The following is a 111,328-nucleotide window of genomic DNA, read 5'->3' as shown; positions in this document are numbered from 1 at the left end:
GCTGGCCTCCTTCCTGGACCGGGGCGGGGCGAGCGGGTCGGTGAAGGCGGTGAACGCGCTGCGGGCGTCGGTGGACGCGGGGCGGTTCGCGCAGTACCAGGCGGCGGTGTTCGCCAGTCGGCCGGAGGGGAAGTTCACGGACGAGCTGCTGCTGAAGATCGCTGACGAGGTGCCGGGGCTGCGGGGTGCGGCCTTCGACGAGGCCGTCGCGGGGATGGCGTACGAGGGGTGGGCCGGCGAGGCGGAGAAGGCCTTCGAGGCGACCGGCGCGCAGGGGACGCCGGTGGTGCTGGTGGACGGGCGGGCGCTGGGGGCGAGGGACGGCTCGATGTTCGACGCGCAGGCCTTCGCGCGGACGCTGCAGGGCGCGGGGATCGGTTAGCCGTCGCTGCGGGCCCGCCGGTGCGGCTTGCCGGGTTACCTTCGGATCATGGTGGACATCGGGGAGATTCCGGACGGGCTGGTCGAGGCGCAGCTCAGGTTCAACGGCGATGCGGGGCGGGAGTTCATCGCGGCGCTGCCGGGGCGGGCGGCGCGGTTCCTGGAGCGCTGGGAGCTGCGGTGCGCCGGGCCGGCCATGCACGGGGTGACGGCGTTGGTGCTGCCGGTGGAGCGGGCCGACGGGAGTGCGGCCGTACTGAAGCTGGTGTCGCTGGACGAGGAGAGCGCGGGGGAGCCGGTCGCACTGCGCGCGTGGGGCGGGCGGGGGTGCGTACGGCTGCTGGAGCACGACCCGGAGACGGGCACGCTGCTGCTGGAACGGCTGGACGAGCGGCAGCACCTGTCGGCACTCGCGCGGCGCGACGCGCGGCGGGCGGTGGGGGTGGCCGGGGAGCTGCTGGCGCAGCTGACGGCGGTGGCCGCGCCGGCCGGGCTGCGCGGACTGGGCGAGATCGCGGCGCAGATGCTGGAGGACGTGCCGCGGGCGGCGGGGCTGCTGGTGGAGGAGCGGGAACGGCGGGTGCTGCGGGACTGCGCGGCGGCGGTGGCGGAGGTCGCGGGCGAGCCGGGGGACCGGCTGCTGCACTGGGACCTGCACTACGACAACGTGCTGGCGGGCGGCCGGGAGCCCTGGCTGGCGATCGATCCGAAGCCGCTGGCGGGGGATCCGGGCTTCGATCTGCTGCCGGCGATCGTCAACAACTTCCGGCCGCAGGAGGTGCGGTGGCGGTTCGACCTGCTGGCGGAGGCGGTGGGACCGGACCGGGAACGGGCGCGGGCGTGGACGCTCGGGCGGGTGCTGCAGAACTCCCTGTGGGACGTGGAGGACGGGGAAGAGCGCCTGGACGAGGAGCAGTTGACCGTCGCGGAGGTGCTGCTCGGGCGCTGACGCGCAGGCGATCCGCCCCCTTAGTACTGCAACCGCATGTGGCGTGACGGTCGGTGAGGTTGCTCGTTGTTGTGACTGTGTGATGAATCGCTGACGGTTGAGCAGATCGAGTCGTGGTCCGAGGGTGTAGCGGGGTTGCATGCCCGGTTCGGGCATCGTTTTGGCAGGTCGGAGCCACGTGATCGGGCTCTGGACTACATGACGGGCCTGCTTGCGCCGCTAGAGAAGAAGAACGGGTGGACGCTGGCCGAGCAGGTCGGCCAGCTCCGCCCGGACGGTGTGCAACGCCTGCTCAACCACTCCGAATGGGACGAGAACGCGGTCCGCGACGATGTCCGGGACTTCGTCGTGGAGACCATCGGCGCCAAGGATGGCGTGCTCATCGGGGACGACACCGGGTTCCTGAAGAAGGGCACCAGGTCAGCAGGGGTCCAGCGGCAGTATTCCGGCACCGCTGGCCGCACCGAGAACTGCCAGATCGGCACCTTCCTCGCCTACGCATCCGCCAAAGGGCGGGCGCTGATCGACCGGGAACTCTACGTCCCGAAGTCCTGGACGGACGACCGCGACCGCTGCCGGGCAGCCGGGATCGACGACACCGTGCCGTTCGCCACGAAGATCGAGCACCTCAAGTGGATGCTGCAACGCGCCATCGACGCGGCTGTTCCCTTCGCCTGGGTGACCGCGGACGAGGCATACGGGCAGGTCAAGCACTTCCGCGCCTGGCTGGAAGAACGCCAGGCCGCGTATGTGCTGGCCACCAAGGTCAACGACACCGTGATCACCGCCGACGGCCGGGACGCCCGCGTCGACGAGCTGATCGCGGCCCTGCCGAAGCAGGCATGGAAGCGGATCTCCGCCGGAGCAGGCGCCCACGGCCAGCGGATCTACCACTGGGCCCGCGTCGCGATCCGGCCCGCCTGGGAGGGCGGATTCGGGCACTGGGTGCTCGCCCGCCGCAACCTGTCCGACCCCACCGACATCGCCTACTACGTCTGCTATGGCCCCGTCACTTCCCGGCTGAAAGACCTGGTCAGGACCGCCGGAGCCAGGTGGGCGGTGGAGGAATGCTTCCAGACCGCGAAGGGTGAATGCGGGCTCGATCACTACCAGGTGCGGCTCTACCGGGCCTGGTACCGGCACATCACCCTGGCCATGGCCGTCCTGGCCTACCTCACGGCCATCCGTGCCGCAGAAGCCGCAAAAGGGGCAGCGGAGATGACGAGCAAGACCTCATACCCCTCAGCGTCCCGGAGATCCGCCGGATGATCGGGCACGTCGTCGTCACGCCCCGCTGCCACAGCAACGAGCACCGTCTGCACTGGTCACGCTTCCGGCGCCGCAGCCAGGCCCGAGCCCGCCGCTGCCATTACCAACGCCGAGGCCACGACCCACACATGCGGTTGCAGTATTAGGCTGCGCGCATGATCCGTAGCGCTGAAGTCACCGACGTCCCCGTCATCCACGCGATGATCCGCGAACTCGCCGAGTACGAGAAGGTGCCGCACGAAGCGCGGGCCACCGAGGAGCAGTTGCGGGAGGCGCTGTTCGGGGAGCGTCCGGCCGTGTTCGCGCACATCGCGGAGACGGAGGACGGGGAGGCCGTCGGTTTCTCGCTGTGGTTCCTCTCCTTCTCGACGTGGCGCGGGGTGCACGGGATCTATCTGGAGGACCTGTACGTGCGGCCCGGCGTGCGCGGGGGCGGTCACGGGAAGGCGCTGCTGGCGGAGCTGGCGCGGACGTGCGTGGAGCGGGGCTACGAGCGGCTGGAGTGGTCGGTGCTGAAGTGGAACGCGCCGACCATCGCCTTCTACGAGGCCTTGGGCGCGCGGCCGCAGGAGGAGTGGTCGGTGTACCGGCTGACGGACGGGGCGCTGGCGTCGCTGGGCTCCGCCTGGGGCGGTCAGGCCGGTCAGGGTTCGAGGACTACCTTGCCGGTGCGTTCGTACCTGACCTGAGCAGGGTTGAAGTCGAGGGGTTGTCGGTGGGGTGGGCCACGATGGGGGCATGGCGAGCAAGGGGCAGCAGCGGACGGTGAAGGCGGCGCGACGGCCGGAGGTACGGCTGCCGGAGCTGGTGGCGTGGGAAGGGGGCGGGCTGGAGCCGGACGGGGACTACGACGGGATCGAGTTCGCGGACCTGGACCTGGCGGGGCAGGAGGGGATCGGGGCCCGGTTCATGGACTGCGCGGTGCGGCGCTGCGTACTGGACGAGGCGGGGCTGTCGAAGGCGCGGATCCTGGACTCGGTGCTGGAGGGGGTCCGGGGCGTGGGCACGGACCTGTCCGGGGCCTCGCTGCGGGACGTGGAGCTGGTGGACGCCCGGCTGGGCGGGGTGCAGCTGCACGGGGCCGTGCTGGAGCGCGTGGTGGTCCGCGGCGGGAAGATCGACTACCTGAACCTGCGCAAGGCGCGGCTCAAGGACGTGGTCTTCGAGGGGTGCGTGCTGGTGGAGCCGGACTTCGGGGGCGCGGTGCTGGAGCGGGTGGAGTTCCGGGACTGCGCGCTGCGCGGGGTGGACTTCAGCGGGGTGCGGATGCAGGACGTGGACCTGCGGGAGGCCGCGGAGCTGGGGATCGCCCGGGGAGTGGACGCGCTGGCCGGGGCCGTGATCAGCCCGGCGCAGCTGTTCGATCTGGCTCCGGCGCTGGCGGCGCAGCTGGGGCTGCGGGTGGAGGCGTAGCCGCTGCTTCGATGCGGCGGAGGACGTGCTGCCGGTGCGGCTCCGCCAAGCGGACGGGGCCGGGGAGGGCGAGCAGGTGCAGGTCGTCGAGCAGCTCCTCGCAGGCGCCGTGGGCGCGCAGCCGTGCGGGGGCGTGGCGTACGAACCAGGCGGTGAGCTCCTCGTGCACGGCCTCGTCCTCCTCCCGGGTGTTGCTCCAGGAGAACCACGGCAGGAGGCCCACCAGCAGCTGCGTCGTCCAGGCGTCGAGGGTCTCGGCCAGGTGGCGGTCGGCGACGGGGCCTTCGGTCGCCTCCCACACCGCCAGCCACGGGCCCAGCGTGCCGGAGGCCTCCCCGCACAGCGGCAGGAGGTCGTCCGCGGGGACGGCCGGGTCCGGGGTGCGGAGGGTGTGGGCCCACCAGGCGTGCAGGAATTCCCGTACGGCCGCGCTCTGCTCGGCGGGCCACCGCTGCCAGTCGCCGCGCTCGAACGAGATGCCGACGTGGTCGATGGCGTACGCGTGGGCGCCGAGGCCGGCGGTCAGCTCGCGGGCGAACTGCGGCAGGACGCGGCGGAGCACGGCGCCGTGGTCGCGCCAGTCGGGTGCGCTCCAGGTGCGGTGCAGCAGGTCGGGGTCGAGTTCCGTGTCGGGGACCTTCAACAGGGCGAGCTCCTCCGCGCTGCCCCAGTGGCAGTCGCACTGGACCTCGTCGGCCCGGGCCGTCATTCCGCGGAAGGTGACGGCCAGCCGGTCCAGGGCCCGGTCGAGCCGTGCGCGGGCGGCGGCCGCCTCGGGGTCGGCCCCCTCGGGGACGGCTGCGCGGGTGTCCGTGGCGTCGGCGTCCGTTGCGCCGGGATCGGTCGCGCTCACGCCGGGACGCGGGGGAACTTGGCCTGGAGGGTCCAGATGACGGGGTTGTCGGCGAGGCCGTCGTGCATGTCGATGAGGTCCGCGACGAGGTCGTGCAGGAAGTCGCGGGCCTCGCGGCGCAGCAGGCGGTGGCTGAAGGTCAGCGGGGCTTCCTCGGCCGGCATCCAGTCGGCCTCGACGTCGACCCAGCCGAAGCGGCGCTCGAAGAGCATCCGGTCCGTGGACTCGGTGAAGTCGAGCTCGGCGTGCTGGCGGTTGGCGGAGCGGTTGCCGCGGGGGTCCTGGTCGAGCTGCTCGACGATGTCGCACAGCGCCCAGGCGAAGTCCAGTACGGGCACCCATCCCCAGGCCGTGGACACTTCCCGGTCCGCGTTGGTGTCGGCGAGGTAGACGTCCCCGCAGAACAGGTCGTGGCGAAGGGAGTGGACGTCCGCCGAGCGGTAGTCGGTCTGCGGGGGGTCCGGGAAGCGCCGGGAGAGGGAGTAGCCGATGTCGAGCACGTACCCGATGGTGTCACGGGTCCCGGGGCGTCCCCACCCCGGACGGACGCAGGCCCCCGGACCTTCGCCCCGGTCCCGCCGGACGGAGTCTCCCCCGGCCACCGCTGGGAGGGGCCCCAGCGCAGCGGCCCGAAGCCTGTGAGGCGCCCCGGCGCCGAGCAGTGCGAGGGACGCGTCAAGAAGGGAGAAGGCGTTGTTCCTTCGCCACCGAGACCGCGCCCGCGCGGGTGTCGACGCCGAGTTTGTCGTAGATGCGGCCCAGGTGGGTCTTGACCGTGGCTTCGCTGATGAACAGGGCGCGGGCGATGTCGCGGTTGCCGAGGCCGCGGGCGAGCTGGCCGAGGATGTCCAGCTCGCGGTCGGTCAGTGTGGGGCGGGTGCCGCGCATGTGGGCCATCACGCGGCTGGCGACGGGCGCGGACAGGGTGGTGCGGCCCTGGGCGGCCGAGTGGATGGCGGCGAAGAGCTCCTCCGGGCGTTCCGCCTTGAGGAGGTAGCCGGTGGCGCCCGCGCCGATGGCCCGGGTGATGTCCGCGTCGGTGTCGTACGTGGTGAGGACCAGGACGTGCGGCGGGTTGGGGGCGGTGGTGATGCGGCGGGTGGCCTCGACGCCGTCGATGCCCTCGCCGAGCTGGAGGTCCATGAGGACCACGTCGGGGCGGAGTCTGGCGGCCAGGGCCACCGCCTCCTCGCCGCTGCCCGCCTCGCCGAGGACCTCGATGTCCGGCTCGCTGCCGAGGAGGGCGAGCAGGCCGGCGCGGACCACCACGTGGTCGTCGCAGAGCAGGATCGTCGTCATGGGGCCGGCTCCAGGGGGATGGCCGCGGAGAGGACGGTGCCCTCGCCCGGCGTGGATTCGATCGTGAGGGTGCCGCCGAGCTGGCGGACGCGGGCCCGCATCGCGGGGAGGCCGTGCCCGCGTTCGGCGGCGCCGGTGCGGGGCTCGGTGAACCCGTGGCCGTCGTCGGCGACGTCCAGGACCACCTGGTCCCCGAGGAAGCTGAGGGTGAGTGCGGCCGTGCGGGCGCCGGAGTGCTCGCGGACGTTGGCCAGCGCGCCCTGGGCTATGCGCAGCAGGGCGGACTGGACGCGGTCCGGGAGCGGGGCGGGGGTGCCTTCGAGGTGGAAGCGGACCTCGATGTCCGGGCCGGCGTCCAGGGTGCGCAGGGCTTCGGCGAGGCCGGCGCCGTCGGCGAGCTCGGACGGGGCCAGGTCGTGGACGAGCCGGCGGGCCTCGGCGAGGCCGTGTGCGGCGATGCCGGTGGCGGTACGGACGTGCGCGCGGGCGGTGGCCGGGTCGGTGTCCCAGGTGCGGTCCGCGGCCTGCAGCAGCATCTGCTGGCTGGACAGGTTCTGGGCGAGGGTGTCGTGGATCTCCATGGACAGCCGCTGCCGTTCGGCGAGGGTGCCCTCGCGGCGTTCGGTGGCGGCCAGTTCCCGGCGGGTGCGGATCAGGTCGCCGATCAGCTCCCGCTGGGCCTGGGCCTGGCGTTCCATGTGGACGAAGACGGCGGTGGCGAGGGCGGCGACCGCGGGCGGGGCCAGGAGCAGGTTGGGGTCGAAGGCCTTGGACAGCTTCAGCTGGGCGATCACCACGAAGCCGGTGAGGAGGGCGACCAGGACGACGGCGGCGCGGGGCGGGAGGGTGCGCAGGGCCGTGAAGAAGAGCGGTACGGCGCACCAGGCGAAGCTCGGCGCGAGGACGACCAGGACCACCCAGGTGGTGACGACCAGGCCGAGCCAGAGGAGCCGGCGGGCGGTGGGGGCGGCGCCGAGGGCGGGGCCGAGCACGTAGAGCAGGGCGAGGGTGATGCTGAGGGCGATGATCCACGGGGTGCGGGGTTCGCCGGGGTGGCGCAGGAGGAAGCGGAGCAGGGAGGCGCCGAGGAGGAGGAAGAAGGCGGTGTGGGCGACCGTGGCCAGCGTCCGGGTGTCGGGTTTGCGGGTGGGGTGGCTCACCGGGGCTCCTGGTTCGCGGGTGTGTCCATTGTCGCCGGTGGCGGTGCGTCGGGCGGGTGCGGAGCCGCCGCCGCCGCTCCGCCCCGGACCCTCCCCCAGACTCCGTCGGGACCCCCACGCCTCGAACGCCGGCGGGGCCGGATGGTGAGCCTCGGCTGGCGCAGGGGCCTGAACAGGAAATACCGCGCCGGAGGCGGGCCGCATCGACCGATCGGATGACCCTGGGGTCAACCGGTGCGGTGGGCGGGGCGAGCCGGTACGGGGACGGGGCGGCGGGGGGTTCGGGGACAGGCTTGGAGCAGTGAAGGAGCCGGCCCGACCGGCCCGGACCGACCCGATGCCGTCACCGTGTCACCGTTCTCAGGAGCAGAGATGAACACCCGCACCCGCGTCCTCACCGGTACCGCCCTCGCCGTCGCCCTGGGCGCCGGAGCCTTCGGTGCCGTGAGCGCCAGCGCGACCCCCGCCGCCGCTCCGGCCGCCGCCTCCGCCGCGGTCGCCGCGAAGAAGGACGGCCCGAGCGACAAGAACTTCACCACCACGACGCACCTCACCGTCGACGCCGCCACCCGCGCCGCGCAGGCCGCGCTGCAGGCCGCGCAGGCCGAGAACCAGAAGGTGACGGTCGCGGTGGTGGACCGCAACGGCAACACCATCGTCACCCTGCGCGGCGACGGCGCCGGCCCGCAGTCCTACGAGTCGGCGCAGCGCAAGGCCTTCACCGCCGTGTCCTGGAACGCCCCGACCTCGGTGCTCGTGGGCCGCCTCGCCCAGACCCCGAACCTGAAGGACATCCCCGGCACCCTCTTCCTCGGCGGCGGCACCCCGGTGCAGGCGAACGGCGCGCCCGTCGCGGGCATCGGCGTGGCCGGCGCCCCGAGCGGCGACCTGGACGAGAAGTTCGCCAAGGCCGGCGTCGACGCGCTCGGTAAGTAACGTAAGTAACCCGCACGGGTGGCCCGCCTAGGATCACGTGCGTGGAACACCGCGCGCTCTCCCGTCTCGCCGTCCCTGCCGTCGCCTCCCTCCTCGCCCTCACCACGGCGTGTACGGGGGGCACGGTGCAGGGACGGCCGGGCGCGTCGGGGCTGCGCGACCCGTACTTCCCCAAGGCCGGCAACGGCGGCTACCAGGTCGACCACTACGCGCTGGACCTGGACTACGACCCCGCCGACGGCGAGCTGCACGGTACGGCCGTCATCACCGCCCGCGCCGAGCAGGGACTCAGCTCCTTCAACCTCGACCTCAGCGGCCTGAACGTCGAGGGCGTGACCGTGCAGGGCGTCGGGGCCCGGTACAACCGGACCGGCAACGAGCTGACCGTGCGCCCGGCCGAGGACCTGAAGAAGGGCGAGGTCTTCCGTACGGAGGTCGAGTACGGCGGGAAGCCGAAGGCCCTCACGGATCCGGACGGGGCCAAGGAGGGCTGGATCACCACCGAGGACGGCGGGGACGGGCGGGGCAGCGCGGCGGCACGGGCCGGCGCGGTCGGCGTCGGCGAGCCGGTCGGATCGATGACCTGGTTCCCGGGCAACCACCACCCCAGCGACAAGGCCACGTACGACATCACGCTCACCGTCCCGCGCGGCTACGAGGCCGTGTCCAACGGGGAGCTGCGCTCCCGGACCGAAGGCCCGGACGGGCGGACCGCGTTCGCGTGGCACAACCCGGAGCCGATGGCGAGCTATCTGGCCACCGCCGTCGTCGGCCCGTACAAGGTGACGACGGGGCGGACGCCGTCGGGGACCGGCCTCTACAAGGCCGTGGCGCCCGGAGAGGCGGCCGCGAGCGCGGGCGCGCTCGCCCGGCTGCCGGAGATGGTGGAGTGGGGCACCGGCCGGTTCGGCCCGTACCCCTTCAGCACGGCGGGCGCGGTCGTGCTGCCGGCCGGGACCCTCGGCTACGCGCTGGAGACCCAGACGAAGCCCGTCTTCTCCGGTGCGCCCGAGAACGAGGAACTCGTCCTGCACGAGCTCGCCCACCAGTGGTTCGGCAACTCGGTGTCGCCGAAGACCTGGAAGGACATGTGGCTCAACGAGGGCTTCGCGACCTACGCCGAGTGGCTGTGGGCCGAGGACCACGGCGGGCCCACCGCGCAAGCGCACTTCGAGGCGTTCCTGGCCGGCGACACGGCCGTCGACGAGGAGGCCGCCTCCGACTGGGACGCCTTCCCGCCGGCCTCCCCGCCCGGGCCCGACCACATCTCCGACGAGCCGGTCTACTACCGCGGTGCGATGGTCCTGCACCGGATCCGCCAGGAAGTGGGCGACGAGAAGTTCTTCGCCCTGGTGCGCGGCTGGGCTGCGGACCACCGGCACGGGAACGCGAGCACGGCCGACTTCACCGCCTACGCGCAGGAGAAGACGGGGCACGGCCTGAAGAAGGTCTGGGACGTCTGGCTGTACGGCGAGGGCCGCCCCAAGTAGTACCGGTACCCGTGTACGGGCTGGTCGTGCGTGGGTGGTGGATGTGACCTGCCCGGTCACTCAGGGATGACCTGGGGCGGGAACGGCAGATTTCACATTGTTGCGGTTGATGCAACGCCTTCGTGGCTGATGATGCGCCGGGGTCGGCGCGGCTCGGAGGAACCGCCGGGCGGTCCGATTTCTGGCGTGTTCTGCCGGCCCCGTCGCCGCCGAGGGAGGTCCCGGACGAGAATCGGAGCCCAGGATTGTTGACGAAGGGGAGACGGCTGTGAGGCACACACTGAACTTGTGGCGTCAAGAGCTGGGAGAGGTGCCCGAGTCGGTCTGGCGACAGACCGAGCTCGATGTACTGATCCTTGCGGACAACGGACTTACGGCCCTACCACCGGACATCGGGCAGCTCCACCGGCTGAACACCCTGGACTTGGGCCACAACGCGCTGACGTCGGTGCCCGAAGAACTCGGCAAGCTCACCGAGCTCAGCGACTGCCTCTACCTGCACGACAACCAGCTGTCTCGGATTCCCGACTCTCTGGGAACTTAACCCGGTTGCGTTACCTCAACGTCGGTGAGAACTCCCTCACCACCCTGCCAGAGACCATCGGTGGGATGAGCGGCCTGATCGAGTTCAGGGCGCAGCACAACCGGCTCACCGCCCTGCCCGATGCCATCGGCCAGCTCCGCTGCCTGCGTGAGCTGTGGCTCCGAGGGAACGCGATCGAGCACTTGCCGTCCTCAGCAGCCGAGCTGCATGAACTGCGCCACCTGGACCTACGCGAGAACTCGCTGACCGAGGTGCCGGAGTCACTGGCCGGCCTCCCGCGGCTGCGTCAGATCGACCTGCGGAGCAACCGCCTCGGCCAGCTGCCCGACTGGCTCGCCGTGATGCCATCGCTGGAGAAGCTGGATCTACGCTGGAACGAGGTCGATCCCTCCCTGCCGCTCCTCAGCGAGCTGGAGCGGCGGGGGTGCGTCGTCTTGACGTGACGGCGACGACTCCCTCGCGCCACGGTGACGCTATTTCTCGTGAACAAGCACGCGCGAGTTGATCACTCAACGCCGCTGAAACTGGTCGACGAACGCTGTCGCTGGAGATGAACGAAGTCAGGTGGGTGTGGCGGGCTGACCACGGAGGTATCTCGCAGCCGACGGCCAATGCCGGCTCCTGGCCCTCGTTCTCACCGCCGGACAGGCCGGTGACGCAACCGCCTTCGCGGACGTCATGGCACGCGCACGCGTCCCACGTCGACGCGGACGGCCCCGGAACCGGCCAGACATGGTCTTGGCCGACGAGACCTACTCGTCGCACGCCATCCGCGCGCACCTGCGTAAGCGCGGTATCCGCATGGTGATCCCTGTCCCCGCGGATCAGCGGGGCCACCGGTTGCGTCGAGGCAGCCGTGGCGGCAAGCCACCCACCGTCGACCGTGCTGCATACAAACAGCGCACCACGGTCGAGCGGTGAGCCAACGCGTGCCGGCCAGGACGAGTGCCTCGATGGCGGGGCGCGCGCGGGAGCCTTGTCAGCGGACGACGTCGAAGACGTTCTTCTGCAGGCCGTTGGCGTAGGCCTCGTGCTCGACCAGCTTCAGCTTCTGGGTGTCCTTGTCGGTGGCGCTGAAGAGCCGCTTGCCCGCGCCGAGCAGCAGCGGGAAGACGAGCAGGTGGTAGCGGTCGATCAGGCCGGCGTCCGAAAGGGCCCGGTTCAGGGAGGCACTGCCGTGGATGATGATCGGGCCGCCCTCCGTCTCCTTCAGCGCGGCGACTTCGTCGAGCGTGCGCAGGATGGTGGTCTCGCCCCAGTTCGAGACCAGGTCGTCCTCGGTGAGGGTGGTGGAGACGACGTACTTCGGCATGACCTTGTAGTCGGCGAAGTCCTCCATGTCGGGCCACACCGGGCTGAACGCCTCGTAGCTGGTCCGGCCCATCAGGATCGCAGCAGCTTCCTTCTGCTCCCGGCCCTTGATCTCGAACGCCTCGGGGAGGAACTCGACGTCCTTGAAGGTCCACCCAGAGTTCCGGTATCCGGGCTCGCCGCCCGGGCCCTCCACGACGCCGTCGAGCGATATGAAAGCGGTGCTGATCAGGGTACGCATCTCAAGTTCCTCGGTGTCTCGTGTCTGGTTCTCAGCGGGTTCGGCCGGTGCACGCTTCGACCACACCCGTGGCTGCGGTGCAGCAATCATGATCTATGACTGTGGATCACGGAGAAACTCATCGGTCGTCGCCCGCCCTTTCCGGCGGCCTCGGCCATCCGGCTCACCTTGGTGAGCCGGATACGTGCCCGATCGTAAGAACCTTCAGCACCGCAACAGCGATGCGCGGTGCAAAGCCGCAACGGGTGGCGCGGCAACGTGTTGTAGTCGGACTCGGTGAAGCAAACGAGACGGCTTGAGCGGCTGCGGCCCAGCCCATGGCAGCCACAGCACGTGGAGGGGCCTGGTCACTGGTCGAGAGCTCTCATGCGGTTCGCGTACTCGCGACGGGCCTTTCGCTGCGCCAGGAGCGCTGAGCCGTCGCGCGGTTGACGGCGGTCAGGAGCGCTGGCACCTCAACATGCGGCCCTGACGGATCTGGGAGTCCGGCCCCAAGCTGAGGAGTAGCGCACAGTCGAAGTACTGCCTCTCCACCAGGATCTACGGGGCTTCGAGCGGCTTGCGCAGCACCGTGCAGCCGCGGCCGAGCCCGCGGTCCTTGGCCCGGCGCAGTTCGGCGTACCCCTGGGACTGCCAGAAGGCGAGGGCCTTGTGGTTGTCGTCCAGTACGGCGATCTGCACGCCCGTGCGTCCGGCGGCGCGGAAGCGGTCCTCGACGAGGGTGGCCACGGCGCGGCCGTATCCCTCGCGGTGCGCGGTGGCGTCGATGAGCAGCAGGCCGATCCACGGGTCGGTGCCGGCGGAGGCCGGGTCCGGGTGGTGGGCCAGGGTGGCGGCCAGGCCGACGAGGCGGCCGGCGGAACGGGCGAGGAGGACCTCGGCGCCGTCATGGGCGAGCTCGTCAGCGAGGGCGGCCGCGACCTGTTCGACGGTGATGCGGTCCGGGTCGGGGAAGTCGCCGCTGAGTTCGAAGAACGCGTGGTTCGTCGAGTAGAGGGCGGCGATTTCGGTGAGCACCGGGCCGGGGAGGGCGCCGTCGACGGGGACGAGCGGTTGGAGGATCACCTACCGAACGGTAGCGAAGCCCCCCTCCCCGGACGGCCGGGAGGGGGGCTTCGCCACCGCTGGTGTCCGCTCGGCGATCAGCGCCCGACCTGCAGGGCTGACCGCCGGGGCGGGCGGGCGGCTGCCGGACTCAGACGTTGACGCCGAAGTCCTGCGCGATGCCGGTGAGGCCGGAGGCGTAGCCCTGGCCGACCGCGCGGAACTTCCACTCGGCACCGTTGCGGTAGAGCTCGCCGAAGACCATGGCGGTCTCGGTCGCCGCGTCCTCGGAGAGGTCGTAGCGGGCGATCTCGGCGCCGCCGGCCTGGTTCACGACGCGGATGTACGCGTTGCGGACCTGGCCGAAGTTCTGGCTGCGGGCCTCGGCGTCGTAGATGGAGACCGGGAAGACGATCTTGTCCACGTCGGCCGGCAGGCCGGCGAGGTTGACGTTGATGGCCTCGTCGTCGCCCGCGCCCTCGCCGGTGCGGTTGTCACCGGTGTGGACGATGGTCTGGTCCGGGGTGGACTTGTTGTTGAAGAAGACGAAGTGGCCGTCGGAGACGACCTTGCCGGTCGGGTTGACCGCGATGGCCGAGGCGTCGAGGTCGAAGTCGACACCGGTCGTCGTACGGACGTCCCAGCCGAGGCCGACCGTGACGGCAGCGAGGCCGGGGGCCTCCTTCGTGAGCGAGACGTTGCCGCCCTTGGACAGGCTGACAGCCATGGGAATGTCCCTTTCCTCATCCAACATGCACGTACAGGCGGTCAAACTACCGCTGCCCCCTATAACGCGACGAGAGGCCTGTCGGGTTCCCGCCGTGAAATCTGAGTGACGGGGACGGGGGCGGGCACGGATCATAGGGGGCATGCCTGGTCCTTATGTCATCCGCGGTTCGGTCGTGCTCCCCGAGGGCGAGCTCGCCTGGCGCTTCTCGCGGTCCTCCGGGCCCGGCGGACAGCACGTCAACACCTCCGACTCGCGGGTGGAACTGATGTTCGATCTGGCGGCGACGAAGGCGCTGCCGGACGTGTGGAGGGAACGGGCGCTGGAACGGCTGGCGTCCCGCCTGGTGGGCGGGGTGGTGACCGTACGGGCCTCCGAGCACCGCTCGCAGTTCCGCAACCGCGAGATGGCGCTGGTCCGGATGGCTTCGCTGCTGGCGGAGGCAACGGCTCCGCCACCGAGGCAGCGGCGGGCGACGAAGATCCCGCGGGGGATCAACGAGCGGCGGCTGCGGGAGAAGAAGGCACGGGCCGAGACCAAGCGGGGGCGGACCGGAAGGGACTGGTAGCCCCCCGTGGCTACCCGCTACTGGCCCAGGTGCCGGTAGCGGCCGCGGAAGTAGGTCAGGGGCTGATGGTCCGGGGACGGGAGGGCCGCCGTCAGGACGCGGCCGATGACCAGGGTGTGGTCGCCCGCCTCGACGCGGTTCTCGGTGCGGCACTCCAGGGTGGCCAGGGCGCCGGTCAGCAGGGGGGCGCCGGAGGCCTCGCCGCGTACGTACGGAAGGTCCGCGAAGAGCAGCCGGTCGCTGATGCGGCCCTTCATCGCGAAGCGGCCCGCGACCTGGAGCTGGTGGTCGGCGAGGACCGAGACCGCCCACAGGGGCTGCTCCTCGAGCAGGTCGTCCATCCGGGAGCCCTCGCGCAGGCTCACCAGGACCAGCGGCGGGTCCAGGGACACGGACATGAAGGCGGTCGCCGTCATGCCGACGTCCTCGCCGCGCGGGCCGTCCGCCGCCAGGGGGGTCTCGTGCGCGGTGATCAGGCACACGCCCGCCGCCAGCGTGGACATCGCGGCCCGGAACTCGTCATTGCTCACTCCCTCAGCATGCGGGTCTGCGTGGGGCGGGCGGGGCACGGGGGTCGTTTTCAGCACGGTGGAACGCTAATCTCGCCCTTCGCTCCGCACATCGGGCCCTGGTCCGAGTCGCGCCCCCGCCCCTTGGCCTAGGCCCCGGGCGTATCGTTTGCTCTCGGGAATGCGGGGGAGCGCTCCCAGTCGCCAAGAGCCTCACCACGCACCGTTATTCATCTCATGTGACTTGAGTCACAGAGGGCAAGATTTGTTGACCCTGTGTACCTGCCGCACAGCTCACTGTGATTCAGTGGACGGGACACCGCAACGAACCGCCGATGACAAACCTGGAGTTGCTGTCGAGGTCTCGGGGAGAGCGAGCAATGGAGACCGAGTCGGAGCCGTACGTCCGTCTTGCGCCCCTGCGGCAGCTGCACCGGGTGGTGGCCGATCTCAATACGGCCAGGAGCCTGGCGGACACTCTGCAGACCGTCGTGGACGGCATCGTCGTGGGCCTCGGCTACGAACTCGCCTGTGTCAACCTCGTACGCCCGGACGGTGATCTGGTCGTCGCCGCCTTCGCCGGAGACCCCGCCGCAGAGGCCCTCATCACCGGCCGCGTCGGCTCCCGCTCCTCCTGGGAACGCCGCCTGACGATGGGTGAGAACTGGGACGGGCTCCGGTTCATCCCGCACACCGAGGGCTGGATCCTCATGGAGGACGACGTCCCCCAGTGGCACACGGACGGCCCCGATCCGCGCTTCGAGGACGAGTGGCATCCCGAGGACCGGCTCTACGCCCCCATGTACGCGTCCGGCGGGGAACTCCTGGGTGTCATTTCGGTGGACAGACCGCGCAACGGGCGCAGGCCCGGCGCCTGGGGCCGCGAAGCGCTCCAGATGTACGCCTTCCAAGCCGCGATTGCGATCAGCAATGCGCGGCTGCGCGCGAACATGCAGCGGGCCCTGGTCCGGCTGGAGCGTGAACAGCAGGCACTGCGCGCCAGCGAGGAGTCCTTCCGGCAGGCCTTCGAGTACGCGCCCAGCGGGATGGCCATCGCCGAGATGGGCGGGGACCAGCACGGCCGGCTGCTGCGGACCAATGACGCACTGTGCCGGCTGCTCGGCCGGCCGGCCTCCGTACTGCGCCGCTACTCCTTCTCCGACCTGGTCCACCCCGAGGACATCGGCACCCTGTTGCGCACCTCCGCCGAGGGCGGCCGCGCCGAGCTGCGCCTGGGCCGGCGCGACGGCACGTATGTATGGGTCTCGCTGCGCAACTCCGTCGTCGCCGACGCCGCCGACGGGCCCCGGTTCCTCCTCACGCACGTCGAGGACATCGAGGAGCGCAAGCGGCACGAGCTCCAGCTCGCCCACCGGGCCAGCCACGACTCGCTGACCGGCCTGCCCAACAGCGCCGAGCTGAGATCCCGGCTCGGCGCGCGGCTGTGCCGCAGGCCACAGTCCGTGCGCGCCACCGCGGTCGAGGCCCTGGACGCGGCCTTCGAGGGGCGCGACGGACACGACGGGCGCCCGGTGCACGACGGCTACGAGGTGCGTGCGGAGGCGGGTGGTGCCGGTGAGCACGGCTTTCAGGCCGACGGACCCGACCGGTACACGGGGTCCGATCCCTTCGAGTTCCCCAGGGCGCCGGCCGCGGCGCCGGACGGCCCCTACGACCACCACGTGCACACGGTGGCGCCCGCGACCGACATCGACGACGGTACGAAGGGGCTCGCGGTGCTCTTCTGCGACCTCGACGGCTTCAAGTCGATCAACGACCGGTTCGGGCACCACACGGGCGACGCGGTCCTGATCGAGGTCGCCCGGCGGCTGACGACGGGCGTCAGGGACGGTGACACCGTCGCTCGGCTGGGTGGTGACGAATTCGTCGTCCTCGCCGACGGCCTGGGTGCGGCGGACGCCGCCGATCTCGCCGTCCGGCTGCGCAACGCGATCATCCCGCCGATCCGGGTCGACGGCCGTGCGGTCCGTGTCGGAGCCAGTTTCGGCATCGGCTGGGCGAGCTGCGGGATGTCGGCGGACGAGGTGCTGCGCTCCGCCGACCAGCGGATGTACATCGAGAAGAGGTCCCGCTCCAAGGCGCACCGCCGGGCCGGCTGAGGCGATCGGACGCCCGTGGGCGCACCTGTTCGGGGTAGGCTCCCGGGGGTCGAAAGGAGTGACCTGCGATGACGACGCCCGCGAACAACGGCCCGCACGGTGGGGCGAACAAGCCCGAGGACGACGATCCGTTCGGCTACCTCTACGAGGATGGCCAGGCGGCCGGAGCCACCCCGCCCACGTCGGGCGGTGGATACGGCTACCCGGGGACGTCGGCCGGCGGTCACTCCGGAGCCCAGCCAGGCGTCCCCCGTACCTCGCACCACCAGGTGCGGACCGTCGGCGAGCGCCGCAACGGCGGCCAGCGCGGCCAGGTCCCCGCGCAGCAGCCGGCCTACCAGGCCCAGTACCAGGCCCCGGAGGCGCTCCAGGCGGGCGGCTACGGCGTTCCGCAGCAGCCGCAGGCCCCGCAGCACCAGGCCCAGGCGATGGCGCACTCCGGCGGCCACGGGGGCGGCCACGGCGGTGGCGGCGGCTCCAGCCGTCGCGGTCTGCTGATCGCCGCCGTCGCGGTGGTCGCCGTGGTCGTGATCGGCATCGTCGCGGCGCTGCAGTTCGGTGACAAGGACAAGGGCAAGAAGGGCCAGGACGAGGCGGACGGCGGCCAGCAGTCGGCGGCCCCGCAGAACTCCTCGTCCGTGCCCCCGAGCGGCTCTCCGGCGCCGTCCCAGGCCCCACTGCCCAAGGGTGAGGCGGCCGGCGCCGGCATGTCCATCACGGGCGGCGCGGCCCTGGAAACCGCGATCCCGGGGGCGAAGAGCTCGGGCGGCCAGTACGTCGGCGGGTTCAACCGACCCGGCGCGGCCGTGACCTGGACCCTGGACGTACCCAAGGCCGGGAAGTACAGGTTCTACGTGCGGTTCGGCATCCCGGGTGAGGACGCCAACGGCACCCTGACCGTCAACGGCAAGCCGAACGAGGCCCCGATCAGCATGCGCAACTTCGCCAAGTCGCCCAAGGGCGACTGGGAGAAGGGCTGGCAGACGACCTGGGGCCAGGTGAACCTCGACAAGGGCACCAACACGATCAAGCTGTCGTGCGAGGCCGGCAACAGCTGCAACGTCAACATCGACCAGCTGTGGCTCGAGAACTTCTGATCCCCTGGGGTTTCGCCTGGGCCGACGCCCTCCACCGACGCCCAACGCCGGGTCCGGCTCCAGCGCACGCGCGGCAGAGCCGGACCCGGCGTTCGCGTCGGACTTCTAGCCGCAGTGGACCCAGCCGCTGCCGCCGTGGTGCTCCTTCTCCAGGTAGCTGGAGTTCTCCGTCAGCCAGATGCCCGTGAGCTGGCCGTAGACCTGGACGCACCGGCCCGGCGCCTTGAGGTAGACCGGGCCCGCGAACCGGGTGTAGGCGCGCTGCCCGTCGGCGACGCTGTTGCCGGCGGAGTCCTTCAGCGAAACGCCCATGCCGTCGGTGACCTTGAACCTGGAGTCGCGGCGCAGGATCGCGCAGTTCGTGCCGGTGGAGCTGTTGTAGTACAGGAAGACGACGCCGGCTCCGGAGGCGCCCATGTTGTCGCCGAGCGGGAAGGCGTCCTGCTGGCGGTACCCGGCGCCGCAAGAGCCGCTGTTGATCGTCTGGGCCTGAGCGGGGACCGCGGCCAGTGTGGAGACGGCCACCACTCCGGTGGTGACGGCGAGCAGGTTGCGGAAGAATCGGTTCACTTGCACAGCCTCGTTGCTTTGAAGATCATTTGAGCTTGTTGATCCTGGATGGCCCCCATCCAGGGCCCCGCATCCGACGGCTCGTCAACGGCGTGAGCTTCACCGCACATTGACGGTCATTCAGCTTCCGCTCGCGACGCTGGCGCAGACGGCGTTCCGCAGCTCCTCGTAGACGCCGGGGTCGAACTCCCCCGCCGTCGGGGCCGCGACCGTGGCCGCGGACAGGGCGACCGCGCGGGCGAGGCGGTCCGGCCAGTCCGCCCCCTCCACCAGGCCCGACAGCAGGCCGGCGACGGCGGAGTCGCCGGCTCCGGTGGGGTTGCCGGACAGGGCGCGCGGCGGGGCCGCCTGCCAGGTGCCCTCGGCGGTGGCGGCCAGCAGGCCGTCCGGGCCCAGCGAGGTGACCACGGCGTGCGCGCCCCGGCGGCGGGCGTCGCGGGTGGCGGGCAGCGGGTCGCGGGATCCGGTGAGCTCGGCCAGCTCGGCGGCGTTCGGCTTGATGATCTCGGGCCGGGCGGCGACCCCGCGGCGCAGGGCCTCGCCGCTGGTGTCCAGGAGGACGGGGACGCCGGCCGCGCGGGCCGCCCGTACGAGGAGCGCGTACGCGCCGACGGGCACGCCCGGCGGGAGGCTGCCGCACAGGGCCACGGCGCGGGCGCCGCGGACCAGCTCCCCGTACTGCGCGAGGAAGCGGGACCACTCTGCGGGTGTGATCAGCGGGCCCGGCTCGTTGAACTGGGTGGTGTCGCCGGAGGACTCGTCGACCACGGCCAGGGTGCGGCGGCTGCCGTCCGCGCAGGGCACCAGGGCGTCCACCACCCGTGGGGACCGCGCGAGCAGTTCGCGTACGACGGAGCCGACCGGGCCGCCCGCGAAGCCCGTCGCCGTCACCTCGTGGCCGAGCGCGGCCAGGACGCGGGCGACGTTGATCCCCTTGCCGCCGGGGCGCTCGGTGGCGGCGGCGACACGGTGCGAGGCGTGCGGGAGCAGCCTCGGCACGCGGTACGTGACGTCGAGTGCGGTGTTGAGCGTCACGGTCAGGATCATGGGCACCCCCGGGTCTGTTGCTGCCGGGATCATGCCAAACCCGAGGCGGTCGGCCCAGCCCTCGGGCCCACCGCCTTCGCACGTACAGCCGCTTGGCCGTCAGACCGCCGCCGCGGAGCGGGGGCTGACGACCCATTCGCCGCGCCGCATGACGCCCTGGACGTCGAAGGCGGCGTCCAGGACGACGAGGTCCGCGTACTTGCCGGGTTCGAGCGAGCCGATCTCGTCGTACAGGCCGAGGAGCTTGGCCGGATTGGCCGAGATCGCCTGGACCACGGACTCCACCGGCAGCTTGTCGAGGGTCACCGAGCGCTTGAAGGCGGTGTCCTGGGTCAGCGTGGAGCCTGCGATGGAACCGCCCTCCACGAGCCGGGCCACACCCTCCTTGACCTCGACCTCCAGCGGGCCGAGGTGGTAGGTCCCGTCGCCGAAGCCGGCGGCGTCCATCGCGTCGGTGATCAGCGCCACGCGGTGCGCTCCCGCGTGGTGGAAGGCCAGTTCCAGGGCGGCCGGGTGCAGGTGGGTGCCGTCGTTGATCAGCTCGACCGTGATCCGCTCGTCCTCCAGCAGCGCGGCGATCGGGCCGGGTTCGCGGTGCGCGAGGGGCGGCATCGCGTTGAAGAGGTGGGTGGCCACGGTCACGCCCGCGTCGATGGCGGCGCGCGTCTGCTCGTAGGTGGCGTCCGTGTGCCCGATCGCGGCGATCACCCCGTGCTCGGCCAGCAGTCGTACGGACTCCAGACCGCCCGGGAGTTCGGTGGCGAGGGTGAACATGCGGGCGGTGCCGTGCGCGGCGTCGATCAGCTTGCGGACCTCGGCCGGGTCGGGGTCGCGGAGCAGGTCCTCCTTGTGCGCGCCCTTGCGGCAGGGGTTGATGAACGGCCCCTCGAAGTGGATGCCGGCGAGCTCGCCCTGCTGGGTGAGCTCGGCGAGCAGCCCGGCGCGCCGGGCCAGTTCGTCCAGGTCGCCGGTGACGGTGGAGGCGACCAGGGTGGTGGTGCCGTGCTCGCGGTGGGTGCGGACGCCCCGGAGGACGTCCTCGGCGGTGCCGGAGGTGAAGGAGGCGCCGCCGCCGCCGTGGTTGTGCATGTCCACGAAGCCGGGGACGATCCAGTGCCCGGACAGGTCCACGGTCCGCGAGCCCTCGTGGGCGCTGCCGGCGATGCGGTCGCCGTCGACGATGACCCGGCCGCCCGCCACGGTTCCGGTGGGCAGCACCACCCTGGCGCCGGAGAGAACAGTGCTGTGTGCGCTTCCGGACATCAGGCAGGTACCTCCGTGGCGAGTAGGTCCCAGGCGAGCAGCCCTGCGCCCAGGCAGCCGGCGGTGTCCCCGAGGGCCGCCGGCACGATGTGGGGGAGCCGCTGGAACGTCACGCGCTCCTCCATGGCCGTCCGTAGTGGTGTGAACAGGGTTTCCCCCGCCTCGGCCAGCCCGCCACCGATGATCAGCGTGCGCGGGTCCAGCAGGGTGATCGCGGTGACCAGCCCGTCGGCGAGGGCGCCGACGGCGGCCAGCCAGACCTCCCGGGCGCGCGCGTCGCCGGATTCGACGGCCTCGGCGCAGTCCGCGGCGTCGGCCCCGGGGTCGCCGGAGGCGGCCGCCCAGGCGCGGCTGACCGCGGCGGCGGAGGCGAGGGTCTCCAGACAGCCGTACTGGCCGCAGCCGCAGGCGGGGCCGCCCGGGCGCACCACGATGTGCCCGATCTCGCCCGCGTAGCCGTGGGCGCCGGCCTCGATGCGGCCGGCGATGCCGATGGCGCCGGCGATGCCGGTGCCGAGGGGGACGAAGAGGAAGCGGTCGGCGCCGCGGCCGGCGCCGATGCGGCCCTCCGCGAGTCCGCCCGTGCGCACGTCGTGGCCGAGGGCCACCGGGATGCCGCCGAGGCGTCTGCTGAGCAGGGCGCGCATCGGCACGTCGCGCCAGCCCAGGTTCGCCGCGTAGACGGCGATCCCGTCGTCGGCGTCGACGATGCCGGGGACGGCGACTCCGGCGGCGGAGGCGGTCCGTCCGAAGCGTTCCCGGCCGGTGTCGAGCAGCTCGGCGGCGAAGTCCTGGATCGTCTCGACGACGGCGTCGGGGCCCCGCTCGCGGCCGGTGGCCCGGCGCGCTTCGTGGAGCAGGGTGCCGTCGTCGGCGACGAGGGCGGCCTTCATCCCGGTGCCGCCCACATCGAGGGCGATGACGTGTTTCACGGGTTTCACAGGGACAGTCTCGCGTGCTCGGCGGGGAAAGGTCTAGTCCATTGAGGGGGATTGTTGAGTGGCCATACAAATCCGGGGCCCCGGTCGGGATCCGGATGTGGACGAGCCGCCAAAGTGGTGTAGACCTTACGTGGATCGTACGTACAACAAGGGGTGGATCGAGAACTGTGAAGGGCCGTTACCTGAGCCTGGCCGCGTCCGGCGCCGTGCTGTGCCTGACTGCCGTGACGCTGACGGGCTGCGGAGCCCTCGGCGGACTCACCGGAGACAACGAGGTGACCCTGCGGGTCGTGGCGGCCGACTACGGGGACAATCCGCAGAACTCCTCGGCCGGGTACTGGAAGGGCCTCGCCGACGGCTTCGAGAAGGACCACCCGGGCGTCAAGGTCGAGGTCTCCGTCTACTCGTGGTCCGAGGTCGACGCCGAGGTCGCCGACATGGTCAAGGCCGGCAAGGCCCCCGACATCGCCCAGATCGGCGCCTACGCCGACTACGCGGCCGCCGGCAAGCTGTACTCCGCGTCGGAGCTGCTCTCCGTGAAGACCGAGGCCGACTTCCTCGGACCGCTCGCGGACGCGGGCAAGGTCAAGCAGGTCCAGTACGGGCTGCCCTTCGTGTCGAGCACCCGGCTGCTCTTCTACAACGAGAAGCTGCTGGCCGACGCGGGCGTGATCGGCAAGGACGCCAAGGGCTGGCAGCCGAAGAGCTGGGCGGACCTGGAGGCGGCGGCCAAGAAGCTCAAGGGCGCGGGCGTGCCCACCCCCTTCGCGCTGCCGCTGGGCCGCGAGGAGGCGCAGGCCGAGACGATGATGTGGATGCTCTCGGGCGGCGGCGGCTACACCGACAACGAAGAGCAGTACTCCATCGACTCCGCCGACAACGTCAAGGCGCTGGAGTTCCTGCGGGACAAGATGGTCGGCCAGGGGCTGACCGGCCCCGTCGAGCCGGGGAAGCTGGACCGGCAGGCCGCCTTCGACGCCTTCACCAAGGGCGAGGTCGGCATGCTCAACGGACACCCGTCGCTGATGAAGCAGGCCGAGGCCAAGGGCGTGAAGTTCGGCATGGTGCCGCTGCCGACCGCCACCGGGTCCGCGGAGCCGGCCATGGGCGTCGCGGACTGGGTCATGGCCTTCAAGAACGGCCACCGCGAGCAGTCCGGGAAGTTCCTGGACTTCATGTACCAGCCGAAGAACGTGGCGGCCTTCACGGACCAGTACGACCTGCTGCCGCCCACCACCAGCGGCTACCAGGCCAAGCAGGCCGCCACGAGCGGCCAGGCGGCCAAGCTGAAGCCCTTCCTGACGGCGCTGCCGGGCTCGCGGCTGTACCCGGTCGGCAAGAAGTCCTGGGCGGGCGTCAGCGAGGACATCAAGCAGAACATCGGCAAGACCGTCGAGCAGGGCGGACAGCCGGCGAAGGTCCTGGAGGACATCGCCACGGCGGCGCGGGCGTCGGACCCGAGGTAGCGCCGGTCGGGTACGGCGGGGCCGCTGTCGGCGGGCCCGATGTCGGCGCGGCCGCTGTCGGCGGGCGGCGTTAATCTGGCGGTATGACGGACGACGGGCAGCTGACGGCCACGGAGGCCGCGGTGCTCGCGTACGAGGGACGCACCTGGCCCGGGCCCGGAGCCAAGGAACGGGCCATACGGGAAGGACTGGGGATGACCCCCGTCCGCTACTACCAGCTGCTCAACGCGCTGATGGACGACCCGCGGGCGCTGGCCCACGCACCGGGCACGGTCAACCGGCTGCGGCGGATCCGCGAGGCCCAGCGGGCCCGGCGACAGCCCCCTCCCGTGCCATAGCCGTCGCAGGGCCGGGCCGTTAGGGTCGTGCGTATGGGGAGCCATCCGCACGACCTGCCGATGCCCGTCACCGCAGCCGGACGCGAGGGACTCGAAGCCCTGCTCCGCGCACCCCGCCGGTCCGTGGTCGCCCTGGACTTCGACGGCACCCTCGCCGAGATCGTCCCGGACCCGGACCAGGCCAGAGCCCACCCGGGAGCCGTCCCGGCCCTCTCCGCGCTCGCCCCCGAGGTCGCCTCGGTCGCCGTGATCACCGGCCGGCCGGCGGGCGTCGCCGTCCGCTACGGGGGCTTCGCCGGGGTCCCCGGACTGGAACACCTCGTCGTCCTCGGCCACTACGGCGCGGAGCGCTGGGACGCGGTCACCGGGATCGTGCACGCCCCGGCCGAGCACCCCGGGGTGGCGGCGGTACGGGCCGAGCTGCCGGGGTTCCTCGACTCGATCGGGGCCTGGCGGGGCACCTGGATCGAGGAGAAGGGCCGGGCGCTGGCCGTGCACACCCGCCGGGCCGCGGACCCCGCGGCGGCCTTCGCGGCCCTGCGCGAGCCCCTGACGGAGCTGGCGGCGCGGCACGGGCTGATGGTGGAGCCGGGCCGGGCGGTCCTGGAGCTCCGCCCCCCGGGCATGGACAAGGGCGTCGCCCTGACGGAGTTCCTGGCGGAGCGGGACGCGGAGGCGGTGCTGTACGCGGGCGACGACCTGGGTGACCTGGCGGCGTACTCGGCCGTCGAAAAACGCCGGGCCGACGGCTTGCCGGGCCTCCTGGTCTGCAGCGGCTCGGCCGAGGTCCCCGAGCTCGCCGCGCGGGCCGACGTGGTCCTGGCCGGACCGGGCGAGGTGGTCGCCTTCCTGGCGGCCTTGGCCAAGGCCGTGCGAGCCTGAAGAGACCGGGACTCCGCCCCGCACGCGGCCTGCACGTTCGCTGCCGGGCGCGGCGCCGGTCCGGGGGCCGGCCCCCGGACCCTCCCCCAGACTCCGTCTTACCGGGGCTCCGCCCCGGACCCCGGACCCCGGACCCCGGACCTCCAGACGCCGGACGGGCTGAAAGATCGCCTCAAACGCCGGCGGGGCTGGATTCGGCCGGCGTCAGCCTGCGACTTCCGCCCGCGAGGGCGGGTTGGCCGCGGAGCGGCTGGGATCGTGCGGCGGGGCGGAAGGGGTCAGGCCAGCAGGTCGGTCAGTTGGGCTGCGAGCCACTGGGCCGGGGGGAGGGCCGTGGCGGCGGCGGCCAGGCGCTCCGTGCGTTCCGCACGCTCGGCGGCCGGCATGGCCAGCGCCGCGTGCAACGCCTCGGCCGTCGCCGACACGTCGTACGGGTTCACCGTCAGCGCGTCCTGGCGGAGCTCCGCGTACGCCCCCGCCCCGGTGGACAGCACCAGCACGCACCCCGCCTCCGACACCACCGGGATCTCCTTCGCCACCAGGTTCATCCCGTCCCGCACCGGGTTCACCAGCGCCACGTCCGCCATCCGGTACACCGCCAGCGACCGCGCGAAGTCGTCCTGCACCGACACCAGCACCGGCTTCCAGTCCGCCATGCCGAATTCCTCGTTGATCTCCGCGGCCAGCTCCCGCACCGACTCCGTGTACGCCCGGTACACCGCCAGGTCCTGCCGCGACGGGTACGCCGAGGCCAGGTGGACGACCCGGCCCCGCCACTCCGGGTGGACCGTCAGCAGCTCCCGGTAGGCCAGCAGCCCCCGCAGGACGTTCTTCGACAGCTCGGTCCGGTCCACCCGGGCGATCGTCTTCAGGCCGCCGACCTCCGCCCGCAGCTGCGCCAGCTTCTCGTCCACCTCCGGCCGGTGCGCGAGCGCCCGCAGTTCGTCCGCGTCCACCCCGAGGGGGTAGTAGGTCACCTCGGTGAACCGCTGCTTCCCGAGGCCGCACCCGTCCGGGACCGTCCGGCGCTGCCACACCCCGCGCTCCGGGGTCCCGGTCGGGAAGAACGCTTCCGCGATGCCGCGCGCGTCCTCCCTGGTCGCGCCGGTGATGAAGTTGGCCGCCCACTCCCACGTGTGGAAGCCCAGCCGGTCCGCCCCGAGCATCCCCCACACCAGCTGGCTCCGGATGTCGTCCGGCAGCATGGCCATGAACTCCCGCGAGGCCCACGGCGTGTGCGTGAAGTGCCCGATCCGCAGGTCCGGCCGCAGCTCCCGCAACTGCCCCGGGACCAGCGCCAGGTGGTAGTCCTGCACCAGGACGCGGGCCCCTTCGGCCGCCTCCTGGGCGAGGGCGCGCGCGAAGGCCTCGTTGTACGCGACGTACGCGTCCCACCGCCGCCGGAACTCCGCGTCGAAGACCGGTTCGCGGGGGATGTCGTACAGGTGGTGGTGCGTGAACCACAGCACGGAGTTGGCGATGCCGTTGTAGGCGGCGTCGTACACCGTGGGATCGATGTCCAGCATCCGGACGCCCGGCTCGGCCACCCCCCGGCGGACCGCCTCCCGGTCCGCCTCCGACAGCGCCGCGCAGATCCACAGCGCCCCCGGCTGCTCCGCGAGGGCCGCGGAGAGCCCGGAGACGAGACCGCCCCCGCCGCGCCGGGCGCTGAGGCCGCCTTCGGCATCGATCGCGTACGAGAGGGGGCCGCGGTTGGCGGCGACGAGCACCTGAGAAGCCATGCGGCGAACCTAGCCCAGCCCGCACTCGCTCAAACTTTCCAGCCCGACGTCACGCCACGCGGCGCAGCGCGTACTCCTTGACGCCGAGCATCGGCGGCCGCTCCTCGGTGTCCACCGGGTAGGTCCGCGGCACGAAGCCCTCCGGCCCCCGCTCGAACTGCGTCAGCTCCGGCCGTACGTGGTGCCCGCGCGACAGCCGCAGCAGGGCGGTGCGGTAGATCGCCGCGGCCATCCGGCCGAGCGCCTGCCCGTCCTGGTGGCGGTGGACGCGTACGCCCACGTCCACCTGGGCCAGCGCGTCCAGCCCGACCGTGTGCAGGGCGTCGACCAGCAGGCCCAGCTCGACGCCGTACCCGACGGGGAACGGCAGCCGCTCCAGCAGGGAGCGGCGCACGGCGTACTCGCCGCCCAGCGGCTGGACGAAGCCGGCCAGCTGCGGCCAGTGCAGGTTGAGCAGGGGGCGGGCGACGAGTTCCGTGACCCGGCCGCCCTGGCCGGGGGCGTCGCCGAGCGGGCGGTCGTACATGGCCTTGACGAACTGCACGTCCGGTTCGGTCAGCAGCGGTCCCACGATCCCCGAGACGAACGTGGAGGAGAAGTCCCGCAGGTCGGCGTCGACGAAGCAGACGATGTCCCCGCTGGTGGCCTGCAGCGAGCGCCACAGCACCTCGCCCTTGCCGGGCAGCGCCGGGATCCTCGGCAGGATCTCGTCGCGGTGCACCACCCGGGCTCCCGCCTTCGCCGCGACCTCCGCCGTACGGTCGGTCGAGCCCGAGTCGATCACGATCAGCTCATCCACCAGGGGGAACGGCAGTCCCTCGATCAGCTCGCGCCGGATGACCTCGACGATCGCGCCGACCGTCGCCTCCTCGTCCAGCGCGGGCAGCACCACGCTGACCGTGGTCCCGGCCGCCCGTTTCCGGTCGAGCAGCTGGTCGAGCGGTCGGTCGGCGGCTGACCAGGAGCGGTCTGCCAGCCAGCGCTCCACCTCTTCCAGCACCCTCAGCACTCCCTGCTTGTCGGCGTTATCGGCCGTTATGTGATCCATCTCGCGGTTCGGACGGCTGTCTCAACCGCGCGGCCCTTCGGTTACAGTCTTGAACAACGCGAAGGACCACCGCATGCCGGGGGTCCCGCGTACAAACGCACCGGCGCGCCGCAGAGCGCGTGTGCCGGTGCCATACCGCTCATCCAGAGGGGCAGAGGGACACGGCCCGTTGAAGCCCCGGCAACCCTCCAGTCGGTTCTCGCGATCGCTCGTCAGCGACGTCAGCGAGGTCCCCGGCTAGGGAAGGTGCCAATTCCGTCTCATGGCGAAGTGCGCCATGGGGAAGATGAGGAGAAAGGGCCTCGCCATCATGGCTGCACAGACTGTCGCCACCTCTGTCGATCTCGGACCCGCCAACGGTCTTTCCTGTCGCGAGTGCGGTACCCGCTTCGAGCTCGGCCCGATCTTCGCGTGCGCCGAGTGCTTCGGACCGCTGGAAGTCGCCTACGACCTCCCGACCGGCGACCCCGAGGCCCTGCGCGCCGCGATCGAGGCCGGCCCCAACAACATCTGGCGTTACGCGCCGCTGCTGCCCGTCCCCGCGGACGTGGCCTCCAAGCCGAGCCTGAACCCGGGCTTCACCAAGCTCGTGGACGCCGCCAACCTGGCCAAGGAGCTCGGCGTCACCGGCAAGCTCTACGTCAAGGACGACTCCGGCAACCCGACGCACTCCTTCAAGGACCGCGTCGTGGCCATCGCCGTCGAGGCCGCCCGCGCCTTCGGCTTCACCACCCTCTCCTGCTCCTCCACCGGCAACCTGGCCGGCGCCGTCGGCGCCGCGGCCGCCCGGGCCGGCTTCCGCTCCTGCGTGTTCATCCCGCACGACCTGGAGCAGGGCAAGGTCGTCATGGCCGGTGTGTACGGCGGTGACCTGGTCGGCATCGAGGGCAACTACGACGACGTCAACCGCTTCTGCTCCGAGCTCATCGGCGACCCGCTGGGCGAGGGCTGGGGCTTCGTCAACGTCAACCTGCGCCCGTACTACGGAGAGGGCTCCAAGACCCTCGCCTACGAGATCTGCGAGCAGCTCGGCTGGCAGCTGCCCGACCAGCTCGTGATCCCGATCGCGTCCGGCTCGCAGCTGACGAAGATCGACAAGGGTCTGCAGGAGCTGATCAAGCTCGGCCTCGTGGAGGACAAGCCGTACAAGATCTTCGGTGCCCAGGCCGAGGGCTGCTCCCCGGTGTCGACCGCCTTCAAGGCCGGTCACGACGTGGTCCGCCCGCAGAAGCCCAACACCATCGCCAAGTCCCTCGCGATCGGCAACCCGGCGGACGGCCCGTACGTCCTGGACATCGCCCGCCGCACCGGCGGCTTCGTCGAGGACGTGAACGACGAGCAGGTCGTCGAGGCCATCAAGATCCTCGCGCAGACCGAGGGCATCTTCGCCGAGACCGCGGGCGGCGTGACCGTCGGCGTGACGAAGAAGCTCATCGAGAACGGGCAGCTCGACCCGACGCTGACCACCGTCGTCCTCAACACCGGCGACGGCCTCAAGACCCTGGAGGCGGTGGCCGCGGAGAGCGGGCAGACCGCCACCATCCGCCCGAGCCTGGACGCGTTCCGCGCCGCCGGCCTGGCCTGACCATCTCCCCCTGCTCTACCGGAAAGGCAGTAGCGCCATGAGCGTCAACGTCCGCATCCCCACCATCCTGCGCACCTACACCGGCGGTCAGGCCGAGGTGCCCGCCGAGGGCGCGACCCTCGCCGAGGTCATCCAGTCCCTGGAGGCGAGCCACCCGGGCATCGCCGCGCGCGTCCTGGACGACCAGGGCAAGCTGCGCCGTTTCGTGAACGTCTACGTCAACGACGACGACGTGCGCTTTGAGGGCGGGCTGGAGGCGAAGACGCCGGACGGCGCCGGCGTCTCGATCATCCCGGCCGTCGCGGGCGGCTGCTGATCCTGTCGGCCCCTTTGCCACCTGATAGGTGACACGCGCAAACCGAAATTGCCCCCTCCGTTAAAAGCGGAGGGGGCAATTCTGCTTGATTGGGCGGGGTAGAGTTGGGGAAGTCCCCTCCGCCGGACTTGCCCGCTGCATATGAACGGGTCGCGTGAGGGTCGACATCGGGTCAACATGCAAGTGCGGTATGGGGCTTTGGCGAGATATGTCAGGCCCGAGTTGCCCTGGAATATGGCAAATTTTCACTCTATTTCAATGTTTCCCCGTGTCCGGAATTCTCGTCGGATTGACCTGTTGCAGACAGCACTCGCGCAGATACATTCAGCCTCGGTCGACGCGTTCCGACGCAAGTTCTGACCCGGGAACGCGAAGTGCGTTCCCGCGCAAGGGCCAGTAATAGGGGAGTTAGGCATGGCTCAGGGCACCGTCAAGTGGTTCAACGCGGAGAAGGGCTACGGCTTCATCGCGGTCGACGGTGGTGCGGATGTGTTCGTCCACTACAGCGCCATCCAGATGGACGGGTACCGCACCCTTGAAGAGGGTCAGCGGGTCGAGTTCGAGATCTCGCAGGGCCAGAAGGGTCCGCAGGCGGACATGGTCAAGCTCGCGCTCGGCTAGTCCTGGAGCGATCGACCACCGACGCACAGTGTTTCAACGAAGACCTGCACGACCATACGAGGGGCCCACATCCTGGACACGGGATGCGGGCCCCTCGTATGTGCGCCCGCTCCACGCCCGGTACTGGGCGGGCGTTGGCCCGAGCCGCTTGCGCCCGCCCGTCGCCCGACCACCACCCCTCATCGAGGCTTCTTCGAAGCCGCTTGCACTCTCGGGGGTCGAGTGCTAATCATTGGCGTTAGCACTCTCCCGGTGAGAGTGCTACTGAACGAGGACCGGGTCGGTGAGGCCCGCAGGGTCCGGTGGGAAGGAACCGCCGGGCACGCAGGCCGTCCGTCGCGGGCGCGGGCGCGGTCCTGGGAGCAATCCACCGCTGTCCGGGAGGACCACTTCAGATGGCCAAGATCATTGCGTTCGACGAGGAGGCCCGTCGCGGCCTCGAGCGTGGGATGAACCAGCTCGCCGACGCCGTCAAGGTCACCCTTGGCCCCAAGGGTCGCAACGTCGTCCTTGAGAAGAAGTGGGGCGCCCCCACGATCACCAACGATGGTGTCTCCATCGCCAAGGAGATCGAGCTCGAGGACCCGTACGAGAAGATCGGCGCCGAGCTGGTCAAGGAAGTCGCCAAGAAGACGGACGACGTCGCGGGCGACGGTACGACCACCGCCACCGTGCTGGCCCAGGCGCTCGTCCGCGAGGGCCTGCGCAACGTAGCCGCCGGCGCCAACCCGATGGCCCTCAAGCGTGGTATCGAGAAGGCCGTCGAGGCCGTCTCCGCCGCCCTGCTCGCCCAGGCCAAGGATGTCGAGACCAAGGAGCAGATCGCTTCCACGGCCTCCATCTCCGCCGCCGACACCCAGATCGGCGAGCTCATCGCCGAGGCCATGGACAAGGTCGGCAAGGAAGGCGTCATCACCGTTGAGGAGTCGCAGACCTTCGGTCTGGAGCTCGAGCTCACCGAGGGCATGCGCTTCGACAAGGGCTACATCTCGGCGTACTTCGCCACCGACATGGAGCGCATGGAGTCGTCCCTCGACGACCCGTACATCCTGATCGTCAACTCCAAGATCGGCTCGGTCAAGGACCTGCTGCCGCTCCTGGAGAAGGTCATGCAGTCCGGCAAGCCGCTGCTGATCATCGCCGAGGACGTCGAGGGCGAGGCCCTGTCGACCCTGGTCGTCAACAAGATCCGCGGCACCTTCAAGTCCGTCGCCGTCAAGGCCCCGGGCTTCGGCGACCGCCGCAAGGCCATGCTCGGTGACATCGCCATCCTCACGGGCGGCACGGTCATCTCCGAGGAGGTCGGCCTCAAGCTGGAGAACGCCGGTCTCGACCTGCTCGGCCGCGCCCGCAAGGTCGTCATCACCAAGGACGAGACCACCATCGTCGACGGTGCCGGTGACAGCGACCAGGTCGCCGGTCGCGTGAACCAGATCCGCGCCGAGATCGAGAACTCCGACTCGGACTACGACCGCGAGAAGCTCCAGGAGCGCCTCGCGAAGCTGGCCGGCGGCGTGGCCGTCATCAAGGCCGGTGCCGCGACCGAGGTCGAGCTCAAGGAGCGCAAGCACCGCATCGAGGACGCCGTTCGCAACGCGAAGGCGGCCGTCGAGGAGGGCATCGTCGCCGGTGGTGGCGTGGCCCTGCTGCAGGCTTCCGCGGTCTTCGAGAAGCTGGAGCTCGAGGGTGACGAGGCGACCGGCGCCAACGCCGTGAAGCTCGCCCTGGAGGCCCCGCTGAAGCAGATCGCCGTCAACGGTGGTCTCGAGGGTGGCGTCGTCGTCGAGAAGGTGCGCAACCTTCCGATCGGTCACGGCCTGAACGCCGCGACCGGCGAGTACGTCGACATGATCGCCGCGGGAATCATCGACCCGGCGAAGGTCACGCGCTCTGCCCTGCAGAACGCTGCGTCCATCGCGGCCCTCTTCCTCACCACCGAGGCCGTCATCGCCGACAAGCCCGAGAAGGCCGGCGCCGGCGCCCCGGGCGGCATGCCGGGCGGCGACATGGACTTCTGATCGACCCCTGGCTCCGGCCACTGGTTGATCGGCTGTTCTCGAACGAGGGCGGCACCCCCTGTAGGGGGTGCCGCCCTCGGGCGTTTTCCCGGTCTTTCTAGAAGCCCGCGGTGTCGAGCGCGAAGCCGAAGGGCTCGGGGATCTGCAGGGGCTCGCCGAAGGACACCGTCGTGCGGGAGCGGTATCCGTGCGGGGAGGGGTCCCAGAAGCAGGTGATCTCCGAATCCTGCATGTCGACGACCAGGTAGACCGGGACCAGGCGTCCGTACACGTCCAGCTTCTCGTTCCAGTCGGCATCCCTGGTGGAGACGGACGTGAACTCGCCGACGAGCGACAGGGCCGCCCCGTCCGCGTGCCGACCCTCGCCCTCGAAGGCCGATTCGTCGGCCACGAAGAGGTCGGGCCCGTACGCGCGCTCCGCTGCAGAGAACCGGAAGAGGAAGGGCGCGATCTCCGCGATGTGCCCCTCGGGTGCGTGCGCCTGGAGCTGTTCGCGCAGCGCACGCATACGACGCAGAGAGCGCAGCGTGGAAAACGGCGACACGATGATCTTCCCCCGGATGAGCTCGGCCTTGAAGCCGTCTGGCGTGTCCATCTCCTCGACGGTGCGCAGGAGTGTCTCGAACGTCGGCGGTGCCGTCTGTTCTATCGGTGTGGCCCGTTCGATCATGATCGTCACCGTGGTCCTCCGCGTGGCGTGCCGTGCACTGGGCGTGAGCCTCGTTCCAGGCTAGCGGCGTGGGGAAAGGCGTGCCCGGCCCGCGCGGTGATCTCCGCCGATCGGGGGGTAAAACCGCTGGCCGGGGTGGGTGGGGGCGTGTGACCGTACGGCCATGGGGAATTCCGTCGCGTATCCGGTCTACCGCACCACCGATCCCGCCGAGGCGTACGCCAAGGCGCGGCTGCTGTGCGGGCTGCTGGCCCGCCGGTACGCGGAGGTGCGGGTGGGGGCGGAGCTGGGCACGGTCGCGGACGTGCGGCGGATGGCGGCGCTGCTGCCGGACGCGATCTACGACCACACGGGGATGCGCACGCACCCGGAGACCGGCGAGTTCCTCTACTTCGAGGCGGACGTGAGGACGGCCACCGACGCGGAGCTGGGGGCGGCGGTCCCGCTGGAGTTCGTCTGCACGGAACTGCCGGCCGCAGGGGACGAGGAGGAGTTCGTCCGCGCCGTGGGCGCGGGCCCCGCGTCCATCAGCTGGGAGGGCTGCTGGCCCGACGAGCCCGAGCTGGGCTCGCACGCCTCGCCCAAGTACGACGGCGTGCAGCTGGTTCTCAACAGTGACGAGTGCGAGTGGTCCCGGAAGGTCAGCGAGGTCCACACCGTCTACGTCCACGTCACCAAGTTCGGCGACGCGGGCCGCGCCGAGCGGCTCGCCGCCGCGATCGGCGGCAGCGTGCTGGGCGGGCCGGAGCGGGGCTGCTGAACAGCGATGGGAAGTTCGAGGGCCTACCCCGTGTTCCGGACCGACGACCTCGCCGAGGCCTACCGGCGGGCCCGCCTGCTGTGCGCACGGATGAAGCCGCTCGACGCGGAGATGTGGCTGGTTGCGCAGGCGCACACCGTCGAGGAGGCTCGGGGGCTGGCGGCGCTCCTTCCGAAGGGCCTGTTCGAGCCTTCGTACGACTGGGGCCGGGACGTCTGGTTCGCGGGCGCCGAACTGCCCGGTGACGACCGGGAGCTGGCGGCCGAACTACCGCTGACTGTGGACGCGGACGTGGCTCCGGGCCCCGTCGAGCAGGCCTTTCTGCGCGTGCTGGGCCGCGGAGCGGCCACGATGCGCTGGCGCGGAGAGTGGCCCCCCGAGATCCCGTCCGCGTCGCAGGACTCGACGAACCAGCGGGTGGAACTCGACGTCAACGAGGAGCATTCCGACGGCTGGCACACGGTCTACGTGCACTTCCGGACCGCCGACGAGGTGGGCGCGGCCCATCTGGCGGCCGCGATCGGCGGGTCGGTGCTGGGTCCCGTGCAGGTGGGCCGCTGACGCGGCCCGGGTCGGCATAGGCTGGGCGCATGGCTGATCTCTTCGTCAAGATCTGCGGGCTCAGGACCGCGCGGGACGTCGATGCCGCGGTGGCGGCCGGGGCCGATGCCGTGGGGTTCGTGTTCGCGCCCGGCAGTCCGCGTACGGTCGATGCCGCCACCGCGCGGGAGCTCGCCGGGCGGGTGCCGGACTCGGTGCTCACGGTCGGGGTGTTCCGGGGGCAGGCGGTCGAGGAGGTGCGCCGGTTCGCCGAGGAGAGCGGCGTACGGGGGGTGCAGCTGCACGGTGAGGAGGGGCCCGGGGACTTCGCGGCGCTGCGCGCCGAGGGCCGGACGCTGCTGCGGGCCACCGCCGAGCACGTGAAGCGCTGCGGCGAGTACGGCGAGGACCTGCTCCTGCTCGACGCCCCCGACCCGGGCTCCGGCAAGCCGTGGAACTGGGGCTCGGCGGACTTCACCGCGCCCGAGGGGCGGTGGCTGCTGGCCGGCGGGCTGAACCCGGGCAACGTGCGGGAGGCGGTCGGGGTGACCGGGGCCTGGGGTGTGGACGTGTCCAGCGGGGTGGAGCGCGAACGCGGGGTGAAGTCGCCGGAGTTGATCCGCGCCTTCGTCGAGGCCACGCGCGGCTAGCCGGGCCTCCGGGTTTCTGTAGTGGTTGCTACGAAAGTCGTGTCACGGTCTTTCTGTGCTGATCGCTATGGAATCGGGGGGACCCATGAACAACAAGAACGCGCTGGTCACGCGCGGCAGCAGGGGCATCGGCCGGGTCGTCAACATCTCCAGCGGCGCCGCCCGGATCGCCATGCCCGAGATCCTCGCCTACGGGGCGACCAAGGGCGCGCTCGACACCCTGACGCTCAACCTGGCGAAGGCCCTCGGCCCGCGCGGGATCACCGTGAACTCGGTCGCGCCCGGCATCGTCGACACCGACGTCAACGCCGACTGGCTGCGCGGCAACGCCGAGGCCGAGGCGCACGCCGCCTCGCTGGCCGCGCTCGGCCGGGTCGGCCGCCCCGAGGACATCGCCGACATCGTCGGCTTCCTCGCCTCCGACGACGCGCGGTGGGTGACGGGGCGGGTGGTCGACGCGACGGGCGGCGCGGGGCTCTGACCCCGCGTCCGGGCCGTCGACCCGGCGGGGACGGACCGTCAGGTGGCGGGCATCGCCTGCCGCCAGACGGTCATGTCCCCGGAAATCCATTGGGGCATCCCCATCACTTCCGCGGTCGACTTGTACCCGAGCACGTACAGCCCGACGTCCCCCGCCTTGTTCCTGATGCAGAATTGGCTGCCGCCCGCCGCACCGGCCAGCGTCCAGCTCCGGTCGGTCGTGAGCGCCAGCGTGCTCCGGCACGAGTCGAGGGACCCCTGCGTCCCGCCGTACAGCATGATGATCGTGGCGGTGTCGCTCTCCAGGCTGCAGATGCTCCTCTTGCAGCTCATGCGTATCTCTCCGCTGCGGTCGTTGCGCACGAGCGCTTCCCCCAGGGTGATCGAGCTCTGCTCGTCGTCCAGGCGCATCCGGGGGTACGGGTTCGCCTGGGGCGGCTGGGACGCGCTCGGTGCGGGTGCGGACCCGGAGCCTTCGGCCGCCTTTCCGCCGGTGGCCGAGCCTGCAGAGCCCGAGCCCGAGCCCGAGGCCGAGGCCGAGGCCGAGGCCGAGGCCGATGCGGCCGGGCCGGGCGACCGGGCCGCGGAGGCCTCCCGCCCGCGCATCCGGTCCGCGGTTTCCTTGACCATCCAGACCGCGCCGCCCATCAGCAGCAGTCCCGCCACCATCGCCGAGGGAATCGCCACCGCGGCACGCCGCCGGCGCTTGCGCCGCTCCTCCGGCGTCGGCGGCTTCGGCCCCCAGACCTTCGGCGTCTCGTGCCCCGTGGCGGGCCCCGGGGCCGGATCCGGGACCTCCACGTCCGGCCCCAGCACCTCCCGCCAGACGGCCGGGCTGCCGCCGCTCGTGTCGGAGGCGTCCTCGCCCAGCTGCTCCCGGCACCACTCCACGATCTCCGTCGGGGTGGCCCGCTCCTCCGGGGCGGAGGCCAGGCACCGGGCGAGCAGCGGCTGCAGCCGCTCCGGCAGCCGGGACAGGTCGGGGGCGGAGTGCACGATCCGGAACAGCACGGTCATGGAGGGACCGGTGCCGTACAGCGGCTCGCCCAGCGCCGCGTACGCCGCCGTCTGACCCAGTGCGAAGACGTCGGTGGCGGCCGTGGTCTCGCCCGCCAGCGCCTGCTCGGGAGCCATGTACTGGGGCGTGCCGATGGTGCTGCCGGTGGCCGTGGGCGCGGTGGTGTCGGACGCCGTCGAGATGCCGAAGTCGATGACCCGGGGCCCGTCGGAGGCCAGCAGCACGTTCGACGGCTTGAGGTCCCGGTGGACGATGCCCGCCTCGTGGATGGCCTGCAGGGCCTCGGCCACGCCCGCCATCAGCCACAGCACGGCGGGCACCGGCAGGGGGCCGCGCTTGGCGACGGCCTCCGTCAGCGAGGGCCCGGGTACGTACAGGGTGGCCAGCCAGGGCGGAGTCGCGTCCGTGTCGGCGTCGATCACCTCGGCGGTGTACGCCCCGCGGACCCGCCGGGCCGCAACGACCTCCCGCCGGAACCTCCGCCGGAACACGGGGTCTTCGGCCAGCTCCGGCCGCACCACCTTGATCGCCACCGGGCGGCCGCCCGGGGTGTGCGAAAGGTAGACCCGGCCCATGCCGCCCGCGCCGAGCCGGGCCGCGATGCGGTACCCGGCGACGGTCCGCGGATCCTCCGCGCGCAGCGGCTCGAACACGTCGGTCGCGCTGTTCATCGGCCTCCCCGATCCCCCCGACCCCCCGATCAACCGATGAGTTGATCCGCATCACTTTAAGCAACGCGTAAGGGCGGGGAGTTGCCGGGGAGCCCGCCGAGGTCAGACGCCGGGGCCGAACGAGGTCGCGCCGCCGTCCTTCTCGACCGACTCCACGACCGCGGTCGCCCGCAGGGCCTCGACCTGCTCGGGGGAGAGGCGTGCGGCGAAGCCGTTCAGCGTCTCGCGGTAGACGTGCAGGGGGGTGATCCCGTACGCGTCCGCGACGGCGGCCGGGTCGAGGCCGGGGTGCACGGTGACGATGTACGTGGAGTGGTCGGCGGGGGCCGTGTGGGGCACGGGCTCGGGTGCGGCGGTGGCGGCGGCTGCGGACACGGGCAGGGTGACGGCGACGGCGGCCAGGACGGCGACGGCCACGGGCAGGGCTCGGCTCAGACGGTTGCGCATGGGTGGAGGCCATCACGCACTGCGGTGCAGGTCAACGAGGTCCGGGGGTGAGGCGGGGGCACGGGCGGCGCACCGGCCGTGCGCTCCCCGGTGTGGGGGCGGGCCGTACGGGTGATCTTGAAAGGTTGGTCACGGTCGTACGGGCCGGGGCGCGGCCTGAGGGCACCGGGGGATGACCCTTCCTGCAGCTTGTGCGACCGGGCGTGTTGACGCGGACGCCGGACGATCGGCCGGGCGGGGGCGGTGGTTCAAGCCCCGTGTAGGTGGCACCGATGGAGAGGAAGCCGCACCCGCCGAAGCGCTCGATGCCGCGGGGGCGGCTCACTCATGCCGACCTTTTGCCCCGTCAGGGAGTTCTTTTCATGCGCCTGCTCGCACGTCTGGCCACAGCCACCCTCCTCACCGTCACCCCGGTCGCGGCGGGCACGGCCTCCGCCGCGGCCCCGGAGCCGACCCCGGCCCCGCTGGTCAAAGCCGCCAACCCGGTGCCCGGCAAGTACATCGTGACCCTGGAGAAGGGGCAGGACGCGGCGAAGGTCGCGAAGAAGCTGGGCCTGAAGCCGTCGTTCGTCTACGACACGGCGATCAACGGCTTCGCGGTCCCGCTGACCTCGCTGGAGCTGACGCTCGTCCGCAACAGCCTGGGCGTGAAGTCGGTCGAGGAGGACGCCGCGGTCCGGTCCGTGCCGACGCCGACCGCGCAGGGCGCGATGCGGGCCCCGTCGAACTCCTGGGGCCAGGACCGGATCGACCAGGCGAAGCTGCCGCTCGACAACAACTTCACCGTCCAGGGCAATGGCGCCGGGGTGACCGCGTACATCCTCGACACCGGCATCGACTACCAGCACACCGAGTTCGGCGGGCCCGACGCCACACGGGCCACCTTCGGCTTCGACGCCGTCAACGACGGCCGCAACGGCCAGGACTGCCAGGGCCACGGCACGCACGTCGCGGGCACGGTCGCGGGCAAGACGTACGGGGTGGCGCGCAAGGCGAGCCTGGTCAGCGTCCGCGTCCTCGGCTGCGACGGCAGGGGCACCTGGTCCGGGATCATCGCCGGCATGGACTGGGTGGCCAAGAACGCCAAGCAGCCGGCCGTGCTGAACGGCTCCCTGGGCGGGGACAGGTCGGAGGCCGTCAACAACGCCGCGACCGCCCTCTCCGACGCGGGCGTGCTGCCGGTCATCGCGGCGGGCAACGACGCGAAGGACGCCTGCGGGGTCTCCCCGGCCTCAGCGGCCCGCGTGCTCACGGTCGCCGCATCCAACCAGTGGGACGAGGAGACCTCCTTCTCCAACTACGGCCCGTGCGTCACCCTCTACGCGCCCGGCGAGGCCATCCTCTCGGCGAAGCTCGGCGGCGGCAGCGTGGCCCTCGACGGCACGTCGATGGCCGCCCCGCACGCCGCCGGTGTCGCCGTCCTCTACAAGCAGGCGCACCCCAGTGCCGCTCCCGGTGAGATCAACGAATTCATCGACGACGAGTCGACCAAGGACGTCCTGACCAGCGTCAGCAAGGGCAGCCCGAACCAGTTGCTCTTCACCGGCGGTCTCTGACCCGGGACCCGGTGACCCGAGCCCCCGACGGGCACGCCAACTAGGCTGTGCCCAAGGGGGATCATGGACAACCACACATCTCGGGGCGCGCGGTGGCTGCCGCGCGCCCTGTTCGTTGCCGGCACGGCGGTCGCCGTCGTGACCGTGCTGTACCTCGTCCTGCTCGGCCGGATGGCCTTCGTCGACTGGACCCGGGGCAGGGGCCGGCTGCTGCTGCTCACCCCCGCCCTGGGGCTCCTCGCGTACGTGCTGCTGGCCCGCGGGCGTCGTGCCGCCCGGGGCGCACTGGTCTGGTGCCTCGCCGCGACCGTCGCGCTGGCCGCGCTGTGGCCCGCCTGGCAGGCGTACGAGTGGATGCGCGGCCCACAGGCGTACGTGTGGACCTGGTGGCAGCGCGAGAAGCCGGAGTCGGCCCGGCCGGTCGGCGCCTGGCTTCGCCCCTCGTCGGGGCTCGTGCGGGTCCGCGAGGACGGCCTGTCCCTCTACGACGGCGGGGGCCGCTCGGCCGGCGGGCTGGGCGCGGGCGGGGTCGTCACCTTCTGCGCCCTGAGCCGCACCATCCCTCACGGCATCGGCCTGGTCGCCGCCTCCCGGTCGCCGGACGGCTGCGGCGCGCAGGTGCTGGCCGTGGACCTGGAGGACGGTGAGAAGCTGTGGGCCAAGGACCTCCCGGTGGCACCCGGCCGGGACGGGGACGAGGTACCCGTGGCCGCCGTCGGCGATACGGCCGTCGCCGTGACGGAGGGCGCCCTCCTCGGCCTGGACCTGCGCGCGGGCGACGAACGCTGGCGGGTGCCGGTACCGGCCGACTGCGAGGTCCGCGCGCTCGACGGAGCCGCCGACCGGGTGCTGTACGTGGAGGACTGCCCCGGCGGCGGCTCGGCGCGGCTGATCGCGCTGGACGCGCGGACCGGAGCCCAGGCCTGGCAGAGCCCGCTGCGCACCGCAGGCCCGTCGGCGGAGGTGCGAATGCTGTCGGCGCGGCCGATCGCCCTGCGCGCCGGGGACTCGGTGCTGCTGTTCGACGACGCCGGGCGGCAGCGGGGCGCGGTGCCGGTGGCCGGCCCGCAGGAGGACCTGACCGCGGAGCCGGGACCGGTGGTGAGCGGCGACCTGCTGATCACCCCGGTGAAGGGCAAGGTCCCGGGAGTCTCCGCGTACTCCGTGCTGGACGGCAAGCGCGTCTGGCACGCCGCGCTCGACGGCGCGACGGTCCTGGGCCTCGTGCAGGGCCGGGGCCCGGGCGGGGTCGACGTGGTGACGTCGACCGCCGCGCGGACGCATCTGTGGCACCTGGACGGGGCCACGGGCAGGCCGAAGGCCGAGCCCACGATCCTGCGCGAGGTCCCGCTGGGCAGACGGTTCGAGATCTACCCGCAGGGCTCCGAGGGCTACACGTTCGTGAACCTGGACCCGGCCGGCGAACTGCCGTCGTACGTGGTGCTGGCGCGGGTCAGAGGCTGGTGACGAACGCCGTCCAGGCGGTGTCCCGGAAGGTGAGGTGGGGCCCGTCCGGGACCTTGGAGTCCCGGACCGGAACGATCCCGGAGTGGCCGTCGGCGACTTCGAGGCAGTCGCCGCCGGTGCCGTCGCTGTACGTGGACTTCCGCCAAGTGGCCATCTCCAGGCAGTCGCCGCCGTCGCCGCCGCTGTAGGAAGACTTGTGCCACGTTGCCGTCGAGAGGTCGTACTCAGGCGTGCTGGTCATGTTCGTAATCCTCCGCGACCGATTCGATCAAGGCCAGAGATTTGCGTGGCGACAGCGCGTTGGCCGTGAGCAGATCGTAGGTCAGGGTGTGCTGGGTGACCGTGGCCGGATCGTCGAACAGCTGCCCTGTGCCCATGCCTTGAACGTAGGCGAGTGGCGGTGCGTCGTCGAACGACATCAGCTTGAGGGATCCCAGCATTCCCGCGTGGAAGCCCGCGCTGAAAGGAAGCACCTGCACGATGACGCGGTGCTGTCGGATCAGGCTTGCGATATGGCGGAGGTTCTCCGCCAGCACTGCCGGGTTCTCTCCGCACCGGCGCAGTACTGCCTCGTCAAGGACGCACCACAACATCGGCGTTGTTGGATCATTCAGCAGTGCGGCCCGTGCCAGCCGGTTCGTGACCAGCTCATCGATGGTTTCTTCCGTGGCCGTCGGCTGATACGCGCGGAAGACCTCTCGTGCGTACGCCGCCGTCTGGAGCAGCCCCGGGATCAGCTGGGGTGCGTACTCCCGGATGGCCGTCGCCAGAGCCTCCGCTTCGGCCGCCGCCGCGAAGTGGTCCGGGTACTTGGACTTGGCCGCAGCTCCGCAGTTGCGGACGAAGAAGCCGTTCGTGTCGAGGATGTCGTCTATCTGGCGCGCGAATTCGATGTGCATGCGGCGCGTGCCGGCTTCGAGCTGGCCGATGAACGAGCCGCTGACGAAGAGCGGTTCGCCCAACTCGGCCTGGCTGAGCCCGGCACGTTCGCGCGCCACGCGCAGCTCCGCGCCGAGCAGGGCGCGGGGTGAGGAGGACGGGTCGAGGTTCTTACCTGCCATGGCAACTCCCGGGCCAACAGGTGGGGTTGTTCTCGGTGCTTCCTTGAAGGCTAGCGAGCTCGTCGCCACGCTGTGTGTCGAAGTCGGATACACAGAGTAGAAAGGTGACATGTCATGGTGCTCACGCCACAGGAGCGCATGCAGGCGGCCGAGGAGGCGGTCCGGCAGCTGAAGGAGTCGCTGGCCGGAGTGGGGGTGCTGTTCCCCTCGCTGGACGTGGAGCGGGTCTCGGCGGCCGGCAGCTACGGGCTGCCGCTCGTCGATCTGGGCCGCTGCAACCTGGACACCGCCCTGCGGCTGGCCGCCGTACTGCACGAGCGGGCGGCGGGCGCGTGAGCGAGGCGGTCGACGCCGCCCAGTTCGCCTTCGAACTCGGCTGGAAGCTGCGCGGCTTGGAGGCCGCGCTCGTCTGTGGAGGGTGGAAGCGCAGGGGCACGGGACTTTCCGTACGCGTGCAGTACGACGAGGGCGGCGGGCAGTGGACCGCGGTCGGCGATGACGGGGACCGGCGGGAGAGGCGGTCGGCCGATACGGCGGACGAGGCGAGCGCGCTGGTGCACGAGGCCTTCGGGCTGACGGCGCGGCGGCCGCCGCCGGCTTCATCGCCGGGCCGACAGCGGTTCACGCTGGTCCACTGCCCGCTCGGGGAACACCCGGGGTTCGACGATCCGCGCTACGACGGGCTCAAGGCGGGGCCGCCGGAGGGGTGCGTGGTGGAGGACGTCGGCGGGTACTTCGGGCTCCGCTGCGAGCGGCCGGGCGCGCGGCTGCTGGACGCCGTTGCCGAGACCTGCCGGGAGGTCCGGGCGGAGCACGGGCTGCTCATGTCCGACCTCGGCATCGAGAAGCTGTGGGAGTGGTCGCAGGACGGTGCGGACGGCTGGGGCGCGGAGATCGTGGGCCAGCTGCTGCTGATGGCCGCCGAACGCGGCCCGAAGCTCGGCTACGGCACCGATGACCTGGTGCGGTTCCTGCGTACCGCCGCCGGCTGAGCCGTTTCGGGAAGCGCGTGCGGCCGGCGCTCAGGTCTTGGTGATGAGCTCGCCGTCGTACGCGCCGCCCAGGCAGACCCACTGGCCGGCGGTGGAGTCGTACTCCACCGTTCCGCTTCCGTCCACGCACGCCGGCCCGGTGACAGCCGGTACGGCGGCCTGCGCGACGGGGACCGTGGCACCGAGCCCGGCCAGTACGAGGGCGGCGGTGAAGCCGAGAAGTCGTGTTCGCATGAGAACTCCCGTGGGGACGAGGGACGCCAACACCTCCACACCAGCTTCCCCCTGCGCCGCGCCGGGCGCACCCTGACGTGCAGGCACACGTGCAGTGCGCGCTCCGGAAGCGCCTCCCGTGGACAAGCGGCAGGCTGGTGTCATGGCGAACACGCGCATCGTGACCGTGGGAGCGCCGGATGACCTCGGCTTGCGGAAGGTCCTGATCGACGGCAGGTCGGTGGGCAGGGTCTGGTCCGAGGAGGAACTCTGGAGACTCCTGAGTCGTGAAGGCGTGGAGGACGGACACCCCGTCCGTTTTCTCGGCGAGGACGGCACTCGCTGGCCGGACCAGGCGTGGAGCCGACGAACCATCGGCTTCATCGTGGTCTTCGGCCTCCTCGTGACCGCATGTCTGCTCTTCCGGGTCGGAATAGCGGACAGTGGTGATGCCCTGACCTACGGCGGGCGCATCGCCGGATTCACCATTCTCGTCCTGGCCTTGGTGGAGGTGATCGCCGCCGCGGCCGCTGTGGATTTCTGGGAAATGCGGCGATGGCGATACTCGGGGGTGGTCGTTCTGGTCGGAGTCCTCATCACCCTCCTCTGCAGTATTGCTGTCGTCCTGCTGCAGATAGGCGAGCGTTTCACCGGCTACACCCTGATCGCGATAGGCCTCCTCGTCTGGTCTTCGGCGGCCCTGCTCGAACTGGCGAAATGCCGGGCGTGGAAGGGTCTCAGCATTCCCAGGAAGATTGCGATCGGGGCGATCGTTTCCACCCTTCTCGCCTTCGCCAACCTGGCGTACGCGCAGATCTATGTTCCCTATGTGACGACCCCGCTGATACAGAGTGGGGCCGAGTTCGGGGAGTCGAGCCAGGTGAAGATCGGGGCGTCGATGTACGTGACGGCCCATCTGTCCGTGAAGAACGCCGGACAGGTTCCCGTCTACGTCCTCGGCAGCATCTACTGGATCCACGGCGGACCTGCGAGCGGTCCCTCCGAGGTGAAGCCCGTCGACTACGAATTGATTCACGACGGCGAGTTCGTGACTCCGGTGGGCCACGTGTTGAATCCGGGGGAAGAGGTCGCGCAGGACGTGGTCGTCGAGATCGAGAATCCTGAGAAGCGCGGATATGAGGCGATCAGGGCCCAGACCGAGGTGTACGTGATCAGGAAAGACAGAATGACCATGGCCACCGATTTCAAGCACGCCAACCTGGAGATGAAGGGGTGGCGTCCCGGAGTGATGTGCGAGGAGGGGGATCCGCGCGGTGCGAAATCAAGATATCGGACCACCATTTCGAACAGCACCGAAATGCTGAACGTGACACGAGGGCAGCAGCGCATCACCGTGTGGAGGGTCGACAGTGGTAACTGGCCGCGTGTCGATGTGCATGTGTCACCCCCGGGTGAACGGATATCCTTCGTTCCCACCATGCCCTTGGAGAACCAAGAGGCCAGTGAGCGGTACGGCCTCTCGCAGGTGCGCGGCTCCACAGCGCAGACGCCCTACCGGGAGCTCCTGGAGAAGGCACGTTCCACCGAGAAGGGCGCGAGCCCGCCCAAGTGACCCGGCTACACCGGGGAGTCGGTGCGCAGGCGGGCGTGGAGGTGCTCGTCGTGCCAGCCGTCCGTGTGCAGGAGGGCGCCGCGCATGGTGCCCTCCAGCGGGAACCCGGCCTTCGTGGCGATGGCGCAGGAGGCCGGGTTGGCCACGGAGTGGGTGATGCGGATGCGGTGCAGGCCGAGGTCGTCGAAGGCCCAGCGGCTGACGGCCTCCGTGGCCGCCACCATGAGGCCGCTGCCGCGGCCGGCGGGCAGCAGCCAGTACAGGATCTCGCCGCTGCTGCCGGTGAGGTCGAGGTCGGCCAGTCCGATCAGGCCGACGGCCGGGCCGCCGGCGGCGGGGGCGACGGCCCAGATCGCTGCCTTCTCTGCCTCCCAGTTGCGGCGGTAGCGCGTGATGCGCTTCTCGGCGCGGCCCTCGGTGAACCGGCCGGTGCGGTTCCAGTGCTGGATGTCGGGGTCGAGGCCGGAAGCGACCAGGGCGGGGGCGTCGGACGGCTCCCAGGGGCGCAGCAGCCACCCGTCGGCGAGGTCGAGCACGGGCTGGGGCAGGGCCCGCATCCGGCCGGCCGGTACGACCGGGGGGATCTCCTCGGCGGCGCGGAGGCGGGCGAGGAGTGCCTTGGCCGCCTTGCTCTTGCCGTCGAAGCCGTGGCCGCGGTCCAGGTGTTCGGGGACGGCCGGGCCGGTGAGCAGGACGATGTTGCAGGAGAAGCAGGGGATGACGTCGTAGAGGTGGTTCAGTTCCGCGTCGTGGGCGCGCAGGCCCCAGGTGGGGACGAAGCACCGGGCCCGGTCGCCCGGGGGCAGGGCTTCGATGAGGGCGAGGGTCTCGGTGGCCTGGGGCCCGGTCCACAGGGTGACGGGGGTGCCGCCGGATAGGGGACCCCAGGGGTGGCCCTGGCGGGGGTCGAGGCGGACGACTTCGAGGGCTGCCGCCCCGGCGGGGATCTCCATGGCGCCGAGTATGCCCAACCCGGTTCCGAACTCGAACACTTGGCGAGGGCCTGCCCCGCTTCACTCTCGACGCAGGCGGCGGAGCGGCTTCAGGAAGAGCCCCGTGATCCCCGCGGCGCAGGCACCCGCCGCGCACACCGCCGCCGCGATGCCGGCACCCCGGGCGTCGGCGAGTGCGCCCAGCGCGTTGTTGCCCACCACCAGCGCGAGACTCTGGACGAGCACCAGCAACGACTGCAGCCTCGCCAGGTGCGTGTCCGGGGTGTGGGCCAGTACCAGCGGACCGATGTGGCAGGCGAACATCCCGGAGCCTGCACCGACGACGATTCCTCCTGCCACGGCCACGGCGGCCGTCCCCGTCACGGCCACCGCGGCGATTCCCGCCGCCGCACCGCACAGCCCCGATGCCGCGCCCGCGCCGATCCGGTCCATGGTGCCCCGCCGCGAGACCACCAGCGCCACGGCGACCATCCCCAGGCTCTGGCCGCCGGCGACCAGACCGGCCGCCCCCGCGCTCCAGCCGTGCTCCCGTGCCAGGAGCGGGTTCAGCAAGGACACCACCGGCAGGAGGAAGCACGCGGCAGCGGCCGTCAGCAGCAACGCCGGCCGCAGGACCGGATCCGCTCCGGCGATCCGCACCCCGTCGGCCGCCCCCGCCAGGAGGCCCTCCGCGCGGGGGGACCGTTCGAGGTCGAAGGCCGGCCGGACGCGGACGAGTACGGCGAGGACGATCGCGAAGGTGGCGGCATCGGCGAACGCCGCGCCGGTCAGGCCGCCGGCCGCGACGAGTACGGCGCCCAGGGGAGCCCCGAGCAGCGAGGCGATCTGGCCGCCGGCCTGCTGCACGGCCAACGCCCGGGGGAGTTGTTCCTTCCCCACCAGCCGACGGGGCATGGACCCGGTGGCCGGCAGATAGAACGCGTCGACCGTGCCGACCACGGCCGCAACCGTGACGAGGAGCCAGGGAGAAGGGTCCGGGCGCAGGCTCGCGAGGGCCAGTACGAGCGTGGCCGTGAGCATCACCGCGTCCCCGATGATCATCACCCGACGGGCTCCGAACCGGTCGCCGACGGCGCCACCCGGCAACAGCAGCACGGTGCGCGGAAGGGTGATGGCGGTCAGGACGAGAGCGCCCGTCCCGCCGCCATGGGCACTGGCCGCCCAGCCGAGGGCGAAGTACAGGACGGCATCACCGAGGAGCGAGGCACGGGTGCCGACGAGCCAGAGGAGATACGTACGGGGAAGGGCCGGGCGCGCCGAGAGGGGCCGGGCGGTGTCGAGGGATGCCATGGCCGCTGACGCTAGGGCCCTCGACCAACTGGAGGGCAAGCTCCCTCGGCGCGGTCACGGCGAGGGCGGGCGTCAGGTCAGGGCAGGTTCCCTGGAGGGCTCGGCGGCCGGGGTGGCCGGGTCCGGGTCGGTGTTGAGGTCCGTCAGCATCTGGCGGGTGAAGCCGAAGAAGTAGGTGGCGGCGAAGCCGACCAGGTAGCCGACGGCCAGGCCGCCCGCGTAGATGGCGATGGTGATGCCGGGGTTCGACTTGCCGTCGAGCAGGGGGAACAGGGCCCAGCCCGAGGGGCCGATGGCGGTGGAGCCGAAGGCGACGCCGAGCTGGTTGAAGAGGCCGACGAAGGCGCCGCCGGCCGCGCCGCCGACGCAGGCCGTGACGAAGGGGCGGCCGAGGGGGAGGGAGACTCCGTAGATGAGCGGCTCGCCCACGCCCAGGAAGCCGGCCGGGAGGGCGGACTTGATGGTGGTGCGGAGCGAACCGTTGCGCGGGAGACGGTAGTAGACGGCGATGGCCGCGCCGACCTGGCCCGCGCCCGCCATGGCGAGGATGGGCAGCAGCACGGTGTAGCCGGACTGTTCGATGAGCGTGGTGTGGATGGGGATCAGGGCCTGGTGCAGGCCCAGCATCACGAGGGGCAGGAAGAGGCCGCCGAGGACCAGGCCCGCGAAGGCGCCGCCGGTCGCGAGCAGCCGGTCGGCGAAGGTGCCGATGGCCGCGGAGGCCTCACCGGCGAGGAACATCAGGCCGTAGAGGGTGACCAGGCCCGAGATCAGGACCGTGAGGGTGGGGGTGACGAGGACGTCCAGGGCCTCGGGGACCCACGTACGACACCACTTCTCCACGTACACGGCGAGCAGGGCGGCGGCGAGCGCGCCGAGGACGCCGCCCTGGCCGGGGGAGAGCTGCTGGCCGAAGGCGTCGATCTTGGCGACGCCCGGGAAGACGATCATCGCGGCGACCGCGCCGCCCAGGATCGGCGTACCGCCGAACTCCTTGGCGGTGTTGTGGCCGACGAACACGGCGATCAGCGACATGAAGCCGGACGCGATGGCGGCGAGCGCCGGGACGACGGCGGGCAGCCAGCCCAGGTTCGTCAGCAGGCCGTTGAGGCCCGCGATGACGCCGCAGCCGATCAATGCCGGGATCAGCGGGACGAAGATGTTCGCGATGCGGCGCAGGAGGAGCTTGAACGGGGTGGCGTTGCGGGCCTTCTGGGCCTCCTTCAGTGCCGCGCCCTGGGCCTGGAGGTCCTCCGCGGTGACGGCGTGCGGGGCGGGGGCGGCGGGCGGCGCCGAGCGGGCCTCCTCGACCAGCGCCTCGAACTCCGGGGTGACGCGGGCGACGGTGCCCGGGCCCAGCACGATCTGGTAGGTGTCGTCCTCGACCACGCCCAGGACCCCGGGTACGGCCCGCAGGGCCGCGTCGTCGACCAGGGAACGGTCCGACAGGCCGATGCGCAGCCGGGTCATGCAGTGCGCGATGGAGGTGACGTTGTCCGGGCCGCCGACCAGAGGAAGGATCGCGGCGGCTGTGGCGCGGTTCTTGTCAGTGGACATGTGGGGTCGCCTTGCGTTGGGGGATGCGGGCGGGGGCAGTGGGCGGGTCAGGGGGCGGCGGGGTCAGGGGCGGGGTCAGCGGGCCGCGGTGAGGGCCGTGCGGAGGCGGCCGTGCGAGGCGGCGAGCAGTTCGGCGGCCTTCGGCCCGTCGACGCCGCCGAGGATCACCAGGACGGCGTTCTTGACCTCGCCGTCGGTGGCGGTGAGCGCGGCCTCGATCTCCTCGTCGGGCGCGCCGGTGGCGAGCGCCACGATGCGGCGGGCGCGGGCGCGCAGCTTCTCGTTGGAGGAGCGCATGTCGACCATGAGGTTTCCGTACGTCTTCCCGAGGCGGATCATCGTGATGGTCGAGATCAGGTTGAGTACGAGCTTCTGGGCCGTACCCGCCTTCAGGCGGGTGGAGCCGGTGAGGAGTTCCGGTCCGACGACGACCTCGATGCCGTGCTCGGCGGCCGCGGCGAGGGCGGAGCCGGCGTTGCAGGAGAGCCCGACGGTGAGCGCGCCGCGCGTACGGGCGAAGGAGACGGCGCCGATCGCGTACGGGGTGCGGCCGGAGGCGGAGATGCCGATGACGGTGTCGTCCGGCCCGATCTCCAGCGCGGTGAGGTCCGCGGCGGCCAGCTCCGGCGAGTCCTCGGCGCCTTCGACGGCCTTGACCATGGCGGAGGGGCCGCCCGCGATCAGGCCGACGACGTCGGCGGGGTCGGTGTTGAAGGTGGGCGGGCACTCACTGGCGTCCAGGACGCCCATCCGGCCGGCCGTGCCGGCGCCCGCGTAGACGAGGCGGCCGCCTTGGGCCATCCGCTCGGCGATCGCGTCGATCGCGGCGGCGATGTGCGGCAGCTGCGCGGCGACGGCGGCCGGGACGGTGGCGTCCTCGGCGTTCATGGTCCGGGCGATGTCGAGGGTGGGCAGCCGGTCGATCTCGGCGAGGTCCGGGCGGAAGGCCTCGGTGGTGAGGGTTTCCAGCTGGGCGCGGAGGTCGGCGTACGCGGTCATGGGTGGGGCTCCCTGGTGGTCGGTGCCGGAGTGCGGGCCGGGCTTCGGGATCGGGGCTCCGCCCCCGGCCCCGCGCCTCAAACGCCGGCGAGGCTGGAATGCCGGGGCTCCGCCCCGGACCCCGCTCCTCACACGCCGGAGGGGCTTGATCTGGCGGTATGGCGGTGGGCCAGGGCCTCGTAGGAGGCGGCGAGGGCGGGGGCGGCGGTTTCGTACGTGCGCTGGGCCACGCCGACGAAGAGGCAGTCGACGACGAGCAGCTGGCTGGTCCGGCTGGACATGGCGGCCGGGCGCAGCCGGGTCTCGCGGGCGGCGGAGGTGGCCAGTACGAGGTCGGCGTAGTGGGCGACGGGGGCGTTCGGGCGGCCGGTGAGGGCGAGGGTGGTGGCGCCGCGCTCGAAGGCGACGCGGAGCGGCTCGATCACGTCGCCCGTGGAGCCGGAGTGGGTGATCGCGACGGCGACGTCGCCGGGGCCCAGCTGGACGGCGCCCGTGACGGCCAGGTGGGGGTCGCTGTGGGCGTGGGCGACGAGCCCGATGCGCAGCAGCTTCTGGGCGAGGTCCTGGCCGACGAGGGCGGAGGCGCCGACGCCGTAGACGTCGATGCGGCGGGCGGTGGCGAGGGCGGTGACGGCGGCGGCCAGCTGGGCCAGGTCGAGGGCGGCGGCGGTGTCGGTGAGGGTCTGCGCCTCCTCGTGGGCCAGCTTGGCGACGACGTCGGCGAGCGGGTCGTCGACGGCTATGTCGACGGTGACGGCGGGGGCGGCGCCGGACTCCTGCTGGGCGGCGAGCGCGGCGAGCGCGAGGCGCAGGTCGCGGTAGCCGGGGTAGCCGAGGAGGCGGGCGGCGCGGACGACGGTGGCCTCGCTGGTGCCGGTGCGCGCGGCGAGGCCGGAGACGGTGAGCCGCGCGCACCCGGCGGGATCGGAGGCGACCGCCTCGGCGACGGCCTGCACGGAGCGCGTCATGGACGGAGCGAGGCTCCGGACCCGGGCCCGGAGGGCGGAGGGCGCGGGAACGGGCGGGGCCGGCGTGAACGGGGCGGCGGCGCGGGCCGGGGCCCGTACGTCGGCCGGCGGCTGCACCCCGGGCCGGGCGCGCGGCCCGGGCGTCGTGCCGGGCGCGGTCCCGGCCGTGCTTCCGCCGGGCCCGCCCCCGGCGGCTCGGCCGTCGGCCGGGTCCGGCACCGCTGCCGGCGGCCGCGCCCTGCGCCGGGGGCGCGGCCCGGGCGGCGTCCCGGCGGCCGTTTCGGGCGCCGGGGCGGGCTCGGCCTGTGGCTGCCTGAAAGTTTCTTTCGGGTTCTCGCTCACATCTGAAACCTATTTTCGGCGGCCTGGGGCGTCAATACGCCATTGGGCCCCCGAAAAGAGGGCCTTCGTCACCGGGCCCCCTCAGGTCCACAATGGGCCCATGGAACCCGCGACCCCCTTGGAACAGGCGCTGCACGTCGCCCGTGCACTTGTTCTCGCCGATCTCGCCGCCGGCGAGGTCGCCGATGCCGATGTCGTCTCCCTCGTAGAGGACTCGGTCACGCACCGCCGTTGGTGGGTGGAGCAGTGGCCGGAGGGGGTCGGCTACCTCGCCGGACTCGTCGCCCAGGACGTGCAGGACGTGCTGCTGGAGAAGTACGGCCGCTGGCCGCTGTGCCCGGTCTGCACCCACGGCGATCCGCACGCGCTCGACGTGGAGCCGGAACTCGGACCCGACCCGCACTGGGTGTGCTCGGAGGCGGGCGTGAAAGTGGCCGCGGTCGGCGGCCTGGGCCCGGTCTTCGGTCTCCGGTGAGCCGCCCGTGACCGTCTACATCGACCCGCCGACCTGGCCGGGCCACGGCCGCATGTGGTCCCACCTCGTCAGTGACGTCTCGTACGAGGAGCTGCACGCCTTCGCGGCGGGGATCGGCTGTCCGCCGCGGGCCTTCGAGCGGGACCACTACGACGTGCCCTCGTACCGGTACGCGGACGCGGTCGACGCGGGCGCGGTGGAGATCGGCAGCAAGGAACTCGTCCGCCGCCTCACCGAGGCCGGGCTGCGGCGGCCGAAACATCGCCCGCCGATGGCCTGAATACCCGTCATCTCTCCTGCGTTCAGGGCGATTTGCTGCACTAGGATGACCGCGGTTCGGCCACTCGTATGACTCGTATGAGATGAGGGGGATCGGGGATCGTGCGTCGGTCAGTGCTGTTCGTACACGGGACCGGAGTCCGCGAGGCTTCGTACAAGAAGAGCCTGGACGACGTCCGCGCCGGTCTCGAAGGGATCCGGCCCGGGATCGAGGTCCGCGGCTGCTTCTGGGGGCGGGAGCAGGGGGCGGCCATGGCCCTCGACGGGGATTCCGTGCCCGGCTACCGGCAGACGGGCGGCGGCACCCGCGACGAGGACGCCGAGATCGGGCTCTGGGGCATCCTCTACGACGACCCCTGGTACGAGCTCCGGCTGCTCGGCCTGCAGCGGGCCTCGGCCCCGGGACTGGGCCGCGGGCCGACGCCCTCCGAGCAGTTCCTCGACGAGATCACCGAGTACGCCCCGTCGCCCGCCCTCACCGAGGCCCTCGACGCGCGCGGGCTGGCCGGGGACTTCGCGCAGGCCCTGCGCACCGCCGTGCGGGCGCCGGAGGTGCGCGACGCCGCGGCCACGGCGGACGCCGACGGGTTCGAGCACCGGGCCGCCTTCGCCCGCGCCGTCCTCGCCCTGACCCTCTCGCTCGCGGAAGACCGCGGCGTCGAGGTCTCCGGGCTCGTCCGTGACGAGCTGCTCGCCTCGCTGGGCGGGGAGCTGGCCACCGAGGGCCGGTCGCTGCAGGGCAAGGTGTGGAAGGTGGCCCTGGCGGGCGGCGCCCGGTGGGCTCGCAAACGGCGGGGCAAACTGGGCGACGCCGGTCTGCCCGCGATGGGCGACATCCTGCGGTACCAGGCCCGCGGCCAGGGCGTGCGCGATCAGATCAAGCGGACGCTGGAGAACACCCCCGGGGACGCGGTCACCGTGATCGCGCACAGCCTCGGCGGGGTCGCCTGCGTCGACCTGCTGGTGCGCGAGCGGCTGGAACGCGTGGACCAGCTGATCACCGTGGGCTCGCAGGCGCCGTACCTCTACGAGATCGGCGCGCTGGTGTCGATGGAGCACCCCGAGTCCCTGCCGCCCGGTTTCCCCGCGAAGTGGCTGAACATCTACGACGAGCGCGACCTGCTCTCGTACCAGGCCGCCAAGGTGTTTCCGGGCCGGGCGCACGACCAGAGGGTCGACAACCGGCAGCCCTTTCCTTCGGCCCACACCACGTACTGGTCGAACCCCCACGTCTGGAACGCCGTCGACACATGGCTGAGCTGACCGTCTCCGATCCGGCGCGCGTCCACGCCGTCGTGGTCGGCATCGAGCACTACCCGCGGGCCGCGGGATGGGACCTCGTGGGGGCCTGCGCCGACGCCGTGCGCTTCGCGCGCTGGCTACGGCACCGGGGTGTCCCCGCCGCGAACATCATGCTGCTGCTGGCCGCGGCGCCCTCCTCGCACACCGCCCTGAACGAGGCGGCCGACGACATCGACCTGAAGCCCACGTACGTCCGTTCGCGCGACCGCATCATGGACTGCTTCACGCCGCAGGGGCCCGTGCCCGAGGGCGATGTGCTGTTCGTCTACTGGGGCGGCCACGGGGTGCTCGACCACGGCGACCGGCGCCTGCTGCTGTGCCCGGACGCCTCGGACGCGGACCGGCGCTGCATCGAACTGACCAATCTCCAGGAGTATCTGACCGGGCAGAACGTGGCGCGCTTTCCGCAGCACGTCTTCCTGGTGGACGCCTGTGCCCGGTTCATCGAGGAACGCCGGACGGAGGACCAGACCGGACCGGCGCTCGCGGCCTTCCCGGCCGGCCGGCGGGAATCCCTCACACAGTTCACCCTGCTCGCCGCGGCGGCCGGGCAGGTCGCGGGCCAGGGCACGGTCGTGGCCGGGGCCGGTGACTTCTCGACGGTCGTCACGGGCTGGCTGGAGGAGCACTCACCGGAGCTCACCCCGGACCTCGACGCACTGGTCGGGCACGTCAAGGAACACTTCACCACCGCGGGCGGAAAGTCCCGCAGCCGTTCCCAGACCCCGGTGAGCCTGTTGATCCAGCCCCTCGGCGGCAACGCGCAGGTGTTCGCGCCGCCCAGGCCCTCCCGGTCGGAGCCGGCCCGGGCCGCGGCCCGCGCGGACGGCGCAGGCGGACGGGGCGAGGGCGGCCACCGGGCCGGCGTCTGGGCCGGGGTCGGGGCGCTCGCGCTGGTGGCCATGGTCGCGATCGTGGCGATGGCCCTGCACGGGCCTCGGGGCGGCGACGCACGGGCCGGCCAGGCGGGTCCGGCCGGCTCGGTCGGGTCCGAGTCGCCGGGGAAGGAGACGGCCGCCTCGCCGTCGCCCTCGCCTTCCCCGTTGGGGAGCGGTTCCGCCTCGCCGAGCGCCCCGGTTCCGGCGGCCGCGGCGCCCGCCTCGCAGAAGCCGGCCGCGGCGCCGTCGGCGAGTATCAGCGGCCAGTCGTGCGGAGCCGAACACACGACCGGCATCCAGGACGTCCTCCACACGGTCTGCTTCGTGCAGGTGGGCAAGCAGGTCACCATGGTGGGCATCGTCAGAGCGACCGTCCCGAAGACCGTGACGGTGAACCTCTGGCTGGTCGGCCAGCCGAGCGGTTCGTACGTGTTCCCCGACAAGGGGCCGCAGACATGGACGATCCAGGCCGGCGCCGAACCTCAGCGGTTCGCGATGCCGATCACTGCCGCGCTCACGCCCAAGGCCGCATACGAAGTCCGCATCGCCACGCTCCCCGCGGGCGAGAAGATGAACGCGACGGCCACCCCCATCCGCGGCCACTCCATGCCCTTCACGGCGAACTGAGGACGGTTCAGCCGCGGGCCGCGGCCTGGGGCAGACCGGTGGCCGGGGCTGCGGTGCCTCCCGAGGCGACCAGGCGGGTGGCCGGGGTCGGCCGCGTACGGCGGTCCAGACGGAGGGCGGCCACGGCCAGGGCGATCGCGGTGACCGTCATCGCGGCGCCCGCCCAGGCGGTGGCGGCGAAGCCCAGGCCTGCGTCGATGACGGTGCCGCCGAGCCAGGGGCCGCCGGTGTTGCCGAGGTTGAAGGCGGCCGTGGTGGTGGCGCCGGCCAGGGTCGGGGCGGCGCCGGCCACGTTGAACATGCGGGCGTTGAGCGCCGGGGCGGTGAAGAAGGCCGAGAAGCCGATCAGGAAGGCGAGGGCGACCGCCGCGACCTGGACCGGGGCCAGCAGGGCGAGCACGACGAGGAAGACGGTCGAGGCGGTGATGCCCCAGATCATCACGCCGAACAGGTTCGCGTCGGCGATCCGCCCGCCGACGGTGGTGCCGGCCAGCGCGCCGATGCCGAAGAGGGCCAGGATCCACGGGACCCACCGGGAGTCCAGCCCCGCCACGTCGGTGAGCAGTGGTGACAGGTAGCTGAAGGCGCAGAAGACGCCGCCCGCGGCCAGCGCCGTGACGGCGATGGACAGCCACACCTGTCGGTCGCGGTAGATGCGCAGCTCGCGCCCGAGCGAGGGCTTCTCGGCGGGCAGCGGGATCTTCGGGATCAGCGCCAGGATGCCGGCGAGGGCGATCGCGGAGGCCGCGCCGACCGACCAGAACGCGGAGCGCCAGCCCAGGTGCTCGCCGAGGAATGCGCCGGCGGGGACGCCGAGGACGTTGGCGATGGACAGTCCGCCGATCATGACGGCCATCGCGCGGGCCCGCTGGTCCCGGTCGACCATGGCGATGGCCACGGCCGCGCCGACGGCCCAGAAGCCGGCGCAGGCGAACGCCGAGACCACGCGGGACGCGAAGAGGAGCTCGTACGAGGGAGCCAGCGCGCCCGCGACCTGCCCGAGGCCGAAGAGGCTGATGAGGGCGATCAGGGTGGTGCGGCGCGGCAGCCGCAGGGTGGCCACGGCCAGCAGCGGAGCCCCGACGACCATGCCGATCGCGAAGGCGGATATGAGCAGGCCCGCCTGCGGGATGGTGACGTCCATGTCCTGCGCGATGGGCGGCAACAGGCCGGAGAGCATGAATTCGCTGGTGCCGAGCGCGAAGACGGACAGTCCGAGGATGGAGACGGCGACGGGCATGCGGGGGCGTGCGGCATCTGCGGGCATGACTGACACCAACCCTCGCGAACGCGATCAAATTCCCCCGAGCGGGTCGAGCGGGTCGAGCGCGGCGAGCTCGGCGGCGAGGTTGGCGCGGGCCGGGGCCTCCCAGTGCGTGGCGCCGTAGGGCGTGCGGAAGAGCCGGGGCAGGTCGAGCAGCTGGCGCAGCACGGCGGCGCGGCCGGTCCAGAAGGCCTCGTCCGGGACGAACCCGTACTCGGCGCGCACGGCGGCCGCGTAGGCGGCGTAGGCCTCCGGGGCGCCGGCCAGGACGGCCAGGTCGGCGTCGCAGAGCACCTCGCCGTCGGTGTCGCCGGGGGCCGGGTCGTGGGTGACGGTGAGCCGGACCAGCCGGGCCACCTCGGCGGTGCGGGCGGCCGCCATGCCGAGCTCGGGGAGGGCGCGCTCGGCCAGGGCGGCGCTGCGCTCCTCGTTCTCGGAGCGGTCGGGACGGTAGACGGCGTCGTGGAACCAGGCGGCGAGCTGCACGGCGGCGAGGTCGGTGGCGTGCGGAGCCAGTACGTCGATCCGCGCGAGTACGTCGGCCAGGTGCGCGGTGGTGTGGTACCGGCGCTGCGGCTCCGCCCAGGCGGCGAGCAGGCGGTCGGCGTAGGGGGCGGGATCGCGTTCGGCGGCGGCGCCGGCGGCGGTGACGGTCGCCCGCCAACGGGCCCGGAGGGCCGTGGTGTCGGGGCCGGCGCCACCGGGGGTGTCGCGGTGCTGGGTGCCTGTGTCCATGGGCACATTGTGGGGGTGGCGTGATTGTGCTGGTGAAGCGCGGGGGGAGGCCCGTACCCTGGATATTGGACTAGACCTATTTTTCATACCGGACGAAGGACGGCAACGAATGAGCAACCGTGCGCTCCTGGAGGTGATCGCCCTCGACGCGGAGGATGCGATCGCGGCCCAGGCCGGTGGGGCGGACCGACTCGAACTGGTCACCGACATGGCCGCCGACGGGCTCACCCCGCCGCGCGAGACCTTCGCGGCGATCAGGGCGGCGGTCGACATCCCGCTGCGCGTGATGCTCCGCACGACGGACGGCTTCGCGGCGGGCGACGTCTCCGTCCTGGCCCGCACGGCGCGGGAGCTGCGGGCGGAGGGCGCGCAGGAGTTCGTCCTCGGCTTCCTGAACCCGGACGGCACCCCCGACCTGGCCGCCGTCGAAGCGGTCGTCGCGGAGCTGGACGACTGCCGCTGGACCTTCCACCGGGCGATCGACCGCGCGGCCGACCGGGACCAGCTGCGCAAGGCGCTGGCCGACCTGCCCGGCCTGGACACCTACCTGACGGCCGGCTCGGCGGCCGGGGTCGACGCGGGGCTGCCGGTGCTGGTCGCCGAGGCGGCGCGGCGGGGGGAGCCGGGGTACGGGGCGCGGATGCTGGTCGGAGGCGGGCTGACCCTCTCGCACCTGCCGGTGCTGCGCTCGGCCGGCCTCGACGCGTTCCACATCGGCGGCGCGGCCCGTCCCTCCGGGTGGGGCCGCCCGGTCTCCGCCCAGGCCGTCGCCGAATGGCGCTCCGCCCTGGCCTGACCGGCGGGGACCCCACCCGAGTGCCGGCGGGGCTGACGGGCGGGGCGTGCGGTTGGCCGGATCCGCGGGTTATCGCGGGGCGGCCCGGCTGGCACGCTGCGACTGACCGCAACGCGCGGTACGGCGCCCCCGGGGCTGCCGACGGCTGAAGGGACGGTTCGTCGTGAGCGAGACAGAGCGCGCGGCGTGGCGCAAGAGCAGTTACAGCGAGCAGCAGTGCGTCGAGGTGGGCCCGCGACCCGCGGAGGCGCGGGCCGTACGGGACTCCAAGCACCCGGCGGGGCCCGTCCTGACCTTCGGCGCGGCGGCCTGGGCCGCCTTCGTCGAGGACCTGCGCGGCCCCGCCGGGCACTGACGTCAGCCCGAGAGCTCCGCGGCCATGGCGGGCTGTGCCTCACGTAGCAGGCCGTGGAAGTCCCTGGCCGCCGCACCGCCCTGCCGCGGGTCCAGCATCCTGCCGAACTGCAGCACCTGGGAGCGGATGCGCCCGGATCCGTCGACCCAGTAGTGGTGCAGGACGTCTTGGGCGAGGGCGGCCGCCTCGTCGTTCTCGCCCAGCAGGGCCAGGGACTGCGCCAGCCGGATCCGCCAGTAGGTGTCGTTGCGCGTGAAGTCGGCACGCGAGACGTCGGCGGACTCGCGGAGGAACCGTTCGGCCCGCGCGGGCTCCCCCAGATCGAGATAGGCGCTGCCGAGCTGCCGGCTGGTCTCACCCCGGGACAGGAACCCGAGCCACCACAGTTCGTCGGGGTGCCGCTCGGACATCTCGAACAGGGAGAAGGCCTCGCGCTCGCATTCCCGTACCCCTGCGGCGTCCTTGAGCAGGGCGCGCGCCTGCATTTCACGGATCCGGAACAGTGCCCGCACCTTCGGGTGCGAGAGCTCGTCGGAAGCCTCGCGGTGCACGGTGGCGATGATCGAAAGGGCGCCCGACGGATTGCCCAGGTACAGCTCCTGGTGGGACAGCAGGTTCGCCAGGTCGGCGAGCAGCAGCGAGTCCCCGGACATCAGGGCGTACGAGCGCGCCTCGCCGAACAGCACCCGTGCCAGGTTCGGGTCGCCGGAGTCGAACGCGCTCCACGCGGCGATCCTGCCGATCCAGCCGATCGTCGACAGGAGCTCCCGGCCCTCCCGGGTGCCCGAGCGTTCCGTGAGCCGCGAAAGGTGCTGGAACATCTTCAGCTGCGTCGTCGCCAGGTCGAGGACGGCGGCGCCGCCGACGCGCTGCTCCAGTGCGCTCAACTGGGCCGGCACGAGGCGCACGTCCGCCCCGACGTCCAGGAGGGAGGGCAAGGGCTCCCGCCCACGGCCTCCGGCCAGCGGCATGACGCCGCCGATCATCCCGGCAGTGAAGGCCCTGCGGTCCAGCACGTCCCCACCTCCGCCCGCCGCTGGGGCCGGTGCGGGCGCCGGCGCGCGGGCCGCGGAGTCCGGGCCGTTCCTGGGGGCGAACCCGAGCTCGGTGGGGGACAGGCCGAGCAGGGCCGAGAGGATCCGCCGGTAGACCGGACGCGGCCAGGTGATCTCCCCGTCCTCCCAAGCGGCGACATGGCGCTTGGTGCAGCCGACGTTCTCGCCGATGTCGCTGCCCATCCGGCGGATCGCGGCAGCGAACTCCTCTCTGCTCTCATTCCTCGACTCCCTGGTCTGTCGCAGGCGTTGATTGGGAACCTGGTGCGCCATGAACCCTCCCCCACTGTGGCCCCCCCGGTCGGGCGGGCGGGGCCTCCGGCATCCGTGATGCATCGGAAATGCATCACGGACGAGAGCACTCCAGCTGCATCGCGGCGAGCATCACTCCGCAGCGCCGACGGTTCCATTGTGGGCTCAACGCCCCCTCGGACAAGGAGAGTTCGATGCACTGGAACGCAGTCGCGCGGAATCGGCCGCAGGAGCAGGACGCCGTCCCCGCAGTGCCGGCCGCCCCGGCGGCACCCGCCGTCCCCGCCGTCCCCGAGGCCCCCGCAGCACCCGCCGCACGGTCGAAGTGGCCGCGCCGCGTCCTGGCGGTCGGGACCACCGTGCTCAGCTCGCTGGCGGGCAAGGTACTGGCGGACCTGCTGCAGGACGTCACGGGTCCGTAGGCCCGCCGTGGGAGCCGCGGGAGCCGCGGGTCAGGACAGGGCGGTCGGGAGGGGGGCCGCGTGGAGGGCCGTGAGGCCTGAGACGGCTCGGGTGAGGCAGACGTACAGGCGGCGCAGGCCCGTGCGTTCGTCCGGTTCGCCGTCGACGACGGCCGCGGGTTCGTCCAGGACCACGTAGTCGTACTCCAGACCCTTCGCCAGAGAGGCCGGGACCAGGGTCAGCCGGGAGTCGGCCGTGGTCTCCTCGCCCGGCGACAGGTACGGCAGGCCCGCCGCCAGCAGGGCCTCCGCCAGCGCGGGGATCCGCGCGTCCGCCGCGATCAGCCCGATCGACCCCTCGTGGGCGAGCGACGCGCGGCAGGCCGCCACCACGTCCGCCGTCAGGTCCGAGCTCTGCGAGATCCGCAGCGAGCCCGGGGTCTCGCGGACCGAGGAAACCGGGGCCAGCCCCGGGGAGATCGACGGCAGCAGGCGGGAGGCGTACGCGATCACCTCGCGCGGCACGCGGAACCCCGCCGTCAGCTCCTCCAGCACGGCCTGCGGCTTGCCCATGTGGGTCAGGGCCTCGTCCCAGCTGCGCGTGGCCCACGGGGTGGTGCCCTGCGCGAGGTCGCCGAGGACCGTCGCCGAGCCCGTCGTGCAGCGCCGGCCCACGGCCCGGTACTGCATCGGCGACAGGTCCTGGGCCTCGTCGACCACGACGTGGCCCAGCGAATGCGTCCGCTCCACCAGGTCGGCGGCCTCGTCGATCAGCACCAGGTCCGCCGCCGACCACTTCGCCGACTTCACGCTGCGGAACGGCTTCGGCCACAGGAGCAGCTTCTGCTCGTCCGCGGTGAGGACGTCCGCCGCGTGCAGCGCGAGGAAGTCGGGGTCGGACAGGAGGCGCAGGACCAGCTTCGCCGGCTCGACGGGCGGCCAGACCGCCTTGACCGCGGCCTTCACCGCCGCGTTGCGGGCCACCGCGTCCTGCACGCGGTCGTCCGGCGCCTCGCCCGCCTGCTCCATCCGTACGAGCACCGCGTGCGCGATCCGCTGCGGCAGCGCGTCCCGGGCCGCGCCGTAGCGGATGTCGCGGTTCTGCAGCTCCTCGACCATCTCGGCGATCTCGTACGCGGGCACCCGCCAGCGGCGCGAACCGCGCACCACCATCAACGGCTCGGTCGGCGCGCTGACGTGCGAGACGAGCGCGCGGCGCAGCACCTCCGCCATCCGGGCGTCGCCCTTGACCACGGCGGTTTCGGCGGCGTCCGTGCCGTGTACCTCCAGACCCTCGCGGGCGACCAGGTCGTCGACGGTGGCCTGCTTGACCTCCAGCTCGCCCAGCGCCGGCAGGACCTGCTCGATGTAGTGCAGGAAGGAACGGTTCGGCCCGATGACGAGCGTGCCCGTGCGGGCGAGCCGGTCGCGGTGCGCGTAGAGGAGGTACGCGACTCGGTGCAGGCCGACGGCGGTCTTCCCGGTGCCGGGGCCGCCCTGCACGCAGACGGAACCGGACAGGCCGGAGCGGACGATCTCGTCCTGCTCGGGCTGGATCGTCGCGACGATGTCCCGCATGGGGCCGACGCGCGGGCGCTCGATCTCCTGCTGGAGCAGCTTGCTCACGGCGGCGGCCTCGGCGGGGTCGGACAGGTGCTCGTCCTCGTACGCCGTCAGCTCACCGCCGGTGTAGCCGAAGCGCCTGCGCAGCGCGATGTCCTGCGGGTCGGTCTTGGAAGCCCGGTAGAACGGCTGGGAGACGGGCGCGCGCCAGTCGATGACCATCGGATCGCCGTCGGCGTCGTGGACGTGGCGGCGGCCGATGTAGAACTGCTCGCCCTCCGCGCCCTCGGCGAGCTCGGCGCCGGGTGCGTGCAGGTAGTTCAGCCGGCCGAAGAAGAGGGGGGTGTGGGAGAGGTCGGCGAGGGCCTTGATGCGGTCGTCGATCTGGGCCTGGAGGACGATCGCGTTGACCCAGTTCGCGGTGACGTCGCGGATGTCGAGGGCTTCGACGTCCTCGCGCATGGCGCGCAGGGCGGAGCGCGAGGCGGAGAGGTGGGCCCGTTCGCGGGCGAGCGGGTCGGACTCGGGGGCGTGCGCGGGCACGGGACGGCCTCCAGCTGCTGGTACGGAACAGAAGCCCGCCGGTTCCGGCCGGGGGGCGGCTCTCCCCGATGAGGCGGTGGGAGGCTGGCAAGAGCGGAGATTCTAACGGCGGCGGCGCGGCGGCGCGAACGAATTGAAACGGACGGCGGGATTGCCGGGGGCAGCCGGAAGGCCTGGGAAAGGGTCCCCCGAAAGTCCGCCGCGAAAGTCCCTCGGAAGTCCCCCTCCGTACGGGACCGCCGTACGGGTGTCATACCGGGGAGTGTCATACCTCAGGGAGGTCCCTAGGGGTCGGCATGGGCCGGGAGGAGGAGGCCGCGGGGCCCGGGGTTACGCCCCCAGAGCGATGTGATCCGCGTGGCGCAAACGCACCATGGATACATGAGCACCGCAACCTTCACCCCGGTCCAGGGTGGCCGCCCGCGCGGCTCCACCTCCCTCTCCGACGCCCGCCCGCGCCGCCCCCTCGGCCGCGCACTGCAGGCGGCCAAGATCTTCGCGGCGGCCGCCGTGAGCGTCGTCGTCCTCGGCGAATACGCCGAGGACGCGGGCGTCATACGCCGCTGAGCGAGCACCCCGCCCACCACCGACGACCTCGGCTGCCCGCCTTGCTCGCCTGCCCGGTCCTGTGGGACCTCGGCCGGCCGGGCGCCGCGCTCGGCAAGGGTTTCGCGCTGGGCATCGCCGCCGGGATCACCCGCATCCCGGCGGCCTTCGTCCCGTACCTGCTGGCGACCCGCCGCGTCCGGGCCGGACCGACCGCGCCGGCCGCCCTCGACGGTACCGAAGCTGCTCGGGCTGCTGGTCCTCCCGTAGGACTCGGCCGCCTGCTGGACCCGGCAGCTACCCGCCGCCGACCGCGCCCCGCTACCGGACCGGCCGGCCCTGTGGGTCCGGTGCGTCCCCCTGCCGGCCCTGCTGACGGCCACAGCCCGCGCCCCGCAGGGCGGGCGGCGGGTCCGTGCTCAGTCGCTCGCCAGCAGCTCGTCGGCGTCCATGATCCGGTAGGCGTACCCCTGTTCGGCCAGGAAACGCTGGCGGTGCGCCGCGAAGTCCTGGTCGATCGTGTCGCGCGCGACGACCGAGTAGAAGCGCGCCTCGTGGCCGTCCGCCTTCGGCCGCAGGACGCGGCCCAGGCGCTGCGCCTCCTCCTGGCGGGAGCCGAAGGTGCCCGACACCTGGATGGCGACCGTGGCCTCCGGCAGGTCGATGGAGAAGTTCGCGACCTTCGACACGACCAGCACGCTGATCTCGCCCTCGCGGAACGCGTTGAAGAGCTTCTCGCGCTGCGCGTTGGAGGTCTCGCCCTTGATGACGGGGGCGTCCAGGTGCTCGCCGAGCTCGTCGAGCTGGTCGATGTACTGGCCGATGACGAGGGTCTGTTCGCCCCGGTGCTTGCGCACCAGCGCCTCCGTGACCTTCCGCTTCGTCGCCGTCGTCGCGCAGAAGCGGTACTTCTCCTCCGTCTCGGCGGTCGCGTACGCGAGCCGCTCCGACTCCGTGAGGTTCACGCGGACCTCGACGCAGTCCGCCGGCGCGATGTAGCCCTGTGCCTCGATCTCCTTCCAGGGCGCGTCGAACCGCTTCGGCCCGATGAGCGAGAAGACGTCCGACTCCCGCCCGTCCTCGCGCACGAGGGTGGCCGTCAGGCCGAGCCGGCGGCGGGCCTGCAGGTCGGCGGTGAACTTGAAGACCGGCGCGGGCAGCAGGTGCACCTCGTCGTAGACGATCAGGCCCCAGTCCCGGGAGTCGAAGAGCTCCAGGTGCGGGTAGACGCCCTTCCGCTTGGTCGTCAGGACCTGGTACGTGGCGATCGTGACGGGCCGGATCTCCTTGCGGGTGCCGGAGTACTCACCGATCTCCTCCTCCGTCAGCGAGGTCCGCTTGACCAGCTCGTGCTTCCACTGGCGGGCCGAGACGGTGTTCGTGACCAGGATCAGCGTGGTCGCCTTGGCCATCGCCATGGCCCCGGCGCCCACCAGCGTCTTGCCGGCGCCGCAGGGCAGCACGACCACACCGGAGCCGCCGTGCCAGAAGCCCTCGACGGCCTGCTGCTGGTACGGGCGCAACGCCCAGCCGTCCTCGGCCAGTTCGATCGGGTGCGCCTCGCCGTCCACGTAACCGGCGAGGTCCTCGGCCGGCCAGCCCAGCTTGAGCAGCGTCTGCTTGATCTGCCCGCGCTCGGAAGGGTGCACGGCCACGGTGTCGGCGTCGAGCCGCGCACCGACGAGCGGGGCGATCCGCTTGGACCGCAGGATCTCCTCCAGCACGGGCCGGTCGGTGCTGGTCAGGACCAGGCCGTGCACGGGGTGCTTGGAGAGGGTGAGGCGGCCGTAGCGCGCCATGGTCTCGGCCACGTCGACGAGCAGCGCGTGCGGGACGGGGTAGCGGGAGTACTCGACGAGCGCGTCGACGACCTGCTCGGCGTCGTGACCGGCGGCCCGGGCGTTCCACAGGCCGAGCGGGGTGATCCGGTAGGTGTGGATGTGCTCGGGGGCCCGCTCCAGCTCGGCGAACGGAGCGATGGCGCGGCGCGCGGCTCCGGCGAGCTCGTGGTCGACCTCGAGCAGGAGGGTCTTGTCGCTCTGGACGATGAGCGGTCCGTTCACGCGCGTCCCTTTCCGGCGGTGAGACGGCCGCCCGGGCGCGGGCGGCCAAACCGCCAGTCTGCCGCATCGCCGGGTGGGCCGGGTGGTTCTCGGGGCGCGGGACCGCTGCCGGTGCCGTTTCGGGAGCGCCGGGCGCGGGTCTAGGGCTGGTCCAGGCCGGCCAGGAGCAGGGCGAGGCCGCCGTGGAACTCGCGGTCCGGGGTGAGGGAGCGGGCGCCGCGGGCGGCTTCGGTCAGGTACGGGAACGCGTCCGCCGGGAGGTCGGCGATGGCGGCGGTGCCCGCTCCGGAGAGGGCACCGAGGTGTTCCTGCTGGATCGCGCCGATCACGTAGGCGAGGAGGGCGCGCAGGGCGATGATCCGCTCCTCGGCCCCCAGTCCGGCCTCGGTGAGCACCCCGAGGACGGTCTCGCCCCAGCGCAGTACGCAGGGGGAGCGGTGCCGGTGGGTGAAGGTGAGCGGCAGGACGGCGGGGTGCGCGCCGGCGGTGTCCCGCAGCCGGTCGACGAGGAGGGTGACCCGCGCCCGCCAGGGTCCGGCGGACGGGGGCGGCAGGGTGCTGTCGACGGCGCTGAGGACGAGTTCGACGACGAGGGCTTCGAGTTCCCCGCGGTCCTGGACGTACCGGTACAGGGCCATGGTGCTGATGCCGAGTTCGACGGCGACGGCCCGCATGGACAGCCCCGGGAGCCCCTCACGGTCGATCACGGCGAGGGCTGCGGCGGCCAGTTGGTCCTGGGTGAGAGAGCGGGGGCGCGGCATGGTGGTTGACAGCGTACGACATACGCCTACGCTGTTAGGTGTACGGCATACGCCTACGGAGGGGCCCGCGTGGCCCCGTCGCCGCCGCCCCGCTCCGCCGCGCCCCGCCTCGCCGCCTCGTCGCCCGTGACCTTGTGGAGGTCCTCGTGCAGCTCGACACCGGTTCCCTCGTCCGCACCCGCGTCCTCACCGCCGTCACGGACGGCTCGTCCGTCGCCGTCCCGGATCCCGAGCGGCTCGTCCACCTGCAGTTCCGCCGGTTCGCCGGCTGCCCCGTCTGCCATCTGCACCTGCGCTCGGTGGTGCGGCGGCACGCGGAGATCGAGGCGGCCGGCATCCGCGAGGTGGTGGTCTTCCACTCCGGCGCCGACGAGCTGCGCGCGCACGTGGCCGGGCTGCCGTTCGCGGTGATCGCCGACCCGGACAAGCGGCTGTACGCCGCATTCGGCGTCGAGTCGTCCTACCGCTCCCTGCTGAGCCCGCGCGCCTGGGGGCCGGTACTGCGGGCGGTCGCCCTCGGCGCGGTCGAACTGTTGCGGGGGCGGCAGAAGGCGCCGTCGCGGACCCAGGCCGGCGGGCGGCTCGGGCTGCCCGCGGACTTCCTGATCGCGCCCGACGGGACGGTCCTCGCCAGGTCGTACGGGGAGCACGTCGACGACCAGTGGCCGGTGGAAAAGCTGCTGACGCTGGCGGCGCGGGCGCGTACGGTCCGGGCATGAACCATGATCAGCAGACCTTCGTGCCCGCCGGCTTCGAGGTGCCGCAGACCCTCGTGGCGGACGGCTTCCGGCTGGAGCCGCTCGGCGAGCGGCACAACGAGCGCGACCTCGCCGCCTGGAGCGGCAGCATCGCGCACGTCCGGGCCACGCCGGGGTTCCAGGGGAGGAACTGGCCGCCGCTGGAGGGCATGTCCCCGGAGGCCAACCGCGCCGACCTGGTGCGCCATGCGCGGGACTTCGAGGCCCGGACCGGGTTCACGTACAGCGTGCTGGACGGTGACGACGTCATCGGGTGCCTGTACATCCACCCGGCCAAGGAGGCGCCCGGCCGGATCCACGTCAGCTCGTGGGTGCGCGCCGACCGGGCGCCGCTCGACGTGACCCTGTACGAGGCCGTGCAGGGGTGGCTCTGCGAGGTGTGGCCGTTCGACCCGGGGCTGATCGACTACGCGGCCAGGTGAGCCGGGCCGGTGGCGGGCCTGCGGCCGAACGGGTCGTCGACGGGGACCGGCGACGTTGCGGCCGGGTCGTCGCGAACGGGCGTCATACGGTGGCCGTCGCTCACAGGCGACGTAGAACGGACGCTCATGACGCATGAACGACGGGACCAGGCGCTCTTCCGTGCCGCCTCGGCCCCTGCCAATGCCACCACCGCCACCGCCACCCACGACACCGGCCTGCTCGTGCTCCGGCTTGTCGTCGGCCTCAGCATGGTCGGCCACGGCACCATGAAGCTCTTCGGCTGGTTCGGCGGCCCGGGCCTCACCGCGACCGGCAAGGGCTTCACGATGGCCGGCTATCCCGCGGGGGACGCCATGGCCGTCATCGCCGGACTGTCCGAGACCCTGGGCGGCCTCGGTCTCGCCCTCGGCCTGCTCACCCCGCTCGCCGGCGCCGCCCTGACCGGCATCTTCATCAACGTCCTCGACCTCCGCGGCCTGAGCGCCTACTTCCCGCCCAAGGGCGTGGAACTCGAAGTGCTCCTCTTCGCCGGGGTCGTCGCCCTCACCCTCACCGGCCCGGGCCGCTTCGCCGCCGACCACTACCTCCCGGTTCTGCGCGAGTCGCGGCCGCGCTACTCCTGGCTCGCCCTGCTGGTGGGCGTCGTCGCGGGATTCGTCGTCCTCCTCATCCGGGACTGACCGCCGCTCCCGTCCGGAGGTGCTCCAGCGGGCCCGACGGGTAGGGCGTCTCCACCGGGAGCAGGGCGCGGGCCGCCTCGGCTTCGCCGGACCGGAGCAGGCCGTGGACCTGCCGGGCCAGCGGGGTCACATCGCGGATCGAGACCGTCCACTCGTCGGCGTACGCGCGCGAGGCCGGGCCGGACAGGCCCAGCTGGAGCGAGCGGTACGGCAGCGGGTTCAGGTGCAGGTCGCGCTCCGGGTCCCACTGGACCCGGGCGGGCGCCTCGCGCAGGGACTCCTTCCAAGCGGCCCGGTCCGCGTGCACGCCCGGCTCGTAGTGGGAGAGGCAGGCCTCGCCAAGGGTCCGGTCGAAGCCCTCACGGGTGATCTCGACGGCGAGCACGGTCTCCTGGTCGGCCTTGGTCGCCCAGCCGCAGCGGTACATCATCCACAGGAACGAGGGCTTGATCCACGTCATCCGCTCCCGCTTCCAGGCGGGCGGGAAGCGGCCGTCGCGAGCCGCCGGGTCCCCCAGGCGGGGGGCGTAGGCCTGGTAGACGGTGATGGTGGTGTCGGTGTGCGAGGCGCGGATCTGGTGGGTGGGTACGGGCGCTGACATGGCCTCAGCGTGCGGGATGGCCTTGCGGCCTGCCAGCGGTTTTCGCTGCGGGTGCGGCGCCTTCCCGGCGTCCGGGGGACCACCAGGGGCGCCGCCCCCGGGCCCCCGCGCCTCAAACGCCGGCGGGGCTGGAAGATCGGGGCTCCGCCCCGGACCCCGCGCCTCAAACGCCGGCGGGGCTGGAAGATCGGGGCTCCGCCCCGGACCCCGCGCCTCAAACGCCGGCGGGGCTGGATGGTGCGGCGGGGCTGGATGGTGCGGCGGGGGTGGAAGGTCGGGGCTCTGGCCCGGACCCCGCGCCTCGAACGCCGGCGGGGCTGGATCGGCTAGACCTGGTCCTCTGCCAGTTCTGCTACGCCCGTGATGCGGTGGAGGGCGTAGGTGCGGACCTCGTCCGCCGTGTGGTCGTAGCCCGTGACGAAGCCGCCCTCCACGCGGACCGGGGCGATGACGCGCTGGCTGGCCGCGCCGTCCGCGTTCACGTAGCCGATCCACACCGCCGAGCCGGTCAGGGCCGCCGCCTGTACGGTCGCCAGGGTTTCCGCCGCGCTCGTGCGCGGGAGTTCGCCCGGTGCGCCGGTGGACGGCGCGGGTTCCTTGCGGACCGCCGTCGCCGCGAGGTCGCCCGCGCGGATCGCCCGTACGGCCGCTCCCAGCAGCGTCGCGTCCGGTACCGGCGGGCCGTCCGGCACCGGTACGGGCGCCGAGCGCGCCGGTGCACGGTGGGCGTCGGCCCGCGCCACCAGGACGTCGCCGGTCAGGGACTCCGCGGCCGGCGCGTACCCCATCGCCCGCAACCCCTCCAGCAGGGTGGTGGGTTCGGCCTGCGCGGCCAGGACGGTGGGGGCGAGGCGGCGCAGCCCGAGACCCGCCGAGCGCTTGTCGGCGAGGATCTCGCCGAGCATCGCGTCGTCGTCGCAGCGGACGTATGCGGAGGCCGCGCCGACGCGCAGGTGGCCGTGGCGCCGGGCCACGTCGTCGATGAGGTAGGCGAGGGGCTGCGGGACCGGGGTGCGGCTGTGTTCCTTGAGGAAGGCGTGCAGGTCGGCGGCGGCGTGCCCGGCGTCCAGGGCCCGGCGCACCGAGCCGGGCGTGAAGCGGTAGACCGTCGCCCCGCCCTTGGACTCCACGTCCGCCAGCACCGCCAGGGTGTCCCCGAGCGGCCGGCGCAGCGGGCCGGGGGCCACCGCCGTCAGGTCGGCCTGGAGCAGGACGTGGTCCACCGGTTCGGGGAGGAGGGGTGCCAGCAGCGGCGCCGGGTCCTCGTGCGCGAGCAGGGCCCGGCCGGGCCCGGACAGGGCGCCCCGGCCGGTCACGCCGAGGACCTCCGCCTCGGTCAGTGCCCAGCGTGCGAGGCGGGTGCGCAGATCGCTCGTACCGCGTACGGGGCGTTCCCACGCGAGCCGGTCCAGCACGGCCTGCGCGTCGGGCGACCCGCCCTCCGGCAGGGCGGCGAGGAGTTCCAGGACGCGCCGGCGCACCTCGGGGGCGGCGGAGCGGTCGAGGTCGGGGCCGAGCGTGGACAGCGTGCGTCCCTTGGCGTCCTGCTCGCCGACCAGGCCGGACGTGCGGGTGGCGGGCAGCCAGGCCTCCACCAGCGCCGTCCACCGTTCGGCGGGAGGGAGCTCGCACCAGTCGTCGAAGGCGGGAGTGGGCGCGTACCGCTCGTCCGCCTCCCCGTCACTGGCCAGCAGCCCGGCCGCGTAGGCGAGTTCGATCCAGAACGCGGCCGACGGCTCGGTCGTGTCCAGGGTGGCCGCCGCCCGCTTCAGGTCCCGTACGGAGAGCCCGCCCACCCGCAGCACCAGCGGAGCGGCGTGCTCCCAGGACTTCACCAGTTCCTCGACGGTGGACAGCGCGGCCAGCGCCTGCCCGGCGGCGTTCGCGTCCACAAGCTGTGGACGGTGCTCGCGGTGTACGGGCACCGGCGGAGCCACCGGCGCGGTGTCCCGGTGCGCGAGCCCGCCGCGCAGGTGCAGTGCCACCTCGCGGGGCAGGACGACGGTCCGCGCCGTCGCGGGCAGCAGCAGGCCCCGGTCGCGCAGCCAGCGCACGGGCGCGGTCGGATTCGGGGTCACCTCCCCGTACGGAGGCCCCCACACGAGCCGCCCCAGCACCTGGTGCGCCTCCGCCGGAGCCTCGTCCAGCAGCGCGGACATCCGCTCCGGGTCGGTGAACAGTCCGGTCAGCGCCGAGACCGCGGACACCGGGTCATGCGTCGCGGGCAGCCCGGCCGCCGCCACGATCTCCTGGATCCGGGTCGGGGACATGCCGGACGTGGCTTCGGCGACGGTGGGCCCGAGGCCGGTCGGGGAAGGCCGCTGTGCGGAGGGCGCGAGCAGCTCGCGGGCGGTGCGCACCAGGCGCAGCCGGTCGTCGTCGCCCCACACCAGGGCCTGGTCGCGCAGGGTGCCCAGGGCTCGGGGGAGTGCGGCGCGGGCGCCGTTGTCCTCACCGGTGGTGCCCTCCTCGCCGGTCAGCAGCGACTCCAGCACCGGGTACGGGCACGGGTCCGGGGCCACGGCGAGCGCCTCGGCCGTCTGCAGCGTGAAGCGGTCCAGGCGCTCCAGCGCCCGCACCACCGAGGCCCGGGTGCCGGCGCGGGTGGCCAGCTGCGTCACGTCGCCGGGCACCGGACCGAGCAGGTCCGGGCGCGTGTGCAGCAGGGTGGCGAGCGCCGCGTCGTCGCGGGCGCGCAGCGCCTCGGCGAGGGAGCGCGGGGCTCCGCTTGCGCCGGATCCCCCGGCAGTGCTTGCCTCGGGCACAGTCGCCTCCTGGTCGCGTCGGCCGGTCAGTCGGCCGGTCCCCATCCGGCCAACGGTATCCGCTGTGCCCGCGGCGGCTCCACGGGCGCACGCGCTACCTTTCGGGTGGGCGGTACGGGAGGAGCCGGGGCATGGGGATCGAAAGCGACCAGCTGGTCTACGAATATCTGAGCCGCGTCGGGGACTTGGCCCAGCGGCGGCAGCTTTCCTCCGGCGACCGGATGCGGCTGGTGGCGGGGCTGCGGGACGAGATCGACCGTCGGCGCGCCAAGTACGAACCGGAGACCCCGGCGGCCGTACGCCGCATCCTGGAGCGGATCGGCACGCCGGAGGAGGTCCTGGACACCCTCGGCTCCCGGCAGGGCTCCGCCGCCCCCGCCCCGGGGCCCGCCGCGCCCTCCGCCCCGGGCGCGTCGGTACCCGCGCAGCGCGCCCCCGGCCGCCTCCGCCGCCCGGGCACGTCCGCGCCGCGGCCGGCGGCGGAGCCCGAGAACGTGCCGCCGCACCTGGCCGGGCTCGACGAGCTGGGCCAGTCCGGCGGGGCCGAGCCCGACTGGTGGCGGATGTCCCCCGCCGCGTACGGCTCGGGCCCGCAGGCCGAGGGCTTCGCGGGCGGCATCGAGATCCCGGACCTCTTCAAGGAGGAGGCGGAGGAACAGGCCGACGGGACCGGGAAGGAGGAGCAGGCCATGCCCGGGCCCGCGCCGTCGGGAGCGCGGAGCCTCGTACGGTTCCTGCGCGAGCGGCGGCGGGCCGGGAGGGAGGCCGCCGCCGCGCAGCCGGAGGAGACGGCCGCGGCCCCGGCCCGGCCGCGCCCGAACGCCCTCCTGCTGCTGGCCGCGGCCATCCTCGTCGTCGGCGTGGTCACCGGGTACTGGCTGCTGCTGGTCGTCGGCTGGCTCCTGCCGTACGCCTCGCGCGTGCTGCGGCCGGCCGAGCGGAAGTGGGCCGTCTTCGGCCCGCCCGGCGTGGTCCTCGCGGGGGCGGCGGTGTGGCTGTGGGGCCGGATGAACGGCAGGTGGGGCGAGACGCTGGCCGACGAGCAGCTGAGCGGGGCCCTGCACGGGATGCGGCCGTGGCTGTTGCGCGGCGCCGCGCTCGCCTCCGTGGTCTACCTGGTGTGGCGGGCCCGCCGACGCTGAGGGGCGGGGCCGGGCCTTGCCCGGGCTCCCGGGGCTCCGCCCCGGACCCCGCGCCTCAAACGCCGGCGGGGCTGGAAGATCGGGGCTCCGCCCCGGGCCCCCGTGCCTCAAGCGCCGGCGGGGCTGGATGGTGCGGCGGGGCGGAGCTGGGCGACGGTCTCGACGCTGAGGTCCTCCCGGTAGCGCAGGACGACCATGGCCCGGGCCCGCGGCGGCAGTTCGGCCAGTGCGGCGAGCAGGGTGACGCGCAGCTCGGCGTGTTCGGGCAACGGTGGCCGGTCGGCGTGCCGGTGCGCGAGGAGGTCCACCCTGAGCGTCCGTTTCCCCGTTGTAGGTCCGGTGTCGGCCTCCTGTCACTCCGCCTCGGCACAATGGTTCGTATGAACCTCACCGTCGGCTTCGACCTCGACATGACCCTCATCGACTCCCGTCCGGGCATCAGGGCCGCCTACCACGCCCTGTCGGCCGAGACGGGCACGTTCATCGACGCCGACGAGGCGGTCACGCGTCTGGGCCCGCCGCTGGACGAGGAGCTCGCGTACTGGTTCCCGGAGGCCGAGATCCCGGCCGTGGCGGACCGCTACCGCGAGATCTACCCCGCGTACGCCATCGAGCCGACCCCGGCGATGCCGGGCGCCCGCGAGGCGATCGAGGCCGTCCAGGCGCTCGGCGGCCGCGCGATCGTCGTCACGGCCAAGCACGAGCCCAACGCCCGGCTGCACCTGGCGCACCTCGGCATCGAGCCGGACGCGGTCATCGGCTGGCTCTGGGCGGAGGCCAAGGCCGGCGCGCTGCGCGAGTACGGCGCGCAGGTCTACGTCGGCGACCACGTGGGCGACGTACGCGGGGCCCGTACGGCCGGTGCGCTGTCCGTGGCGGTGCCGACCGGCCCGTGCCCGGAGCCCGAACTGCGCGCGGCGGGCGCGGACGTGGTGCTGCCGGACCTGACCGCGCTGCCCGAGTGGCTCGCGCAGTACATCGCCGCACAGCCCGTCTGAACGGAACCGGGCTCAGGCTCGCGAGGCCAAGCCCCCGGTTCGGCCGCCGCGCAGCCCCCGGCTCAGGCCTGTGAGGCCCGGGCCGCCCTGCGCTGCGCCGCGGCCGAGCGGAGCACGCCCGCCGCGGAGATGGCGAAGCCGACGCCCATGAGCATGCACACCGCCCACGCGTACGGCGGGAACGGATCGACGTCGAGGAACAGCGGAGCCATCGTCGCGAGCGTGGCCACGGCCCCCGCGATGAACACGATGCCGCCGGCCTTGACCAGTCCGTCGCCGGGCCGCGCTTCGTCTGAATGAGGAGTAACAGTCACCTCACCAGGGTAGTTCCCTGGCCGAAGCAGCCGACCGCGAAGGACCGGGGAACGTCTTGTCACCCGGCCCCCGACCATTAGCCTTGAGGTGGCGGGTCACACATGGCCCGCTGCGCTGTTGTCCGGAGCCGTTCGCGGCCCTTCGGACCCCCGACGAGCACAAGGACAGAGGACGGACGTGCCTACCGGCAAGGTCAAGTGGTTCAACAGTGAGAAGGGCTTCGGCTTTCTCTCCCGCGACGACGGCGGAGACGTCTTCGTCCACTCGTCGGTGCTCCCTGCCGGGGTCGATGCCCTCAAGCCCGGTCAGCGGGTCGAGTTCGGCGTCGTCGCCGGACAACGCGGTGACCAGGCACTTTCGGTGACGGTACTGGACCCGGCGCCGTCCGTGGCGGCAGCCCAGCGACGCAAGCCCGACGAGCTCGCCTCGATCGTGCAGGACCTCACCACCCTGCTGGAGAACATCACCCCGATGCTCGAGCGCGGCCGCTACCCCGACAAGGTGCACGGCACGAAGATCGCCGGACTGCTCCGCGCGGTGGCCGACCAGCTGGACGTCTGACCGTCGTACGCACACCTGCGCCCCGCCACTCGAAAGGGCGGGCGCGGTCGTGCGAGGGGTGGCAGGGACTACGGGAAGGCCAGCGCGCCGGGCGCGATGGCCGGTACCAGCCCCTCCGCCGCCGCCCGGGTCAGCAGCCCGCGCACCGCCGCGTAGCCGGAGTCGCCGAGGTCGGCGGTGAACTCGTTGACGTAGAGCCCGATGTGCTGGTCGGCGACGGCCGGGTCCAGCTCCTGCGCGTGGGCGCGCACGTACGGGCGGGAGGCCTCCGGGTCGTCCCAGGCCATCCGGACCGATGTACGGGCCGACTCGGCCAGCGCGTGCAGCCGCTCCGCACCCAGCGTGCGCTTCGCGATGATCGCGCCGAGCGGGATTGGCAGGCCGGTCGTGGACTCCCAGTGCCCGCCCATGTCGGCCAGGCAGTGCAGCCCGTAGTCCTGATAGGTGAACCGGGCCTCGTGGATGACCAGTCCGGCGTCCACCCGGCCGTCGCGCACCGCCGGCATGATCTCGTGGAACGGCAGCACGACCACCTTGCCGACGCCCTCGGGCAGGACGTCCGCCGCCCACAGCCGGAACAGCAGGTAGGCGGTGGAGCGCTCGCTCGGCACCGCGACCGTCTTCCCCGCCAGGTCCAGGCCCGGCTCACGGGTCAGCACCAGAGGCCCGCAGCCGCGCCCGAGCGCACCGCCGCACGGCAGCAGCGCGTACTCCTCCAGCACCCACGGCAGCACGGCGTACGACACCTTCAGCACGTCCAGCTCGCCGCGCTCGGCCATGCCGTTGGTGAGGTCGATGTCCGCGAAGGTGACGTCGAGGGCGGGCGCGCCCGGGACCCGGCCGTGCGCCCAGGCGTCGAAGACGAAGGTGTCGTTCGGGCAGGGCGAGTAGGCGATCTTCAGCGGTTCACCGGTGCTCATGGCGTTCTCCCCAGTTCGCGAGTACGGGGCCCAGCACGCGGAAGCCGGCGGTGAGCGCGGCCAGCGCGTCCCCGATCCGCCAGGCGGCACGGTCGCGCGGGCCCACGGCGTTGGACACGGCGCGGATCTCCAGCACGGGCAGCCCGTGCGCGGCCGCCGCCTCCGCGACCCCGAACCCCTCCATGGCCTCGGCCCCGGCCATCGGGTGCCGGGCGGTGAGCTCGGCGGCCCGGGCGGCGGTCCCGGTGACGGTGGAGACGGTCAGCACGGGCGCGAGCAGCGCCCCGGTCGCCTCGGCGGCGCGCGCGGCGAGTTCGGCGGGCGGCAGGTGCACGCTGCGGCCGAAGCCCAGCGCGCTCACGTCGAGGAAGCCCTCGGGGGTCTCGGCGCCCAGGTCGGCGGCGACGATCGCGTCCGCGACCACCAGGGAGCCGAGCGGGGCGGCGGGATCGAACCCGCCGCCGATGCCGGCGCAGACGACGAGCTCGTAGTCGGCGAGGGCCAGGGCGGTGGCGGTGCCGGCGGCGGCGGCCGCCGGCCCGACGCCCCCGACGAGCACGTCGAAGGCGATGCCCGGAAGGTCCCGGCGGGTGATGAGGTACCTGCCGGGGAGGGTGCGCGGCTCAGGACCGGGAGCGTCCGGATGAGGGGTCAGACCGGTGGAGACGGAGTCGGCCTCCGCCACCACCGCGGTCACGACGAGCGCGCGCACCGGTGCCGTCCGGTTACTTGAGCTTGAGGTTGAAGGACCAGACGGCGAGCGGCTTGCCGTCCTCGCCGATCTGCAGGAAGGCCAGCTTCTTCGCCGCCGGGGCCTCGCCCTGGCCGCCGGTCGCGAAGACGTCGGCGCCCGGGAAGCTGCGGTACGTGTTCGAGGAGGGCTCGGTGATCGGCTGGCCGTCGAGCACTGCCGACCACGTCTTGCCGTCCTCGACGACCTCAGGCTCGACCCCGAGGCGCAGGGTGTCGCCACGGGCGTACTCGATGGTCTTGGGGTCCTTGAGGTTGGTCAGGCACTCCTGGACCTCCTCCACGGAGAGCGCCTCCTTGCCGCCGTGGCAGGAGGCTTCGGCGGACACCGACGAGCTGCCGACCGTCACGGTCGCCAGAGGGGTCGGCTTTTCTCCGCCGCAGGCGGAGAGGAGGAGGAGTCCGGCGGACACGGCTCCGAGGGCCGCGACGCTGCGGCGGGCCCTACCCGAGAAAAGCGGTGCGGTCATGAGCCGAAGGCTATCGGGCCCCTGGGCTGCGCCGCTGCATGGGGTACCAGTGGCCTGCGGCGTGGCTCCCGCCGGGGTGACCGTGCCCCGGCCGGGTGCGGCGCCGTTGCGGGGGCTCTGCCCCATCGCCCCCGCGCCTCAAACGCCGGCGGGGCTGGAATATCAGCCCGCCCGGCGTTTGAGGGCGCGGGCGCGAAGCGCACGTACGGGGCGGAGCCCCGGCAACGGTGCCGGGGGCGGGCGGGTTACGCCACGCGGGGGCGGGAGGCGCCTTGGTGATGGCGGGGGGCGGAGGTGACGCCGCGGAGGGCCATCGTCGTGCCGAAGGCGACGATGGCCGCGGCGACGGACATGCCCAGTACGCCGTTCAGCGGCAGGACGATGCCGATCGCACCGCCCAGCACCCACGCCACCTGCAGCAGCGTCTCCGATCGGGCGAACGCCGACGTGCGCACCGCCTCCGGCACGTCCCGCTGGATCATCGCGTCCAGCGAGAGCTTTGCCAGCGCCTGGCAGAAGCCCGCCGTCGCGCCCAGTACGGCCATGAAGAGCCCGCTGAAGAAGACGGCCGCCAGCACCGCGACCGCGAGCGTCAGGCACAGCACCGCCGCGATGATGACCTCCGGTGCGCGGGCCCGCAGCCACGCGCCCACCGCCGTACCGCAGGCGTTGCCCACGCCCGCCGCGACGGCCACGATGCCCAGCGACACCGCCGCGCTCTGCCCCTCCAGGGGATGCTCGCGCAGCAGGAACGCCAGGAAGAAGATCAGGAACCCGGACAGCGCGCGCATCGAGGCGTTCGCCAGCAGCCCGCACAGCACCGAGCGGCTGATCGTCCGCAGGCCCGGCCGCTTCGAGTGGGCCTCGTGCGTGGACAGCCGCGCACGGCGCTCGCCCTTCGCCTCGTCCACCCGGTGCGGCAGCGTGAACGCCGCGAAGGCCCCCCACACGAAGATGACGCAGGCCCCGTACAGCGGCCACTGCGGCCCGATCGCGTTCAGTCCCGCGCCCACCGGCGCCGCCACGCCCGTGGCCAGCAGGCCGGCCAGGGTGACCCGCGAGTTCGCCTTGACGAGTGAGAATTTCGGCGGCAGCAGCCTCGGTACCACCGCGCTGCGCACCACCCCGTACGACTTGGACGCGACCAGCACGCCCAGTGCCGCCGGATACAGCTGGATCCCCCCGGTTTCCACGGCGCCCGACATGATCAGCGCCAGCAGCGCCCGGGCCAGCATCGCGGCCGCCATCGACGCCCGGCGGCCGTGCGGCAGCCGGTCCAGCAGCGGCCCGATCACGGGGGCCAGCAGGGTGAAGGGGGCCATCGTGATCGCCAGGTACAGGGCCACGCGGCCGCGCGCCTCGTCCGTGGGCACGGAGAAGAACACCGTGGAGGCCAGCGCCACCGTGATCATCATGTCGCCGGCGCCGTTGATGGCGTGCAGCTCGATCAGCCTGCCGAGGCCCGATTCCCCGGCCCCGTGCGCGTGCGTGGCCCGCCGGATCCCGCGCGCCGTACCCGTGAACGGAAGGTGCAGGGCACGCCCGACAGCCCGGCCGGCCCGCTTGGCCGGTCCCGAGCCGTCGTCGGACGACCGTGCGGGTGCCACACTCGACATAGTGCCCCACCGGGCCCTCGTGGGCGCCTCCCGGCGCGTCGCGGAGCCGGTGGCTTGTCCGCGAATCGGACCTTGCATGTGTGCCCGAGGCTTAAGAGGAGGTAGCGTGCGTAGCGCGCCACCGGCGGTTGCTCCTGGCCGCGCGCCTCTTCGTGATCCCGCAGAATGGGTTGCAGTGAGGTGCGCCCGGAGTCCGATCGGGTGCGGACGTCGACGCGGCCCTCTGGTCCGCTCCGCCCGCGCCACGTACGGACAGCACCGACGGGTCGTTGTGGACGACAGTACGGACGGCGCACACGTGAGACGGCGTAGGAGAGAACGAGACCAGTGAGTGCTGCGACGACGCGAAGCCGTACCCCGCGTACCCCCGACCGCCTGTGCGTCGAGGCGGTAGAGCTCGCCCGCGCGGCGGCCGAGGAGGCCGCCTTCCCCGGAGTGGTGGGCGCGCACGTCTCCGCCGTGGCGGAGGGCGACCGTGTCGTCACCCACTTCTTCGAGTCCAAGGAACCGGGCTACCGGGGCTGGCGCTGGGCCGTCACCGTGACCCGCGCCTCCCGCGCGAAGAACGTCACGCTCGACGAAACGGTGCTGCTGCCCGGCGACGACGCCCTGCTCGCCCCCGAGTGGGTGCCGTGGAGCGAGCGGCTGCGCCCCGGCGACATGGGCCCGGGCGACCTGCTGCCCACCGACGCCGAGGACCTGCGCCTGGAGCCGGGCTGGTCGGGCGAGGACGCCCCGCCGCCGAACTCGGTGGTCTCCAGCGAAATGGCCGAACTGGTCGAGGCCGAGGACGCCGACGTCACCGACCGCGCGGTGGTCCCCGTACGCGGCTCCATCACGTCGGTCGCCGAGGAACTGGGCATGCGCCGGGCGCGCGTGCTGTCGCGGTACGGGCTGCACAGCGCGGCCGACCGCTGGGACGAGGGCTTCGGCGCGAAGACCCCGATGGCGCAAGCCGCGCCCGCGTCCTGTGTCTCCTGCGGCTTCCTGGTCGCGATCGGCGGCTCGCTCGGCCAGGCCTTCGGCGTCTGCGCGAACGAGTTCAGCCCGGCCGACGGCCGGCTGGTGTCGCTGTCCTACGGCTGCGGCGGCCATTCGGAGGCCGCGGTCATGCCGACGCCGCTGCGGCCCGCACCGCCGGTGCTCGACTCGATGGCCTCGGACGAGTTCACCCTGCGGCCGGTCGCCGCCACGGACACGGGCTCGGTCCCGGTCGAGGACCTCCCGGCCGCGGACCTCGGCCACTCGTAACGACGAGCCGCCGCCGCCGGGTCGCTGCGCGGCCCGGCGGCGTACCCTCGCCCCATGGGGGACACGGGCGCGGACACGGACATGGTGGGAATGACCGGCCGGGTGACCGGGACGGTCGGACCGGGCCTCGTGGGCGAGGTCATCGTACGGATCCGGGGCGGGGCGGAGCACTTCCTCGCCCACCCGGTCCACGGCACCGGCCGGCTGGCCGTCGGAACGGTCGTGACGGTGGTCGAGTACCAGCCGCCGCGCACGGTTTACGTGATGGCGGCCTACGACAACTGAGACGACCGCCATGCACGTGCGACCTGTGCGTATCAAGATGGCGACAAGAACGCGCCCCCGTCTTCACGCCGGATCGCGGCAGGCGCAGACTCGCCCTCATCGGTGCCGAACGGCACTGGCATAAGGGGGCGTTGCCGATGGCTATCGGCGTCGTGGCGGGAATCGTTCTCGCCGCAATCGTGGCCGTGATAGGCCTGTTCAAGCTCATGTGGCGGGTCGCCGAGCCCAACGAGGCACTCGTCATCTCCGGTTCCACGCACAAGACCGAGGGCCTCGGTCAGGGCATGGGGTTCCGGATCGTCACCGGGCGCGGAACGCTCGTCCTGCCGGGGGTGCAGGCGGTGCGGAAACTGTCCCTGGACCTCAACGAGACGCAGCTGTCCGTGGACTGCGTCACCCACCAGGGCATCCCGCTGCGGGTGAAGGGCGTGGTCATCTTCAAGGTCGGCGACGACCTGGTGTCGATCGCCAACGCGGCCCGCCGCTTCCTGGACCAGCAGAAGATGATGCCGGAGCGGGTGCACATCGTCTTCGCGGGCCATCTGAGGTCCATCGTGGGCGGGTTGACGGTCGAGGACATGATCCGCGACCGGGAGAAGCTGACCGGCCAGACCCGGATGGCCTGCGGCACCGAGATGGAGAAGCTCGGACTGATCGTCGACTCGCTGCAGATCCACGAGATCGAGGACCCGACCGGCTACATCAAGAACCTGGCGATGCCGCACGCGGCCGCCGTGCAGCGGGACGCGCGGATCGCGCAGGCCGAGGCGAACCGGCTGGCCACGGAGGCCGAACAGGCCGCCTTCGCCCGGATGGCCGAGGCGACGCGGGACAGCGAGATCCTGCAGGCCGGCTACCAGGCCGAACGCGACAAGGCGGCGGCGACCGCCCGCCAGGCGGGCCCGCTGTCCGAGGCGGCCGCACGGCAGGAGGTCGTCGTCCAGGAGACCCGCGTCGCGGAACTGGAGGCGCACCGGCGCGAGCAGCAGCTGCAGGCGGACGTACGCAAGCCCGCGGACGCGGCGGCGTACGAGACGCGGACCCGGGCGGAGGCCGATCGCGACGCGCGGATCTCCGCGGCGCAGGCGAAGGCGAAGGAGACCGAGCTCGCGGCGGCCGCGGAGGCCACACGGGTGACGACGGCGGCGACCGCGGACGCGACGGCCACGGAGGCGCGGGGTCTGGCGTCGGCGAAGGCGACGCGGGCCACGGGCGAGGCGGAGGCGGCGGCGACCCAGGCGCGGGGCCTCGCGGAGGCGGAGTCGGCGAAGGCGCGCGGTCTGGCCGAGGCCGAAGCGATCAAGGCGCGGGCCGCCGCGCTGGCGGAGAACCAGGAGGCGGTCGTCGCGCAGCAGCTGGCCGAGAACTGGCCGGCGATCGTGGAGGCGGGCGCGGGGGCCTTCGGGAACGTGGAGCACATGGTGCTGCTGAACGGGGCCGAGGGCATGTCGGAGATGTTCGCCAAGGCCCTGACGATGGGCGGCACGGGCCTGGGCGTGGCCCGCCAACTCCTGGCCACGATGGGCCAGGCCCCTGCGGGAGGCTCGGCCGGTGGCTCCGCCGGCCCCGCGGTCAACGGCCGCGTCCCCATCCGGGAGGAGTAACACCCTGCGGCGCCGTCCCGGGGGCGCTGCCCCCGCACCCCCGCGCCTCAAACGCCGGCGAGGCTGGATCTTTCAGCCCCGTCGGCGAGGCTGGACCTGGATTTTGCCCGGCGGGAGCCAAGGGGCGCGGGGTCAGTCGCGGGCACGGCGGCGGAGGAGGCGTTTTGCTGCGAAGACGACCGCCAGGCCGACCGCCAGGACCACGGCTCCCTTGCCGAAGCCCCCCGTCGGCTCCGGCGACGACGCGGCTTCCGACGGGGACCCCGGCTTCGGCGCGGCCGAGGCGCCCGGGGAGCCCTGGCTCACCGGGACGGCGATGACGCGGCTGCCCTCGCCCTCCGCGCCGAACATCAGCGTCGAGCCGTCCGGCGTGTACGTCACCGACTCCGCCTGCCCCTGCCACGGCGCGTCGACCCGCTCGCCCTCGCCCTCCGGCCTGCCGTCCTTCCACGGGTACGTGCGCGCCGTGAAGTAGCCCCGCAGGGTCAGCCGGTTCCCGTCGGGGGAGAACGCCCCGTCCGTCACCCACGGCATGTCGGCGACCCGCCGGAACACGTTCGAGCCGTCCGCCGACAGCTCCGCGGGCCCCTCGTACAGTCCGCCCTTGCTCTCGTCCTTGCTCCCGATGTAGACCCGCCCCGTCACCGGATGCACCATCAGCGTCTCCGCGTTGCGCGCCCCGTCGGCGTACCGCACCGTGAACTGCGTGGCCTTGACCGTGACGTCGCCCAGTTGCTTCGGCTCCGGGAAGCGGTAGATCCACACGTGGTCCCAGGTCCCGTTCCGGTTGTCGCCGATGTCGCCGACGTAGAGCTGTCCGTCCGGCCCCAGCGAGATCGCCTCGACGTCGCGCGGCTTGCCGATCCCGGTCAGCGTCACCCGGGCCACCGTCCTGCCCGTGGCCGAGTCCACCGCGTAGACGTACGGGCCGTCGTCGCTGTCGTTGTGCGTCCAGTACACGCCCGGGTGGATCCGGCTGGCCGCGAGCCCGCTGGACTCCTTGATCCGCGGATCGGAGATGGTGAACGAGGCGGCTGCGGGGGCTTCCGCCGCGAAGGCCGCGCCCGGCAGCACGACGAGGGCGGCAGTGGCGACGGCAGCGGCGGCGGACGGCAGGAGCATGCGCATGCGCCCAGCCTGCCAGTACGGGCCCCGTGTCCGGCGTCACAGAGGTTTCTGTCGCGCGATCCGCGATGATGACCGGATGCGTTTCATGTTCGTCGGCGACTCCATGACCATCGGACGCGCCGGCGATTTCACCTGGCGCTACCGGATGTGGCAGCACCTCAACTCGACCTTCGGCGGCCCCTACCGGATCGTCGGCCCGCGCAGCGAGCTGTACGAGGGCTCGGACGCGTACGCCGACCCGGCCTTCCCCGCGGACGCCCGCCGCCACCTGGCCGGCTGGGGCGAGGGCTGGCAGCACATGGCCCCCCTCATCGGCCCCGCCGCCGGCGCCGCCCGGGCCGACGTCCTGCTCGTCTCCCTCGGCCTGATCGACCTCGGCTTCTACACCGATGCCGAGCAGACCGCCGCCAACGTTCGCCGCTTCATAGCCGGGGCCCGCGCCGGCCGCCCCGGCGTCCGGATGGTGCTGCTGCCCGTCATCCCGAACAGCCGGGCAGAGGAGGACGCGCCGTTCGCGGCCGAGGTCGCCCGTTTCAACGAGCTCCTCGCGAAGGCGGTCGCCGATCTGACGACCGCCGCCTCACCGGTCCTGCTGGCCGCGCGCCCGGACGCGTACGACATCCACCGGGACACCTACGACGGCACCCACCCCAACGCCTCCGGCGAGCACCGGCTGGCGGGGGAGTTCGCGGCCGTGCTGCACCAGGCGTGGGGGATCGGCGGCCCGTACACGCCCGAGCGGGTGAGGTAGCAACCCGCTGTAACACCCCTTTCATGAAAGGGTCTTGCTTCGAGCGCACTCCAAGCAGTTGGCTAGTGCCCCATGAAGTACACACAGCTAGGACGTACCGGCCTCAAGGTCAGCCGACTTGTACTCGGCACCATGAACTTCGGCCCCCAGACCGGTGAGCCCGAAAGCCACTCGATCATGGACTCCGCCCTCGACGCAGGCCTGAATTTCGTGGACACCGCCAACGTCTACGGCTGGGGCGAGAACAAGGGCCGCACCGAGGAGATCCTCGGCACCTGGTTCGCCCAGGGCGGCCGGCGCCGCGAGAAGACGGTGCTCGCCACCAAGGTCTACGCCAGCATGGCGCCCGAGGGCGAGACCTGGCCCAACTACGACCGCCTGTCGGCGCTGAACATCCGTCGGGCCGTCGACGCCAGCCTCAAGCGGCTGCAGACCGACTACATCGACGTCTACCAGTTCCACCACGTGGACCGGCGGACGCCCTTCGAGGAGATCTGGCAGGCCGTCGAGGTCCTGATCCAGCAGGGCAAGATCCTCTACGCCGGCTCCTCGAACTTCCCCGGCTGGAAGATCGCCCAGGCCAACGAGGCCGCGGCGCGCATCGGACGGCTCGGACTGGTCAGCGAGCAGTGCCTCTACAACCTCGCCGAGCGGCGCGCGGAGATGGAGGTCATCCCGGCCGCGGAGGCGTACGGGCTCGGGGTCATCCCGTGGTCCCCGCTCCACGGCGGCCTGCTGGGCGGGGTCATCAAGAAGGAGGTGCAGGGCGGTCGCCGCGCCTCCGGCCGGTCGGCGGACGCGCTCGCCAACAGCTCCGTACGCGCGCAGGTGCAGGCGTACGAGGACCTGCTGGACAAGCACGGCCTGGAGCCGGGCGAGGCCGGGCTGGCGTGGCTGCTGACGCGTCCCGGGGTCACCGGGCCGATCGTCGGGCCGCGCACGCAGGAACAGCTCGACTCGGCGCTGCGGGCGGTGGAGCTGGAGCTCTCCGAGGAGGTCCTGGCGGGCCTGGACGAGATCTTCCCCGGCCCGGGAGCCTCCCCGGAGGCCTTCGCCTGGTAGCTACTGCCCGACGGCAGCCGCCACGGCCACGACGACGAACATCAGCACGAGCACACCGGCCATCACACGGTTTCTGGTCTTGGGATCCACCCGTCGAGCCTAACGCGGCCCGCGGGTGGTCCCGCACGCGGTACGGCTCAGCCGCGCAGCGGCCAGGCCCCGACCGTCTCGTAGCGGGGCTGCTCGCCGGGCACCCCGCTGACGGGCAGGTTGCTGCGGACGAGGCTGAGCGTGTCGACCTGCCAGGGCGTGCCCTCGAAGTCCGCGAGGGCGTCCACGTACGGGCGCAGGGGCGTGGCGGCGCTGTGGCTGCGGGCCAGGGTGAGGTGCGGGGTGTACCGGCGGTGCTGTTCCATCGGCACCCCGGCCCGCCGGGCTGCGGCGTCGGCCCGCTCCGCGAGCATCCGCAGGACGGGCAGCTCCCCGGCCGCGCCCACCCACAGCGCGCGGTCCCCGAAGTGCCCGCAGCCGTGCAGGCGCAGCGGGAAGGGGGCCGTGCGGTGGGCTGCGCGCTCCAGGCGGGCGTGCAGGTCGGGGAGGACGTCGTCGCGGACCTCGCCCATGAAGGCGAGCGTGAAGTGCCAGCCCGCCCGCGCGGTCCACGTCAGCCGGTCGTCGTGGACCGCGTCCACGGCCTGGGCCAGCTCGGCGACGGCCGCGTCCGGTGGCAGGACGGCTGCGAACAGTCTCATGCGCCGAGCGTAGCCGCGCGCCGCCGCTGCGGGGGCTCTGGCCCCGAACCCCCTACGGCGCTCCGCGCCCGCGCCTCAAACGCCGGCGGGGCTGAAATACAGCCTCGCCGGCGTTTGAGGCGCGGGGTCCGGGGCGGAGCCCCGGGAGGCCGGGCCGCAGGGTCAGGCGGCCGGGACCAGCTCGGGGGCGGGGGCCGCCGGGACGAAGGTCACGCCGCGGCGGCTGACCCGCAGCCGGAGGTTGCCCACCCGGGCCAGGACGACCGCGATGGCGACAGAGGCGGCCAGCGAGATCGCACCCCCCGCGGCCATGCCGATCCGCGCGCCGTACGTGTCCGTGATCCAGCCCAGCAGCGGAGCGCCCAGCGGCGTGCCGCCGGTGAAGACCATCATGAACAGGGCCATGACCCGCCCCCGCATCTCGGGGTCGGTCGCCATCTGCACGCTGGAGTTGGCCACGACGTTGACCGTCAGGCCGAAGACCCCGATCGGCACGAGCAGCGCCGCGAACAGCCAGAAGCCGGGCGCGAAGGCCGTGACGAGCAGCAGCACCGAGAACAGCACGGCCGCGACCGCCAGCAGCCGCAGGCGGGAGTGGCCGCGCCGGGCCGCGAGCAGGGCGCCCGCAAGGGAGCCGGCCGCGATCAGGGTGTTGAAGAGCCCGTAGGTGCCCGCGTCCCCGTGGAAGACGTCGCTGACGAACGCCGACAGCCAGATCGGGAAGTTGAATCCGAAGGTGCCGATGAAGCCCACGAGCACGATCGGCCAGATCAGCTCCGGGCGGCCGGCGACGTAGCGCAGGCCCTCGCGCAGCTGCCCCTTGGCGCGGGGCCGGGGCTCGACGGGGTGCAGCTCGTGCGTGCGCATCAGCAGCAGGCCGGCGATGGGCGCGGCGAAGGACAGTCCGTTCAGCAGGAAGGCCCAGCCGGAGCCGACGGCGGTGATCAGCACGCCGGCGATCGCCGGGCCGACCAGCCGCGCGGACTGGAAGTTGGCCGAGTTGAGGCTGACGGCGTTGGCGACCTGGTCCTTGCCGACCATCTCGGAGACGAACGTCTGCCGCGCCGGGTTGTCCACGACGGTGACGAGGCCGAGCAGGAAGGCGGCGAGGTACACGTGCCAGACCTGGACGTGTCCCGCCAGGGTGAGGACGGCGAGTGCGACACCGGTCAGGCCCATCGCGCTCTGGGTGGCGAGCAGCAGGGGCCGCTTGGGCAACCGGTCGGCGAGTACGCCTCCGTAGAGGCCGAACATCAGCATCGGCAGGAACTGCAGGGCGATGGTGATGCCGACGGCGGAGGCGGAGCCGGTCAGCGAGAGGACCAGCCAGTCCTGGGCGATGCGCTGCATCCAGGTGCCCGTGTTCGAGACGACCTGCCCGGTCGCGAAGAGCCGGTAGTTCCGGATCCTCAGCGAGCTGAACATCGAGTTCTTGCCCGCACGGGCCGTAGTAGGGGTGGATATGTGGCCGGGTGCGGAGTCTGCTCCGGTTCCCGTACTCAAAAGCGTTCGCCTCCTGGCGTCGTTCCTACAGGTGCGCGAGCTTCTCCAGGACGGGTGCGGCCTCGCGCAGCTTGGCCCATTCGTCCTCGGTCAGCTCGGCCGCGAGCCCGGCCAGGAAGGCGTTGCGCTTGCGGCGGCTCTCTTCGAGCATCGCTTCGGCCTCCTCCGTCTGGCGGACCACCTTCTGGCGGCGGTCGTCGGGGTGCGGTTCCAGCGTGACCAGTCCCTTGGCTTCCAGCAACGCGACGATGCGCGTCATCGACGGCGGCTGGACGTGCTCCCGCCGCGCCAGCTCGCCGGGTGTGGCCTGGCCGCAGCGGGCGAGGGTGCCGAGCACCGACATCTCGGTGGGGCTCAGCGACTCGTCGACGCGCTGGTGCTTCAGGCGCCGCCCCAGCCGCATGACGGCGGAGCGGAGGTCGTTCACGGCGGCAGCATCGTCGCCATGGGAAAGGTCAGGCATGTATTTAGAGTAACTCATTACTCTCCCTAAGGAACACCATTTTTGGCCGTCATGCACGGGTCACTCGTACGGGTGAGTCGGCGGCCGAAAGCGACACGCGCCCACGCCCTCTGCCCCGACTCTTTCGGCATGGGGACACATGTGCTGAGCATGCGCATAGACGGGGAGCTCCTCGACAGGCTCCGGATCCACGCCGCCAAACGCGGAATGAGCGTCCAGGACTATGTGGTCCGGACGCTCATCCGCGATGACTTCGACGAGCGCTTCAAGGCGGCCGTCGACGAGACAGAGAAGTTCTACGGGCTGACGTGAGCCCGGGCAGGGCCTACGCGAGGCCGAGGGCCGGCATCGCGTAGGAGAAGACGAACACCGCCGCCACGACGTACATGGCCACCGGGACCTCGCGGCCCCGGCCGGTCGCCGCGCGCAGGGCGCAGAAGCTGATGAAGCCGATGCCGATGCCGTTGGTGATCGAGTAGGTGAAGGGCATCATCACCATGGCCAGGAACGCCGGAACGGCGATGGTGAAGTCGCTCCAGTCGATGTCCTTGACCGAGCCCGCCAGGATCAGGAAGCCGACCGCCACCAGGGCGGGGGTGGCCGCCTGGGACGGGACCATCGTGGCGAGCGGGGTGAGGAACAGCGCCACGCCGAACAGGGCGCCCGTCACGACGTTCGCCAGACCCGTACGGGCTCCCTCGCCGACCCCGGCCGTGGACTCCACGAAGCAGGTGGTGGCCGAGGAGGACGTGGCGCCGCCCGAGGCGACGGCCAGGCCGTCGATCAGCAGGACCTTGTTGATGCCGGGGAACTCGCCGGTCTCCTTGTCGATCAGCTTGGCCTCGTCGCCGACGCCCAGGATCGTGCCCATGGCGTCGAAGAAGCAGGACAGCAGCACGGTGAAGACGAAGAGGATGCCGGTCAGCATCCCGACCTTGCCGAAGCCGCCGAACAGGCTGACCTGGCCGACCAGCCCGAAGTCGGGCGCGGCCACCGGGTTGCCCGGCCACTCGGGGATGGTCAGGCCCCAGCCCGTGTCGGGCACCTCGGCGATCAGCTGGACGACGACCGCGACCAGGGTCATGGCCACGATGGAGATCAGGATCGCGCCGGGGACCTTGCGGATCAGCAGGGCGAGGGTGAGCAGCACGCCGATCGCGAAGATCAGGACGGGCCAGCCGTCCAGGTGGCCGGTGCCGCCGAGCTGGAGCGGGACCGCGGTGTGGGCGGCGTCCGGGATGCGGGAGACGAAACCCGAGTCGACCAGGCCGATCAGCATGATGAACAGGCCGATGCCGATGGCGATGCCCTTGCGCAGGCCCAGCGGCACGGCGTTCATGACCCGCTCGCGCAGGCCGGTCGCGACCAGCAGCATCACCACGAAGCCGGCCAGGACCACCATGCCCATGGCGTCGGGCCAGCTCATGCGCGGGGCGAGCTGGAGGGCGACGACCGTGTTCACGCCTAGGCCGGCGGCGAGCGCGATCGGGACGTTGCCGATGACACCCATGAGGAGGGTGGTGAAGGCGGCCGTCAGGGCGGTGGCCGTCACGAGCTGACCGTTGTCGAGCTGGTGCCCGTACATGTCCTTCGCGCTGCCCAGGATGATCGGGTTGAGCACGATGATGTAGGCCATCGCGAAGAAGGTGGCGAAGCCGCCGCGGACCTCGCGGGCCACGGTCGAGCCGCGCTCGGAGATCTTGAAGTGGCGGTCGAGTCCTCCGGAGGGTCCCTGGAGGGAAGGGTTCGGGGCGGTGGCCGTGGGGGTGCTCATACGGTCCTCAGTAGGTGGTTCATACGAAGAAAATGGGACACGCCCAAACCGTTTCAGTATGAACACATGAACGAAAGGGCGTCCATCTCCGCGCGTAGACCACGAATCCGCGCGCCTAGACTTGCTGCATGGCGAAATGGACTGCGAAGCATGAGGCGCCCGAGCCCCTCGAGGGCCCCGTCGTCGCGACGGTCACGGGTGGCACGATCCTGTGGTTCGCCCTCTTCCTCGTCCAGCTCCCCTTCTACGGATGGTTCGCCGACCGCGGCCAGCTCTGGTGGGTCTGGACCTGCGCGGCCGGCGGCTTCCTCGGCCTGATCGGCATCTGGTACGTCCGCGGCCGCGAAGCTGCGCTCAAGCGTCACGCGGCCGCCGCCGAGCAGGCCGGCCCGCCGCAGCAGGAGGGCCGGGCCTGACCCCGGAGCCTCTCCGGGCGAACGTCTGGCGCCGCTGCACGGGCTCCAGCCGGAGCCGCCGCGGTGCCGAGCGCAGGTGGGACGACAGGTCCGGCAGCGGCCGGGCCTCCCCGGCCGCGAACCACACGAGGACGTCCTCACCCGTACGGACCGGCAGCGCCGGGAAGGTGTTCTCCGCCTGCTCGGTGCGGTACACGGCCGGCGGCGCGGATCCGGCGGCGGTGAGCGCCGGCCGCAGCCGCCGCTCGAAGTGGCGGGCGAAGGCCTCCGGGTCCACGGGATGACAGACGGTCGCGACGACCGGCCCCGGGGTGTCGGGGGCGGCGAAGCCCGGCCCTCGCAGGAGCAGCACGTCGTCCGAGTCCAGCATGGTCGCGTTGGCCGCCTCGCGGTGGGCCTGCCAGACGGGGCCGCCGTAGAAGGCGCGGAGCGCCCGCTCGCGCGCGGCCATGTCCGGGAAGCTGCGCAGCCAGACGAAGCGGTCCGGGTCGTCCAGGTCCCGGAACCGGCCTCCGAGGGTGATCCCGGCCGCCTCCTGGCCGGTGACGAACTCCCGCTCGAACAGTTCGATCAGCGTGTCCCGGGCGCCGGGCCGCAGGGTGTACTGCCGCAGTTCGACGATGGCGTTCGCGGCCGCGTTCACAGCCGCGTTCGTGGTGGTGATGGCGTTCATGGCCCGCAGGGTAGGACCCGTCCACTGACACCGGCCGTCAGGGGAAACCCTCCTGCGGCGGATCGGCGAGGGAGACCAAGGGAGGATTGGGGTCATCCCGAAGTCGGATCTTCGCACTTCTCGGCGGGTGAAGGGTTCGAACCGCCCTTACCGTCGAAAGCATGACGCAGCGGGCGAAGATCGATCGGGACGGGCCGGAGCGAGCGGGCGCCGCCATCGACGCGGGGGCGGAGCTCGATCCGGTCCACCCGGTCCGGCCGCCCGCGCCCCGGTTCAAGCCCGGCGGGCTGACCACCGCCGAGGTCGCCGAGCGCGTCGCGCGCGGCGACGTCAACGACGTCCCCGTCCGCAGCAGCCGCTCCACCGTCGACATCGTCCGCGCCAACGTCTTCACCCGCTTCAACGCGATCATCGGCGTGCTCTGGGCGATCATGCTCCTCGTCGCCCCGATCCAGGACAGCCTCTTCGGCTTCGTGATCATCGCGAACACCGGCATCGGCATCATCCAGGAACTGCGCGCGAAGAAGACCCTCGACGGCCTCGCCGTCATCGGCGAGGCCAAACCGAGCGTGCGCCGCGACGGCCGCACCGCGGAGATCTCCACCTCCGAGATCGTCCTCGGCGACGTCATCGAACTCGGCCCCGGCGACAAGGTCGTCGTCGACGGGGCCGTCGGCGAGGCCGAGGGCCTGGAGATCGACGAGTCCCTGCTCACCGGCGAGGCCGACCCCGTCCTCAAGAAGCCCGGCGACCCGGTCATGTCCGGGTCGTTCGTCGTCGCCGGCGGCGGTGCGTTCACCGCCACCAAGGTCGGCCGCGAGGCCTACGCCGCCCAGCTCGCCGAAGAGGCCTCCCGCTTCACGCTCGTCCACTCCGAACTGCGCTCCGGCATCTCCACCATCCTCAAGTACGTCACCTGGATGATGATTCCGACCTCCATCGGTCTGATCATCAGCCAGCTCGTCGTCAAGGAGAACAACCTCAACGACGCCATCGCCCGCACCGTCGGCGGCATCGTCCCGATGATCCCCGAGGGGCTCGTCCTCCTCACCTCCGTGGCCTTCGCGATCGGCGTCATCCGCCTCGGCCGCAAGCAGTGCCTCGTCCAGGAGCTGCCCGCCATCGAGGGCCTCGCCCGCGTCGACGTGGTCTGCCTCGACAAGACCGGCACCCTCACCGAGGGCGGCATGGACGTCACCGAGCTGCGCCCGCTCGGGGGCGCGGAGGCGGCGTACGTCAAGAAGGTGCTCGGCGCCCTCGGCGAGTCCGACCCGCGGCCCAACGCCAGCCTCCAGGCGATCATCGACGCCTACCCCGACAGCGCGGAGTGGCGCTGCACCGAGTCCCTGCCCTTCTCCTCCGCCCGCAAGTACAGCGGTGCCAGCTTCAGCGAGGGCGACGGCGAGAACAACACCTGGCTGCTCGGCGCCCCCGACGTGCTGCTCCCCGCCGGGGACCCGGCCCTCGACGAGATCAACGAGCTCAACGAGCAGGGCCTGCGCGTCCTGCTGCTGGCCCGCTCCGGCCGCGAGCTCGACGACGAGGCCGTCGCCACCGGCGTGCGGCCGACCGCCCTGGTCGTCCTGGAGCAGCGGCTGCGCCCCGACGCCGCCGACACCCTGCGCTACTTCGACGACCAGAACGTCAAGGCGAAGGTCATCTCCGGCGACAACGCGGTCTCCGTCGGCGCGGTCGCCGGCAAGCTGGGGCTGCCGGGCGCGGAGAACACCGTGGACGCCCGCAAGCTCCCGGCCGAGCAGGCCGACATGGCGCGGGTCCTCGACGAGAACTCCGTCTTCGGGCGCGTGACCCCGCAGCAGAAGCGGGACATGGTCGGGGCCCTGCAGTCCAGCGGCCACACCGTCGCCATGACCGGCGACGGCGTGAACGACGTGCTCGCCCTCAAGGACGCGGACATCGGCGTCGCGATGGGCTCGGGCTCGGAAGCCACCCGGGCCGTCGCGCAGATCGTCCTGCTCGACAACAGCTTCGCGACCCTCCCTTCGGTGGTCGCCGAAGGCCGCCGCGTCATCGGCAACATCACCCGGGTCGCGACCCTCTTCCTCACCAAGACGGTCTACTCGGTCCTCCTCGCGATCCTGGTGGTGTGCTCGCAGGTCGAGTACCCCTTCCTGCCCCGCCACCTGACCCTGCTGTCCACGCTCACCATCGGCATCCCGGCCTTCTTCCTGGCCCTCGCCCCGAACAAGGAGCGCGCGCAGCCGCACTTCGTGAAACGGGTGATGCGGTACGCGATCCCCGGCGGCGCGATCGCGGGGACGGCCACCTTCGTGACGTACCTGATCGCCCGCCACTACTACACCGGCCCGGACGCCCTGAAGGCCGAGACCAGCGCGGCGACGCTCACGCTGTTCCTGACCTCTATGTGGGTCCTGGCGATCATCGCCCGCCCGTACACGTGGTGGCGGGTCGGCCTGGTCGGCGCGATGGGCGGAGCCTTCCTGATCGTCCTCGTGGTGCCGTGGCTGCAGGACTTCTTCCAGCTCAAGCTGGTGGGCACGACGATGCCCTGGATCGCGGTGGCCGTCGCCGCGGCCGCCGCGATCCTGATCGAGTTCACCTTCCGCTGGGTGAACCGCAGGTTCCCGGCCTAGGGCCGCGCTAGGCGAGGCCGTCGGCGACCAGGCCGGACAGGACTGCCTGGCCCAGGGCCTGGACGGCGGACCGGGGGCGGACCATCACGGTGAACTCCTTGACCCGGCCCGCCTCGTCGAACTGCAGCAGGTCGATGCCGTGGATCTGCTTGCCGTCCACGGTGGCGCGGAAGGCCAGGATCGCCGAGGGGGCCTCCGTGCCGTCGGTGCTCGTCTCGGCCGTCCCCTCGAAGTGGCCGACGTAGCGGAAGTCCTCGAAGATCCGCAGCAGGACCCCGAAGAGGCCCAGCACCATGGGGCGGCCCTCGAAGGGGGTGAACTTCACCGGGCTGTAGAGCCGGATGTCCTCGGTGAACAGGTCCTCCAATGCGGCGGCATCGTGCTTCTCCACCGCGGCGCGGAAGCGTTCGGCGGTCTGCTGCTCCTTCATGGACCCCTCCTCATACTCAAGAAATTGAGTAGTCATATTCATGAGTATGATGCGGGGGAGGGCGAGGAAACGGAAGGGGGCTGCTGCGATGGCTCTGCGACACGCCGTACTGGCGGCGCTGCTGGACGGCGAGTTCAGCGGGTACGAACTGGCGAAGTCGTTCGACATCGGCGTCGCGAACTTCTGGCACGCCTCCCCCCAGCAGCTGTACGCCGAGCTGGCCAAGCTGGAGAAGGACGGGCTGGTCGAGGGCCGTCAGGTGGTCCAGGAGACCCGGCCCAACAAGCGCCTGTTCCAGGTCACCGACGTCGGCCGCGCCGAGCTGGAGGCCTTCGCGGCGGCCGCGTCGAAGCCGCTGGTCATCCGCGATGACCTCCTCGTCAAGGTCCAGAACGCCGACCGGATCGGCATCGCGGCGGTGATCGAACAGCTGGAGGAGCGGGCCTCCGCGGCCGAGGCCAAGATCGAGCTCCTCGGCCGGGTGCTGCGCAAGATGCGCGGCGACATGGACGAGGAGGAGTACCTGCTCCGGGGCGAGCGGATCGGCGGGTACCTGACCGGCCTGCGCGGCATCGCCTTCGAGCAGGGCCACCGCGACTGGTGCCGCCGCAGCGCGGCCATCCTCAGGGAAAGGCAGAAGACTCGTGCCGAACGGTGAATACCTGCGCTACGTCGCCCTGGGCGACAGCCAGACCGAAGGCCTCGGCGACGGGAACGACACGGTGGGCCTGCGCGGCTTCGCCGACCGGCTGGCCGGGCACCTCGCGGCCGTCAACCCCGGCCTCCAGTACGCCAATCTGGCCGTACGCGGACGCCTCGCCGGCCAGGTCCGCGCCGAACAGCTCGGCCCCGCCCTGGCCCTGCGCCCCGACCTGGCCACCGTCGTCGCCGGGGTCAACGACATGCTCCGGCCCCGGTTCGACGCCGCGGAGGTCGCCGGGCAGCTGGAGGAGATGTTCGCCGCGCTCACGGCCGCAGGGACCCACGTGGCGACCGTGACCTTCCCCGACCTGGGCAGGATCGTGCCCCTGGCCCGGCCCGTCTCGTCGCGCATCACCGACCTCAACGACCGCATCCGCGCCGCGGCCGCCCGCCACGGGGTCACCGTCGCCGAGACCGCCCGGCCCGCCATCGTCACCGACCCGCGGCTGTGGACCGACGACCGGCTCCACGCCAGCTCCCTCGGCCACGAACGCATCGCCGCGGCCCTCGCCCAGGCCCTCCGCCTGCCCGGCAGCGACGACGGCTGGACCCTGCCGCTGCCGCCGCGGCCGAACCCCGCCGGCCGGTCGGCCGCGGCGGCCGCCGCGGCCGAACTGCGCTGGGCCGCCGCGTTCCTCGGCCCCTGGCTGGGCCGTCGGCTGCGCGGCCGCTCCTCCGGCGACGGCCGCACCGCGAAGCGCCCCACCCTGCTGCCGCTGAGCGATTCGCCGGCCTAGCCGGCACCCCTCCGACCGCCCCCGGCCCCGCACGAGCGGCGCAGCCAACCGGCATGGTCCGGGGGGAAACGCCCTAGTCGAACCAGCGGTCCCGTGCCAGTTCCGCCGTCCGCGACGGGTCCTCCAGCAGCGCCGCCACCTCGAAGCGGCGCGGCCACTGGCCCGCCGACCAGGCGAGACCGGCCGCCACACCCTCCAGCGTGGACGCGTGGAGGGTGCCGTCGGGAGTGCGGCGCCAGTCGAGTTCCGTGCCGCCCGCGACCAGTTCCTCGTGCTCGACGTACGTCGCCGGGGTGGCCGGTCCCAGCAGCACGTGCACCGACTCCGGGACCTCGTGCTCCTCGCCCGGCGTCGTCACCTCCGCCGGGACCGTCTCCGACAGGCGGCGCACCTGGAGCAGCTCCGCGAGGTCCGCCGCGCGGGACGGCGGCACCGGCAGCAGCGGGAGCCCCTCCGTCAGCGGCAGCAGGTCCGGGGCGTCCGCGATCACGGCGTCGGCCGCGTCCACCACACGGACCTCGCCGTCCACCACCGCGCGCAGCTCGTCCGGCAGGGTGACCTGCTCGGGGTCCAGATCGGCCAGCGCTCCGTACAGGCCGTGCAGCTGCCGGCCCGTCACCTCCCGCTCCGGGTCGGCCAGCCGGGCCAGCAGCTCGGCCGCGCCGCCGGGCTCGTCCAGCAGGGCCGGCACGGTGGTCCGTACGCCCAGCGCCCGCAGGACCTGCTCGTCCTCGAAGCCCGTGGCGTCCGCCGGGGTGTAGAGGCCCGCCAGCAGCGGGTCGCCGCCCGCCGCGCGCAGGCCCGCCGGGCGGCGGCCGTCGAGCACCGGGTGGTCGCGCAGCCACCACGCGGTGTACGGGCGCACCGACTGGGTGGTGCCGTCCGGCAGCAGCACCCGTACGGGCTGGGTCAGCGCGTCGCGCAGCGGCGGCTGCGCGAGCATCGCCAGGGCCTGCGGCCAGCAGTCGTCGTCGACCAGGTCGAGGTCCCGTACGGCGACCAGCTCGGTGGCCACCGGCGGGACCGGGGTGTCCGGCAGCTGGTCCAGCAGGTCCTCGCACCACACGTCCACCGCGTCGAGCAGCCCCGCGTCGTCGGGCTCGGCGAAGTCCCCTTCCCGGGGCTCCAGTTCGTCCGGGTCGAGCACCACATCGGTGGCACGCACCAGCTGGAACGTCGCCAGCACCCCGCAGGCGGTGAGCGGGCCCTCGCCCCAGCGCTGCGCCAGATCGGCGTCCACGTACGGGACCTCGTCCTCGCGGATGACCGAGGCGAGCGCCGAGCCCGGCATCAGCAGTTCGCCCGCCGGAACGAGTTCCCCGTCCTCGTCGGGCAGGGCCAGCGCGCCCAGCCAGGGCTCGTCGCCCGGCGCCAGGTCGGCCTCCCGGACCAGCCCCAGGACCACCTCGGCCAGCTCGTCGGCGTCCAGGGTGTCCGCGTCCTCGTCCCAGACCTCCCCCGCGTCCAGGGAGCCGGCGACGGCAGCCCGCACCTGCGGGGTCGTCAGCACGGCCCGCGCCGTGGCCGGCAGGGCTCCGAGCTTCTCCAGCAGCGGGTGCGCCGCGTCCGGGTGGGCCACCTTCAGCCCCAGCCGGGCCAGGTCCGCCGGGGTGTCCGCGTACGGGAGGAGGACGTGGCGCGGCCCGATCGTGGTGCGGCCGTCGGCGAGCGGCACGGGCAGGCCGGACAGCCGGTCGGGGTCCACCCCGGCGAGGCTGTCGTAGAGCCGGTACCACCACTCGGGGGTCCGCTCGATGCCCGCGATCCGCTCGATGGCATCGCCCAGCGGGAGCCGGCCCACGCCCAGGGTGCGCAGCTCGGCGCGGCGCTCCAGTCCGGCCGGCAGCAGGGTCGGCAGGACCTCGGCGAGGACGCGTACGGTGTCGGCGCCCGCGCCCTCCACCACCTCGGCCTCGAAGGGGCGAAGGGCGGCCCGCTCCTCGGCGTGCTCGGGCGGCGCGGCCGGCGCGAGGAAGGCCGTACGGGGGAGCCGCTGGAGCACGGCGGCGCGCAGGGCCCCGTCCAGTTCGCCCTTGCCGAGCGGGCCGGGGACCAGGTCGACGAGGCCGGTGCTCACCGGGTCCCAGGCGCCGAGGAGTTCGGCGTACGCGTCGGCCGCGCGCTCCACCAGGAAGTCGGTCAGCGGCCCGGGTGCGGGGTGCCGGCGGGTGGTGTCCAGCGGCAGGGTCGCGATGAGCAGGGCCGGGATGCCCAGCGGCTCGTCGGTGGGGGTCGGCGCGTGCACCACGGGCGCCGTGGCCGGGCGCAGCGGGGCGCCGTCGGGGTCGACGGGCACGGCCCAGGACACCGCCCAGGCGGGTCGCAGCCGTTCCTCCACGGGCCGGTCGGCGAGCAGGGCGCGCTCGATGGGGCCGCCGTGGCGGACGGTGCGCCAGCGGTTGGTGCGCGTGCCGGAGGCGGTGGTGTCCTCGATGACGGTGTACGGGCCCTCGTCGCGGCGGTACAGCGCGCGGGAGCCGCCGGTCGGGGTCTCGACGACCACTTCGCGCAGCCCGGGCAGGCTGAGCAGCAGGGCGTCGTCGATGCCCGCCAGCAGCCGCTCCACCAGGTCCTCGGCGGCGGCGTCGCGCAGCGGGAGGACGACGACGGTGTCGTATCCGCCGGGGGCGGTGCCCTCGGCGGGCAACGGGAGCCGCAGCAGTGGGACGTGGCCGTCGCGGCGGCGCAGTTCGTCGCCGAGGCCGGGGCTGCCGACGGAGGCCTCCCGGGCCAGCTCGCGGGCCTCGGCCAGGGACCAGCGGACGCCGCCGTGCCGGCCGAGCACCGCGGGCTCGTCGGAGACGGCCAGGACGGCCGCGAAGCCGACGCCGAAGCGGCCGACGCTGTCACCGGAGGGCTCCCGCTTGGCGGAGGCGCGCAGGGTGCTCAGCGACTCCACGCCCGTCGCGTCCAGCGGGGCACCGGTGTTGGCGACGGCCAGCAGCGCGTGGCCGTTCTCGCCCTCGTGCAGGGTGAGCCGCAGCCGGCCGGGCACCTTGGCCCGGCCCGCGGCGTCGGCGGCGTTCTGCGCCAGCTCGATGACGAGCCGGTCCCGGTAGCCGCCGAGCGCGAGGTCCTCCTCGGCGTTGGCGTCCTCGCGGAACCGGGCCGGGCCCGCGCCCCAGGCGTCGAGCACCCCGCGCCGCAGCCGGGCCGTGCCGAAGGGGTCCACGCCGCTCTGTGCCGCCGTCACTCGCACGCTCACGCCGCTGCCTCCACGCTGTGCCGCCTTCAAGAGTTGCCCTCCGGACCCCTGAAGGTATCGCGTACGGAACCGGGCCTCGCCCGTGAGGTGCGCGAACACGACGACGTTCGCATCCCGGTGGCGGTCGGGAGCCGGCCTGCCGCCGCAGGTGCTCAGACGCAGCTCGGCCCCGCCGTGGGCGTCCCCGCAGACCTTGTCGGTGGGGAACGCGTCCTCCTCGGCCCTCGCCGTCGCCCTCGCGGAACGCGAAAGCGCCGCCGCTCCGGACGCCCGGCCACGGGAGGGGGTGGCCCGGCGTCGCGGGAGCGGCGGCCGGCAGCTCGTGGGCCGTCCCCACCGGGTCAATCGACGAGTTCGGTCCACTGGAGGTCGGCCGAGAGCGGCGGGACCGGTGAGCTGCCAGGTGATCGGGCCCTTGACCTGGGGCGACAGTAGGCGTCGCCCCCTCGGTCGGATCAAGCTCTCTCGCCGGCCCGCGACCGTCGAATGGCTTGAACTCATCGGTGACCCGAAGGGGGTTCCCACCCCGCCGGACACTGCTGCGCCCTGCCCGGTGAGTTCTTCCGCGGCACTAACTGGAATGCCGATTTTCCGTGTACTTGAGCTTGGACGCTGGCCGAAACCGCGCGTGACCGCGCGGAGTTCCCGCACCCGTGGAGAGGCCGGGAACGCCGAGGCCCCCGGCGACTTCACGTCACCGGGGGCCTCGGTACCGATCGTCAGAGCTTCTCGATCACGTAGTCGACGCAGGCCGTCAGCGCCTGCACGTCGGCCGGGTCGACCGCCGGGAACATCGCGATGCGCAGCTGGTTGCGGCCCAGCTTGCGGTACGGCTCGGTGTCCACGATCCCGTTGGCACGCAGCACCTTGGCGACGGCCGCCGCGTCGATGTCGTCCGAGAAGTCGATCGTGCCGATGACCGAGGAGCGCTTGTCGGCGTCCACGACGAAGGGGGTCGCGTACTTCGACGCCTCCGCCCAGCCGTACAGGTTGCGCGCGCTGGCCGCCGTACGGCCGGTGGTGAACTCCAGGCCGCCCTGGCTGTTCATCCACTCCAGCTGCTGGTCCAGCAGGAAGAGGGTGGCCAGCGCCGGGGTGTTGTACGTCTGGTTCTTCAGCGAGTTGTCGATCGCCGTCGGCAGCGAGAAGAACTCCGGGATGTGCCGGCCCGACGCGTGCACGCGCGCGGCGCGCTCCAGGGCGGCCGGGGAGAACGCGGCCAGCCACAGGCCGCCGTCCGAGGCGAAGGACTTCTGCGGGGCGAAGTAGTACACGTCCGTCTCGGTGATGTCCACCGGCAGACCGCCGGCACCCGAGGTCGCGTCCACCAGGACGAGTGAACCGGCGTCGGCGCCCGCGACGCGCTTGACCGGCGCGGCGACACCCGTCGAGGTCTCGTTGTGGGTGTACGCGTACACGTCCACGCCCGCCTCGGCCACCGGCTCCGGGTGCGTGCCCGGCTCGGAGGCGATCACGGACGGCTCGTCCAGCCACGGCGCGAGCTTCGCGGCCTTGGCGAACTTGGAGGAGAACTCGCCGAAGGTGAGGTGCTGGGACTTCCGCTCGATCAGGCCGGCGGTCGCGATGTCCCAGAAGGCGGTGGAGCCGCCGTTGCCCAGGATCACCTCGTAGCCCTCGGGGAGGGAGAAGAGGTCCCGGATGCCCTGGCGTACCGAGCCGACCAGGTTCTTGACCGGGGCCTGGCGGTGTGAGGTTCCGAGCAGGGAGGTACCGGTGGCGGCGAGGGCGTCCAGCGCCTCGGTCCGCACCTTGGAGGGGCCCGCGCCGAAGCGTCCGTCGGCGGGCTTGATGTCAGCGGGAATCTGGATCTCAGCCACGAGCGGAGCGTATCCGGTCCAGGTCCGCGCCTTGGAGGCGCGTCCACCCGATGAGACGCAGCCGGACGGTGCGAGTGTGGGACCGTGACGTCACCCGGGGAACTCGAACGGACATTGCGGGCGGAGCTGCGCGGCGAGGTGGACTTCGGGGCCGCCGCCCGGGCACTGGCGACCATGGACGCCTCCAACTACCGGCGCGTCCCGGTCGGTGTGGTCTCCCCGCGCGACGCCGAGGACGTGGCGGCCGCCCTCCGCATGTGCGCCGCGGCCGGCGTCCCGGTCGTCCCGCGCGGCGGCGGGACCTCCATCGCCGGCCAGGCCACCGGCACGGGAGTGGTCCTCGACCTCACCCGGCACATGAACGCCCTGGTGTCGGTGGACCCGGCCGCCCGCACCGCCGTGGTCCAGCCCGGCCTGGTGCTCGACCGGCTGCGGGACGCGGTGCGCCCGTACGGGCTGACCTTCGGGCCCGACCCCTCCACGCACTCCCGCTGCACCCTCGGCGGCATGATCGGCAACAACGCGTGCGGCGCCCACTCGGTGGCCTGGGGCACCACCGCGGACAACGTGGCCGAGCTGGCGGTGACGGCGTACGGGGGCGCCACGCACCGCATCGGGACGGGCTGGCCGGGGGCACCGCGGGGCCTGCGGGAGCTGGTCGACGGCAATCTGGCCGTCCTGCGCACCGGGATGGGCACCGGCTTCTCCCGGCGGATTTCCGGCTACGGCGGACTGGACGCGCTGCTGCCCGAGCGCGGGGTGCAGCTCGCGCGCGCCTTCTGCGGGAGCGAGGGCACGCTCGGGGTGGTGACCGAGGCCGTCGTGCGCCTCGTGGAGGCGCCGCGCGCACCGGTCCTGGCCGTCCTCGGGTACGCCGACGAGAGCGCGGCGGCGGACGCGGCCGCCGGGCTGCTCCCGTACCGGCCGCTGACGGTGGAGGGGATGGCGGAGGACCTGGTGCGCGGGGCGAGGGGACTGCCGCGGGGCCGGGCCTGGCTGTTCGTGGAGATGCGGGACGAGGCCGCGGCGCGGGAGCTCGTACGGGGCGCCGACGCGCTCGACGCGGTGGTGGTCGCCGACCCGGCGGGCCGGCGGGCCCTGTGGCGGATCCGGGAGGACGCGGCGGGCACGGCGACGCGGCTGCCGGGGGGCGAGATGGCCTGGCCGGGGTGGGAGGACTGCGCGGTGCCGCCGGCCCGGCTGGGCGCGTACCTGCGGGAGTTCCGCGCACTGCTGGCGGCGCACGGGCTGCGCGGGTCCCCGTACGGGCACTTCGGCGAGGGCTGCGTGCACGTACGCATCGACTTCGACCTCGTCTCGGCGGCCGGCGTGGCCCGCTTCCGGGCCTTCTCCGGCGACCTGGCCGATCTGGTCGTCGCGCACGGCGGATCGCTGTCGGGGGAGCACGGCGACGGACAGGCACGGGCCGAACTGCTGCCGCGCATGTACGGGCCGGAGGTGATCCGGCTCTTCGGCGCGTACAAGGACGTGTGGGACCCGGCCGGCGGGATGAACCCGGGGATGCTGGTGCGGCCCGCGCGGCTCGACGAGAACCTCCGCTTCGCGGTGCTGCCGGCCACGCCGTTCGCGGCGGAGGTCGCGCGGTGCGTCGGCGTCGCGAAGTGCCGCACCGCGGACGTCGGCGGCGGGCCGGGGGTCATGTGCCCGTCGTACCGGGCCACGGGCGAGGAACAGCACTCCACGCGCGGCCGGGCCCGGCTGCTGCACGAGATGCTCGCGGGGGAGATCGTGCGGGACGGCTGGCGCTCGGCGGAGGTCGCCGAGGCGCTGGACCTGTGCCTGGGCTGCAAGGGCTGCCTCAGCGACTGCCCCGTGGGCGTGGACATGGCCACGTACAAGTCGGAGTTCCTGCACCACCACTGGTCGGGCCGCATCCGCCCGCTCGCGCACTACGCCCTGGGCGGCCTCCCGACCTGGCTCCGCCTGATCGCTGCGCTGCGGATGGCGGGCGTCGTGAACGCGGCGGGACGTTTGCTCCCGGTCCCGGGCCTGACGCGGGAGCGGTCCCTGCCGGAACTGGCCCGAGTGCCGTTCACCCGCTCCCTCTCAGCCCCGCCGCACCATCCGGCCCCGCCGGAGAGCCGCCCGCAGGGCCCCACCGTCACCCTCTGGCCCGACACCTTCACGGAGTACCTCGCCCCCGAGGCCGGCCGCGCAGCGGTACGGGTGCTGGAGGCCGCGGGCCTGAGAGTGTCCGCACCCGGCAAAACGGTCTGCTGCGCCCTGACCTACGTCTCCACCGGCCGCCTCGACCGCGCCCGCAAGGTCCTCCACCGCACGCTGACCGCCCTCGGCGACGTCCGGGCACCCGTGGTGGTGCTGGAACCCAGCTGCGCCGCGGCCCTCCGTACGGATCTCCCCGCCCTCCTCCCCGACGACCCCCGCGCGGCCCGCCTGGCGGCAGCCGTCCGCACCTTCGCCGAGGCCCTGGAGGAGTACGCCCCGGACTGGCGGCCGCCCCGCCTCGACCGCGCGGTGGCCGGGCAGACCCACTGCCACCAGCACGCGGTCCTCGGCGACGCGGCGGACCGGCGGCTGCGCGAGCGGGCCGGCCTCGTGGGCGGGCTCAGCGGCGGCTGCTGCGGTCTGGCGGGCAACTTCGGCTTCGAGCCGGGCCACCACGAGGTGTCGGTGGCCTGCGCGGAGGAACAGCTGCTCCCGTCGCTGCGCGCGGCCGGTCCGGACGTCCTGATCCAGGCGGACGGCTTCTCGTGCCGCACCCAGATCGCCCAGCTGGGCGGGGTCCGGGCCCGCCACCTGGCGGAACTCCTGGAGGAGGGCCTGGCGGCGGGTCTGTAAGGCAAGACCCGGCTCGACACTCCTTACGGAGCGCGTAATCTGGATAAATGCCCGCACCTTCCGCATCCCCCTCGCCCTCGCCGGCCGCCACGGCCCCCGCCCCCGTATCGGCCCCGCTGCCCGCCGAGGGCCGTGGCCGTGGTCTCGGGCCCGTCGCGCTGGTGATCTCGGCGGGGATCTCGGTGCAGTTCGGCGCCGCCCTCGCGGTCATGATCATGCCGAGGGCGGGCGCGGCGGGCGTGGTCACCCTGCGCCTCGCGGCCGCCGCGGTCGTGCTGCTGCTCCTGTGCCGCCCCAAGGTCCGCGGCTACTCCCGCTCCGACTGGGGCACGGTCCTCGCCTTCGGCGTCGCCATGGCCGCCATGAACGGGCTCTTCTACCAGGCCATCGACCGGATCCCGCTCGGCCCGGCCGTCACCCTGGAGGTGCTCGGGCCGCTGGCCCTGTCCGTCTTCGTCTCCCGGCGCCTGGTGAACGTCCTGTGGGCCGGCCTCGCCCTCGGCGGCGTGGTCCTGCTCTCCGGACACGGCGGGGGCGGCGGCTTCGGATCCCTCGACCCGCTGGGCGCGGCCTACGCGCTCGGGGCGGGCGCGATGTGGGCGGCGTACATCGTGTTCAGCGCGCGTACGGGCCGCCGCTTCCCGCAGGCGGACGGTCTGGCCCTGGCGATGGCCGTGGCCGCGGTCCTCTCGCTGCCGCTGGGCATCGTCGGCGCCGGCTCGGACCTGCTGGTCCCGACCACCCTCGCGCTGGGAGTCGGCGTGGCCGTACTGTCCTCGGTCCTGCCCTACACGTTGGAAATGCTCGCACTGCGGCGGATGCCGGCCCCCACCTTCGCGATCCTGATGAGCCTGGAGCCGGCCATCGCCGCCACCGCGGGCTTCCTCGTCCTGAACCAGGCCATGTCCGCGCTGGACGCCCTGGCCATCGCCCTCGTGATCGCGGCCAGCATGGGCGCGGTCCGCTCCCAGATCCGGAAGCAGCCCGTCTGATGGACGTCGTCACCTACCTGGCCGGGACCCCCGAGGCCCGCCGCCCCGCCCTCACCCTCCTGCGCGAACTGTGCCTGGCGGAACTGACCGACTTCGAGGAGGTCATCGCGTACGGGATGCCCGCGTACGTGCGGCCGGGCGAGAGCGTCGGGGAGATCGCCTGGGCGAACCAGAAGCAGTACATCTCCTTCTACCTGCTGCGCACGGACGTGCGGGACGCCTTCGCGGACCGCCTGGCCGCCCACGACATGGGCAAGGCCTGCCTCCGCTTCCGCAACCCGGCCAAGGTCGACTTCGACCTCCTGCGCGACCTCCTGCGCGCCACGGCGACGGCCGCCCCGGGGCCGGTCTGCGCGTAGCGGGGCCACGGAGGCCGGCGGGCCGAAGGGCCACGCGCTCAGAAGCCGAGGGCGAGGGCCGCGGCCGCCGGGGCGGCGTAGATCATCGGGAAGGCGACGTGTGCGTAGGAGCGGGCGCGCAGGACGGTGACGACGGCGCCGGTGAAGTAGAGGACCAGGCCGATGGCGGCGGCGATGCCGACGGCCGGGATCCAGAGCCCCACGACCAGGCCGGCGGCGCCGGCGACCTTGGCGGTGGCGAGCCGGTTCCACCAGCTGCGCGGGACGCCGTACTCGGCGAGCGGCTCGACGGTGAACTTGGCGCCGAAGAAGATCGAGGCGCCGGAGAAACCGGCCATGAAAGCGGCGACCAGGGTGACGGCGGTGGCGGTGGTGGACATGATGCGGGCTCCCTCTGCTCGGTGGCTCTCTGCGTGCCCTTCACTCCACTGACCCGGGGGAACGCAGGAGTGTGACCGGTCGGGGAAAGTTTTTTCTCCTATGCGTACCGGGCCGCCGTCGCCGTCAGGGCGGCCTTGATGCGGGAGCGCAGGGAGGGAGGGGCGAGGACCTCGGCGTCCGCGGCCAGGGCGAGGAACTGCGCCTGCGCGTGGTCCTCGGACTCGATCGGGAGCACCGCCCGGATCCAGCCCGGGAGATCGGGGTCCGGTGAGCCGGAGGCGAGGGCGCGGGCCTGGGGGCCGGCCAGCGCGGCCGCGGCGCGCGGGGAGAGCCGGACCAGGGCCTCTTCCGGGTACAGCCGCTCGTGGAAGTCGGCCTGGGTCCGTCGCCAGTGCTCCGCCAGGTCGAAGCCGTCCGGGAGCTCCGCTTCCCGGTCCGTCCCGCGCAGCGACAGGATCTGGTCGACCCGGTAGGTACGGGGGCCCTCCGGGCCTGCGACCAGGTACCAGCGGCCCGCCTTCAGGACCAGGCCGTACGGGGCGAGGCGGCGCTCCACCTCGCGCGGCTCCTTCCACCGCCGGTAGCGCACCTCGATGACCCGGCCCCGCCACACCGCGTCGGCGACCTGCGGCAGGTACGGGGTCTCCTCGTGCTCCGCGTACCAGCCCGGGGCGTCCAGGTGGAAGCGCAGCCGCATCCGGTCGGCCTGCTCGCGCAACTCCGGCGGCAGGGCGGCGCGGAGCTTGAGCTGGGCGGCCGACAGGGCGCCGCCGAGGCCGAGTTGGGCCGCCGGACCCGGCATGGCCGTCAGGAACAGGGCCTCCGCCTCGCCCGTGCTGAGCCCGGTCAGCCTGGTCCGGTAGCCGGCGAGCAGCTGGTAGCCGCCGCTGTGCCCGGCGTCCCCGTACAGCGGGACGCCCGCCGCGGCCAGCGCCTCGGCGTCCCGGTAGACGGTACGGACGGACACCTCCAGCTCCTGCGCGAGCTCGGCGGCGGTCATCCGGCCCCGGGTCTGGAGCATGAGGAGGATCGAGAGGAGCCGGCTGGACTTCACTGACACAAGATGTCAGGAGAGCGGTCCTACGGTCCCCGCATGAACGATTTCGACTTCCTCATCGGCACCTGGGACGTCGCCAACCGCCGGCGCGCCGACTTCCTCGACGCGGACAGTGCGTGGGAGGAGTTCCCGGCCGTGTCCCACGTTTCGCGGCACTTCGACGGCGGCGCCAGCTTCGACGAGATCGACTTCCCGACGAAGGGCTTCGGCGGTCTCACCCTGCGGCTGTTCGACCGTGAGCGCGCGCAGTGGTCCTTGTACTGGTCGAGCCGTCGCACCGGCACGCTCTTCCCGCCCGTCATCGGGCGGTTCACGGACGGCGAGGGCGTCTTCGAGGGTGAGGACACGCATGCCGGGAAGGCGGTGCGCGTGCGGTTCGTGTGGTCGGGGACCACGTCCGGCTCCCCGCGCTGGGAACAGTTCTTCTCGGTCGACGGGGGCGACACCTGGCTGCACAACTGGACGATGGACTTCTCCCGCCGTCCCTGACCCGTACGCCCGCCCCGGCGGCCGCCGGGGGCACCTCCGGCGGTAGCCGGGGGAGGGGTCGGGCACTGTTGGTCCTTTGATTCGCTCTTGTGAGTGATAGTGCATTTGGGTGAGTGTCGTTCGTCGTGGATCGAACGTGGTGCGCTCGCCCGGGCCCGGAGCGGAACGTTCAGTATCGACGGGACATCCGGTGACGTATCGCGAGTTTCCGGCTTACGGCCTGAATCGCCCCTCCGTGCCCGGCGGCCGCCGCGCCGCGGGACCTGCGGTCGGCTGGGCGGCGCGGCAACTCCCCTTCTGCTGCCGCGGTTTGGTGCGGGTGGCGGGAAGGTGCCGCCTTCCGAGAAAATCATGCAAGCGTGCTTGATTGTTTTATCGGGTGCTGCCAGTCTTCCCTCACGCCGAGAGGGGAGCGCACCGTGCCCGATCCGTCCGCCGTCGACGCCGCCGTCGCCGTCCTTGCCGATCTGCGCGAGGAGGGTCGTGAACTCGAAGCCCTGGTAGGGGAGTTGTCCGCGGCCGACTGGGCCCGGCCCACTCCCGCGCCCGGCTGGAGCATCGCCCACCAGATCGCCCACCTGCACTGGACCGACCGGGCCTCACTGCTCTCCCTCACCGATGCCGCCGGCTTCGGGCTCATGGTCGAGGAAGCCCTGAAGGCCCCCGACTCCTTCGTCGACGAGGGCGCGGAGGAGGGCGCGGCGCTGCCGCCCGCCGAACTGCTCGCCCGCTGGCGGGCCACGCGCGCCGCCCTGGACGAGGCGCTCGCCGCAGCCTCGCCCGACACCCGGTTCCCCTGGTACGGGCCGCCGATGAAGGCCGCCTCCATGGCGAGCGCCCGACTCATGGAGACCTGGGCGCACGGCCAGGACGTCGCCGACGCGCTCGGCGTGCACCGCACCCCGACCGCGCGGCTGCGGCACGTGGCGCGGATCGGCGTACGGGCCCGCGACTACGCCTACGCCGTACGCGGACTGCCCGCGCCAGCCGAGGAGTTCCGGGTCGAGCTGACGGCCCCCGACGGCGCCGGGGTGTGGACGTACGGGCCGCCGGACGCCCCGCAGCGGATCACCGGCCCGGCGCTCGACTTCTGCCTCCTGGTGACCCAGCGGGCCCACCGCGCCGACCTGGCCCTCACCGCGACCGGCCCCGACGCGGACCGCTGGCTGGACATCGCCCAGGCCTTCGCCGGCCCGGCGGGCGCGGGGCGCGAGCCGGGGGCCGCCCGATGACGCCCCGGCCCCCCGCCGGCCGGCCCCCTGCCGACCGCCCGCTCCTCATCGGCAACGCGTCCGGCTTCTACGGCGACCGCTTCGACGCCGTGCGCGAGATGCTGACCGGCGGCCCGCTCGACGTGCTGACCGGGGACTACCTCGCCGAGCTGACCATGCTGATCCTCGGCCGCGACCGCCTGAAGAACCCGGACCTCGGCTACGCCAAGACCTTCCTGCGCCAGCTGGAGGAGGGGCTCGGGCTCGCACACGAGCGGGGCGTGCGGATCGTCGCGAACGCGGGCGGTCTCAACCCGGCCGGACTCGCCGACGCCGTACGGGCCCTGGCGGCCAAGGTGGGCGTCCCCGTCACCGTGGCCCACGTCGAGGGCGACGACCTCACCCCGCACGAGGACGGGGCACTGACCGCCAACGCCTACCTCGGAGGCGCCGGGATCACCGCCTGCCTGCGGGCCGGCGCGGACGTGCTGGTGACCGGCCGGGTCACCGACGCGGCGCTGGTCAGCGGCCCGGCGGCCTGGTGGTTCGACTGGGCCCCGGACGACTACGACAAGCTGGCGGGGGCGGTGGTCGCGGGCCACGTCCTGGAGTGCGGAACCCAGGCCACCGGCGGCAACTACGCCTTCTTCACCGCGCACGACGTCCGCCGCCCCGGGTTCCCGCTCGCGGAGATCTCCGCCGACGGCTCGGCGGTCATCACCAAACACCCCGGCACGGGCGGGGCCGTCACCCCCGGCACCGTCACCGCCCAACTCCTCTACGAGACCCAGGGCGTGCGCTACCTCGGCCCCGACGTGACCGCCCGCCTGGACACGGTCCGCCTCTCCCCGGACGGCCCCGACCGCGTCCGCGTCTGCGGCGTGCTCGGCGAACCCCCGCCGTCCACCCTCAAGGTGGGCGTCACCCGCATCGGCGGCTGGCGCAACGAGGTCGTCTTCGTCCTGACCGGCCTGGACGTCGAAGCGAAGGCGGCCCTGGTCCGCACGCAGCTGTCCGAGGCCCTGGAGGGCGTGGCCGCCGCCGACTGGACGCTCGCGCGCACCGACCACGAGGACGCCCCGACGGAGGAGACGGCCAGCGCCCTGCTGCGGCTGGTGGTCCGCGACCCGTCCCCGGACCGGGTGGGCCGCGCCCTGACCTCGACGGCGATCGAACTGGCCCTGGGCAGCTACCCGGGCTTCCACGTCACCACCCCACCGGGCCCGGCCCAGCCGTACGGGGTCTTCACCTCGACCCTGGCCCCGGCGGAGTCCGTCCCCCACGTGGCGGTCCTGGCGGACGGCACCCGCCTGCCGGTGCCCGCTGCGGGGGGCCTTTCCCGCACCCTGCCCCTTCCCGAACTCGGGCTCCGCCCCGGACCCCCCTCCTCAAACGCCGGAGGGGCTGGAAATCCAGCCTCGCCGGCGTTTGAGGCGCGGGGGTTCGGGGGCGGAGCCCCCGCGGGGTCCGGGGCGGAGCCCTGGGACGGGGGTCCGGGGGCGGAGTCCCCGGTTTCGGGAAGGCGCGGGGTGGGGGAGAGCCCCGCAGGGCCCACCACCCGCGCCCCCCTTGGGGCACTGGCCGGGGCCCGCAGCGGAGACAAGGGCGGCGACGCCAACATCGGCGTGTGGGTCGAGTCCGACGCCGCATGGGACTGGCTGCACCACACCCTCACGGTGGAGACCCTCCAGGACCTGCTCCCCGAGACCGCCGGTCTCCCCGTCACCCGTCACGCGCTGCCGAACCTCCGCGCCCTGAACTTCACCATCACCGGCATCCTCGGCGCCGGCGTCGCCTCCGGCCACCGCTTCGACCCCCAGGCCAAGGCCCTCGGCGAATGGCTCCGTGCCCGCCACCTCGACATCCCGACCCACCTGCTGCCCGAAACCGCCCCGGAGGGGACCGGCCCATGACCCGCCTCCGCACCACCGTCGACCCGCACGCCCCCGAGCACGCGCAGGCCCGTACCGCCGCCCTGGAACGCCTCGCCGCCCTCGACGCCGAGCACGCCAAGGCCCTCGCGGGCGGCGGGGAGAAGTACACGGCCCGCCACAAGCAGCGCGGCAAGCTCCTGGCCCGCGAGCGCGTCGAGCTGCTGCTCGACCCGGACACCCCGTTCCTGGAGCTGTCCCCGCTGGCCGCCTGGGGCAGCGACTACCCCGTCGGCGCCTCCATGGTCACCGGCATCGGCACCGTCGAGGGCGTCGAGTGCCTGGTCACCGCCAACGACCCGACCGTCCGCGGCGGCGCCAGCAACCCCTGGACGCTGAAGAAGGCGCTGCGGGCCAACGAGATCGCCCGGCAGAACCGCCTGCCCTGCATCAGCCTCGTGGAGTCCGGGGGCGCCGACCTGCCCTCCCAGAAGGAGATCTTCATCCCGGGCGGCGCGATCTTCCGCGACCTCACCCGGCTCTCGGCCGAGGGGATCCCGACCGTCGCCGTCGTCTTCGGCAACTCCACCGCCGGAGGCGCGTACGTCCCCGGCATGTCCGACCACACCATCATGATCAAGGACCGTTCGAAGGTGTTCCTCGGCGGTCCGCCGCTGGTCAAGATGGCCACCGGCGAGGAGAGCGACGACGAGTCCCTCGGCGGGGCGGACATGCACGCCCGTACCTCCGGTCTCGCCGACTACTACGCCCTCGACGAGTACGACGCGATCCGCCAGGCCCGCCGCGTCGTCGCCCGGCTGAACCACCGCAAGGCCCACACGGATCCGGCCCCGGCGCAGGAGCCGAAGTACGACCCCGAGGAACTCCTCGGCATCGTCCCGCCCGACCTCAAGACGCCCTTCGACCCGCGCGAGGTCATCGCCCGCATCGTCGACGCCTCCGACTTCGACGAGTTCAAGCCGCTCTACGGCACGAGCCTGGTCACCGGATGGGCCACCCTCCACGGCTATCCGGTCGGCATCCTCGCCAACGCGCAGGGCGTGCTGTTCAGCGCCGAGTCCCAGAAGGCCGCCCAGTTCATCCAGCTCGCCAACCAGCGCGACATCCCGCTGCTCTTCCTCCACAACACCACCGGCTACATGGTCGGCAAGGAGTACGAGCAGGGCGGCATCATCAAGCACGGCTCGATGATGATCAACGCGGTCTCCAACTCGAAGGTCCCGCACCTGTCCGTGCTCATCGGCGCGAGCTACGGCGCCGGCCACTACGGCATGTGCGGCCGCGCCTACGAGCCCCGCTTCCTCTTCGCCTGGCCCAGCGCCAAGTCCGCCGTCATGGGCCCCCAGCAGCTGGCCGGAGTGCTCTCCATCGTGTCCCGGCAGTCCGCCGCCGCGAAGGGGCTGCCGTACGACGAGGAGGCCGACGCCGGGATGCGCGCCTTCGTCGAGGCGCAGATCGAGTCCGAGTCCCTGCCGATGTTCCTGTCCGGGCGGCTGTACGACGACGGGGTCATCGACCCGCGCGACACCCGTACCGTCCTCGGCCTGTGCCTGTCGGCCGTCCACAACGCCCCCGTCGAGGGCGCCCGTGGCGGCTTCGGCGTCTTCCGGATGTGAGCCCGCACATGACCCAGCCGATCAGCTCCCTGCTCGTCGCCAACCGCGGCGAGATCGCCGTACGGATCTTCCGCACCGCCCGAGCCCTGGGCCTGTCCACCGTCGCCGTCCACTCCGACCCGGACGCCGACGCCCTGCACGTGCGCGACGCCGACGCGGCCGTACGCCTGCCCGGCGCGGCCCCCGCTGACACCTACCTGCGCGGCGACCTGATCATCAAGGCCGCCCTCGCCGCCGGCGCCGACGCCGTCCACCCCGGCTACGGCTTCCTCTCCGAGAACGCCGGCTTCGCCCGCGAGGTCCAGGACTCCGGCCTGACCTGGATCGGCCCGCCGCCCGAGGCCATCGAGGCCATGGCCTCCAAAACCCGGGCCAAGGACCTGATGCGCGCCGCCGGGGTCCCGCTCCTCGACCCCGTCGACCCGGCCGCCGCCACCCCCGCGGACCTGCCCCTGCTCCTGAAGGCCGCGGCCGGCGGCGGCGGACGCGGGATGCGCGTGGTCCGCGACCTCGGCAGCCTCAAGGAGGCCCTCGACGGGGCCTGCGCCGAGGCCCGCTCGGCCTTCGGCGACGGCGAGGTCTTCGCCGAGCCCTACATCGAGCGCGGCCGCCACGTCGAGGTGCAGATCCTCGCCGACGCCCACGGCACCGTCTGGGCGCTCGGCACCCGCGACTGCTCGCTCCAGCGCCGCCACCAGAAGGTCATCGAGGAGGCCCCGGCGCCCGGCCTGCCGCAAGCCCTGCGCGAGAAGCTCCACTCGGCCGCCGTCGCCGCCGCCCGCGCCGTCTCCTACCGGGGCGCCGGCACCGTCGAGTTCCTGGTCACCGCCGACGGACGCCCGTACTTCCTGGAGATGAACACCCGCCTCCAGGTCGAACACCCCGTCACCGAAGCCGTCTTCGGCCTCGACCTCGTCGCCCTCCAGCTGCGCGTCGCCGAGGGCGAGGCCCTGCCCCCGTCGCCGCCGGAGCCCACCGGCCACGCCGTCGAGGCCCGCCTCTACGCCGAGGACCCGGCCCAGGACTGGCGTCCGCAGACCGGCGCCCTGCACACCCTCGCCGTCCCCGGCGACGTCCGCGTGGACACCGGATTCACCGACGGGGACACGGTCGGCATCCACTACGACCCCATGCTCGCCAAGGTCATCGCCCACGCCCCCACCCGCGCCGAGGCCGTACGGGCCCTCGCCCACGCCCTCGCCGGAGCCCGCATCCACGGGCTCACCACCAACCGAGAACTCCTCGTACGGTCCCTGCGCCACCCGGAGTTCACCGCCGGGCAGCTCGACACCGGCTTCTACGAGCGCCACCTCGACGCCCTCACCCAGGGGGCACCGGACGCCACGCATGCGGCCCTCGCCGGCGCCCTCGCCGAGGCGGCTCCCGCCCCGGACGCCCCGCTCGCCGCCCGCCTCGGCGGCTGGCGCAACGTCCGCTCCCAGCCGCAGATCCGCCGCTACGCGGTGGCCGGTGCCGAGTACGAGGTCCGCTACCAGGCCGGCCGGCTCGTCGACCACCCCGGTATCCGGGTCCTGGCCGCCACCCCCGCCCTCGTCACCCTCGAAATCGAGGGAATCCGGCGGGTGTTCCACGTGAAACGCGATGCGAACAGGGACGACGCGACCGAGATCTACGTGGATTCCGTACTCGGTGCCCACACCCTCACCCCCGTCCCCCGCTTCCCCGACCCCCAGGACCGGACCGAACCGGGCTCCCTGCTGGCCCCCATGCCCGGCACCGTCGTCCGCATCGCCGAGGGCCTCGCCCCCGGCAGCCCCGTCACCGCCGGGCAGCCCCTGCTCTGGCTGGAGGCCATGAAGATGGAGCACCGCATCCTCGCTCCCGCCTCCGGCACGCTCACCGCGCTCCACGCCGTCACCGGCCAACAGGTCGAATTCGGTGCCCTGCTCGCCGTAGTCCAGGAGGAAACGCTGTCATGAGCTCCGCCACCAGCACCGTCGAGACCGAAGAGCACCAGGCCCTGCGCACGGCGGTCGCCGCTCTCGGGCAGCGCTACGGCCGCGAGTACCTCGCCCGCGTCGCCCGCGAAGGCGGCCACCCCGACGAGTTGTGGGCCGACGCCGCGAAGCTCGGCTACCTCGGGGTCAACCTGCCCGAGGAGTACGGCGGCGGAGGCGGCGGCATCGCCGAACTGTCCATCGTCCTGGAGGAACTGGGCGCGGCGGGCTGCCCGCTCCTGATGATGGTCGTCTCGCCCGCCATCTGCGGCACGGTCATCTCCCGCTTCGGCACCGAGGCCCAGAAGCAGGCCTGGCTCCCGGGCCTCGCCGACGGCAGCCGCACCATGGCCTTCGGCATCACCGAACCCGACGCCGGCTCCAACTCCCACCGGATCACCACCACGGCCCGCCGCGACGGCGACGACTGGATCCTCACCGGCCGCAAGGTCTTCATCTCCGGCGTCGACATCGCCGACGCCACCCTGATCGTCGGCCGCACGGAAGACGCCCGGACCGGCAGCCTCAAGCCCTGCCTGTTCATCGTCCCCCGCGACGCCCCCGGTTTCTCCCGCTCCGTCATCGACATGGAACTCCAGGCCGCGGAGAAGCAGTTCGAGCTCGTCCTCGACGAGGTACGGCTGCCCGCCGACGCGCTCGTCGGCGACGAGGACGCGGGCCTGCTCCAGCTGTTCGCCGGACTCAACCCCGAGCGGATCATGACCGCCGCCTTCGCCATCGGGATGGGCCGCTACGCCCTCGCCAAGGCCGTGGACTACGCGAAGACCCGGCAGGTGTGGAAGGAGCCCATCGGCGCGCACCAGGCCGTGGCCCACCCGCTGGCCGCCGCGCACATCGAGCTCGAACTGGCCCGCCTGATGATGCAGAAGGCTGCCCGCCTGTACGACGCGGGGGACGACATGGGGGCGGGGGAGGCGGCGAACATGGCGAAGTACGCGGCGGGGGAGGCCTGCGTCCGCGCGGTGGACCAGTCCGTCCACACCCTCGGCGGCAACGGCCTCACCCGCGAGTACGGGCTCGGCTCCCTCATCACCGCCTCCCGCGTGGCCCGGATCGCCCCGGTCAGCCGCGAGATGATCCTCAACTTCGTCTCCCACCAGACCCTGGGCCTCCCCAAGTCCTACTGACCGCACCCGCCGCGCGGGGCCCTCCCCGCCCCACCCTTCCACCGTTCCCCGGGCCCCGCCCGGACCCGCGCCTCGATCGCCGGCCACGTCCAGCCTCGCCGGCGTCTGAGGCGCGGGGTCTGGGGCGGAGCCCCAGGAAGCCGAGCCGCAGGCGGCCCGCTTACCCTCCCCTGGGAGGATCCCGCCCTCACCCGCACACCCCCTCCGGAGGAGACATGGCCCCACTCGTGCCCGTCACAACGGCGGCCGGAGTCACCACCCTCACCCTCGACTCCCCGGCCAACCGCAACGCCCTCTCCGCAGAGCTCGTCGCCGCGACCCGCGCCGCCCTCGCCGCCGCCGGGGCGGACCCAGGGGTCCGGGCCCTGGTCCTCACCCACACCGGCAACACCTTCTGCTCCGGGGCCGACCTCAAGTCCCCCAGCGC

At 72.7% G+C, this 111,328-nt stretch carries 109 protein-coding genes, 3 pseudogenes and 1 riboswitch (2 of these 113 only partly in view); of the genes and pseudogenes, 62 read left to right on the top strand and 50 right to left on the bottom strand.

Annotated elements, in window-relative coordinates:
- From OG332_RS19770 to OG332_RS19750, 5 genes are all read left to right on the top strand, one after another.
- Window positions 1-382, top strand: the 3' portion of a protein-coding gene (locus OG332_RS19770; protein ID WP_327414734.1) for a DsbA family protein. The gene continues 359 nt to the left of window position 1, outside the view; the window shows 382 of its 741 coding nt (coding positions 360-741); its start codon lies beyond the left edge, outside the window; its stop codon occupies window positions 380-382.
- A 48-nt stretch (window positions 383-430) separates the two neighbouring features.
- On the top strand, window positions 431-1,330 hold the full coding sequence (locus tag OG332_RS19765) for an aminoglycoside phosphotransferase family protein (RefSeq protein ID WP_327414733.1): 900 nt from the start codon (window positions 431-433) through the stop codon (window positions 1,328-1,330).
- A 105-nt stretch (window positions 1,331-1,435) separates the two neighbouring features.
- The gene (locus OG332_RS19760) at window positions 1,436-2,599 is read left to right on the top strand and encodes an IS701 family transposase (RefSeq protein ID WP_327419062.1); all 1,164 of its coding nucleotides are present in this window, start codon (window positions 1,436-1,438) and stop codon (window positions 2,597-2,599) included.
- A 155-nt stretch (window positions 2,600-2,754) separates the two neighbouring features.
- Window positions 2,755-3,288, top strand: coding sequence for a GNAT family N-acetyltransferase (locus tag OG332_RS19755; RefSeq protein WP_327414732.1), 534 nt, complete (start codon window positions 2,755-2,757; stop codon window positions 3,286-3,288).
- A 49-nt stretch (window positions 3,289-3,337) separates the two neighbouring features.
- A complete protein-coding gene (locus tag OG332_RS19750; protein ID WP_327414731.1) occupies window positions 3,338-4,012 on the top strand; it encodes a pentapeptide repeat-containing protein in 675 nt (224 codons plus the stop codon).
- On the opposite strand, the gene OG332_RS19745 is transcribed toward OG332_RS19750, so the two are convergent.
- The 4 genes from OG332_RS19745 to OG332_RS19730 all read right to left on the bottom strand — a co-directional run bounded on the left by OG332_RS19745 (window position 3,942) and on the right by OG332_RS19730 (window position 7,324).
- Window positions 3,942-4,865 carry a hypothetical protein gene (locus OG332_RS19745; RefSeq protein WP_327414730.1) on the bottom strand — a complete coding sequence of 308 codons (924 nt, stop codon included), beginning with the start codon at window positions 4,863-4,865 and terminating at the stop codon, window positions 3,942-3,944. The genes OG332_RS19750 and OG332_RS19745 overlap by 71 nt on opposite strands.
- Window positions 4,862-5,365, bottom strand: a complete 504-nt coding sequence (locus OG332_RS19740) for a hypothetical protein (RefSeq protein WP_030718823.1) — start codon at window positions 5,363-5,365, stop codon at window positions 4,862-4,864. Before OG332_RS19740 ends, OG332_RS19745 begins: the two co-directional genes overlap by 4 nt.
- 175 nt (window positions 5,366-5,540) lie before the next feature.
- Window positions 5,541-6,164: a response regulator transcription factor gene (locus OG332_RS19735; RefSeq protein WP_327414729.1), complete on the bottom strand. Its 624-nt coding sequence runs from the start codon at window positions 6,162-6,164 to the stop codon at window positions 5,541-5,543.
- Window positions 6,161-7,324 (bottom strand): sensor histidine kinase, encoded by a 1,164-nt coding sequence (locus OG332_RS19730; RefSeq protein WP_327414728.1) that lies wholly within the window; start codon window positions 7,322-7,324, stop codon window positions 6,161-6,163. The genes OG332_RS19735 and OG332_RS19730 overlap by 4 nt, the downstream gene beginning before the upstream one ends.
- A 372-nt stretch (window positions 7,325-7,696) precedes the next feature.
- Between OG332_RS19730 and OG332_RS19725 the strand changes: the two genes are divergently transcribed.
- The 4 genes and pseudogenes from OG332_RS19725 to OG332_RS19710 form a co-directional block, all read left to right on the top strand.
- Window positions 7,697-8,260, top strand: coding sequence for a GlcG/HbpS family heme-binding protein (locus tag OG332_RS19725; RefSeq protein ID WP_327414727.1), 564 nt, complete (start codon window positions 7,697-7,699; stop codon window positions 8,258-8,260).
- Window positions 8,261-8,301: 41 nt separating this feature from the next.
- A complete protein-coding gene (locus tag OG332_RS19720) occupies window positions 8,302-9,750 on the top strand; it encodes a M1 family metallopeptidase (RefSeq protein WP_327414726.1) in 1,449 nt (482 codons plus the stop codon).
- 280 nt (window positions 9,751-10,030) lie between these two features.
- Window positions 10,031-10,737: pseudogene (locus OG332_RS19715) on the top strand (leucine-rich repeat domain-containing protein).
- Window positions 10,738-10,866: 129 nt separating this feature from the next.
- Window positions 10,867-11,212: pseudogene (locus tag OG332_RS19710) on the top strand (transposase); the annotation flags it as partial.
- Window positions 11,213-11,273: 61 nt separating this feature from the next.
- Here the strand turns inward: OG332_RS19710 and OG332_RS19705 are convergent.
- The 3 genes from OG332_RS19705 to OG332_RS19695 form a co-directional block, all read right to left on the bottom strand.
- On the bottom strand, window positions 11,274-11,846 hold the full coding sequence (locus OG332_RS19705; protein ID WP_327414725.1) for a dihydrofolate reductase family protein: 573 nt from the start codon (window positions 11,844-11,846) through the stop codon (window positions 11,274-11,276).
- Window positions 11,847-12,386: 540 nt separating this feature from the next.
- The gene (locus OG332_RS19700; protein ID WP_327414724.1) at window positions 12,387-12,911 is read right to left on the bottom strand and encodes a GNAT family N-acetyltransferase; all 525 of its coding nucleotides are present in this window, start codon (window positions 12,909-12,911) and stop codon (window positions 12,387-12,389) included.
- Between the two features lie 130 nt (window positions 12,912-13,041).
- A complete protein-coding gene (locus tag OG332_RS19695) occupies window positions 13,042-13,617 on the bottom strand; it encodes a TerD family protein (RefSeq protein WP_030718836.1) in 576 nt (191 codons plus the stop codon).
- Window positions 13,618-13,759: 142 nt separating this feature from the next.
- Here OG332_RS19695 and arfB point away from each other — a divergent pair, with 142 nt between their 5' ends.
- Entirely contained in the window at window positions 13,760-14,185 is a 426-nt protein-coding gene (arfB, locus tag OG332_RS19690; protein ID WP_327414723.1) for an alternative ribosome rescue aminoacyl-tRNA hydrolase ArfB, read from the top strand.
- Window positions 14,186-14,202: 17 nt separating this feature from the next.
- Here the strand turns inward: arfB and OG332_RS19685 are convergent, their stop codons facing one another.
- Window positions 14,203-14,772, bottom strand: coding sequence for a flavin reductase family protein (locus OG332_RS19685; RefSeq protein WP_442816180.1), 570 nt, complete (start codon window positions 14,770-14,772; stop codon window positions 14,203-14,205).
- Between the two features lie 302 nt (window positions 14,773-15,074).
- Between OG332_RS19685 and cdgB the strand changes: the two genes are divergently transcribed.
- Window positions 15,075-16,814, top strand: a complete 1,740-nt coding sequence (cdgB, locus tag OG332_RS19680) for a diguanylate cyclase CdgB (protein WP_327414722.1) — start codon at window positions 15,075-15,077, stop codon at window positions 16,812-16,814.
- Window positions 16,815-16,882: 68 nt separating this feature from the next.
- On the top strand, window positions 16,883-17,911 hold the full coding sequence (locus tag OG332_RS19675) for a CBM35 domain-containing protein (protein ID WP_327414721.1): 1,029 nt from the start codon (window positions 16,883-16,885) through the stop codon (window positions 17,909-17,911).
- A gap of 105 nt (window positions 17,912-18,016) precedes the next feature.
- Here OG332_RS19675 and OG332_RS19670 read toward each other — a convergent pair whose 3' ends face one another.
- The 4 genes from OG332_RS19670 to OG332_RS19655 form a co-directional block, all read right to left on the bottom strand.
- Window positions 18,017-18,481, bottom strand: a complete 465-nt coding sequence (locus OG332_RS19670) for a hypothetical protein (RefSeq protein WP_327414720.1) — start codon at window positions 18,479-18,481, stop codon at window positions 18,017-18,019.
- A gap of 120 nt (window positions 18,482-18,601) precedes the next feature.
- On the bottom strand, window positions 18,602-19,528 hold the full coding sequence (locus OG332_RS19665; protein ID WP_327414719.1) for a 1-phosphofructokinase family hexose kinase: 927 nt from the start codon (window positions 19,526-19,528) through the stop codon (window positions 18,602-18,604).
- A 99-nt stretch (window positions 19,529-19,627) separates the two neighbouring features.
- Complete coding sequence (nagA, locus tag OG332_RS19660; protein ID WP_327414718.1) at window positions 19,628-20,791, bottom strand: N-acetylglucosamine-6-phosphate deacetylase; 1,164 nt, start codon at window positions 20,789-20,791, stop codon at window positions 19,628-19,630.
- Entirely contained in the window at window positions 20,791-21,723 is a 933-nt protein-coding gene (locus tag OG332_RS19655; protein ID WP_327419304.1) for an ROK family protein, read from the bottom strand. The genes nagA and OG332_RS19655 overlap by 1 nt, the downstream gene beginning before the upstream one ends.
- A 176-nt stretch (window positions 21,724-21,899) precedes the next feature.
- Here OG332_RS19655 and OG332_RS19650 point away from each other — a divergent pair, with 176 nt between their 5' ends.
- The 3 genes from OG332_RS19650 to otsB all read left to right on the top strand — a co-directional run bounded on the left by OG332_RS19650 (window position 21,900) and on the right by otsB (window position 24,418).
- On the top strand, window positions 21,900-23,198 hold the full coding sequence (locus OG332_RS19650) for an extracellular solute-binding protein (protein WP_327414717.1): 1,299 nt from the start codon (window positions 21,900-21,902) through the stop codon (window positions 23,196-23,198).
- An 83-nt stretch (window positions 23,199-23,281) separates the two neighbouring features.
- Window positions 23,282-23,536 carry a DUF3263 domain-containing protein gene (locus tag OG332_RS19645; RefSeq protein ID WP_327414716.1) on the top strand — a complete coding sequence of 85 codons (255 nt, stop codon included), beginning with the start codon at window positions 23,282-23,284 and terminating at the stop codon, window positions 23,534-23,536.
- 33 nt (window positions 23,537-23,569) lie between these two features.
- Complete coding sequence (otsB, locus tag OG332_RS19640; RefSeq protein WP_327414715.1) at window positions 23,570-24,418, top strand: trehalose-phosphatase; 849 nt, start codon at window positions 23,570-23,572, stop codon at window positions 24,416-24,418.
- 278 nt (window positions 24,419-24,696) lie between these two features.
- Here the strand turns inward: otsB and OG332_RS19635 are convergent, their stop codons facing one another.
- Window positions 24,697-26,160, bottom strand: coding sequence for an alpha,alpha-trehalose-phosphate synthase (UDP-forming) (locus OG332_RS19635; protein WP_327414714.1), 1,464 nt, complete (start codon window positions 26,158-26,160; stop codon window positions 24,697-24,699).
- A gap of 49 nt (window positions 26,161-26,209) precedes the next feature.
- Entirely contained in the window at window positions 26,210-27,160 is a 951-nt protein-coding gene (locus tag OG332_RS19630) for a glucosyl-3-phosphoglycerate synthase (RefSeq protein WP_327419303.1), read from the bottom strand.
- Between the two features lie 184 nt (window positions 27,161-27,344).
- A riboswitch (SAM riboswitch) is annotated at window positions 27,345-27,501 on the top strand.
- 17 nt (window positions 27,502-27,518) lie between these two features.
- Here OG332_RS19630 and thrC point away from each other — a divergent pair.
- The 4 genes from thrC (at window position 27,519) to groL (ending at window position 31,748) form a co-directional block, all read left to right on the top strand.
- Window positions 27,519-28,793 carry a threonine synthase gene (gene thrC, locus OG332_RS19625; protein WP_327414713.1) on the top strand — a complete coding sequence of 425 codons (1,275 nt, stop codon included), beginning with the start codon at window positions 27,519-27,521 and terminating at the stop codon, window positions 28,791-28,793.
- A gap of 37 nt (window positions 28,794-28,830) precedes the next feature.
- Entirely contained in the window at window positions 28,831-29,109 is a 279-nt protein-coding gene (locus OG332_RS19620; RefSeq protein WP_030718872.1) for a MoaD/ThiS family protein, read from the top strand.
- Between the two features lie 414 nt (window positions 29,110-29,523).
- On the top strand, window positions 29,524-29,730 hold the full coding sequence (locus OG332_RS19615) for a cold-shock protein (RefSeq protein WP_030009783.1): 207 nt from the start codon (window positions 29,524-29,526) through the stop codon (window positions 29,728-29,730).
- 395 nt (window positions 29,731-30,125) lie between these two features.
- On the top strand, window positions 30,126-31,748 hold the full coding sequence (groL, locus tag OG332_RS19610; protein ID WP_327414712.1) for a chaperonin GroEL: 1,623 nt from the start codon (window positions 30,126-30,128) through the stop codon (window positions 31,746-31,748).
- Window positions 31,749-31,845: 97 nt separating this feature from the next.
- Here groL and OG332_RS19605 read toward each other — a convergent pair whose 3' ends face one another.
- Window positions 31,846-32,418: a Uma2 family endonuclease gene (locus tag OG332_RS19605; protein ID WP_327419302.1), complete on the bottom strand. Its 573-nt coding sequence runs from the start codon at window positions 32,416-32,418 to the stop codon at window positions 31,846-31,848.
- Between the two features lie 163 nt (window positions 32,419-32,581).
- Here OG332_RS19605 and OG332_RS19600 point away from each other — a divergent pair, with 163 nt between their 5' ends.
- The 4 genes from OG332_RS19600 (at window position 32,582) to OG332_RS19585 (ending at window position 34,849) form a co-directional block, all read left to right on the top strand.
- Window positions 32,582-33,178 carry a hypothetical protein gene (locus OG332_RS19600; RefSeq protein ID WP_327414711.1) on the top strand — a complete coding sequence of 199 codons (597 nt, stop codon included), beginning with the start codon at window positions 32,582-32,584 and terminating at the stop codon, window positions 33,176-33,178.
- 30 nt (window positions 33,179-33,208) lie between these two features.
- A complete protein-coding gene (locus OG332_RS19595) occupies window positions 33,209-33,739 on the top strand; it encodes a hypothetical protein (RefSeq protein WP_327414710.1) in 531 nt (176 codons plus the stop codon).
- A gap of 29 nt (window positions 33,740-33,768) precedes the next feature.
- Window positions 33,769-34,368 (top strand): phosphoribosylanthranilate isomerase, encoded by a 600-nt coding sequence (locus tag OG332_RS19590; protein ID WP_327414709.1) that lies wholly within the window; start codon window positions 33,769-33,771, stop codon window positions 34,366-34,368.
- Between the two features lie 85 nt (window positions 34,369-34,453).
- The gene (locus OG332_RS19585) at window positions 34,454-34,849 is read left to right on the top strand and encodes an SDR family NAD(P)-dependent oxidoreductase (RefSeq protein ID WP_442816179.1); all 396 of its coding nucleotides are present in this window, start codon (window positions 34,454-34,456) and stop codon (window positions 34,847-34,849) included.
- Between the two features lie 38 nt (window positions 34,850-34,887).
- Here the strand turns inward: OG332_RS19585 and OG332_RS19580 are convergent, their stop codons facing one another.
- Window positions 34,888-36,537: a serine/threonine-protein kinase gene (locus tag OG332_RS19580; protein WP_327414708.1), complete on the bottom strand. Its 1,650-nt coding sequence runs from the start codon at window positions 36,535-36,537 to the stop codon at window positions 34,888-34,890.
- Between the two features lie 102 nt (window positions 36,538-36,639).
- Window positions 36,640-36,984, bottom strand: coding sequence for a protease inhibitor I9 family protein (locus tag OG332_RS19575; protein WP_327414707.1), 345 nt, complete (start codon window positions 36,982-36,984; stop codon window positions 36,640-36,642).
- Window positions 36,985-37,346: 362 nt separating this feature from the next.
- Between OG332_RS19575 and OG332_RS19570 the strand changes: the two genes are divergently transcribed.
- Window positions 37,347-38,540 (top strand): S8 family peptidase, encoded by a 1,194-nt coding sequence (locus OG332_RS19570; RefSeq protein WP_327414706.1) that lies wholly within the window; start codon window positions 37,347-37,349, stop codon window positions 38,538-38,540.
- Between the two features lie 63 nt (window positions 38,541-38,603).
- Window positions 38,604-40,007, top strand: coding sequence for an outer membrane protein assembly factor BamB family protein (locus OG332_RS19565; protein WP_327414705.1), 1,404 nt, complete (start codon window positions 38,604-38,606; stop codon window positions 40,005-40,007).
- On the opposite strand, the gene OG332_RS19560 is transcribed toward OG332_RS19565, so the two are convergent.
- Both OG332_RS19560 and OG332_RS19555 read right to left on the bottom strand, forming a co-directional pair.
- Window positions 39,994-40,248, bottom strand: a complete 255-nt coding sequence (locus OG332_RS19560; protein ID WP_327414704.1) for a DUF397 domain-containing protein — start codon at window positions 40,246-40,248, stop codon at window positions 39,994-39,996. The genes OG332_RS19565 and OG332_RS19560 overlap by 14 nt on opposite strands.
- Entirely contained in the window at window positions 40,232-41,068 is an 837-nt protein-coding gene (locus OG332_RS19555; RefSeq protein WP_327414703.1) for a helix-turn-helix domain-containing protein, read from the bottom strand. Before OG332_RS19555 ends, OG332_RS19560 begins: the two co-directional genes overlap by 17 nt.
- A gap of 114 nt (window positions 41,069-41,182) precedes the next feature.
- Here OG332_RS19555 and OG332_RS19550 point away from each other — a divergent pair, with 114 nt between their 5' ends.
- Together OG332_RS19550 and OG332_RS19545 are read left to right on the top strand one after the other, a co-directional pair.
- Window positions 41,183-41,404, top strand: a complete 222-nt coding sequence (locus OG332_RS19550) for a hypothetical protein (protein WP_327414702.1) — start codon at window positions 41,183-41,185, stop codon at window positions 41,402-41,404.
- The gene (locus OG332_RS19545; protein ID WP_327414701.1) at window positions 41,401-42,060 is read left to right on the top strand and encodes a hypothetical protein; all 660 of its coding nucleotides are present in this window, start codon (window positions 41,401-41,403) and stop codon (window positions 42,058-42,060) included. The genes OG332_RS19550 and OG332_RS19545 overlap by 4 nt, the downstream gene beginning before the upstream one ends.
- A gap of 30 nt (window positions 42,061-42,090) precedes the next feature.
- Here OG332_RS19545 and OG332_RS19540 read toward each other — a convergent pair whose 3' ends face one another.
- Window positions 42,091-42,294: a hypothetical protein gene (locus tag OG332_RS19540; RefSeq protein ID WP_327414700.1), complete on the bottom strand. Its 204-nt coding sequence runs from the start codon at window positions 42,292-42,294 to the stop codon at window positions 42,091-42,093.
- Between the two features lie 142 nt (window positions 42,295-42,436).
- Here OG332_RS19540 and OG332_RS19535 point away from each other — a divergent pair, with 142 nt between their 5' ends.
- The gene (locus OG332_RS19535; RefSeq protein ID WP_327414699.1) at window positions 42,437-43,846 is read left to right on the top strand and encodes a hypothetical protein; all 1,410 of its coding nucleotides are present in this window, start codon (window positions 42,437-42,439) and stop codon (window positions 43,844-43,846) included.
- A gap of 5 nt (window positions 43,847-43,851) precedes the next feature.
- Here OG332_RS19535 and OG332_RS19530 read toward each other — a convergent pair whose 3' ends face one another.
- The 5 genes from OG332_RS19530 to OG332_RS19510 form a co-directional block, all read right to left on the bottom strand.
- Window positions 43,852-44,799, bottom strand: coding sequence for a GNAT family N-acetyltransferase (locus OG332_RS19530; RefSeq protein ID WP_327414698.1), 948 nt, complete (start codon window positions 44,797-44,799; stop codon window positions 43,852-43,854).
- A gap of 60 nt (window positions 44,800-44,859) precedes the next feature.
- On the bottom strand, window positions 44,860-46,089 hold the full coding sequence (locus tag OG332_RS19525) for an MFS transporter (protein ID WP_327414697.1): 1,230 nt from the start codon (window positions 46,087-46,089) through the stop codon (window positions 44,860-44,862).
- 72 nt (window positions 46,090-46,161) lie between these two features.
- Window positions 46,162-47,646: a PTS transporter subunit EIIC gene (locus OG332_RS19520; RefSeq protein ID WP_327414696.1), complete on the bottom strand. Its 1,485-nt coding sequence runs from the start codon at window positions 47,644-47,646 to the stop codon at window positions 46,162-46,164.
- 75 nt (window positions 47,647-47,721) lie between these two features.
- Window positions 47,722-48,645 (bottom strand): N-acetylmuramic acid 6-phosphate etherase, encoded by a 924-nt coding sequence (murQ, locus tag OG332_RS19515; RefSeq protein ID WP_327414695.1) that lies wholly within the window; start codon window positions 48,643-48,645, stop codon window positions 47,722-47,724.
- A 128-nt stretch (window positions 48,646-48,773) separates the two neighbouring features.
- Complete coding sequence (locus OG332_RS19510) at window positions 48,774-49,730, bottom strand: MurR/RpiR family transcriptional regulator (RefSeq protein WP_327419301.1); 957 nt, start codon at window positions 49,728-49,730, stop codon at window positions 48,774-48,776.
- 325 nt (window positions 49,731-50,055) lie between these two features.
- Here OG332_RS19510 and OG332_RS19505 point away from each other — a divergent pair, with 325 nt between their 5' ends.
- The 4 genes from OG332_RS19505 to OG332_RS19490 all read left to right on the top strand — a co-directional run bounded on the left by OG332_RS19505 (window position 50,056) and on the right by OG332_RS19490 (window position 53,516).
- Window positions 50,056-50,430, top strand: coding sequence for a hypothetical protein (locus OG332_RS19505; protein WP_327414694.1), 375 nt, complete (start codon window positions 50,056-50,058; stop codon window positions 50,428-50,430).
- A gap of 7 nt (window positions 50,431-50,437) precedes the next feature.
- Window positions 50,438-50,710, top strand: a complete 273-nt coding sequence (locus OG332_RS19500; protein WP_327414693.1) for a DUF4031 domain-containing protein — start codon at window positions 50,438-50,440, stop codon at window positions 50,708-50,710.
- Between the two features lie 101 nt (window positions 50,711-50,811).
- Window positions 50,812-51,972 (top strand): hypothetical protein, encoded by a 1,161-nt coding sequence (locus OG332_RS19495; protein WP_327414692.1) that lies wholly within the window; start codon window positions 50,812-50,814, stop codon window positions 51,970-51,972.
- Window positions 51,960-53,516, top strand: coding sequence for a caspase family protein (locus tag OG332_RS19490; RefSeq protein ID WP_327414691.1), 1,557 nt, complete (start codon window positions 51,960-51,962; stop codon window positions 53,514-53,516). The genes OG332_RS19495 and OG332_RS19490 overlap by 13 nt, the downstream gene beginning before the upstream one ends.
- Before the next feature lie 7 nt (window positions 53,517-53,523).
- On the opposite strand, the gene OG332_RS19485 is transcribed toward OG332_RS19490, so the two are convergent.
- Both OG332_RS19485 and OG332_RS19480 read right to left on the bottom strand, forming a co-directional pair.
- Window positions 53,524-54,756, bottom strand: coding sequence for a Cmx/CmrA family chloramphenicol efflux MFS transporter (locus OG332_RS19485; protein ID WP_327419300.1), 1,233 nt, complete (start codon window positions 54,754-54,756; stop codon window positions 53,524-53,526).
- A gap of 54 nt (window positions 54,757-54,810) precedes the next feature.
- Window positions 54,811-55,515 carry an HD domain-containing protein gene (locus tag OG332_RS19480; RefSeq protein ID WP_327414690.1) on the bottom strand — a complete coding sequence of 235 codons (705 nt, stop codon included), beginning with the start codon at window positions 55,513-55,515 and terminating at the stop codon, window positions 54,811-54,813.
- Between the two features lie 109 nt (window positions 55,516-55,624).
- Here OG332_RS19480 and OG332_RS19475 point away from each other — a divergent pair, with 109 nt between their 5' ends.
- Window positions 55,625-56,311, top strand: coding sequence for a copper homeostasis protein CutC (locus OG332_RS19475; RefSeq protein WP_327414689.1), 687 nt, complete (start codon window positions 55,625-55,627; stop codon window positions 56,309-56,311).
- Between the two features lie 163 nt (window positions 56,312-56,474).
- Window positions 56,475-56,666, top strand: coding sequence for a DUF397 domain-containing protein (locus tag OG332_RS19470; RefSeq protein ID WP_327414688.1), 192 nt, complete (start codon window positions 56,475-56,477; stop codon window positions 56,664-56,666).
- A 2-nt stretch (window positions 56,667-56,668) separates the two neighbouring features.
- On the opposite strand, the gene OG332_RS19465 is transcribed toward OG332_RS19470, so the two are convergent.
- Window positions 56,669-57,994, bottom strand: coding sequence for a helix-turn-helix domain-containing protein (locus OG332_RS19465; protein WP_327414687.1), 1,326 nt, complete (start codon window positions 57,992-57,994; stop codon window positions 56,669-56,671).
- A 173-nt stretch (window positions 57,995-58,167) separates the two neighbouring features.
- On the opposite strand from OG332_RS19465, the gene OG332_RS19460 reads away from it, so the two are divergent.
- Window positions 58,168-58,395 (top strand): hypothetical protein, encoded by a 228-nt coding sequence (locus tag OG332_RS19460; RefSeq protein ID WP_327414686.1) that lies wholly within the window; start codon window positions 58,168-58,170, stop codon window positions 58,393-58,395.
- Window positions 58,396-58,425: 30 nt separating this feature from the next.
- On the opposite strand, the gene OG332_RS19455 is transcribed toward OG332_RS19460, so the two are convergent.
- Entirely contained in the window at window positions 58,426-60,399 is a 1,974-nt protein-coding gene (locus tag OG332_RS19455; RefSeq protein WP_442816358.1) for a HelD family protein, read from the bottom strand.
- Window positions 60,400-60,861: 462 nt separating this feature from the next.
- On the opposite strand from OG332_RS19455, the gene OG332_RS19450 reads away from it, so the two are divergent.
- Entirely contained in the window at window positions 60,862-61,047 is a 186-nt protein-coding gene (locus OG332_RS19450) for a hypothetical protein (protein WP_327414684.1), read from the top strand.
- A gap of 398 nt (window positions 61,048-61,445) precedes the next feature.
- Here the strand turns inward: OG332_RS19450 and OG332_RS19445 are convergent, their stop codons facing one another.
- Together OG332_RS19445 and OG332_RS19440 are read right to left on the bottom strand one after the other, a co-directional pair.
- Window positions 61,446-63,089 carry a DNA repair helicase XPB gene (locus OG332_RS19445; protein WP_327414683.1) on the bottom strand — a complete coding sequence of 548 codons (1,644 nt, stop codon included), beginning with the start codon at window positions 63,087-63,089 and terminating at the stop codon, window positions 61,446-61,448.
- Window positions 63,090-63,229: 140 nt separating this feature from the next.
- Complete coding sequence (locus OG332_RS19440) at window positions 63,230-63,850, bottom strand: TetR/AcrR family transcriptional regulator (RefSeq protein ID WP_327414682.1); 621 nt, start codon at window positions 63,848-63,850, stop codon at window positions 63,230-63,232.
- Between the two features lie 146 nt (window positions 63,851-63,996).
- Between OG332_RS19440 and OG332_RS19435 the strand changes: the two genes are divergently transcribed.
- The 3 genes from OG332_RS19435 to OG332_RS19425 all read left to right on the top strand — a co-directional run bounded on the left by OG332_RS19435 (window position 63,997) and on the right by OG332_RS19425 (window position 65,711).
- A complete protein-coding gene (locus tag OG332_RS19435) occupies window positions 63,997-64,569 on the top strand; it encodes a peroxiredoxin-like family protein (RefSeq protein WP_327414681.1) in 573 nt (190 codons plus the stop codon).
- Entirely contained in the window at window positions 64,566-65,030 is a 465-nt protein-coding gene (locus tag OG332_RS19430) for an N-acetyltransferase (protein WP_327414680.1), read from the top strand. Before OG332_RS19435 ends, OG332_RS19430 begins: the two co-directional genes overlap by 4 nt.
- Window positions 65,031-65,156: 126 nt before the next feature.
- Window positions 65,157-65,711: a DoxX family membrane protein gene (locus tag OG332_RS19425; RefSeq protein WP_327414679.1), complete on the top strand. Its 555-nt coding sequence runs from the start codon at window positions 65,157-65,159 to the stop codon at window positions 65,709-65,711.
- On the opposite strand, the gene OG332_RS19420 is transcribed toward OG332_RS19425, so the two are convergent.
- Both OG332_RS19420 and OG332_RS19415 read right to left on the bottom strand, forming a co-directional pair.
- Window positions 65,698-66,312: a DUF4291 domain-containing protein gene (locus OG332_RS19420; RefSeq protein WP_327414678.1), complete on the bottom strand. Its 615-nt coding sequence runs from the start codon at window positions 66,310-66,312 to the stop codon at window positions 65,698-65,700. The two genes, OG332_RS19425 and OG332_RS19420, sit on opposite strands and share 14 nt — an antisense overlap.
- Before the next feature lie 326 nt (window positions 66,313-66,638).
- A complete protein-coding gene (locus OG332_RS19415; RefSeq protein WP_327414677.1) occupies window positions 66,639-69,122 on the bottom strand; it encodes a helicase C-terminal domain-containing protein in 2,484 nt (827 codons plus the stop codon).
- Between the two features lie 86 nt (window positions 69,123-69,208).
- Between OG332_RS19415 and OG332_RS19410 the strand changes: the two genes are divergently transcribed.
- Window positions 69,209-70,219, top strand: coding sequence for a hypothetical protein (locus tag OG332_RS19410; RefSeq protein ID WP_327414676.1), 1,011 nt, complete (start codon window positions 69,209-69,211; stop codon window positions 70,217-70,219).
- 122 nt (window positions 70,220-70,341) lie between these two features.
- Here the strand turns inward: OG332_RS19410 and OG332_RS47840 are convergent.
- Window positions 70,342-70,542, bottom strand: a pseudogene (locus OG332_RS47840) (sigma factor-like helix-turn-helix DNA-binding protein); the annotation flags it as partial.
- Between the two features lie 48 nt (window positions 70,543-70,590).
- On the opposite strand from OG332_RS47840, the gene OG332_RS19400 reads away from it, so the two are divergent.
- Entirely contained in the window at window positions 70,591-71,217 is a 627-nt protein-coding gene (locus tag OG332_RS19400) for an HAD family hydrolase (RefSeq protein WP_327414675.1), read from the top strand.
- A gap of 62 nt (window positions 71,218-71,279) precedes the next feature.
- On the opposite strand, the gene OG332_RS19395 is transcribed toward OG332_RS19400, so the two are convergent.
- Window positions 71,280-71,531, bottom strand: coding sequence for a hypothetical protein (locus OG332_RS19395; protein ID WP_030727717.1), 252 nt, complete (start codon window positions 71,529-71,531; stop codon window positions 71,280-71,282).
- A 178-nt stretch (window positions 71,532-71,709) separates the two neighbouring features.
- Here OG332_RS19395 and OG332_RS19390 point away from each other — a divergent pair, with 178 nt between their 5' ends.
- On the top strand, window positions 71,710-72,093 hold the full coding sequence (locus tag OG332_RS19390; protein WP_030012939.1) for a cold-shock protein: 384 nt from the start codon (window positions 71,710-71,712) through the stop codon (window positions 72,091-72,093).
- Window positions 72,094-72,161: 68 nt separating this feature from the next.
- Here the strand turns inward: OG332_RS19390 and OG332_RS19385 are convergent, their stop codons facing one another.
- The 4 genes from OG332_RS19385 to OG332_RS19370 all read right to left on the bottom strand — a co-directional run bounded on the left by OG332_RS19385 (window position 72,162) and on the right by OG332_RS19370 (window position 75,849).
- Window positions 72,162-73,013 (bottom strand): 1,4-dihydroxy-6-naphthoate synthase, encoded by an 852-nt coding sequence (locus OG332_RS19385; RefSeq protein ID WP_327414674.1) that lies wholly within the window; start codon window positions 73,011-73,013, stop codon window positions 72,162-72,164.
- Complete coding sequence (locus tag OG332_RS19380) at window positions 73,000-73,725, bottom strand: futalosine hydrolase (protein WP_327414673.1); 726 nt, start codon at window positions 73,723-73,725, stop codon at window positions 73,000-73,002. The genes OG332_RS19385 and OG332_RS19380 overlap by 14 nt, the downstream gene beginning before the upstream one ends.
- 13 nt (window positions 73,726-73,738) lie before the next feature.
- Window positions 73,739-74,233 carry a DUF2771 domain-containing protein gene (locus tag OG332_RS19375; protein ID WP_327414672.1) on the bottom strand — a complete coding sequence of 165 codons (495 nt, stop codon included), beginning with the start codon at window positions 74,231-74,233 and terminating at the stop codon, window positions 73,739-73,741.
- 245 nt (window positions 74,234-74,478) lie between these two features.
- On the bottom strand, window positions 74,479-75,849 hold the full coding sequence (locus tag OG332_RS19370; RefSeq protein ID WP_327414671.1) for an MFS transporter: 1,371 nt from the start codon (window positions 75,847-75,849) through the stop codon (window positions 74,479-74,481).
- A gap of 327 nt (window positions 75,850-76,176) precedes the next feature.
- Here OG332_RS19370 and OG332_RS19365 point away from each other — a divergent pair, with 327 nt between their 5' ends.
- The 3 genes from OG332_RS19365 to OG332_RS19355 all read left to right on the top strand — a co-directional run bounded on the left by OG332_RS19365 (window position 76,177) and on the right by OG332_RS19355 (window position 78,989).
- Entirely contained in the window at window positions 76,177-77,100 is a 924-nt protein-coding gene (locus OG332_RS19365) for a DUF3027 domain-containing protein (RefSeq protein WP_327414670.1), read from the top strand.
- A 54-nt stretch (window positions 77,101-77,154) separates the two neighbouring features.
- Window positions 77,155-77,385: a hypothetical protein gene (locus tag OG332_RS19360; RefSeq protein ID WP_319728442.1), complete on the top strand. Its 231-nt coding sequence runs from the start codon at window positions 77,155-77,157 to the stop codon at window positions 77,383-77,385.
- Between the two features lie 137 nt (window positions 77,386-77,522).
- A complete protein-coding gene (locus tag OG332_RS19355) occupies window positions 77,523-78,989 on the top strand; it encodes a flotillin family protein (RefSeq protein WP_327414669.1) in 1,467 nt (488 codons plus the stop codon).
- 132 nt (window positions 78,990-79,121) lie between these two features.
- Here OG332_RS19355 and OG332_RS19350 read toward each other — a convergent pair whose 3' ends face one another.
- Complete coding sequence (locus OG332_RS19350; protein WP_327414668.1) at window positions 79,122-80,117, bottom strand: WD40 repeat domain-containing protein; 996 nt, start codon at window positions 80,115-80,117, stop codon at window positions 79,122-79,124.
- A 76-nt stretch (window positions 80,118-80,193) separates the two neighbouring features.
- Here OG332_RS19350 and OG332_RS19345 point away from each other — a divergent pair, with 76 nt between their 5' ends.
- A complete protein-coding gene (locus tag OG332_RS19345) occupies window positions 80,194-80,868 on the top strand; it encodes a GDSL-type esterase/lipase family protein (protein WP_327414667.1) in 675 nt (224 codons plus the stop codon).
- 72 nt (window positions 80,869-80,940) lie between these two features.
- Window positions 80,941-81,930, top strand: a complete 990-nt coding sequence (locus tag OG332_RS19340) for an aldo/keto reductase (protein WP_327414666.1) — start codon at window positions 80,941-80,943, stop codon at window positions 81,928-81,930.
- A 137-nt stretch (window positions 81,931-82,067) separates the two neighbouring features.
- On the opposite strand, the gene thpR is transcribed toward OG332_RS19340, so the two are convergent.
- The 3 genes from thpR to OG332_RS19325 form a co-directional block, all read right to left on the bottom strand.
- Complete coding sequence (thpR, locus tag OG332_RS19335) at window positions 82,068-82,622, bottom strand: RNA 2',3'-cyclic phosphodiesterase (RefSeq protein ID WP_327414665.1); 555 nt, start codon at window positions 82,620-82,622, stop codon at window positions 82,068-82,070.
- Window positions 82,623-82,784: 162 nt separating this feature from the next.
- Window positions 82,785-84,125 carry an MFS transporter gene (locus OG332_RS19330; protein WP_327414664.1) on the bottom strand — a complete coding sequence of 447 codons (1,341 nt, stop codon included), beginning with the start codon at window positions 84,123-84,125 and terminating at the stop codon, window positions 82,785-82,787.
- Window positions 84,126-84,150: 25 nt separating this feature from the next.
- Window positions 84,151-84,588 carry a MarR family winged helix-turn-helix transcriptional regulator gene (locus tag OG332_RS19325; RefSeq protein ID WP_319728456.1) on the bottom strand — a complete coding sequence of 146 codons (438 nt, stop codon included), beginning with the start codon at window positions 84,586-84,588 and terminating at the stop codon, window positions 84,151-84,153.
- Window positions 84,589-84,717: 129 nt separating this feature from the next.
- Here OG332_RS19325 and OG332_RS19320 point away from each other — a divergent pair, with 129 nt between their 5' ends.
- A complete protein-coding gene (locus OG332_RS19320) occupies window positions 84,718-84,900 on the top strand; it encodes a hypothetical protein (RefSeq protein WP_030010567.1) in 183 nt (60 codons plus the stop codon).
- Between the two features lie 13 nt (window positions 84,901-84,913).
- On the opposite strand, the gene OG332_RS19315 is transcribed toward OG332_RS19320, so the two are convergent.
- A complete protein-coding gene (locus OG332_RS19315) occupies window positions 84,914-86,362 on the bottom strand; it encodes an NCS2 family permease (protein WP_327414663.1) in 1,449 nt (482 codons plus the stop codon).
- Between the two features lie 128 nt (window positions 86,363-86,490).
- Here OG332_RS19315 and OG332_RS19310 point away from each other — a divergent pair, with 128 nt between their 5' ends.
- The gene (locus tag OG332_RS19310; protein WP_327414662.1) at window positions 86,491-86,778 is read left to right on the top strand and encodes a DUF2530 domain-containing protein; all 288 of its coding nucleotides are present in this window, start codon (window positions 86,491-86,493) and stop codon (window positions 86,776-86,778) included.
- Here the strand turns inward: OG332_RS19310 and OG332_RS19305 are convergent.
- A complete protein-coding gene (locus tag OG332_RS19305; RefSeq protein WP_327414661.1) occupies window positions 86,717-87,451 on the bottom strand; it encodes an NIPSNAP family protein in 735 nt (244 codons plus the stop codon). The two genes, OG332_RS19310 and OG332_RS19305, sit on opposite strands and share 62 nt — an antisense overlap.
- A 161-nt stretch (window positions 87,452-87,612) precedes the next feature.
- Between OG332_RS19305 and OG332_RS19300 the strand changes: the two genes are divergently transcribed.
- Complete coding sequence (locus tag OG332_RS19300; protein WP_327414660.1) at window positions 87,613-90,066, top strand: cation-translocating P-type ATPase; 2,454 nt, start codon at window positions 87,613-87,615, stop codon at window positions 90,064-90,066.
- Between the two features lie 7 nt (window positions 90,067-90,073).
- Here OG332_RS19300 and OG332_RS19295 read toward each other — a convergent pair whose 3' ends face one another.
- Window positions 90,074-90,496 carry a nuclear transport factor 2 family protein gene (locus OG332_RS19295; RefSeq protein ID WP_327414659.1) on the bottom strand — a complete coding sequence of 141 codons (423 nt, stop codon included), beginning with the start codon at window positions 90,494-90,496 and terminating at the stop codon, window positions 90,074-90,076.
- Window positions 90,497-90,584: 88 nt separating this feature from the next.
- On the opposite strand from OG332_RS19295, the gene OG332_RS19290 reads away from it, so the two are divergent.
- Window positions 90,585-91,154 (top strand): PadR family transcriptional regulator, encoded by a 570-nt coding sequence (locus tag OG332_RS19290; protein WP_327414658.1) that lies wholly within the window; start codon window positions 90,585-90,587, stop codon window positions 91,152-91,154.
- A complete protein-coding gene (locus tag OG332_RS19285) occupies window positions 91,141-91,935 on the top strand; it encodes an SGNH/GDSL hydrolase family protein (RefSeq protein WP_327414657.1) in 795 nt (264 codons plus the stop codon). Before OG332_RS19290 ends, OG332_RS19285 begins: the two co-directional genes overlap by 14 nt.
- A gap of 73 nt (window positions 91,936-92,008) precedes the next feature.
- Here the strand turns inward: OG332_RS19285 and OG332_RS19280 are convergent, their stop codons facing one another.
- Together OG332_RS19280 and serC are read right to left on the bottom strand one after the other, a co-directional pair.
- On the bottom strand, window positions 92,009-95,140 hold the full coding sequence (locus OG332_RS19280; protein ID WP_327414656.1) for a sacsin N-terminal ATP-binding-like domain-containing protein: 3,132 nt from the start codon (window positions 95,138-95,140) through the stop codon (window positions 92,009-92,011).
- A 719-nt stretch (window positions 95,141-95,859) separates the two neighbouring features.
- Window positions 95,860-96,978 carry a phosphoserine transaminase gene (gene serC / locus OG332_RS19275; protein WP_327414655.1) on the bottom strand — a complete coding sequence of 373 codons (1,119 nt, stop codon included), beginning with the start codon at window positions 96,976-96,978 and terminating at the stop codon, window positions 95,860-95,862.
- A gap of 84 nt (window positions 96,979-97,062) precedes the next feature.
- On the opposite strand from serC, the gene OG332_RS19270 reads away from it, so the two are divergent.
- From OG332_RS19270 to OG332_RS19260, 3 genes are read left to right on the top strand one after another with little or no spacing between them, the layout of a single operon-like run.
- Window positions 97,063-99,798 carry an FAD-binding and (Fe-S)-binding domain-containing protein gene (locus tag OG332_RS19270; RefSeq protein WP_442816178.1) on the top strand — a complete coding sequence of 912 codons (2,736 nt, stop codon included), beginning with the start codon at window positions 97,063-97,065 and terminating at the stop codon, window positions 99,796-99,798.
- A 47-nt stretch (window positions 99,799-99,845) separates the two neighbouring features.
- Window positions 99,846-100,790 (top strand): EamA family transporter, encoded by a 945-nt coding sequence (locus OG332_RS19265; RefSeq protein WP_327414654.1) that lies wholly within the window; start codon window positions 99,846-99,848, stop codon window positions 100,788-100,790.
- Entirely contained in the window at window positions 100,790-101,149 is a 360-nt protein-coding gene (locus OG332_RS19260; RefSeq protein WP_327414653.1) for a DUF1801 domain-containing protein, read from the top strand. The genes OG332_RS19265 and OG332_RS19260 overlap by 1 nt, the downstream gene beginning before the upstream one ends.
- Window positions 101,150-101,187: 38 nt before the next feature.
- Here OG332_RS19260 and OG332_RS19255 read toward each other — a convergent pair whose 3' ends face one another.
- Both OG332_RS19255 and OG332_RS19250 read right to left on the bottom strand, forming a co-directional pair.
- Complete coding sequence (locus OG332_RS19255; protein WP_327414652.1) at window positions 101,188-101,529, bottom strand: DoxX family protein; 342 nt, start codon at window positions 101,527-101,529, stop codon at window positions 101,188-101,190.
- Between the two features lie 98 nt (window positions 101,530-101,627).
- Window positions 101,628-102,584 carry a helix-turn-helix transcriptional regulator gene (locus OG332_RS19250; RefSeq protein ID WP_327414651.1) on the bottom strand — a complete coding sequence of 319 codons (957 nt, stop codon included), beginning with the start codon at window positions 102,582-102,584 and terminating at the stop codon, window positions 101,628-101,630.
- 39 nt (window positions 102,585-102,623) lie between these two features.
- Between OG332_RS19250 and OG332_RS19245 the strand changes: the two genes are divergently transcribed.
- The 7 genes from OG332_RS19245 to OG332_RS19215 form a co-directional block, all read left to right on the top strand.
- Window positions 102,624-103,076, top strand: a complete 453-nt coding sequence (locus tag OG332_RS19245) for a hypothetical protein (RefSeq protein ID WP_327414650.1) — start codon at window positions 102,624-102,626, stop codon at window positions 103,074-103,076.
- Between the two features lie 419 nt (window positions 103,077-103,495).
- Entirely contained in the window at window positions 103,496-104,308 is an 813-nt protein-coding gene (locus OG332_RS19240; RefSeq protein ID WP_327414649.1) for a TIGR03084 family metal-binding protein, read from the top strand.
- Window positions 104,305-106,200 carry an acyclic terpene utilization AtuA family protein gene (locus OG332_RS19235; RefSeq protein WP_327414648.1) on the top strand — a complete coding sequence of 632 codons (1,896 nt, stop codon included), beginning with the start codon at window positions 104,305-104,307 and terminating at the stop codon, window positions 106,198-106,200. The genes OG332_RS19240 and OG332_RS19235 overlap by 4 nt, the downstream gene beginning before the upstream one ends.
- Window positions 106,197-107,795 carry an acyl-CoA carboxylase subunit beta gene (locus tag OG332_RS19230; protein ID WP_327414647.1) on the top strand — a complete coding sequence of 533 codons (1,599 nt, stop codon included), beginning with the start codon at window positions 106,197-106,199 and terminating at the stop codon, window positions 107,793-107,795. The genes OG332_RS19235 and OG332_RS19230 overlap by 4 nt, the downstream gene beginning before the upstream one ends.
- Before the next feature lie 8 nt (window positions 107,796-107,803).
- Window positions 107,804-109,735: an acetyl/propionyl/methylcrotonyl-CoA carboxylase subunit alpha gene (locus OG332_RS19225; RefSeq protein WP_327414646.1), complete on the top strand. Its 1,932-nt coding sequence runs from the start codon at window positions 107,804-107,806 to the stop codon at window positions 109,733-109,735.
- Window positions 109,732-110,901: an acyl-CoA dehydrogenase family protein gene (locus OG332_RS19220; RefSeq protein WP_327414645.1), complete on the top strand. Its 1,170-nt coding sequence runs from the start codon at window positions 109,732-109,734 to the stop codon at window positions 110,899-110,901. Before OG332_RS19225 ends, OG332_RS19220 begins: the two co-directional genes overlap by 4 nt.
- Before the next feature lie 215 nt (window positions 110,902-111,116).
- On the top strand, window positions 111,117-111,328 hold the 5' end (the start) of the coding sequence (locus OG332_RS19215) for an enoyl-CoA hydratase family protein (protein WP_327414644.1). Its footprint extends 526 nt past the window's final position; only the first 212 of its 738 coding nucleotides appear in the window; it begins with the start codon at window positions 111,117-111,119; its stop codon lies off the right edge, out of view.

It is taken from the genome of Streptomyces sp. NBC_01233 (assembly GCF_035989305.1).
Lineage (GTDB): Bacteria > Actinomycetota > Actinomycetes > Streptomycetales > Streptomycetaceae > Streptomyces.
This window is presented reverse-complemented; position numbering and strand designations above follow the sequence as displayed.

Coding starts and splice junctions, on each gene's coding strand:
- OG332_RS19765 (WP_327414733.1), top strand. CDS start 431: ATGGTGGACATCGGGGAGATTCCGGACGGGCTGGTCGAGGCGCAGCTC.
- OG332_RS19755 (WP_327414732.1), top strand. CDS start 2,755: ATGATCCGTAGCGCTGAAGTCACCGACGTCCCCGTCATCCACGCGATG.
- OG332_RS19750 (WP_327414731.1), top strand. CDS start 3,338: ATGGCGAGCAAGGGGCAGCAGCGGACGGTGAAGGCGGCGCGACGGCCG.
- OG332_RS19735 (WP_327414729.1), bottom strand. CDS start 6,164: ATGACGACGATCCTGCTCTGCGACGACCACGTGGTGGTCCGCGCCGGC.
- OG332_RS19725 (WP_327414727.1), top strand. CDS start 7,697: ATGAACACCCGCACCCGCGTCCTCACCGGTACCGCCCTCGCCGTCGCC.
- OG332_RS19705 (WP_327414725.1), bottom strand. CDS start 11,846: ATGCGTACCCTGATCAGCACCGCTTTCATATCGCTCGACGGCGTCGTG.
- OG332_RS19695 (WP_030718836.1), bottom strand. CDS start 13,617: ATGGCTGTCAGCCTGTCCAAGGGCGGCAACGTCTCGCTCACGAAGGAG.
- arfB (WP_327414723.1), top strand. CDS start 13,760: ATGCCTGGTCCTTATGTCATCCGCGGTTCGGTCGTGCTCCCCGAGGGC.
- cdgB (WP_327414722.1), top strand. CDS start 15,075: ATGGAGACCGAGTCGGAGCCGTACGTCCGTCTTGCGCCCCTGCGGCAG.
- OG332_RS19675 (WP_327414721.1), top strand. CDS start 16,883: ATGACGACGCCCGCGAACAACGGCCCGCACGGTGGGGCGAACAAGCCC.
- OG332_RS19665 (WP_327414719.1), bottom strand. CDS start 19,528: ATGATCCTGACCGTGACGCTCAACACCGCACTCGACGTCACGTACCGC.
- nagA (WP_327414718.1), bottom strand. CDS start 20,791: ATGTCCGGAAGCGCACACAGCACTGTTCTCTCCGGCGCCAGGGTGGTG.
- OG332_RS19645 (WP_327414716.1), top strand. CDS start 23,282: ATGACGGACGACGGGCAGCTGACGGCCACGGAGGCCGCGGTGCTCGCG.
- otsB (WP_327414715.1), top strand. CDS start 23,570: ATGGGGAGCCATCCGCACGACCTGCCGATGCCCGTCACCGCAGCCGGA.
- OG332_RS19635 (WP_327414714.1), bottom strand. CDS start 26,160: ATGGCTTCTCAGGTGCTCGTCGCCGCCAACCGCGGCCCCCTCTCGTAC.
- thrC (WP_327414713.1), top strand. CDS start 27,519: ATGGCTGCACAGACTGTCGCCACCTCTGTCGATCTCGGACCCGCCAAC.
- OG332_RS19620 (WP_030718872.1), top strand. CDS start 28,831: ATGAGCGTCAACGTCCGCATCCCCACCATCCTGCGCACCTACACCGGC.
- OG332_RS19615 (WP_030009783.1), top strand. CDS start 29,524: ATGGCTCAGGGCACCGTCAAGTGGTTCAACGCGGAGAAGGGCTACGGC.
- groL (WP_327414712.1), top strand. CDS start 30,126: ATGGCCAAGATCATTGCGTTCGACGAGGAGGCCCGTCGCGGCCTCGAG.
- OG332_RS19605 (WP_327419302.1), bottom strand. CDS start 32,418: ATGATCGAACGGGCCACACCGATAGAACAGACGGCACCGCCGACGTTC.
- OG332_RS19600 (WP_327414711.1), top strand. CDS start 32,582: ATGGGGAATTCCGTCGCGTATCCGGTCTACCGCACCACCGATCCCGCC.
- OG332_RS19590 (WP_327414709.1), top strand. CDS start 33,769: ATGGCTGATCTCTTCGTCAAGATCTGCGGGCTCAGGACCGCGCGGGAC.
- OG332_RS19585 (WP_442816179.1), top strand. CDS start 34,454: ATGAACAACAAGAACGCGCTGGTCACGCGCGGCAGCAGGGGCATCGGC.
- OG332_RS19580 (WP_327414708.1), bottom strand. CDS start 36,537: ATGAACAGCGCGACCGACGTGTTCGAGCCGCTGCGCGCGGAGGATCCG.
- OG332_RS19575 (WP_327414707.1), bottom strand. CDS start 36,984: ATGCGCAACCGTCTGAGCCGAGCCCTGCCCGTGGCCGTCGCCGTCCTG.
- OG332_RS19570 (WP_327414706.1), top strand. CDS start 37,347: ATGCGCCTGCTCGCACGTCTGGCCACAGCCACCCTCCTCACCGTCACC.
- OG332_RS19565 (WP_327414705.1), top strand. CDS start 38,604: ATGGACAACCACACATCTCGGGGCGCGCGGTGGCTGCCGCGCGCCCTG.
- OG332_RS19560 (WP_327414704.1), bottom strand. CDS start 40,248: ATGACCAGCACGCCTGAGTACGACCTCTCGACGGCAACGTGGCACAAG.
- OG332_RS19555 (WP_327414703.1), bottom strand. CDS start 41,068: ATGGCAGGTAAGAACCTCGACCCGTCCTCCTCACCCCGCGCCCTGCTC.
- OG332_RS19550 (WP_327414702.1), top strand. CDS start 41,183: ATGGTGCTCACGCCACAGGAGCGCATGCAGGCGGCCGAGGAGGCGGTC.
- OG332_RS19540 (WP_327414700.1), bottom strand. CDS start 42,294: ATGCGAACACGACTTCTCGGCTTCACCGCCGCCCTCGTACTGGCCGGG.
- OG332_RS19535 (WP_327414699.1), top strand. CDS start 42,437: ATGGCGAACACGCGCATCGTGACCGTGGGAGCGCCGGATGACCTCGGC.
- OG332_RS19530 (WP_327414698.1), bottom strand. CDS start 44,799: ATGGAGATCCCCGCCGGGGCGGCAGCCCTCGAAGTCGTCCGCCTCGAC.
- OG332_RS19525 (WP_327414697.1), bottom strand. CDS start 46,089: ATGGCATCCCTCGACACCGCCCGGCCCCTCTCGGCGCGCCCGGCCCTT.
- OG332_RS19520 (WP_327414696.1), bottom strand. CDS start 47,646: ATGTCCACTGACAAGAACCGCGCCACAGCCGCCGCGATCCTTCCTCTG.
- murQ (WP_327414695.1), bottom strand. CDS start 48,645: ATGACCGCGTACGCCGACCTCCGCGCCCAGCTGGAAACCCTCACCACC.
- OG332_RS19505 (WP_327414694.1), top strand. CDS start 50,056: ATGGAACCCGCGACCCCCTTGGAACAGGCGCTGCACGTCGCCCGTGCA.
- OG332_RS19490 (WP_327414691.1), top strand. CDS start 51,960: ATGGCTGAGCTGACCGTCTCCGATCCGGCGCGCGTCCACGCCGTCGTG.
- OG332_RS19485 (WP_327419300.1), bottom strand. CDS start 54,756: ATGCCCGTCGCCGTCTCCATCCTCGGACTGTCCGTCTTCGCGCTCGGC.
- OG332_RS19480 (WP_327414690.1), bottom strand. CDS start 55,515: ATGGACACAGGCACCCAGCACCGCGACACCCCCGGTGGCGCCGGCCCC.
- OG332_RS19475 (WP_327414689.1), top strand. CDS start 55,625: ATGAGCAACCGTGCGCTCCTGGAGGTGATCGCCCTCGACGCGGAGGAT.
- OG332_RS19465 (WP_327414687.1), bottom strand. CDS start 57,994: ATGGCGCACCAGGTTCCCAATCAACGCCTGCGACAGACCAGGGAGTCG.
- OG332_RS19460 (WP_327414686.1), top strand. CDS start 58,168: ATGCACTGGAACGCAGTCGCGCGGAATCGGCCGCAGGAGCAGGACGCC.
- OG332_RS19455 (WP_442816358.1), bottom strand. CDS start 60,399: ATGCGCGAGGACGTCGAAGCCCTCGACATCCGCGACGTCACCGCGAAC.
- OG332_RS19450 (WP_327414684.1), top strand. CDS start 60,862: ATGAGCACCGCAACCTTCACCCCGGTCCAGGGTGGCCGCCCGCGCGGC.
- OG332_RS19440 (WP_327414682.1), bottom strand. CDS start 63,850: ATGCCGCGCCCCCGCTCTCTCACCCAGGACCAACTGGCCGCCGCAGCC.
- OG332_RS19430 (WP_327414680.1), top strand. CDS start 64,566: ATGAACCATGATCAGCAGACCTTCGTGCCCGCCGGCTTCGAGGTGCCG.
- OG332_RS19425 (WP_327414679.1), top strand. CDS start 65,157: ATGACGCATGAACGACGGGACCAGGCGCTCTTCCGTGCCGCCTCGGCC.
- OG332_RS19420 (WP_327414678.1), bottom strand. CDS start 66,312: ATGTCAGCGCCCGTACCCACCCACCAGATCCGCGCCTCGCACACCGAC.
- OG332_RS19415 (WP_327414677.1), bottom strand. CDS start 69,122: ATGGGGACCGGCCGACTGACCGGCCGACGCGACCAGGAGGCGACTGTG.
- OG332_RS19410 (WP_327414676.1), top strand. CDS start 69,209: ATGGGGATCGAAAGCGACCAGCTGGTCTACGAATATCTGAGCCGCGTC.
- OG332_RS19400 (WP_327414675.1), top strand. CDS start 70,591: ATGGTTCGTATGAACCTCACCGTCGGCTTCGACCTCGACATGACCCTC.
- OG332_RS19385 (WP_327414674.1), bottom strand. CDS start 73,013: ATGAGCACCGGTGAACCGCTGAAGATCGCCTACTCGCCCTGCCCGAAC.
- OG332_RS19375 (WP_327414672.1), bottom strand. CDS start 74,233: ATGACCGCACCGCTTTTCTCGGGTAGGGCCCGCCGCAGCGTCGCGGCC.
- OG332_RS19370 (WP_327414671.1), bottom strand. CDS start 75,849: ATGTCGAGTGTGGCACCCGCACGGTCGTCCGACGACGGCTCGGGACCG.
- OG332_RS19360 (WP_319728442.1), top strand. CDS start 77,155: ATGGGGGACACGGGCGCGGACACGGACATGGTGGGAATGACCGGCCGG.
- OG332_RS19355 (WP_327414669.1), top strand. CDS start 77,523: ATGGCTATCGGCGTCGTGGCGGGAATCGTTCTCGCCGCAATCGTGGCC.
- OG332_RS19350 (WP_327414668.1), bottom strand. CDS start 80,117: ATGCGCATGCTCCTGCCGTCCGCCGCCGCTGCCGTCGCCACTGCCGCC.
- OG332_RS19345 (WP_327414667.1), top strand. CDS start 80,194: ATGCGTTTCATGTTCGTCGGCGACTCCATGACCATCGGACGCGCCGGC.
- OG332_RS19340 (WP_327414666.1), top strand. CDS start 80,941: ATGAAGTACACACAGCTAGGACGTACCGGCCTCAAGGTCAGCCGACTT.
- thpR (WP_327414665.1), bottom strand. CDS start 82,622: ATGAGACTGTTCGCAGCCGTCCTGCCACCGGACGCGGCCGTCGCCGAG.
- OG332_RS19325 (WP_319728456.1), bottom strand. CDS start 84,588: ATGCCTGACCTTTCCCATGGCGACGATGCTGCCGCCGTGAACGACCTC.
- OG332_RS19320 (WP_030010567.1), top strand. CDS start 84,718: ATGGGGACACATGTGCTGAGCATGCGCATAGACGGGGAGCTCCTCGAC.
- OG332_RS19315 (WP_327414663.1), bottom strand. CDS start 86,362: ATGAGCACCCCCACGGCCACCGCCCCGAACCCTTCCCTCCAGGGACCC.
- OG332_RS19310 (WP_327414662.1), top strand. CDS start 86,491: ATGGCGAAATGGACTGCGAAGCATGAGGCGCCCGAGCCCCTCGAGGGC.
- OG332_RS19305 (WP_327414661.1), bottom strand. CDS start 87,451: ATGAACGCCATCACCACCACGAACGCGGCTGTGAACGCGGCCGCGAAC.
- OG332_RS19300 (WP_327414660.1), top strand. CDS start 87,613: ATGACGCAGCGGGCGAAGATCGATCGGGACGGGCCGGAGCGAGCGGGC.
- OG332_RS19295 (WP_327414659.1), bottom strand. CDS start 90,496: ATGAAGGAGCAGCAGACCGCCGAACGCTTCCGCGCCGCGGTGGAGAAG.
- OG332_RS19290 (WP_327414658.1), top strand. CDS start 90,585: ATGGCTCTGCGACACGCCGTACTGGCGGCGCTGCTGGACGGCGAGTTC.
- OG332_RS19265 (WP_327414654.1), top strand. CDS start 99,846: ATGCCCGCACCTTCCGCATCCCCCTCGCCCTCGCCGGCCGCCACGGCC.
- OG332_RS19260 (WP_327414653.1), top strand. CDS start 100,790: ATGGACGTCGTCACCTACCTGGCCGGGACCCCCGAGGCCCGCCGCCCC.
- OG332_RS19255 (WP_327414652.1), bottom strand. CDS start 101,529: ATGTCCACCACCGCCACCGCCGTCACCCTGGTCGCCGCTTTCATGGCC.
- OG332_RS19245 (WP_327414650.1), top strand. CDS start 102,624: ATGAACGATTTCGACTTCCTCATCGGCACCTGGGACGTCGCCAACCGC.
- OG332_RS19235 (WP_327414648.1), top strand. CDS start 104,305: ATGACGCCCCGGCCCCCCGCCGGCCGGCCCCCTGCCGACCGCCCGCTC.
- OG332_RS19230 (WP_327414647.1), top strand. CDS start 106,197: ATGACCCGCCTCCGCACCACCGTCGACCCGCACGCCCCCGAGCACGCG.
- OG332_RS19225 (WP_327414646.1), top strand. CDS start 107,804: ATGACCCAGCCGATCAGCTCCCTGCTCGTCGCCAACCGCGGCGAGATC.
- OG332_RS19220 (WP_327414645.1), top strand. CDS start 109,732: ATGAGCTCCGCCACCAGCACCGTCGAGACCGAAGAGCACCAGGCCCTG.